This is a genomic window from Clostridium sp. AF29-8BH, from assembly GCF_003478145.1.
GTDB classification, from domain to species: domain Bacteria; phylum Bacillota; class Clostridia; order Lachnospirales; family Lachnospiraceae; genus Otoolea; species Otoolea fessa.
The window spans coordinates 57672-169134 of sequence record NZ_QUEL01000002.1 but is presented as its reverse complement, the minus strand read 5'-3'; the positions used below and the strand labels follow the sequence as shown (position 1 = coordinate 169134).

General features: G+C 48.7%; 124 protein-coding genes, 18 pseudogenes and 1 riboswitch (2 of these 143 only partly in view). Of the genes and pseudogenes, 129 read left to right on the top strand and 13 right to left on the bottom strand.

Annotated elements, in window-relative coordinates:
• A protein-coding gene (locus tag DWZ16_RS02490) for an ECF transporter S component (protein ID WP_118522224.1) crosses the window boundary here: on the top strand, positions 1-602 show its 3' portion. It extends 10 nt beyond the left edge of the window; the window shows 602 of its 612 coding nt (coding positions 11-612); the start codon falls outside the window, past its left edge; its stop codon occupies positions 600-602.
• 182 nt (positions 603-784) lie between these two features.
• The gene (locus tag DWZ16_RS02485) at positions 785-1579 is read left to right on the top strand and encodes a creatininase family protein (RefSeq protein WP_118522223.1); all 795 of its coding nucleotides are present in this window, start codon (positions 785-787) and stop codon (positions 1577-1579) included.
• Between the two features lie 46 nt (positions 1580-1625).
• Here the strand turns inward: DWZ16_RS02485 and DWZ16_RS02480 are convergent.
• Positions 1626-2491: pseudogene (locus DWZ16_RS02480) on the bottom strand (class I SAM-dependent methyltransferase).
• Between the two features lie 407 nt (positions 2492-2898).
• Here DWZ16_RS02480 and DWZ16_RS02475 point away from each other — a divergent pair.
• The 94 genes and pseudogenes from DWZ16_RS02475 to DWZ16_RS01995 form a co-directional block, all read left to right on the top strand.
• Complete coding sequence (locus DWZ16_RS02475) at positions 2899-4287, top strand: N-acetylmuramoyl-L-alanine amidase family protein (protein WP_118522222.1); 1389 nt, start codon at positions 2899-2901, stop codon at positions 4285-4287.
• A gap of 424 nt (positions 4288-4711) precedes the next feature.
• Complete coding sequence (gene rpsJ / locus DWZ16_RS02470) at positions 4712-5029, top strand: 30S ribosomal protein S10 (protein WP_022360576.1); 318 nt, start codon at positions 4712-4714, stop codon at positions 5027-5029.
• A 105-nt stretch (positions 5030-5134) separates the two neighbouring features.
• A complete protein-coding gene (rplC, locus tag DWZ16_RS02465; RefSeq protein ID WP_022360575.1) occupies positions 5135-5770 on the top strand; it encodes a 50S ribosomal protein L3 in 636 nt (211 codons plus the stop codon).
• Positions 5771-5799: 29 nt separating this feature from the next.
• The gene (rplD, locus tag DWZ16_RS02460; protein WP_022360574.1) at positions 5800-6420 is read left to right on the top strand and encodes a 50S ribosomal protein L4; all 621 of its coding nucleotides are present in this window, start codon (positions 5800-5802) and stop codon (positions 6418-6420) included.
• Positions 6420-6719 (top strand): 50S ribosomal protein L23, encoded by a 300-nt coding sequence (rplW, locus tag DWZ16_RS02455; RefSeq protein ID WP_022360573.1) that lies wholly within the window; start codon positions 6420-6422, stop codon positions 6717-6719. Before rplD ends, rplW begins: the two co-directional genes overlap by 1 nt.
• Positions 6720-6810: 91 nt before the next feature.
• Positions 6811-7650 (top strand): 50S ribosomal protein L2, encoded by an 840-nt coding sequence (gene rplB, locus DWZ16_RS02450; protein WP_022360572.1) that lies wholly within the window; start codon positions 6811-6813, stop codon positions 7648-7650.
• 14 nt (positions 7651-7664) lie between these two features.
• Complete coding sequence (gene rpsS, locus DWZ16_RS02445; protein WP_022360571.1) at positions 7665-7946, top strand: 30S ribosomal protein S19; 282 nt, start codon at positions 7665-7667, stop codon at positions 7944-7946.
• A 26-nt stretch (positions 7947-7972) separates the two neighbouring features.
• Positions 7973-8359, top strand: a complete 387-nt coding sequence (gene rplV, locus DWZ16_RS02440) for a 50S ribosomal protein L22 (protein ID WP_022360570.1) — start codon at positions 7973-7975, stop codon at positions 8357-8359.
• 12 nt (positions 8360-8371) lie between these two features.
• Positions 8372-9028 (top strand): 30S ribosomal protein S3, encoded by a 657-nt coding sequence (gene rpsC / locus DWZ16_RS02435; RefSeq protein WP_022360569.1) that lies wholly within the window; start codon positions 8372-8374, stop codon positions 9026-9028.
• Positions 9028-9465 (top strand): 50S ribosomal protein L16, encoded by a 438-nt coding sequence (gene rplP / locus DWZ16_RS02430; protein WP_022360568.1) that lies wholly within the window; start codon positions 9028-9030, stop codon positions 9463-9465. The genes rpsC and rplP overlap by 1 nt, the downstream gene beginning before the upstream one ends.
• On the top strand, positions 9455-9655 hold the full coding sequence (gene rpmC / locus DWZ16_RS02425; RefSeq protein WP_022360567.1) for a 50S ribosomal protein L29: 201 nt from the start codon (positions 9455-9457) through the stop codon (positions 9653-9655). The genes rplP and rpmC overlap by 11 nt, the downstream gene beginning before the upstream one ends.
• A 39-nt stretch (positions 9656-9694) precedes the next feature.
• Complete coding sequence (gene rpsQ, locus DWZ16_RS02420; RefSeq protein ID WP_107000794.1) at positions 9695-9949, top strand: 30S ribosomal protein S17; 255 nt, start codon at positions 9695-9697, stop codon at positions 9947-9949.
• 27 nt (positions 9950-9976) lie between these two features.
• The gene (rplN, locus tag DWZ16_RS02415) at positions 9977-10345 is read left to right on the top strand and encodes a 50S ribosomal protein L14 (protein ID WP_022360565.1); all 369 of its coding nucleotides are present in this window, start codon (positions 9977-9979) and stop codon (positions 10343-10345) included.
• A 12-nt stretch (positions 10346-10357) separates the two neighbouring features.
• Positions 10358-10663 (top strand): 50S ribosomal protein L24, encoded by a 306-nt coding sequence (gene rplX, locus DWZ16_RS02410; RefSeq protein ID WP_022360564.1) that lies wholly within the window; start codon positions 10358-10360, stop codon positions 10661-10663.
• A gap of 23 nt (positions 10664-10686) precedes the next feature.
• On the top strand, positions 10687-11226 hold the full coding sequence (rplE, locus tag DWZ16_RS02405; protein ID WP_022360563.1) for a 50S ribosomal protein L5: 540 nt from the start codon (positions 10687-10689) through the stop codon (positions 11224-11226).
• A 14-nt stretch (positions 11227-11240) separates the two neighbouring features.
• Positions 11241-11426, top strand: coding sequence for a type Z 30S ribosomal protein S14 (locus DWZ16_RS02400; protein ID WP_022345134.1), 186 nt, complete (start codon positions 11241-11243; stop codon positions 11424-11426).
• A gap of 210 nt (positions 11427-11636) precedes the next feature.
• Entirely contained in the window at positions 11637-12038 is a 402-nt protein-coding gene (gene rpsH, locus DWZ16_RS02395; protein ID WP_118522221.1) for a 30S ribosomal protein S8, read from the top strand.
• Positions 12039-12137: 99 nt separating this feature from the next.
• Entirely contained in the window at positions 12138-12680 is a 543-nt protein-coding gene (gene rplF, locus DWZ16_RS02390) for a 50S ribosomal protein L6 (protein WP_022360561.1), read from the top strand.
• A 17-nt stretch (positions 12681-12697) separates the two neighbouring features.
• Positions 12698-13066, top strand: a complete 369-nt coding sequence (gene rplR / locus DWZ16_RS02385; RefSeq protein WP_022360560.1) for a 50S ribosomal protein L18 — start codon at positions 12698-12700, stop codon at positions 13064-13066.
• Between the two features lie 19 nt (positions 13067-13085).
• A complete protein-coding gene (gene rpsE / locus DWZ16_RS02380; protein ID WP_022360559.1) occupies positions 13086-13595 on the top strand; it encodes a 30S ribosomal protein S5 in 510 nt (169 codons plus the stop codon).
• A gap of 15 nt (positions 13596-13610) precedes the next feature.
• On the top strand, positions 13611-13793 hold the full coding sequence (gene rpmD / locus DWZ16_RS02375; protein ID WP_022360558.1) for a 50S ribosomal protein L30: 183 nt from the start codon (positions 13611-13613) through the stop codon (positions 13791-13793).
• Between the two features lie 23 nt (positions 13794-13816).
• Positions 13817-14257 (top strand): 50S ribosomal protein L15, encoded by a 441-nt coding sequence (gene rplO / locus DWZ16_RS02370; RefSeq protein ID WP_022360557.1) that lies wholly within the window; start codon positions 13817-13819, stop codon positions 14255-14257.
• Between the two features lies 1 nt (position 14258).
• The gene (secY, locus tag DWZ16_RS02365) at positions 14259-15575 is read left to right on the top strand and encodes a preprotein translocase subunit SecY (protein ID WP_107000793.1); all 1317 of its coding nucleotides are present in this window, start codon (positions 14259-14261) and stop codon (positions 15573-15575) included.
• 108 nt (positions 15576-15683) lie between these two features.
• Positions 15684-16328 (top strand): adenylate kinase, encoded by a 645-nt coding sequence (locus DWZ16_RS02360; RefSeq protein WP_022360555.1) that lies wholly within the window; start codon positions 15684-15686, stop codon positions 16326-16328.
• A 3-nt stretch (positions 16329-16331) separates the two neighbouring features.
• Positions 16332-17081 carry a type I methionyl aminopeptidase gene (map, locus tag DWZ16_RS02355; protein ID WP_117796496.1) on the top strand — a complete coding sequence of 250 codons (750 nt, stop codon included), beginning with the start codon at positions 16332-16334 and terminating at the stop codon, positions 17079-17081.
• 253 nt (positions 17082-17334) lie between these two features.
• On the top strand, positions 17335-17607 hold the full coding sequence (locus tag DWZ16_RS02350) for a hypothetical protein (RefSeq protein ID WP_117796495.1): 273 nt from the start codon (positions 17335-17337) through the stop codon (positions 17605-17607).
• Position 17608: 1 nt separating this feature from the next.
• Positions 17609-17827 (top strand): translation initiation factor IF-1, encoded by a 219-nt coding sequence (gene infA, locus DWZ16_RS02345; protein WP_022360552.1) that lies wholly within the window; start codon positions 17609-17611, stop codon positions 17825-17827.
• A 249-nt stretch (positions 17828-18076) separates the two neighbouring features.
• Positions 18077-18190 carry a 50S ribosomal protein L36 gene (rpmJ, locus tag DWZ16_RS02340; protein WP_003497809.1) on the top strand — a complete coding sequence of 38 codons (114 nt, stop codon included), beginning with the start codon at positions 18077-18079 and terminating at the stop codon, positions 18188-18190.
• Between the two features lie 131 nt (positions 18191-18321).
• A complete protein-coding gene (gene rpsM, locus DWZ16_RS02335) occupies positions 18322-18690 on the top strand; it encodes a 30S ribosomal protein S13 (RefSeq protein WP_022360551.1) in 369 nt (122 codons plus the stop codon).
• 75 nt (positions 18691-18765) lie between these two features.
• Entirely contained in the window at positions 18766-19167 is a 402-nt protein-coding gene (rpsK, locus tag DWZ16_RS02330; RefSeq protein ID WP_022360550.1) for a 30S ribosomal protein S11, read from the top strand.
• A gap of 18 nt (positions 19168-19185) precedes the next feature.
• Positions 19186-19779, top strand: coding sequence for a 30S ribosomal protein S4 (gene rpsD, locus DWZ16_RS02325; RefSeq protein ID WP_107000789.1), 594 nt, complete (start codon positions 19186-19188; stop codon positions 19777-19779).
• A gap of 126 nt (positions 19780-19905) precedes the next feature.
• Positions 19906-20868 (top strand): DNA-directed RNA polymerase subunit alpha, encoded by a 963-nt coding sequence (locus DWZ16_RS02320; protein WP_107000788.1) that lies wholly within the window; start codon positions 19906-19908, stop codon positions 20866-20868.
• Positions 20869-21046: 178 nt separating this feature from the next.
• Entirely contained in the window at positions 21047-21583 is a 537-nt protein-coding gene (locus DWZ16_RS02315; RefSeq protein ID WP_022360547.1) for a bL17 family ribosomal protein, read from the top strand.
• 390 nt (positions 21584-21973) lie between these two features.
• Positions 21974-22951, top strand: a complete 978-nt coding sequence (locus DWZ16_RS02310) for a SpoIVB peptidase S55 domain-containing protein (protein WP_412694268.1) — start codon at positions 21974-21976, stop codon at positions 22949-22951.
• Entirely contained in the window at positions 22921-23280 is a 360-nt protein-coding gene (locus DWZ16_RS16470; RefSeq protein WP_412694272.1) for a SpoIVB peptidase S55 domain-containing protein, read from the top strand. The genes DWZ16_RS02310 and DWZ16_RS16470 overlap by 31 nt, the downstream gene beginning before the upstream one ends.
• Before the next feature lie 214 nt (positions 23281-23494).
• Positions 23495-23570: riboswitch (cyclic di-GMP riboswitch) on the top strand.
• A gap of 428 nt (positions 23571-23998) precedes the next feature.
• Positions 23999-24804 (top strand): annotated as a pseudogene (gene spo0A / locus DWZ16_RS02300) (sporulation transcription factor Spo0A).
• 207 nt (positions 24805-25011) lie between these two features.
• Complete coding sequence (locus DWZ16_RS02295) at positions 25012-25680, top strand: hydrolase (protein WP_117796493.1); 669 nt, start codon at positions 25012-25014, stop codon at positions 25678-25680.
• A 386-nt stretch (positions 25681-26066) separates the two neighbouring features.
• Complete coding sequence (gene glgA / locus DWZ16_RS02290) at positions 26067-27512, top strand: glycogen synthase GlgA (protein WP_022358456.1); 1446 nt, start codon at positions 26067-26069, stop codon at positions 27510-27512.
• A gap of 77 nt (positions 27513-27589) precedes the next feature.
• Positions 27590-28051 (top strand): divergent PAP2 family protein, encoded by a 462-nt coding sequence (locus DWZ16_RS02285; protein ID WP_117796491.1) that lies wholly within the window; start codon positions 27590-27592, stop codon positions 28049-28051.
• A gap of 99 nt (positions 28052-28150) precedes the next feature.
• Positions 28151-28807 (top strand): Maf family protein, encoded by a 657-nt coding sequence (locus DWZ16_RS02280; RefSeq protein ID WP_118481857.1) that lies wholly within the window; start codon positions 28151-28153, stop codon positions 28805-28807.
• 193 nt (positions 28808-29000) lie between these two features.
• Complete coding sequence (locus tag DWZ16_RS02275; RefSeq protein WP_118522220.1) at positions 29001-30017, top strand: peptidylprolyl isomerase; 1017 nt, start codon at positions 29001-29003, stop codon at positions 30015-30017.
• 149 nt (positions 30018-30166) lie between these two features.
• Positions 30167-31027 carry an energy-coupling factor transporter ATPase gene (locus DWZ16_RS02270; RefSeq protein WP_022359383.1) on the top strand — a complete coding sequence of 287 codons (861 nt, stop codon included), beginning with the start codon at positions 30167-30169 and terminating at the stop codon, positions 31025-31027.
• Between the two features lie 2 nt (positions 31028-31029).
• Positions 31030-31893, top strand: coding sequence for an energy-coupling factor transporter ATPase (locus tag DWZ16_RS02265; protein ID WP_118481855.1), 864 nt, complete (start codon positions 31030-31032; stop codon positions 31891-31893).
• A pseudogene (locus DWZ16_RS02260) lies at positions 31890-32689 on the top strand (energy-coupling factor transporter transmembrane component T). The gene DWZ16_RS02265 and the pseudogene DWZ16_RS02260 overlap by 4 nt, the downstream one beginning before the upstream one ends.
• Before the next feature lie 150 nt (positions 32690-32839).
• Entirely contained in the window at positions 32840-33718 is an 879-nt protein-coding gene (locus tag DWZ16_RS02255; protein WP_243015201.1) for a LysR family transcriptional regulator, read from the top strand.
• 193 nt (positions 33719-33911) lie between these two features.
• Positions 33912-35537, top strand: a complete 1626-nt coding sequence (gene nikA / locus DWZ16_RS02250; RefSeq protein WP_118481853.1) for a nickel ABC transporter substrate-binding protein — start codon at positions 33912-33914, stop codon at positions 35535-35537.
• An 11-nt stretch (positions 35538-35548) separates the two neighbouring features.
• Positions 35549-36490 (top strand): nickel/cobalt ABC transporter permease, encoded by a 942-nt coding sequence (opp1B, locus tag DWZ16_RS02245; protein WP_117796486.1) that lies wholly within the window; start codon positions 35549-35551, stop codon positions 36488-36490.
• Positions 36490-37314: a nickel/cobalt ABC transporter permease gene (gene opp1C, locus DWZ16_RS02240; protein WP_107000778.1), complete on the top strand. Its 825-nt coding sequence runs from the start codon at positions 36490-36492 to the stop codon at positions 37312-37314. The genes opp1B and opp1C overlap by 1 nt, the downstream gene beginning before the upstream one ends.
• Entirely contained in the window at positions 37311-38165 is an 855-nt protein-coding gene (locus DWZ16_RS02235; RefSeq protein ID WP_107000777.1) for an ABC transporter ATP-binding protein, read from the top strand. Before opp1C ends, DWZ16_RS02235 begins: the two co-directional genes overlap by 4 nt.
• Positions 38153-38935, top strand: coding sequence for an ABC transporter ATP-binding protein (locus tag DWZ16_RS02230; protein WP_118481851.1), 783 nt, complete (start codon positions 38153-38155; stop codon positions 38933-38935). Before DWZ16_RS02235 ends, DWZ16_RS02230 begins: the two co-directional genes overlap by 13 nt.
• A 50-nt stretch (positions 38936-38985) precedes the next feature.
• A complete protein-coding gene (locus DWZ16_RS02225) occupies positions 38986-39987 on the top strand; it encodes a succinylglutamate desuccinylase/aspartoacylase family protein (RefSeq protein ID WP_118481850.1) in 1002 nt (333 codons plus the stop codon).
• Between the two features lie 156 nt (positions 39988-40143).
• Positions 40144-41175: a tRNA pseudouridine(38-40) synthase TruA gene (truA, locus tag DWZ16_RS02220; RefSeq protein WP_118522219.1), complete on the top strand. Its 1032-nt coding sequence runs from the start codon at positions 40144-40146 to the stop codon at positions 41173-41175.
• Between the two features lie 2 nt (positions 41176-41177).
• Entirely contained in the window at positions 41178-42605 is a 1428-nt protein-coding gene (locus DWZ16_RS02215) for a sodium:solute symporter family protein (protein ID WP_118293461.1), read from the top strand.
• 61 nt (positions 42606-42666) lie between these two features.
• A complete protein-coding gene (locus tag DWZ16_RS02210; protein ID WP_107000772.1) occupies positions 42667-43983 on the top strand; it encodes a sensor histidine kinase in 1317 nt (438 codons plus the stop codon).
• A 75-nt stretch (positions 43984-44058) separates the two neighbouring features.
• Positions 44059-45423, top strand: a complete 1365-nt coding sequence (locus DWZ16_RS02205; protein WP_107000771.1) for a sigma-54-dependent transcriptional regulator — start codon at positions 44059-44061, stop codon at positions 45421-45423.
• A 353-nt stretch (positions 45424-45776) separates the two neighbouring features.
• Positions 45777-46538 (top strand): LamB/YcsF family protein, encoded by a 762-nt coding sequence (locus DWZ16_RS02200; protein ID WP_022358636.1) that lies wholly within the window; start codon positions 45777-45779, stop codon positions 46536-46538.
• Positions 46539-46562: 24 nt separating this feature from the next.
• The gene (locus tag DWZ16_RS02195; protein ID WP_118469093.1) at positions 46563-47786 is read left to right on the top strand and encodes an NRAMP family divalent metal transporter; all 1224 of its coding nucleotides are present in this window, start codon (positions 46563-46565) and stop codon (positions 47784-47786) included.
• A 223-nt stretch (positions 47787-48009) separates the two neighbouring features.
• Positions 48010-48738, top strand: a complete 729-nt coding sequence (gene pxpB, locus DWZ16_RS02190) for a 5-oxoprolinase subunit PxpB (RefSeq protein ID WP_022358506.1) — start codon at positions 48010-48012, stop codon at positions 48736-48738.
• 2 nt (positions 48739-48740) lie between these two features.
• Positions 48741-49838 (top strand): biotin-dependent carboxyltransferase family protein, encoded by a 1098-nt coding sequence (locus DWZ16_RS02185; protein WP_118522218.1) that lies wholly within the window; start codon positions 48741-48743, stop codon positions 49836-49838.
• 36 nt (positions 49839-49874) lie between these two features.
• Positions 49875-50684, top strand: a complete 810-nt coding sequence (locus DWZ16_RS02180; RefSeq protein ID WP_022358508.1) for a putative hydro-lyase — start codon at positions 49875-49877, stop codon at positions 50682-50684.
• Between the two features lie 403 nt (positions 50685-51087).
• A complete protein-coding gene (gene rplM / locus DWZ16_RS02175; protein ID WP_107000767.1) occupies positions 51088-51522 on the top strand; it encodes a 50S ribosomal protein L13 in 435 nt (144 codons plus the stop codon).
• Positions 51523-51550: 28 nt separating this feature from the next.
• Positions 51551-51940: a 30S ribosomal protein S9 gene (gene rpsI, locus DWZ16_RS02170; protein ID WP_022358510.1), complete on the top strand. Its 390-nt coding sequence runs from the start codon at positions 51551-51553 to the stop codon at positions 51938-51940.
• Between the two features lie 541 nt (positions 51941-52481).
• Positions 52482-52814 carry a BRO family protein gene (locus DWZ16_RS15825; protein WP_243021894.1) on the top strand — a complete coding sequence of 111 codons (333 nt, stop codon included), beginning with the start codon at positions 52482-52484 and terminating at the stop codon, positions 52812-52814.
• A 36-nt stretch (positions 52815-52850) separates the two neighbouring features.
• Positions 52851-53204, top strand: a complete 354-nt coding sequence (locus tag DWZ16_RS15820) for a phage antirepressor KilAC domain-containing protein (RefSeq protein ID WP_243021893.1) — start codon at positions 52851-52853, stop codon at positions 53202-53204.
• A complete protein-coding gene (locus DWZ16_RS15380; protein ID WP_002576412.1) occupies positions 53201-53368 on the top strand; it encodes a hypothetical protein in 168 nt (55 codons plus the stop codon). Before DWZ16_RS15820 ends, DWZ16_RS15380 begins: the two co-directional genes overlap by 4 nt.
• The gene (locus tag DWZ16_RS02160; RefSeq protein WP_338108856.1) at positions 53337-53897 is read left to right on the top strand and encodes a helix-turn-helix domain-containing protein; all 561 of its coding nucleotides are present in this window, start codon (positions 53337-53339) and stop codon (positions 53895-53897) included. Before DWZ16_RS15380 ends, DWZ16_RS02160 begins: the two co-directional genes overlap by 32 nt.
• Positions 53884-55192, top strand: a pseudogene (locus tag DWZ16_RS02155) (DUF87 domain-containing protein); the annotation flags it as partial. The gene DWZ16_RS02160 and the pseudogene DWZ16_RS02155, both read left to right, overlap by 14 nt.
• Positions 55193-55381: 189 nt before the next feature.
• Entirely contained in the window at positions 55382-55714 is a 333-nt protein-coding gene (locus tag DWZ16_RS15815; protein WP_243021892.1) for a DUF134 domain-containing protein, read from the top strand.
• A gap of 45 nt (positions 55715-55759) precedes the next feature.
• Positions 55760-56161 (top strand): NifB/NifX family molybdenum-iron cluster-binding protein, encoded by a 402-nt coding sequence (locus DWZ16_RS15810; protein WP_243021891.1) that lies wholly within the window; start codon positions 55760-55762, stop codon positions 56159-56161.
• Positions 56127-56819: a Crp/Fnr family transcriptional regulator gene (locus tag DWZ16_RS02140; RefSeq protein WP_243021890.1), complete on the top strand. Its 693-nt coding sequence runs from the start codon at positions 56127-56129 to the stop codon at positions 56817-56819. Before DWZ16_RS15810 ends, DWZ16_RS02140 begins: the two co-directional genes overlap by 35 nt.
• A 66-nt stretch (positions 56820-56885) precedes the next feature.
• A pseudogene (rbr, locus tag DWZ16_RS02135) lies at positions 56886-57427 on the top strand (rubrerythrin).
• Between the two features lie 20 nt (positions 57428-57447).
• The gene (locus tag DWZ16_RS02130; RefSeq protein WP_033120174.1) at positions 57448-57822 is read left to right on the top strand and encodes a desulfoferrodoxin family protein; all 375 of its coding nucleotides are present in this window, start codon (positions 57448-57450) and stop codon (positions 57820-57822) included.
• 76 nt (positions 57823-57898) lie between these two features.
• On the top strand, positions 57899-58111 hold the full coding sequence (locus DWZ16_RS02125; RefSeq protein ID WP_107000761.1) for a DUF6219 family protein: 213 nt from the start codon (positions 57899-57901) through the stop codon (positions 58109-58111).
• Positions 58112-58200: 89 nt separating this feature from the next.
• The gene (locus tag DWZ16_RS02120) at positions 58201-58359 is read left to right on the top strand and encodes a rubredoxin (protein ID WP_118297398.1); all 159 of its coding nucleotides are present in this window, start codon (positions 58201-58203) and stop codon (positions 58357-58359) included.
• A 124-nt stretch (positions 58360-58483) separates the two neighbouring features.
• Positions 58484-58729, top strand: coding sequence for a ferredoxin-thioredoxin reductase catalytic domain-containing protein (locus tag DWZ16_RS02115; RefSeq protein WP_118297397.1), 246 nt, complete (start codon positions 58484-58486; stop codon positions 58727-58729).
• Between the two features lie 12 nt (positions 58730-58741).
• The gene (locus DWZ16_RS02110) at positions 58742-58945 is read left to right on the top strand and encodes a 4Fe-4S binding protein (protein ID WP_118297396.1); all 204 of its coding nucleotides are present in this window, start codon (positions 58742-58744) and stop codon (positions 58943-58945) included.
• Complete coding sequence (locus DWZ16_RS02105; protein ID WP_118297395.1) at positions 58942-59517, top strand: 4Fe-4S binding protein; 576 nt, start codon at positions 58942-58944, stop codon at positions 59515-59517. The genes DWZ16_RS02110 and DWZ16_RS02105 overlap by 4 nt, the downstream gene beginning before the upstream one ends.
• Before the next feature lie 28 nt (positions 59518-59545).
• Positions 59546-59866: a thioredoxin gene (gene trxA / locus DWZ16_RS02100; protein ID WP_118522216.1), complete on the top strand. Its 321-nt coding sequence runs from the start codon at positions 59546-59548 to the stop codon at positions 59864-59866.
• On the top strand, positions 59863-61557 hold the full coding sequence (locus DWZ16_RS02095; protein ID WP_118522215.1) for an FAD-dependent oxidoreductase: 1695 nt from the start codon (positions 59863-59865) through the stop codon (positions 61555-61557). Before trxA ends, DWZ16_RS02095 begins: the two co-directional genes overlap by 4 nt.
• A complete protein-coding gene (locus tag DWZ16_RS02090) occupies positions 61554-62225 on the top strand; it encodes a GTP pyrophosphokinase family protein (protein WP_118522214.1) in 672 nt (223 codons plus the stop codon). Before DWZ16_RS02095 ends, DWZ16_RS02090 begins: the two co-directional genes overlap by 4 nt.
• A 342-nt stretch (positions 62226-62567) precedes the next feature.
• Positions 62568-62999, top strand: coding sequence for an RrF2 family transcriptional regulator (locus tag DWZ16_RS02085; protein WP_118522213.1), 432 nt, complete (start codon positions 62568-62570; stop codon positions 62997-62999).
• A 22-nt stretch (positions 63000-63021) separates the two neighbouring features.
• Positions 63022-64934, top strand: a pseudogene (locus DWZ16_RS16465) (acyl-CoA dehydrogenase family protein).
• Between the two features lie 22 nt (positions 64935-64956).
• Positions 64957-66162 carry an FprA family A-type flavoprotein gene (locus DWZ16_RS02075; protein ID WP_118522212.1) on the top strand — a complete coding sequence of 402 codons (1206 nt, stop codon included), beginning with the start codon at positions 64957-64959 and terminating at the stop codon, positions 66160-66162.
• A 170-nt stretch (positions 66163-66332) separates the two neighbouring features.
• Positions 66333-68850: pseudogene (locus DWZ16_RS02070) on the top strand (ribonucleoside-diphosphate reductase subunit alpha).
• Positions 68851-68860: 10 nt separating this feature from the next.
• Complete coding sequence (locus DWZ16_RS02065; protein WP_098924544.1) at positions 68861-69904, top strand: ribonucleotide-diphosphate reductase subunit beta; 1044 nt, start codon at positions 68861-68863, stop codon at positions 69902-69904.
• A gap of 37 nt (positions 69905-69941) precedes the next feature.
• A pseudogene (locus tag DWZ16_RS02060) lies at positions 69942-71122 on the top strand (MBL fold metallo-hydrolase).
• A 161-nt stretch (positions 71123-71283) separates the two neighbouring features.
• Positions 71284-71606, top strand: a pseudogene (locus tag DWZ16_RS16460) (thioredoxin domain-containing protein).
• 14 nt (positions 71607-71620) lie between these two features.
• Positions 71621-72549 (top strand): annotated as a pseudogene (trxB, locus tag DWZ16_RS02050) (thioredoxin-disulfide reductase).
• A 1153-nt stretch (positions 72550-73702) separates the two neighbouring features.
• On the top strand, positions 73703-74125 hold the full coding sequence (locus tag DWZ16_RS02035) for a type II toxin-antitoxin system PemK/MazF family toxin (protein WP_117484750.1): 423 nt from the start codon (positions 73703-73705) through the stop codon (positions 74123-74125).
• Positions 74118-74348, top strand: coding sequence for a hypothetical protein (locus DWZ16_RS02030; RefSeq protein WP_002576363.1), 231 nt, complete (start codon positions 74118-74120; stop codon positions 74346-74348). The genes DWZ16_RS02035 and DWZ16_RS02030 overlap by 8 nt, the downstream gene beginning before the upstream one ends.
• 71 nt (positions 74349-74419) lie before the next feature.
• Complete coding sequence (locus DWZ16_RS02025; protein WP_118522211.1) at positions 74420-75628, top strand: tyrosine-type recombinase/integrase; 1209 nt, start codon at positions 74420-74422, stop codon at positions 75626-75628.
• Between the two features lie 147 nt (positions 75629-75775).
• Positions 75776-76987: a tyrosine-type recombinase/integrase gene (locus DWZ16_RS02015; RefSeq protein ID WP_118522210.1), complete on the top strand. Its 1212-nt coding sequence runs from the start codon at positions 75776-75778 to the stop codon at positions 76985-76987.
• A 632-nt stretch (positions 76988-77619) separates the two neighbouring features.
• Positions 77620-77913 (top strand): annotated as a pseudogene (locus DWZ16_RS02000) (AAA family ATPase); the annotation flags it as partial.
• Positions 77907-78068: pseudogene (locus DWZ16_RS01995) on the top strand (CD1845 family protein); the annotation flags it as partial. The pseudogenes DWZ16_RS02000 and DWZ16_RS01995, both read left to right, overlap by 7 nt.
• Before the next feature lie 72 nt (positions 78069-78140).
• Here DWZ16_RS01995 and DWZ16_RS01990 read toward each other — a convergent pair.
• Positions 78141-79004 (bottom strand): annotated as a pseudogene (locus tag DWZ16_RS01990) (ATP-binding protein); the annotation flags it as partial.
• Between the two features lie 388 nt (positions 79005-79392).
• On the opposite strand from DWZ16_RS01990, the gene DWZ16_RS01985 reads away from it, so the two are divergent.
• From DWZ16_RS01985 to DWZ16_RS16455, 3 genes are all read left to right on the top strand, one after another.
• On the top strand, positions 79393-80709 hold the full coding sequence (locus DWZ16_RS01985) for a hemolysin family protein (RefSeq protein ID WP_118522209.1): 1317 nt from the start codon (positions 79393-79395) through the stop codon (positions 80707-80709).
• Between the two features lie 211 nt (positions 80710-80920).
• Positions 80921-81058 (top strand): hypothetical protein, encoded by a 138-nt coding sequence (locus tag DWZ16_RS01980; RefSeq protein WP_233430213.1) that lies wholly within the window; start codon positions 80921-80923, stop codon positions 81056-81058.
• 120 nt (positions 81059-81178) lie between these two features.
• Entirely contained in the window at positions 81179-81304 is a 126-nt protein-coding gene (locus DWZ16_RS16455; protein ID WP_270231192.1) for a hypothetical protein, read from the top strand.
• A gap of 70 nt (positions 81305-81374) precedes the next feature.
• Here DWZ16_RS16455 and DWZ16_RS01975 read toward each other — a convergent pair.
• The 4 genes and pseudogenes from DWZ16_RS01975 to DWZ16_RS15375 form a co-directional block, all read right to left on the bottom strand.
• Positions 81375-81617 (bottom strand): annotated as a pseudogene (locus tag DWZ16_RS01975) (peptide-methionine (R)-S-oxide reductase); the annotation flags it as partial.
• A gap of 89 nt (positions 81618-81706) precedes the next feature.
• The gene (locus DWZ16_RS01970) at positions 81707-82657 is read right to left on the bottom strand and encodes a TlpA disulfide reductase family protein (RefSeq protein WP_182427289.1); all 951 of its coding nucleotides are present in this window, start codon (positions 82655-82657) and stop codon (positions 81707-81709) included.
• A gap of 11 nt (positions 82658-82668) precedes the next feature.
• Positions 82669-83562: a 4Fe-4S binding protein gene (locus tag DWZ16_RS01965; RefSeq protein ID WP_182427288.1), complete on the bottom strand. Its 894-nt coding sequence runs from the start codon at positions 83560-83562 to the stop codon at positions 82669-82671.
• A 25-nt stretch (positions 83563-83587) separates the two neighbouring features.
• The gene (locus DWZ16_RS15375) at positions 83588-83734 is read right to left on the bottom strand and encodes a CD1871A family CXXC motif-containing protein (protein WP_181357199.1); all 147 of its coding nucleotides are present in this window, start codon (positions 83732-83734) and stop codon (positions 83588-83590) included.
• Between the two features lie 147 nt (positions 83735-83881).
• On the opposite strand from DWZ16_RS15375, the gene DWZ16_RS01960 reads away from it, so the two are divergent.
• Complete coding sequence (locus tag DWZ16_RS01960; protein ID WP_118481845.1) at positions 83882-84559, top strand: response regulator transcription factor; 678 nt, start codon at positions 83882-83884, stop codon at positions 84557-84559.
• On the top strand, positions 84556-85707 hold the full coding sequence (locus DWZ16_RS01955) for a sensor histidine kinase (protein ID WP_118522206.1): 1152 nt from the start codon (positions 84556-84558) through the stop codon (positions 85705-85707). Before DWZ16_RS01960 ends, DWZ16_RS01955 begins: the two co-directional genes overlap by 4 nt.
• Here DWZ16_RS01955 and DWZ16_RS01950 read toward each other — a convergent pair.
• On the bottom strand, positions 85693-85983 hold the full coding sequence (locus tag DWZ16_RS01950; protein WP_182427284.1) for a hypothetical protein: 291 nt from the start codon (positions 85981-85983) through the stop codon (positions 85693-85695). The genes DWZ16_RS01955 and DWZ16_RS01950 overlap by 15 nt on opposite strands.
• Positions 85984-86352: 369 nt before the next feature.
• Positions 86353-88113 (bottom strand): diguanylate cyclase domain-containing protein, encoded by a 1761-nt coding sequence (locus DWZ16_RS01940; protein WP_118522256.1) that lies wholly within the window; start codon positions 88111-88113, stop codon positions 86353-86355.
• Between the two features lie 324 nt (positions 88114-88437).
• On the opposite strand from DWZ16_RS01940, the gene DWZ16_RS01935 reads away from it, so the two are divergent.
• Positions 88438-88701, top strand: coding sequence for a hypothetical protein (locus DWZ16_RS01935; RefSeq protein WP_333489792.1), 264 nt, complete (start codon positions 88438-88440; stop codon positions 88699-88701).
• Between the two features lie 12 nt (positions 88702-88713).
• Positions 88714-89028 (top strand): hypothetical protein, encoded by a 315-nt coding sequence (locus tag DWZ16_RS01930; protein WP_333489793.1) that lies wholly within the window; start codon positions 88714-88716, stop codon positions 89026-89028.
• Between the two features lie 411 nt (positions 89029-89439).
• Here DWZ16_RS01930 and DWZ16_RS01925 read toward each other — a convergent pair whose 3' ends face one another.
• The gene (locus DWZ16_RS01925; RefSeq protein ID WP_107000743.1) at positions 89440-89778 is read right to left on the bottom strand and encodes a winged helix-turn-helix transcriptional regulator; all 339 of its coding nucleotides are present in this window, start codon (positions 89776-89778) and stop codon (positions 89440-89442) included.
• A gap of 119 nt (positions 89779-89897) precedes the next feature.
• On the opposite strand from DWZ16_RS01925, the gene DWZ16_RS01920 reads away from it, so the two are divergent.
• The 3 genes from DWZ16_RS01920 to DWZ16_RS01915 all read left to right on the top strand — a co-directional run bounded on the left by DWZ16_RS01920 (position 89898) and on the right by DWZ16_RS01915 (position 91223).
• Positions 89898-90293: a pyridoxamine 5'-phosphate oxidase family protein gene (locus DWZ16_RS01920; protein WP_118481843.1), complete on the top strand. Its 396-nt coding sequence runs from the start codon at positions 89898-89900 to the stop codon at positions 90291-90293.
• A 142-nt stretch (positions 90294-90435) separates the two neighbouring features.
• A complete protein-coding gene (locus tag DWZ16_RS15790) occupies positions 90436-90546 on the top strand; it encodes a DUF2200 domain-containing protein (RefSeq protein ID WP_147353120.1) in 111 nt (36 codons plus the stop codon).
• An 83-nt stretch (positions 90547-90629) separates the two neighbouring features.
• Positions 90630-91223 (top strand): sugar O-acetyltransferase, encoded by a 594-nt coding sequence (locus tag DWZ16_RS01915; protein WP_118522255.1) that lies wholly within the window; start codon positions 90630-90632, stop codon positions 91221-91223.
• A gap of 126 nt (positions 91224-91349) precedes the next feature.
• On the opposite strand, the gene DWZ16_RS01910 is transcribed toward DWZ16_RS01915, so the two are convergent.
• The 4 genes from DWZ16_RS01910 to DWZ16_RS01895 form a co-directional block, all read right to left on the bottom strand.
• Positions 91350-92372 carry a helix-turn-helix domain-containing protein gene (locus DWZ16_RS01910; protein ID WP_118522204.1) on the bottom strand — a complete coding sequence of 341 codons (1023 nt, stop codon included), beginning with the start codon at positions 92370-92372 and terminating at the stop codon, positions 91350-91352.
• Complete coding sequence (locus tag DWZ16_RS01905) at positions 92369-92755, bottom strand: ArsR/SmtB family transcription factor (RefSeq protein ID WP_117796830.1); 387 nt, start codon at positions 92753-92755, stop codon at positions 92369-92371. The genes DWZ16_RS01910 and DWZ16_RS01905 overlap by 4 nt, the downstream gene beginning before the upstream one ends.
• Before the next feature lie 53 nt (positions 92756-92808).
• Positions 92809-93171, bottom strand: coding sequence for a CGGC domain-containing protein (locus DWZ16_RS01900; RefSeq protein ID WP_107000739.1), 363 nt, complete (start codon positions 93169-93171; stop codon positions 92809-92811).
• A gap of 244 nt (positions 93172-93415) precedes the next feature.
• Positions 93416-93859: an Rrf2 family transcriptional regulator gene (locus tag DWZ16_RS01895; RefSeq protein ID WP_117796831.1), complete on the bottom strand. Its 444-nt coding sequence runs from the start codon at positions 93857-93859 to the stop codon at positions 93416-93418.
• Positions 93860-93984: 125 nt separating this feature from the next.
• On the opposite strand from DWZ16_RS01895, the gene DWZ16_RS01890 reads away from it, so the two are divergent.
• From DWZ16_RS01890 to DWZ16_RS01780, 23 genes and pseudogenes are all read left to right on the top strand, one after another.
• Positions 93985-94941 carry an NAD-dependent protein deacetylase gene (locus tag DWZ16_RS01890; RefSeq protein WP_182427283.1) on the top strand — a complete coding sequence of 319 codons (957 nt, stop codon included), beginning with the start codon at positions 93985-93987 and terminating at the stop codon, positions 94939-94941.
• A 60-nt stretch (positions 94942-95001) separates the two neighbouring features.
• Positions 95002-95343, top strand: a complete 342-nt coding sequence (locus DWZ16_RS15785; RefSeq protein ID WP_243021889.1) for a hypothetical protein — start codon at positions 95002-95004, stop codon at positions 95341-95343.
• Positions 95344-95398: 55 nt separating this feature from the next.
• Positions 95399-95872 (top strand): annotated as a pseudogene (locus DWZ16_RS16450) (NAD-dependent protein deacetylase, SIR2 family); the annotation flags it as partial.
• Positions 95826-95933, top strand: a pseudogene (locus DWZ16_RS01880) (DNA-3-methyladenine glycosylase I); the annotation flags it as partial. The pseudogenes DWZ16_RS16450 and DWZ16_RS01880, both read left to right, overlap by 47 nt.
• Before the next feature lie 247 nt (positions 95934-96180).
• A complete protein-coding gene (locus tag DWZ16_RS01875) occupies positions 96181-96399 on the top strand; it encodes a cation transporter (protein ID WP_107000734.1) in 219 nt (72 codons plus the stop codon).
• 188 nt (positions 96400-96587) lie between these two features.
• Positions 96588-98497 (top strand): annotated as a pseudogene (locus tag DWZ16_RS01870) (heavy metal translocating P-type ATPase).
• Positions 98498-98813: 316 nt separating this feature from the next.
• Positions 98814-98951 (top strand): annotated as a pseudogene (locus tag DWZ16_RS15780) (LysR family transcriptional regulator); the annotation flags it as partial.
• 122 nt (positions 98952-99073) lie between these two features.
• On the top strand, positions 99074-99544 hold the full coding sequence (locus DWZ16_RS01855; RefSeq protein WP_107000731.1) for a flavodoxin: 471 nt from the start codon (positions 99074-99076) through the stop codon (positions 99542-99544).
• A 192-nt stretch (positions 99545-99736) separates the two neighbouring features.
• The gene (locus DWZ16_RS01845) at positions 99737-100366 is read left to right on the top strand and encodes a TetR/AcrR family transcriptional regulator (protein WP_118522202.1); all 630 of its coding nucleotides are present in this window, start codon (positions 99737-99739) and stop codon (positions 100364-100366) included.
• On the top strand, positions 100363-100557 hold the full coding sequence (locus DWZ16_RS01840) for a cysteine-rich KTR domain-containing protein (RefSeq protein ID WP_118522201.1): 195 nt from the start codon (positions 100363-100365) through the stop codon (positions 100555-100557). Before DWZ16_RS01845 ends, DWZ16_RS01840 begins: the two co-directional genes overlap by 4 nt.
• A gap of 166 nt (positions 100558-100723) precedes the next feature.
• Entirely contained in the window at positions 100724-101071 is a 348-nt protein-coding gene (locus DWZ16_RS01835; RefSeq protein ID WP_243021888.1) for a hypothetical protein, read from the top strand.
• A gap of 178 nt (positions 101072-101249) precedes the next feature.
• Complete coding sequence (locus DWZ16_RS15770; RefSeq protein ID WP_243021887.1) at positions 101250-101378, top strand: PF20097 family protein; 129 nt, start codon at positions 101250-101252, stop codon at positions 101376-101378.
• A 208-nt stretch (positions 101379-101586) separates the two neighbouring features.
• Entirely contained in the window at positions 101587-102213 is a 627-nt protein-coding gene (locus tag DWZ16_RS01830) for a GNAT family N-acetyltransferase (protein WP_118522200.1), read from the top strand.
• 50 nt (positions 102214-102263) lie between these two features.
• On the top strand, positions 102264-102668 hold the full coding sequence (locus DWZ16_RS01825; protein WP_118522199.1) for a hypothetical protein: 405 nt from the start codon (positions 102264-102266) through the stop codon (positions 102666-102668).
• A 348-nt stretch (positions 102669-103016) separates the two neighbouring features.
• Positions 103017-103763, top strand: coding sequence for a YoaP domain-containing protein (locus DWZ16_RS01820; protein WP_118522198.1), 747 nt, complete (start codon positions 103017-103019; stop codon positions 103761-103763).
• A gap of 221 nt (positions 103764-103984) precedes the next feature.
• On the top strand, positions 103985-105169 hold the full coding sequence (locus DWZ16_RS01815) for an AI-2E family transporter (RefSeq protein ID WP_147353397.1): 1185 nt from the start codon (positions 103985-103987) through the stop codon (positions 105167-105169).
• A 3-nt stretch (positions 105170-105172) separates the two neighbouring features.
• A complete protein-coding gene (locus tag DWZ16_RS15765) occupies positions 105173-105463 on the top strand; it encodes a hypothetical protein (protein WP_243021886.1) in 291 nt (96 codons plus the stop codon).
• A 293-nt stretch (positions 105464-105756) separates the two neighbouring features.
• On the top strand, positions 105757-106296 hold the full coding sequence (locus tag DWZ16_RS01805; RefSeq protein ID WP_118522196.1) for a histidine phosphatase family protein: 540 nt from the start codon (positions 105757-105759) through the stop codon (positions 106294-106296).
• A 109-nt stretch (positions 106297-106405) separates the two neighbouring features.
• Positions 106406-107188 (top strand): IclR family transcriptional regulator, encoded by a 783-nt coding sequence (locus tag DWZ16_RS01800; protein ID WP_118522195.1) that lies wholly within the window; start codon positions 106406-106408, stop codon positions 107186-107188.
• Between the two features lie 244 nt (positions 107189-107432).
• Entirely contained in the window at positions 107433-109094 is a 1662-nt protein-coding gene (locus DWZ16_RS01795) for a nitrilase-related carbon-nitrogen hydrolase (protein WP_118522194.1), read from the top strand.
• Positions 109095-109136: 42 nt separating this feature from the next.
• Positions 109137-109853 carry a cytosine permease gene (locus DWZ16_RS16445; RefSeq protein ID WP_118522193.1) on the top strand — a complete coding sequence of 239 codons (717 nt, stop codon included), beginning with the start codon at positions 109137-109139 and terminating at the stop codon, positions 109851-109853.
• Positions 109805-110449 carry a hypothetical protein gene (locus DWZ16_RS16440; protein ID WP_412694267.1) on the top strand — a complete coding sequence of 215 codons (645 nt, stop codon included), beginning with the start codon at positions 109805-109807 and terminating at the stop codon, positions 110447-110449. Before DWZ16_RS16445 ends, DWZ16_RS16440 begins: the two co-directional genes overlap by 49 nt.
• A 42-nt stretch (positions 110450-110491) precedes the next feature.
• Positions 110492-111463: the 5' portion of a DUF917 domain-containing protein gene (locus DWZ16_RS01780; RefSeq protein WP_118469235.1), read on the top strand. Its footprint extends 114 nt past the window's final position; only the first 972 of its 1086 coding nucleotides appear in the window; its start codon is at positions 110492-110494; its stop codon lies off the right edge, out of view.

The window sequence follows — 111463 nt, the reverse complement described above, 5'->3', positions numbered from 1 at the left end:
GAAAATGGGGTATTCAAAAATTGATTTATACGGCGATGCTGGCAGCGGTTGCTGGCGTGCTGATGTCATTGGAATTTTCGGTTCCGATGATGCCGCCGTTTTATAAGGTGGATTTCAGTGATGTACCGTCTGTGATTGCCGTGTTTCTGATGGGACCGGTATCCGGTATCTGTGTAGAAGTCATCAAGCTGTTAATCAAGCTGATTACTGTCGGAACTAACACGATGTACGTCGGTGAGCTGGCCAACCTGATTGCGGCGTTCCTGTTCGTATGGCCGCTGTGGTTCCTCTATCAGAAGCTGGGCGCTAACCGTAAGGCAGCTGTAGAAGCACTTCTGCTCAGTATCGTGATCCGCACCGCGTGTGCATGCTTTATCAATGCGAATATTACGCTTCCGTTATATGCGAAAGCGATGAGCCTGCCGCTGGATGAAGTGATCCGCATGGTAGCGTCGGTCAACCCGGCGATCAAAGACCTGAATGGATTTATCATTCTGGCGACGATCCCATTCAACGTATTGAAAGTGGGACTCAACTATATCGTTGGACAGCTTTTGTTTGTACGCCTGCGTGCGGCGAAGATTGTGCCGAAAGCAGTATAAAATGAAATAAGAGGAATGGTTTGACGGATTTGGCTGTTTGCTGTGAAACGGCAGAACCATTTCAATAGAAAGGATTGTCGGGAAACCGCTGGGAAAGCTGCCAGGGGGAGAATCCCGGACAATCCTTTTTGTTTGATGGAACGTGCAAAGACATATCTGTTTTTATAAGAGGAGGAGATACTATGATACGTAACTATAGAGATTTGACAAGATGGGAAATGGAGCAGGTGGACCGTGAGAACACGATTGTCCTGATTCCGCTCGGGGCTCTGGAACAGCACGGCAATCAGGCACCACTGGGAACGGATGATATTATCGCGGAGGCGATGAGTCAGGAGATCAAAAAGGCACTGGAGGCAGAGGGGGAAGAAGACTTCCCGATGCTGCTGTTTCCGGTGATTCCGGTGGGCTTAAGTACAGAGCATAAGAATTTCTGCGGTTCGGTCACAGTCCGGCCGGACACTTACTATCATTTCTTATATGATATATGCGTCAGCTTGGCGCATCACGGTTTTAAGAAGCTGGCTTTTTTGGTATGCCATGGTGGGAATGCGCCGATTGCGCAGGTTTTAAGCCGGGAACTTCGGAGTGAGCTGGGGATTGCACCGTTTATCCTTTCATCGGGAGCATTTGGTCATCCGGATGTAAAAGCAACGATTTCAAAGGGGAATATCTGGGATTTCCACGGTGGAGAGATGGAGACATCGATGGTAATGGCGGTCGATGAGAGTCTTGTGAAGCTGGAACTTTCGGAAGCGGGAGAGCCGACGGCGTTTGAGAAGACCCGCGCCCTGAAGCCATACGGTCCGGTTTCGATCGGCTGGGTGTCGGAGGACTGGAAAACAAAAGACGGATCGCCGATTGGAATTGGAGGAGATCCGTCTGGTGCAAGCGCCGAGAAGGGGCGAATTATATTAGAGACGAGTGCGCGGGAACTGGTCCCGGGGCTGTTAGATATCCGGGATTGGAATGAATAGGAATCAAACTTAAAAATGGAGTGTCTATGTCATCCGAATACCAGTGTTATTTACCAGATTCCCAGCGTCCGGATGCACCGCATGGTAATACCAGTCCGGTGCGGGTAACCGGAAGTCCCAGCTCGTCCGATTTCACTGTGCCGCCGTGGGTGGAGGCAACTTCGGTTGAGAGCATATAGGTCAGGACGGACGGCGCCAGCCCGGTGGTGTAGGAGTTGATGAGGAAGAAGAGTGGGTTGTCCGATAACAGTTTTGTGCAGAGCTGCACGAACGGGTAAATCGAAGTTTCTATCTTCCAGATCTCGCCTTTCGGTCCGCGGCCGTAGGACGGCGGGTCCATGATGATTCCGTCGTAATGGTTGCCGCGGCGGATCTCACGCTCAACAAATTTCACACAGTCATCGACGATCCAGCGGATGGGTGCATTTTCCAGCCCGGAGGAACGGGAGTTTTCCTTCGCCCAGGCTACCATGCCCTTGGAGGCGTCCACATGGGTCACGCTGGCGCCGGCTACGGCTGCCGCCAGGGTAGCGCCGCCTGTGTAGGCAAAGAGGTTTAAAACCTTGATTGGGCGTCCGGCATTGCGGATGCGGTCACCGAACCAGTCCCAGTTTGCCGCCTGCTCCGGGAAGAGGCCTGTGTGCTTGAAGCTGAACGGTTTTAGTTAAAGGTCAGTTCTTTGTAATGGATCGACCACTGCTCCGGCAGGTCGAAAAATTCCCATTCGCCGCCGCCCTTGGAGCTTCTGTGGTAGTGTCCGTTCATCTTTTTCCAGCCGCGGTGTGTCTTGGGGGTGTTCCAGATAACCTGCGGGTCCGGGCGAACCAGAAGATAGTCGCCCCACCGCTCCAGCTTCTCTCCTTCGGAGCAGTCAATCACTTCATAATCGTTCCATCCATCTGCAATCCACATAAAATTTTATCCTTTCAAAAAAATGAGGCGCAAACCCCGGAAAAGGGTATCTGCCGCCTTTATAATCGGTGTTATCCATAAGCTATTTCTAACCAAAACGCAGTCTGTCTGACCGGAAAAACGGTTCAGTTGAAATGCATACCTAATTATATCGGTCATTGATTGGCGTGTCAAACCTTTTGAACGGCTTCCTGCCAAAAAAAGTAAATAAATTGAAAGATAAATCTCCTTGAAGATTCCTACATCTCCTGTTAAAATGTATATTAGGTAAATGATAGATTGCACGTATCTGGAACAAAACAAGGCGTTATAAGCATCTGATGCAGTCTCCACACGACGGGAAGTGTGCGAATGCGCAGCAGGTGGGAGAATAGACGTTATCAATCGTGAACTGGGAGGGCTTGTATATGAAGAAACAGAAATTGGCAGTCTGCGTCCTTTCCGCAGCGCTGATGATAGGGGCGGCGACCCTGACATCTTACGCGGCAGAAGGCTGGCAGCAGTCTGGAAGCAGCTGGATATATGTGGACAACAATGGCAATAAGGTGACGAATACCTGGAAGAAGGGCGCAGACAATCTCTGGCGCTATCTCGATTCCCAGGGCAACATCGCGTCGAACTGCTGGGTGGACGACGAATACTTTGTCGAGAGTACCGGCATCATGGCGACTGACAAGTGGCTGAAACTGCCGAAGCGCAATCCGGCATGGAACGAGACTTCCGCTACGACGGTCTGGTACTATTTCTCCACCAGCGGAAAGATGGTATCCGACGGCTGGTCCAAGATCGGCGGCAAGTACTATTACTTCGACGGTGATGGAGCGATGCAGACGGGCTGGGTGGATGATGACACCTACTACACGAATGCAGATGGTGTCATGCAGATCGGCTGGGCATATCTGGAAGATCCGGATGATACCAAAAAGGACGATGATGAAGTGAAACCCGGCGACGACGATGAGGATCATCATTGGTACTACTTTCAGAGTTCAGGAAAGAAATATGTGCCTTCTTTAGGCGGTGCTAAATATAAACAGTATAAGATTGACGGAACCTACTACTGCTTCGACGAAAACGGAGCGATGCAGACCGGCTGGGTCGATATGGGAAATTCCTCTGGATTTGCAAATTACCGTTATTATCAGAGCAACGGTCAGGTACAGACTGGCTGGCTCTCCACGACTCCGCCGGAGGATGATGATTACAATCTGGATCTCGGCAGCGATGTACAGTGGTATTATTTTTCAAGCAACGGCGAGCCGAAGGTGGGTCCGAAGATTTCTGACGCTTCGACGAGCAACCTGGTTCGCATCAACAATATTACCTACTTATTTAATGAGAAGGGCAACCCGGTCTATGGTCTGAGACGTCTGGAGGTAGGAACGAGCGGTCAGTATGCCTGCTATTTCTTCGGCGCGGACAAGGCGACCAGCTCGGTCGTAAAAGGCAAGGGAAATGTAGTAGAGGGCGACGGAACGACCGGACAGTTCTATTTCGCTGATAGCGGCAACAAGGCTGGACGCGGCTACTCAGGTGTGGAGGATGGATTCCTGTACTACATGGGTAAGCTTCAGAAGGCAGACAGCGGTACCAAGTATGAAGTCATTGAAGTCAATGACAAAAACTATCTGGTAACGACGAGCGGCAAGGTAGTGAAATCCAGCACCGTGAAGGATGCGAACGGCACAAAGTTTAAGACAAGCTCTGCGGGTGTTGTCACAGAGGTGGACGGCACAAGCGACGATGGCAGCGACGAGGCTAGAACCCCGGTGGAACCGACGTATTGGGAGGATTAATTAAAAAAGCTGGGAGTCTTCTCGACTGAGATAAAATTTCTGCATGGAAATATATTCTTGTGGATAAAAAGGAGTTTCTTCTATATAAAAGGTGTAATTACCCACCGGAAGAAGAAACTCCTGTTTTTTCTTGAAAAATATAGATTTTTTCTTAAAAAAACACTTGCATTTCCCAGAAAGCTGTGTTATTATAACGAAGCTGTGGCATGATAGCGATGAAACGAGAGGTTGCTGCTTATGATAAGCAGGTTATTCCGCGGAGCGAATGTCAAGTTAGGAAACTGGCGACAAGTCACTGTACAAGAATAGAGTATCCTGAAGACAAATGACGGATTTGGTGTGTGGACTGCGAGGACACACACGGGTATGTGTACAGTCACCGCTTGTCGTGCTTAATAGTACGAAAAGGAGGCGACTTTTTTTTATGGCAAGTCAAGTAATGAGAATCACACTGAAAGCTTATGATCATCAGCTGGTAGATACATCCGCTGCAAAAATCATTGAGACTGTAAAGAAAAACGGATCAAAGGTGAGTGGACCGGTGCCGCTGCCAACTAAGAAAGAGGTAGTAACCATTCTGCGAGCAGTTCATAAGTACAAAGATTCCAGAGAGCAGTTCGAGCAGAGAACTCATAAGAGACTCATCGATATCATTGCTCCGAGCCAGAAGACAGTTGATGCACTGCAGAGACTGGAAATGCCGGCTGGCGTGTCCATCAACGTAAAGATGAAAAACAAATAATTAAGAATCCTATACTAGTTTAGATAGAGACATCTGGACAGTTCTAGGATGAACGCGGGAGTTTGACGAACGCGTTCCGCTGTAGAAAAACAGGAGGTCAGATTAATGAAGAAAGCGATTTTAGCTACCAAAGTCGGAATGACTCAAATCTTCAACGAAGACGGAGTTTTAACTCCAGTAACCGTTCTTCAGGCTGGACCGTGTGTTGTTACACAGGTTAAGACAGAAGAGAACGATGGCTACAAAGCAGTACAGGTTGGTTTTGTAGACAAGAGAGAAAAACTTGTGACAAAGCCGGTTAAGGGTCATTTTGACAAGGCAGGCGTTGCTTACAAGAGATATGTAAGAGAGTTCCGCTTAGAGAATGCTGAAGAGTATTCTGTAAAAGACGAAATCAAGGCAGACATCTTCGCAGCAGGCGATAAAATCGATGCAACTGCTATTTCCAAAGGTAAAGGTTTCCAGGGTGCCATCAAGAGACACGGCCAGCACAGAGGACCGATGGCTCACGGTTCCAAGTTCCATCGTCATCAGGGTTCCAACGGTTCTGCAACCACACCGGGACGCGTATTTAAGGGCAAAGGAATGCCGGGTCACATGGGCAGCGTAAAAGTAACTGTTCAGAACCTGGAGGTTGTTAAGGTTGATACTGAGAACAACTTACTCCTTGTTAAAGGCTCTGTACCGGGACCGAAGAAATCCTTAGTAACAATCAAAGAGACAGTAAAGGTCGCTAGATAAGGCTTTTACGGGAAAGGAGGAACATACAGATGGCAAACGTATCTGTTTTCAATTTAGAAGGCAACGAAGTTGGCACATTAGAACTGAATGATGCTGTATTCGGTGTAGAAGTAAATGAACATCTGGTTCACATGGCAGTTGTAGCACAGCTTGCTAACAAACGTCAGGGAACTCAGAAAGCAAAAACCCGTTCCGAAGTTTCCGGCGGTGGTAAGAAACCGTGGAGACAGAAAGGTACCGGACATGCAAGACAGGGTTCAACAAGAGCTCCGCAGTGGACGGGCGGCGGCGTAGTATTCGCTCCGACACCACGTGATTATACAATCCGTTTAAATAAGAAAGAGAAGAGAGCTGCTCTTAAATCCGCTCTGACAAGCCGTGTAAACGAGAACAAGTTCATCGTAGTTGAGGCTATGAACTTCGACGAGATCAAGACAAAGAAATTTGTTGAGGTTATGAACAACCTGAAAGTAAACAAAGCTTTAGTTGTTCTGGATGAGGCTTGTGACAAGGCTGTATTATCCGCTAGAAACGTGGCAGACGTTAAGACTGCTTCCGTAAGCACCATCAACGTTTACGATATTCTGAAATACAACACAGTAGTAGCAACCAAGGCTGCTGTAGCTTCTATCGAGGAGGTATATGCATAATGGCAAACGTACAGTACTATGACGTAATCCTCAAACCGGTTGTAACTGAGAAGAGTATGAATGCTATGACAGACAAGAAATACACCTTCCTGGTACACACCGAGGCAAACAAAACTATGATCAAAGAAGCCGTTGAGAAGATGTTCCCGGGCACCAAAGTTAAGAGTGTCAACACCATGAACATGGACGGCAAGACAAAGAGAAGAGGCATGACATTCGGTAAGACAGCTGCAACAAAGAAAGCTATCGTTCAGCTGACCGAGGACAGCAAAGAGATCGAGATCTTCGCTGGTTTATAATTCATCCTCAATAGACAATTATACGACGAACACTATGTCGTGAAAAACATGAAGAAACGCCAGGAGGCGTTGAACGAAAGGAGTCAAAGTCATGGGAATTAAATCTTACAGCCCATATACACCTTCCAGAAGACATATGACCGGCTCTGATTTCTCTGAGATTACAAAATCCACACCGGAGAAATCCTTAGTAGTTTCTTTAAAGAAGAACGCAGGTCGTAACAACCAGGGTAAAATCACCGTTCGTCACAGAGGCGGCGGTTCCAGAAGAAAATATAGAATCATCGACTTCAAGAGAAATGCAAAAGACGGTATCGCAGCAACCGTACTTGGTATCGAGTACGATCCGAACCGTACAGCAAACATCGCTCTGATCTGCTACGCAGACGGCGAGAAAGCTTATATCCTTGCTCCGGCTGGTTTACAGGTTGGACAGAAGGTTATGAGCGGTGCAGAGGCTGAGGCAAAAGTTGGTAACTGCTTACCGCTTTCTGAAATCCCGGTTGGTGCACAGATTCACAACATCGAGCTTCTTCCGGGCAAGGGTGGTCAGCTGGTTCGTTCCGCTGGTAACTCTGCTCAGTTAATGGCTAAAGAAGGCAAATATGCAACCCTTAGATTACCGTCCGGAGAGATGAGAATGGTTCCGATCAGCTGCCGCGCTACTATCGGTGTAGTTGGCAACGGCGACCACAACCTGATCAATATCGGTAAGGCTGGTAGAAAACGTCACATGGGTATTCGTCCGACTGTCCGCGGTTCTGTTATGAACCCGAATGACCATCCGCATGGTGGTGGTGAGGGCAAGACCAGTATCGGTCGTCCAGGTCCTTGCACACCTTGGGGCAAACCGGCACTCGGCCTGAAGACCAGAAAGAAAAACAAACAGTCTAATAAGTTAATCGTAAGAAGAAGAAACGGTAAACAGTAATAGGAGGTATACTAATGGGTCGTTCATTAAAAAAAGGACCATTTGCAGATGCTCATCTTTTAAAGAAAGTAGATGAGATGAACGCAGCAGGACAGAAACAGGTTATCAAAACCTGGTCCCGCCGTTCCACAATCTTCCCGCAGATGGTTGGACATACAATCGCAGTTCACGATGGTAGAAAACATGTTCCGGTATACGTGACAGAGGACATGGTTGGACATAAACTCGGTGAGTTCGTAGCCACTAGAACTTACAGAGGCCACGGAAAAGACGAGAAGAAAGCAGGACGTAAGTAAGTTACGCTTGAAAGGAGGTTTCACCAATGGCTAAAGGACATAGATCCCAGATTAAAAGAGAAAGAAATGCTAATAAGGATACGAGACCGTCGGCTAAGCTGTCTTACGCCAGAGTATCCGTTCAGAAAGCATGCTTCGTATTAGATGCCATCAGAGGCAAAGATGTGAAGACAGCGCTTGGTATTGTAACATACAATCCTAGATATGCTTCTACTTTAATTAAAAAATTACTCGAGTCTGCTGTTGCTAACGCAGAGAACAACAACCAGATGAATCCGGAGAACCTGTACGTTGCAGAATGCTTCGCTAACAAGGGACCGACAATGAAGAGAGTAAAACCGAGAGCACAGGGCCGCGCTTACAGAATCGAAAAGAGAATGAGCCACATCACAATCGTGCTTGATGAGAAATAAGAGGAGGCAATTATGGGACAGAAAGTTAATCCGCACGGCTTAAGAGTCGGTGTTATTAAAGACTGGGATTCCAGATGGTATGCGGAAGCTGATTTTGCAGATAACCTGGTAGAGGATCACAAAATCAGAACCTTCCTTAAGAAGAAATTATACAGCGCCGGTGTTTCCAAAATCGAAATCGAGCGCGCTTCTGATAAAGTAAAAATCATTCTTTACACTGCTAAACCGGGCGTTGTTATCGGTAAGGGCGGCGCAGAGATCGAGAAGACAAAAGCTCAGGTTCAGAAATTAACTGACAAGAAAGTTTTTGTAGACATCAAAGAAGTTAAGAGACCAGACAGAGACGCTCAGCTCGTTGCAGAGAACATCGCTCAGCAGCTTGAGAACCGTATTTCCTTCCGTCGTGCGATGAAGTCCGCTATGGGCAGAACCATGAAGGCTGGAGCTAAGGGTATCAAGGCTTCCGTATCCGGACGTCTTGGCGGTGCTGATATGGCTCGTACAGAGTTCTACAGCGAGGGCACTATCCCGCTTCAGACATTAAGAGCAGATATTGACTACGGTTTCGCTGAGGCAAACACAACATACGGCAAGACCGGTGTTAAGGTTTGGATCTACAAAGGCGAGGTACTTCCTGCGAAAGGAAATAAGGAAGGGAGCGATAAATAATGTTAATGCCGAAAAGAGTAAAGCGTCGTAAACAGTTCCGTGGTACCATGGCCGGCAAGGCGCTTAGAGGAAATGTAATCAACTACGGTGAGTACGGTTTAGTCGCTACAGAACCGTGCTGGATCAAATCCAACCAGATCGAGGCAGCCCGTGTTGCCATGACCCGTTACATCAAACGTGGTGGTAAAGTTTGGATTAAGATTTTCCCGGATAAACCAGTAACTGCTAAACCGGCTGAGACTCGTATGGGTTCCGGTAAAGGCGCACTTGAGTACTGGGTAGCAGTAGTAAAACCAGGCCGCGTAATGTTCGAGATCGCGGGTGTACCAGAGGAGACAGCGAGAGAAGCGCTTCGTCTTGCTATGCACAAACTTCCGTGCAAGTGCAAGATTGCTTCTAAAGCAGATTTAGAAGGCGGTGATAACAGTGAAAATTAATAAGTATGTAGAAGATTTAAAAGCTAAGACATCTGCAGAATTAAACGAAGAATTAGTAGCTGCTAAGAAGGAACTCTTCAACTTAAGATTCCAGAACGCTACCAACCAGCTGGATAATACAAGCAGAATTAAAGAAGTTCGCAGAAACATCGCTCGTATTCAGACTGTTATTACAGAGAAAGCGAACTAATTATCATAGATTCCTAAAATAGGAAAGGAGATATCTACCGTGGAAAGAAATCTTAGAAAAACACGTACCGGTAAGGTAGTAAGCAACAAGATGGACAAAACAATCGTAGTTGCTATCGAAAACCACGTAAAACATCCTTTAATCGGTAAGATTGTTAAGAGAACTTATAAATTAAAAGCACACGACGAGAACAACGAGTGCGGTATCGGTGATACTGTAAAGGTAATGGAAACAAGACCGTTATCCAAGGATAAGAGATGGAGACTCGTCGAAATTATCGAGAAAGCGAGATAATTTCTAAATCAGAAAGGAGTATTGGGCATGATTCAGCAGGAGACCAGATTAAAGGTTGCCGACAATACCGGTGCGAAAGAATTACTCTGTATCCGCGTTATGGGCGGCTCTACTAGAAGATATGCAAATATTGGCGATGTAATCGTTGCCAGCGTTAAAGATGCAACGCCAGGCGGTGTTGTAAAGAAAGGCGATGTAGTGAAGGCCGTTGTTGTACGTACCGTTAAGGGCGCACGCCGTAAAGATGGTTCCTACATCAAATTTGATGAGAACGCAGCCGTTATCATCAAAGACGACAAGAACCCGAGAGGAACCCGTATTTTTGGGCCGGTTGCCAGAGAGCTTCGTGAGAAACAGTTTATGAAGATTGTTTCCCTGGCTCCGGAAGTACTGTAGGAGGTGTCAGCTGTGCATAAAATTAAAAAAGGCGACCTGGTAAAGGTTATCACAGGTAAAGACAAAGACAAAACCGGAAAAGTTCTTTCCGTTAATGTAAAGAAGAATACAGTCCTGGTTGAGGGATGCAACATGGTAACAAAGCATACCAAACCGTCTGCAGCTAATCAGCAGGGCGGCATCATCCATCAGGAAGGCGCGCTTGACATTTCCAACGTTATGCTGGTAGTGGATGGCAAGGCTACGAGAGTTGGCTTCAAAGTAGAAGACGGCAAGAAAGTCCGCGTTGCTAAGGCAACCGGTAAAGTAATTGACTAATACAGAGAGGAGGAACGTTAAAATTGGCTAGATTAAAAGAAATGTATCAGAGCGAAATCGTAGACGCTATGATCAAAAAATTCGGATATAAAAATATCATGGAAGTGCCGAAGCTGGACAAGATTGTTATCAACATGGGCGTTGGCGAGGCAAAAGAAAATGCTAAAGTTCTGGACTCTGCTGTAAGAGATATGGAAATCATCACTGGCCAGAAGGCAGTTCTTACAAAAGCGAAAAAATCAGTCGCTAACTTCAAACTTAGAGAGGGTATGGCTATCGGCTGTAAAGTTACCCTGCGTGGCGAGAAGATGTATGAGTTCGCTGATCGTCTGATCAACCTGGCTCTTCCGCGAGTAAGAGACTTCCGCGGTGTAAATCCGAACGCATTTGACGGCAGAGGCAACTACGCTCTGGGTATCAAAGAGCAGCTTATCTTCCCGGAGATCGAGTACGATAAAGTAGATAAGGTAAGAGGTATGGATATCATCTTCGTTACCACTGCTAAGACCGACGAAGAAGCACGTGAGCTGTTAACTCAGTTCAACATGCCATTTGCTAAATAATAGGAGGATTTATCATGGCTAAAACTTCAATGAAGATTAAACAGCAGCGTCCGGCAAAATTCTCCACCAGAGAATATAACCGCTGCAGAATCTGCGGTCGTCCGCATGCATATTTAAGAAAATACGGCATCTGCAGAGTTTGCTTCCGTGAATTAGCTTACAAGGGCGAAATTCCGGGCGTAAAGAAAGCAAGCTGGTAGGCATTGAGCACTTGATGAGGTAGTTTCGAATCTAGTGCGAAAGCCCGTCCCGAGACTTAGTGAGTCAGAGTCGAAGACGATAGACGAGCTTAGTCGAGTGGACGATGCCGACGATGCCTATATTATAGAGGACACATCCTAGTGTTCCCAAAACCCACCGAAACCCACTTACAGTAAGTGGTAGTCAAATTATAAGGAGGCACACTCAAAATGACAATGAGCGATCCGATTGCAGATATGCTTACAAGAATCCGTAATGCTAACACTGCAAAACATGATACAGTAGATGTTCCGTATTCCAAGATGAAATTAGCAATCGCTGACATCCTGGTAAAGGAAGGTTTCATCAAGAAATATGACGTTGTTGAGGACGGCAATTTCAAGACTATCCGTATTACCTTAAAGTACGGTAAAGACAAAAACGAGAAAATCATCTCCGGCATCAAGAGAATTTCCAAACCGGGTCTGCGTATCTACGCAAACAAGGAAGATATGCCGAAGGTACTGGGCGGTTTAGGTGTAGCTATCATCTCCACCAACCAGGGCGTTATCACTGACAAGCAGGCAAGAGAACTCGGCGTAGGCGGAGAAGTTCTTGCATTTGTTTGGTAAGCCGAAAGCATCATCATCGGTTTAGACAAGGTATAGATACAACTGAAAACAGAGAAGCCGCTCAGGCTTCTCCGAAAATCTAAGTAGGAGGTAAAAGGCATGTCACGTATCGGAAGAATGCCAGTTGCGATTCCGGCGGGCGTAACCGTAACAATCGCAGAGAACAATTTAGTGACTGTAAAAGGTCCGAAGGGAACTCTTGAGAGAGAACTCCCGGTTGAGATGAACATCAAAGAAGAGGATGGTCATATCGTAGTTACCAGACCGAACGACTTAAAGAAAATGAAATCTTTACACGGTCTGACAAGAACCTTAATTAACAACATGATTCATGGTGTAACAGAAGGCTATGAGAAAGTCCTGGAAGTTAACGGTGTTGGTTACAGAGCAGCGAAGCAGGGCAAGAAACTGGTTCTCAGCCTTGGTTACTCCCATCCGGTAGAGATGGAAGATCCGGAAGGCATTGAGACTGTTCTGGAAGGACAGAACAAGATCACTGTTAAAGGTATCAGCAAAGAAAAAGTTGGCCAGTATGCAGCTGAGATTCGGGATAAGAGAAGACCTGAGCCGTACAAGGGCAAAGGTATTAAGTATGCCGATGAGGTTATCAGACGTAAAGTTGGTAAGACTGGTAAGAAATAATTAAGGAGAGTGTGAAGATGGTTAGCAAACAGTCAAGAAGCGAAATTCGCGTTAAAAAACACGTTAGATTACGCAACCGTTTTTCTGGCACAGCCGAGAGACCGCGTTTAGCAGTGTTTAGAAGTAATAATCATATGTATGCTCAGATCATTGATGATACAGTTGGAAAAACTTTAGTAGCAGCTTCCACTGCCGAGAAGGAAGTTAAAGCTGAACTGGAGAAGACGAACGATGTTGCAGCAGCAGCTCACGTTGGAACTGTAATCGCTAAGAGAGCGCTTGAAAAAGGTATTAAAGAAGTTGTCTTCGATAGAGGCGGATTTATTTACCACGGAAAAGTTCAGGCATTAGCAGATGCAGCCCGCGAGGCTGGTCTGGAATTCTAGTAGGAAGGAGAACATACACATGAAACGTACAAAAATTGATGCCAACCAGTTCGAGTTAGAGGATACTGTAGTGGCAATCAAACGTGTATCCAAGACCGTTAAGGGCGGACGTACAATGCGTTTTTCCGCTTTAGTAGTAGTTGGAGATAAAAACGGCCACGTTGGTGCTGGTATGGGAAAAGCTGCTGAGGTTCCGGAAGCAATCCGCAAGGGCAAAGAGGCAGCTGCCAGAAACCTGATGGAGGTTCCGTTCGACGAGAACAATAGCATCCCGCACGATTTCCTCGGCAAATTCGGAAGCGCTAACGTACTTCTGAAGAAGGCTCCGGAAGGTACCGGTATTATCGCTGGTGGTCCGGCTCGTGCCGTACTGGATCTGGCTGGTTACAAGAACATCCGTACAAAATCCCTTGGTTCCAACAACAAGGCAAACGTAGTTCTTGCTACCCTGGCAGGCTTAGGTTCTTTAAAGACTCCGGAAGAGGTTGCAAAACTTCGCGGTAAGTCTGTAGAAGAAATTCTGAACTAATAGGAGGAGATAAAAATGGCAGAGAAATTAAAAATCACATTGGTTAAGTCTCCTATTGGCGCTATCCCGAAGCAGAAAGCAACGGTTGCAGCTCTTGGTTTAAACAAGACTGGCAAGACAGTTGAGCAGCCGGACAACGCCGCTATCAGAGGCATGATCCAGAATGTTAGACATTTAGTTAAAGTAGAGGAAATCTAAGATATTTGCAAGGAGGTGCAGTCATGGATTTATCCAATTTAAAGCCGGCGGTAGGCTCTAAGCACAGCGACAGCTTCAGAAGAGGTCGTGGTCACGCATCAGGCAACGGTAAGACTGCTGGTAAGGGACATAAGGGACAGAAAGCTCGTTCCGGCGCTCCGAGACCAGGATTTGAAGGCGGTCAGATGCCGTTATATAGACGTCTCCCGAAGAGAGGCTTCACAAACAGAAATTCTAAGACCATCGTTGGTATCAACGTAAGCGCTCTTGAGAGATTCGAGAACGACACAGTTGTTACGGTTGAAACATTAATCGAAGCAGGCATCGTAAAGAACCCGCGTGACGGCGTTAAGATCCTCGGCAATGGCGAGCTGACCAAAAAGCTGAACGTAAAGGTTGATGCGGTAAGTGAAGGCGCGAAAGCTAAGATCGAGGCCGTTGGCGGAACCTGCGAGGTGATCTAATATGTTAAAAACGCTCCAGAATGCATTTAAGATAAAAGAGGTCAGAGAAAAACTCCTCTATACGTTCTTTATGCTGGTTGTGACCCGTATCGGATCGCAGCTGCCGATTCCCGGAGTTAATACAACATTTTTCCAGGAACTGTTTACAAGACAGTCCAATGATGCGTTTGGTTTCTTCAATACGATTACCGGCGGTTCGTTCACGAACATGTCGGTATTCGCATTGAGTATTACCCCGTACATCACTTCTTCCATTATCATGCAGCTTCTGACAATTGCAATTCCGAAATTAGAGGAAATGCAGCAGGAGGGCGAGGACGGAAGAAAGAAGATTGCGGAATATACGCGTTACCTTACGGTTGCACTGGCGCTGATGCAGTCCGTCGCTATGGCGATCGGTTTCGGCGGCAAGGGACTTTTAGTTGAGTTTACTGCCCTGAATGTGATTGTCGCTATTGTGACAATGACAGCCGGAAGTGCCATGCTGATGTGGATCGGTGAGCGAATCACCGAGAACGGCGTCGGAAACGGTATTTCTATCGTGCTTCTGTTCAATATCATTTCAACCATGCCAAGCGATATGATTACGCTCTATGAGCGTTTCCTGCAGGGCAAGATCGTGGCGGTTGCAGTTGTAACAGCCGTGATTATCGTAGCGGTTATCGTAGCGATGGTTGTATTTGTTATCATTTTACAGGATGCAGAGCGGAGAATTCCGGTTCAGTATTCTAAAAAGATGCAGGGACGTAAGATGGTTGGCGGTCAGTCCACAAGCATCCCGTTAAAAGTAAATACAGCAGGTGTTATTCCTGTTATCTTTGCTTCATCCCTGATGTCTTTCCCGGTGGTAATTGCTGGATTTTTCCAGGTTAATTATGACACCATCGGAGGAAAGATTCTTCTGGCTCTGAATTCCAGCTCCTGGTTTAATCCAGAGCGTCCGGCTTATTCAGTTGGTTTAATTGTCTACATCGCGTTGATTATTGTGTTTGCGTATTTCTACACATCCATTACATTCAACCCGCTTGAAGTAGCAAACAACATGAAGAAATCCGGCGGCTTCATCCCGGGCATTCGTCCAGGAAAGCCAACATCCGATTACCTGGATGGAATTCTGGAGTATATTATACTGATTGGTGCCTGCGGACTGATCATTGTCTGCCTGGTTCCGATCATTGTCTCTGGACTGTTCTCAGTGAGCCGTCTCTCCTTCGGAGGTACTTCTCTTATCATTATCGTAGGTGTAGTACTTGAGACAATCAAAGCAGTCGAATCACAGATGCTGGTTCGCAACTATAAAGGATTCTTAAACGACTAAGACAACTCGCTTTCTGGGCGGGAGCTTGCTTACTTTACGGCTGGAGGTGGCCGGAGACAGCTCCTGCCTGGAGGCGATTCTGTTGTATATAGGGAGATTGTAACCATTATGAAGATTGTTATGTTAGGAGCACCGGGAGCCGGAAAAGGAACACAGGCTCAGAGAATTGCAGAAAAATACGGCATTCCGCACATTTCTACCGGAGATATTTTCCGTTCCAATATCAAGGCAGGCACAGAGCTTGGTAAAAAAGCAAAATCGTTCATCGATCAGGGGCTTTTAGTACCGGACGAGGTAACGATCGGCATGCTTCTTGACCGGATCCATGAGGCTGACTGCAAGAACGGCTATATTCTGGATGGATTCCCAAGAACGATCCCGCAGGCTGAGAGTCTGACAGAGGCGCTGGCAGCAAACGGCGAGGCGATTGATTTCGCGCTCAACGTAGATGTGCCGGATGCAAACATCGTAAACCGCATGGCAGGACGCCGTGCGTGCTTAAAGTGCGGCGCTACCTACCACATCCAGTTCGCAGCACCGAAAAAAGAAGGAATCTGCGACAAGTGCGGTTCTGAGCTGGTGCTTCGTGATGATGACAAGCCGGAGACTGTACAGAAACGTCTGGAAATATACCATGACCAGACACACCCGCTGATCGAGTACTATGAGAAGAAGGGCGTTCTTCATACGGTAGACGGTACACAGACCATGGAAGACGTATTCAAGAACATTACGGATATTTTGGGAGCTTAAAACATGGCAGTGACGATAAAATCTCCCAGGGAGATTGAACTGATGCGTGAGGCGGGAAGAATTCTCGCCAAAACGCATGAGGAACTGGCGAAGAATCTTCGGCCGGGTATGTCCACCTGGGATATTGATCATATGGGAGAGGAAATCATCCGGAGTTACGGCTGCATTCCCTCGTTCAAAAATTACAACGGCTATCCCGCATCGATCTGCGTCTCTGTCAATGATGAGGTTGTACATGGAATCCCGCACAAGGAACATTTCCTCGATGAGGGAGACATCGTCAGTCTGGATGCAGGAGTGATCTACAAAGGATACCACTCAGACGCAGCCCGGACTTACGGCATCGGAGAGATCGACGATGATGCCAAAAAACTGATTGAAGTTACCAGACAGAGCTTCTTTGAGGGAATTAAATTTGCCAAAGCTGGCAATCATCTCAATGACATCTCTGCAGCGATCCAGAAATATGCCGAGAGTTTCGGTTTCGGCGTTGTCAGGGATCTGGTTGGTCATGGAATCGGTTCCCATCTGCATGAGGATCCGGAGATTCCGAATTTTGCAAGAAAAAGAAAAGGAATTCTCTTACAGCCCGGCATGACGCTCGCGATCGAGCCAATGATTACCGAGGGCAGCTACGAAGTAGTCTGGCTCGATGATGACTGGACCGTCATGACGGAAGATGGCGGCTGGGCTGCTCATTATGAAAATACGATTCTTATTACAGAGGGCGAACCTGAGATCCTTTCCTTATAAAGAAGAAGTAAGCTGGGGAAGTTTTTACGAAGACCTAAGCAGGCTTTCCGATTACAGTATGTACGCATCTTGAGGCAGATGTCCGAGCCGATCAATAAGGCGGGCAATGGCAAAAATTCTTTGTCGAAGACAAATCTGCATGAATTTTTGCCCTGTTTGCGAGCTAAGTGAGCAAATAGGCAAGCGAACAAACTGTAATCTGAGAAGCCTGCGGCGGGAGCGGAAACACCTGTCTACAGAAACGGAGATCAGAATGACGGAATATGGAACTGGCTGTCTGGTCCGCTCACTTGCGGGCCACGACAAAGGCACTTATTATATTATAGTCAGAGAAGATGCACGCTACGTGTATCTGGCAGACGGACGCACTAAAACCGCCGCCAAGCCGAAACGCAAGAAGAGAAAGCACGTGCAGTTCTCCCACAAATGGGATGAGGCGCTGGCAGCCCAGTTTGCGGACGGCGCGGCAGTCCAGGATGAAGCGATCCGCTATTTCATTCAGAAATCATTGCAGGGAGGTATATAGAATGTCGAAAGCAGATGTAATTGAGATTGAGGGCGTAGTAGCAGAGAAGCTGCCGAACGCTATGTTTAAGGTAGAACTGGAAAACGGACACATCGTACTTGCTACGATCAGCGGAAAACTCCGTATGAACTACATCCGTATTCTGCCGGGCGATAAGGTTACAATGGAAATGTCGCCATACGATCTCTCTAAGGGAAGAATCATTTGGAGAGATAAATAAAGACCAATCCATTTTTCTCAATAAAAATATTGAGAGAAGTGTAAATTTCGCTTGCATTATAGGATTTTAAATGTTATAATGCTTTAGCGAACTTTGTTGAAGCATCAGGTAAGATCCGCCCTTTTGTCCTCTCACGGCAGGGGGATGGAACGAGTCTGTTGTACCTGTAAGTCCGACACAGGACTACAATAGGTTATAAAAAATTGTATGTCCGAGATTGGACGGACTATTACGGAAAGGAGAATTGCTGTGAAGGTTAGATCATCGGTTAAACCAATTTGCGAAAAGTGCAAGATCATCAAGAGAAAAGGCAGTATCAGAGTAATCTGTGAGAATCCGAAGCACAAACAAAGACAGGGCTAATTTGATTTAGCACCTATTTTTTCGCGTGGCTTTCTATTATGAACCACTCGGATGAGTTGTTCAGTAGTTTAAGCAAATTTATACATTATCAACGAAGAAGTAAGAAAAACTAATGGAGGTGTACTACACACATGGCTCGTATTTCAGGTGTCGATTTACCAAGAGAGAAACGCGTAGAGATCGGCTTGACTTACATCTACGGTATCGGTAGAGCAAGTGCAGCCCGTATCCTGGCCGAAGCTGAAGTTAATCCTGACACTCGTGTTAAGGACTTAACTGACGACGAAGTTAAGAAGCTTGCGGCAATCATCGCTGACAGTCAGGTGGTTGAGGGTGATCTGAGAAGAGAGATCGCTATGAACATCAAGAGACTGCAGGAGATTGGATGCTACAGAGGCATCCGTCATAGAAAGAGCCTTCCGGTTCGTGGTCAGAAGACAAAGACCAACGCTAGAACTCGTAAGGGTCCGAGAAAGACAGTAGCAAACAAGAAGAAATAATTAAGTAACAAGGAAACTGAATCAGGTTAGGTTTAGCAACAGGATTCAATATTTGAGAAAGTAGGTTAGTTTAAAATGGCTAAAAAAGTGTCCACTGGCAAGAAAGTGACAAAAAAGCGTGTAAAGAAAAACGTTGAACGCGGACAGGCGCACATCCAGTCATCTTTTAATAACACAATCGTTACTTTAACAGATGCACAGGGTAATGCCTTATCATGGGCAAGTGCAGGCGGTCTGGGATTTAGAGGTTCAAGGAAATCTACTCCATATGCAGCTCAGATGGCTGCAGAAACTGCAACGAAGGCAGCTCTTATCCATGGCTTAAAGTCTGTAGACGTTATGGTAAAAGGTCCGGGATCAGGTCGTGAAGCAGCAATCCGTGCTCTTCAGGCATGTGGTCTGGAAGTAACAAGCATTAAGGACGTAACTCCGGTTCCGCATAACGGATGCCGTCCGCCGAAACGTAGAAGAGTCTAATTAGGAGGTGCAAGTAAAGTGGCAGTAGATAGAGTTCCTGTACTTAAAAGATGTAGATCTCTTGACCTTGATCCGGTTTATTTAGGAATCGACAAGAAATCAACGAGAAAATTAACAAGAGCCAACAGAAAGATGAGCGAGTATGCACTCCAGCTGAGAGAAAAGCAGAAAGCAAAATTCATCTACGGTGTGTTAGAGAAACCGTTTAGAAATTACTATGCAAAAGCATCCAGAATGAATGGTCAGGTCGGTGCTAACCTGATGATCCTTCTGGAGTGCAGACTGGATAATGTATTATTCAGAATGGGCTTTGGCCGTACAAGAAAAGAGACACGTCAGATCGTAGATCACAAGCACGTTCTCGTAAACGGCAAGAGCGTAAACATCCCGTCCTACTTAGTTAAGGCTGGCGATGTAATCGAGATCAAAGAGAAGTACAAATCTTCACAGAGATATAAAGATATCGCTGAGGTAACCGGCGGAAGAATGGTACCGGCATGGCTGGAAGTTGACGCTGAGAACCTGAAAGGTACTGTTAAAGAGTTACCGAGCAGAGACGAAATTGACGTTCCTGTAAACGAAGTGCTTATCGTCGAGCTGTACTCCAAATAATAAGAAGTATTACTATTATGTTAGTCCAGAATCTCCCATGTATCTGCTTTGGCAGCTGCTTGGGAGATTCCGAGACTACAAGAGTATGGCAGACCCTCAAAAATGTTCCCAAAAGGAGGGGCTATCGTGTTCGATTTTGAAAAACCAAAAATTGAAATTGCTGAGATTTCCGAAGACAAAAGATATGGCAAATTTGTGGTTGAACCGCTGGAAAGAGGCTATGGTACCACATTAGGCAATTCTTTAAGAAGAATTATGCTTTCCTCTTTGCCTGGTGCAGCAGTAAGTCAAGTGAAAATCGACGGCGTTTTGCATGAGTTCAGTTCTATCCCTGGTGTAAAAGAGGATGTAACTGAAATTATCATGAACATCAAGAGTCTGGCGATCAAAAACAGCAGCGAGACGAATGAGCCGAAGACGGCTTATATCGAGTTCGAGGGCGAAGGCGTCATCACAGCAGCTGACATTCACGCTGATTCTGACATTGAGATTTTGAATCCGGACCAGGTCATCGCTACATTAAGCGGCGGCGCGGACAGCAAATTCTACATGGAGCTGACGATCACGAAGGGCCGCGGCTACATCAGCGCAGATAAGAACAAGAGTGAAGATCTTCCGATCGGAGTTCTGGCTGTTGATTCTATCTACACACCGGTGGAGCGTGTCAATATGACCGTTGAGAACACCCGTGTGGGTCAGGTGACAGATTATGATAAGCTGACATTAGATGTATACACAAATGGAACGCTGGCACCAGACGAAGCTGTCAGCCTGGCAGCAAAGGTTCTGAGCGAGCATCTGAACCTCTTCATTGACCTTTCCGAGAATGCCAAGACCGCAGAGGTTATGGTAGAGAAGGAAGACAACGAGAAAGAGAAAGTGCTTGAGATGAACATCGACGAGCTGGAGTTATCCGTTCGTTCTTACAACTGTTTAAAGAGAGCCGGAATCAATACAGTGGAGGAGCTGTGCAACCGCACACCGGAAGATATGATGAAAGTCAGAAATCTGGGCCGCAAATCCCTGGAAGAGGTTCTTGCAAAACTGAAAGAATTAGGTCTGCAGCTCAACCCGAGCGAAGAGGCTTAAGATACCGCGTGGGTGGACGTGCTTTGCAGTGCGTCCCTTTCATGCAGATACGGGGACGGATAAGTCCGAATGGCACAGGTCCCTGCATAACCATCAAACAATTATATTTTATATAGCAGACATTCAGTAAGTCCAAAGGGCATGAGTGCCGGCTTCCGCAAATGGAGGAGAAAGAATCATGGCAGGATATAGAAAACTTGGAAGAACTTCCAGTCAGAGAAAAGCAATGCTGCGCAGCCTGGTAACCGCACTGTTATTCAACGGCAAGATCGTTACCACTGAGGCAAGAGCAAAAGAAGTGAAGAAGATCGCTGAGGGTCTGATCGCTCTGGCAGTAAAAGAGAAAGATAACTTCGAGACCGTTAAAGTTACCGCTAAGGTAGCTCGCAAAGACGAGAACGGCAAGAGAGTAAAAGAAGTTGTTGACGGAAAGAAAGTTACCGTTTACGACGAAGTAGAGAAAGAGATCAAGAAAGATAAAGCTTCCAGACTTCACGCTAGAAGACAGATGCTGAAGGTTCTCTACGATGTAACAGACGTTCCGACTGCAAGAGCAGGCAAGAAGAAAAACACTAAGAAGGTAGATATGCCGGCTAAGCTGTTTGATGAGCTTGCACCGAAGTACGCTAACCGCAATGGTGGTTACAGCCGTATCGTTAAGATCGGTCAGCGTAAGGGCGACGGCGCTATGGAAGTTCTGTTAGAGCTGGTATAATTTAGATAGATTCGTTTGTTTAAGTTGTATCAAATCTTCGTTCTTTTACGCAAGTTTTGAATCGTAAGATGATTTTATACCCCCGGTTTGGGAGACAGAGAAATCTGTCTTCTGAACCGGGTTTTTTGACGTTAGAATGGAATTTTTCAGGTTTTCCATTTACCTTGAGAAAAAGTCAGGGTTTTAATAACACTTGAATGAAAAAAATAGAAAGAATGGCGCAAAAATAGCAGACTGAATTTTACGGTTTTCCGCATACTAGGATTAAACGATTTTATCGAACAAGTTCTTGGATTCAAACAGAGTGTACATCTGCATTTCGTTGAGATTCGCCGCAGTGCGGAATCTACGGAACGGGGGAGGTACATAAGAGTAGAAGGAGGAAAAACCGTGCGAAAAAACTCTGGTATGTGGAAAACAATAAGTCGGAAGGAAAAACTTCGCCGTGTTCTGCTGATAATCTTTGGTGCGGGGGTCATTGCGCTTGCCGGCGTATCTTATCAATATGTGAAGAACGCGGTTCCCGACCGCATCAATGTGGTGGTGGACCGGCAGGAGCAAGTTCGCTTTGGGCTGCCGTTTCGGGCATTGCTGGAAAGTGAGAGTGAGGAGGTGCTTCTAAACAGCAGCTCTAAAATTCCGTCCGACCAGATCCATCTGCAGCTCAACCAGCCCTTTTCCATCTATTCTGAACAGGAGGGAACGTACCGTTTAAGTCTCAAACTCTTTGGAATATGGAAATTAAAGGATATCGAGGTAGATGTGTCGGATGTCCAGTATGCGGTTCCCTGTGGGCTGCCGGTGGGTATTTACATGAAATCCGATGGACTGATGGTGATCGGAACCGGAAGGGTAACGGCACAGACGGGGGAAGTGATGGATCCGGCGGACGGAATCCTGCGTTCTGGAGACTATATCGAGGCAATCAACGGGACGCCGGCGACGGACAAGAAAGATATGATACGGGCAGTCAAGGAAGCGGGAAATATGGCTCTGACACTTTCAGTGCGCCGCGAGGGAGAGACGATGGATGTACAGATGACGCCGGTACAGACGCAGGAGGGAGACTATAAGCTGGGGCTGTGGATCCGCGACGATACGCAGGGCATCGGTACGATGACCTATGTATGTGCTAACGGCGCGTTTGGAGCGCTGGGACACGGTATCAGCGACGGCGACACGGGACTTCTGGTGCAGACCTCCGGCGGCGAACTATACGATACGGAGATTCTGGGCGTGGAGAAGGGAAGTTTCGGAAAGCCGGGCGTGATGTCGGGCGTTATTTACTATGGAAATCAGTCGCGGCTGGGAAGTGTGGAGGCTAATACGGATCAGGCATTTTCGGGACGGCAAATCCGCGCTTTTTAAGCCGGGTAAAGAACCCTGCAATTCCGATCGGTTACCGTCAGGACGTCAAAAAAGGCCGTGCCTGCATCCGCAGCAGCGTGTCCGGGGAATTGAAAGACTACGAGATTGAGATTCAGAAAATAGACCACTCCTCCAACCGCCACAACAAGGACATGGTCATTCGCGTAACCGATCCGGAACTTCTGTCCCTGACCGGCGGGATCGTCCAGGGCATGAGCGGCAGCCCCATCATCCAGAACGGAAAACTCATCGGAGCAGTCACGCACGTTTTTATTCAGGATTCGACGCGAGGGTATGGGATTCTGGTGGAGAATATGCTGGGACATTGAATCTGGATGCAAAGTAACTGTTTACAAGTGGGAATTTTCTGGACTGAAAATTCCATATGATACAGTTCTGGCAGCAGATTTTGCCGATTTTGAATACGCAGCATCGGCAAAATCCTGTTGCTGGGCACACGTGTGTGAACAGTAACATGCAAAGTACAAAGTTTTTGCTCTCTTTATTGACAGGATATAAAAAAAGCGTATATAATAGAGCAAATTACATATTTGGCAAAACAGTTGAAAAGCTGCGACGCAAAGCTATAGGGCCTGTAAAATGGCAGCCAGTTGCATTAACACGATAACAGAGTATGTTATAGTTGTATGGCTATGGCGTAACTCTGTTTTTTTATAGGAATTTATCGAAACTTGATCTGCAAAGATGGAATTTTCATGTTCAGAAACCGGTCGTGGAGGCTTTTTAATTGCGTGTATTTTGTGTGTCTTTCGACCGGAATCGGTAAAACGTGGTGATAAGGGATCGTTAGATAGGCGTATGGCGGCTGGGCGGTAGAAGGTTTATAGCGGAATCTTAACAGATACGGTTAGCTACAATACATGCTTATATATAGTTTGCATCTTGTGTAATTTATTTTGCATCAAAAGAATTGATAGACAAAATGAGCGTTGAGTGTCGAACTGCGCGATCAAAACGAGTTGAAACTTGTTAAAAAAAGAATTTATAATTATTTTAATCATCACAGGTGCCGAGGAGGAGAATATTATGGCAGAAATGAAGATTGCGATCGCAGAGGATAATCGTCAGGCATTGGATATGCTTGGAAATATACTGGAAAGTGATAAGGAGATTCAGGTGGTCGGAAAAGCGGAAAACGGAACCGATGCCTATAATATGATCGTAAAGACAAAGCCGGATATTGTATTTCTGGACGTAGTGATGCCGGGAATGGATGGAATTTCGGTTATGGAGCGCATCAAGACAAATCAAGACTGTTCAGCTGACACTTCCTTTGTTATGATTACAGCTGCGAGCAGCGAGAATCTGACAGCGGATGCTTTTCGGATGGGCGCCTGTTATTACATAGTAAAGCCATTTTCGAAGGAGGCGGTTTTAGACAAGGTACATCGCCTGAAGAATTACAGGAACCGCGCTTCGACCTGGCGGGCAACCGGAAGGTGGAGCCGTATATGGTGTCGGCGGAATATGAAAGACAGAATCTGGAGAGCGATGTGACGCAGATTCTGCATGAGATTGGGATTCCGGCTCATATTAAGGGATATCAGTACCTGCGGGATGCGATTATTTTGTCAGTCAGTGATAAAGAAATGCTCGGTTCTGTGACGAAAATCCTGTACCCGACCATCGCCAAGAAGCGCCAGACCACTTCAAGCCGTGTCGAGCGGGCAATCCGCCACGCGATTGAGGTCGCATGGAGCCGCGGCAAGATGGACACGATCAACGATCTATTTGGATATACCGTCAGCACAGGGAAAGGAAAGCCGACCAATTCGGAATTTATCGCATTGATTGTTGACAAGATTTGCCTGGATTATAAGCGGGATGTATAAAATCGTGCGGTGCTTTTTGGAGCCGAAAGTGCTGTAAGCCTTTTTAACACGATTGTAACACATTTATGAAAGTGACTGATTGCATGGGTAAATGTGTGTATGATAAGATAAAGGGGAAATAAAAGATGCAGGACTGAAAAACTGCCCCTGTATAAAACAGCTGGACAGAGAGGTCAGGAAAGCAGCTAAAAGAACGGAGAATTGCCTATGAAAAAAAAAGTACCGGCGTACAATGGAACCCTGCGGGATCACACGATTATGTGTCCGTATTGTATCAGTGAATGTTCAGGAATCCGCATCTTTGGAAAGCGTATCAAATCGATCGCCTTCTCAACGGATGTGGCAATCATCAAAAATATCAACGCGGATGCGATCATCGCAGTTTATCCGTTTACTCCGCAGGCAGCTATCTCACAGTCGATCATCAGCATCTCGGATGTGCCGGTGTTTGTCGGGGTCGGCGGCGGTCTGACCGGAGGAAAGCGTTCCGTCCGTCTGGCGCTTCAGGCAGAACATCAGGGAGCCTACGGTGTAGTGGTCAATGCGCCGATCGCGGATGAGGTCATCACGGAGATCAAGCGGGTGGTTGACATTCCGGTCATTGCGACGATTGCTTCGGTTCACACGGATGTCCGCCGCAAACTGGAGGCGGGAGCCGATATTTTAAATGTATCAGGCGCTGCCGCCACCGCATCGATGGTAGCCGAGATCCGGAAGGAGTATCCGGACGTTGCCATTATCGCGACCGGAGGACCGACTAATGAATCGATTTTGGAGACGATCGAGGCAGGAGCCAATGCGATCACGTACACGCCGCCGTCCAACGGCGAGCTGTTTGCGCGGACGATGAAGAAATACAGGGAGATCAATCCCTGATTATACAAAAGCCGGGGCCGAAGAGAAAACATAATTTTCTTTTCGGCTCCGTCTTTTATTTTTGTTTCATAGGAAATTGCGTCCTATGAAACAAAAAACGCTCCGCGAGGATGCGCACTCGCGCGAAGCAGAAACATGTCGCAAGCGACCGCGCTCGGCGCGAGAATGTGCCAAGGCACATTCTTTTTCATGCGGTAAAATTTATAATTCATCCGGTACTATGCAAAATATCCAATTCAGAAAATACAGTCTGCAAATCGGAACTATTTGTCATATATTTCCCGATTTTTTTCTCTGTCGCCTACTTTCTAATTCCCTGATTCTATTGTATAATAATTTTAATAGGGTGCCAGATCGCGAGCGGGCACGGTTGGGAGGTAGTAGCTATGAAGAATATTCTGTTTATTGCATCGGAGGCGGTTCCATTTATCAAAACAGGAGGTTTGGCAGACGTTGTCGGATCCCTTCCAAAATGTTTTGATAAGCAGTATTTTGATGTGCGTGTCATGATCCCGAAGTATCTGTGCATCAAAGAGTCATTCCGCAATGAAATGAAGTATGTGAACCATTTTTATATGGATTATCTGGGACAGAACCGGTATGTGGGCATCCTGGAATATGAATATGAGGGCGTGACCTTCTATTTTATTGATAATGAGAGTTATTTCTGGGGTGATCGCCCGTATGGGGACTGGTATTACGATCTGGAGAAGTTTTCTTTCTTCTGCAAGGCGGCTCTCTCATCCCTGCCGGTGATCGGCTTCAAGCCGGATGTCATCCACTGCCACGACTGGCAGACGGGACTTATCCCGGTGCATCTCAAGGACAAATTCCACGGCGGCGAGTTCTTCCGGGATATCAAGTCCGTCATGACGATCCACAACCTGAAATTCCAGGGTGTGTGGGATGTGAAGACAATCCAGCATTTCTCTGAGCTGCCGGACTACTATTTTACACCGGATAAGCTGGAAGCTTACAAAGACGGCAATATGTTAAAAGGCGGCATCGTATACGCGGATGCGATCACGACGGTCAGCAACACCTACGCGGAGGAGATTAAGACTCCGTTCTACGGCGAGGGACTGGACGGTCTGATGCGTGCGAGAAGCAACAGTCTGCGCGGTATCTTAAATGGTATTGATTACGATGAATTTAATCCGGAGACAGATAAACGGATCGTACAAAATTATAACGCAAAGACATTCCGCAAGGAGAAATCCAAGAATAAAAAGGCGCTGCAGGCGGAGCTGGGACTGGCGCAGGACGAGAAAAAGTTCATGATCGGTATCGTCTCCCGTCTGACCGACCAGAAGGGACTTGACCTGGTACAGTGTGTGATGGATGAGATCTGTACGGAAGATGTACAGCTGGTTGTGCTGGGAACCGGAGATGAACGGTATGAAAATATGTTCCGCCACTATGACTGGAAGTACAATGATCGTGTTTCCGCTAATATTTATTATTCGGAAGATATGTCGCATAAGGTATATGCAGCCTGTGACGCATTCCTGATGCCGTCGCTGTTTGAACCATGTGGGCTGAGCCAGCTCATGGCGCTTCGCTACGGAACCGTGCCGATCGTGCGTGAGACGGGTGGCCTCAAGGATACTGTATGGCCATACAATGAATACGATGGAACCGGAACAGGATTTTCCTTTGCTAACTACAATGCACATGAGATGCTCGACTGCATCCGCTATGCAAAATACATCTATTATAATAAGAAGCGCGAGTGGAACAAGATCGTAGACCGCGGCATGGCGGCTGATTTTTCCTGGCAGACATCGGCTGGAAAATATCAGGAATTGTATGACTGGCTGATAGGATATTAATGACGAACCGAGTGATTTAGGACAGTGGCATATGTGTGGAAGAAAACAGAGGAATTAAGATAGTACAGGAGAGAAACATGACTTTTTTTCAGGAATTGACATCAAACCAGACGCTGATGACCGGCGTGACCGGGTGGGTGGTCGCCCAGGTGCTCAAGACGATTCTGGACATCGGGCTGAACCATTCGTTCAACCCGGAGCGTCTGATTGGCTCCGGCGGTATGCCGAGTTCCCACTCATCCACTGTATGTTCGCTGGCAACGGCGGCGGCGCTGCGGTACGGAGTGGGAAGCTTTGAATTTTCCATCAGCTTTATTCTGGCGATGGTTGTTATGTATGACGCGATCGGTGTCCGGCAGGAGACAGGAAAGCAGGCAAGAGTTCTGAACCGCCTGCTTTTCGATGATTTCCTCAAGCTGGACGGCGTGGTATTACAGGAAAAATTGAAGGAATACGTGGGGCATACGCCGATACAGGTAGCAGCAGGCGCGATTTTAGGCATTTTGATTGCATTTATTCTCGATCCGATGTTCATATAACGAACATCGGATCTTTTCATTTTGGCTGATAGATGGTATAAATATAGGGATAACGTGTATCTAAGCGTTAAATGAAACTGAGGAAATGAGAACAGAACAATGGAACAGAGAAGAGACATAGAAAATATCAAACCAGCCTGCCGGTTAATTCTGGCGAGTGCGTCTCCGCGCCGCAGAGAGCTTTTGGAGCGGATTGGGCTGAAACCGGAGATTCATCCGAGCACTTTGGAGGAAAATCCGCTCTGTACGGAACCGGCGCAGGTTGTGATGGAACTGGCGGGACAGAAGGCGCGCGATGTGATGGCGCAGGTGCGTGAGGAGGCGCGGACGACGGAAATCCCATTTTCCGGGATTATCATTGGTTCCGATACCGTTGTCAGTGTGGATGACGAGATTTTAGGAAAACCGGCGGATCGGGATGAGGCGCTTGAGATGATCGGACGGATCCAGGGGCGCAGCCACCGTGTATACACGGGCGTGGCGATCCTGACTGAGGATCGGGAGAGCTGCTTTGCGGTTGAGACGCGGGTGGATGTATATCCGATGAGCGATGCGGAGATCGAGGCGTATGTAGACTGCGGCGAGTCGATGGACAAGGCGGGCGCATACGGCATTCAGGGAAGCTTTGCCGCGCATATCCGCGGAATCGACGGTTCTTACACGAATGTGATGGGGCTGCCGGTCGGAAGGCTTTATCAGGAATTGAAGCGGATCTGCCCGGAGAAGATAGAAGATCTGCTCAAGCATACGGCCTGAGGTGGATGGCTGATGGAAAGAAAGTTACTGTTCACGGGTAGGTACTTTTGGAACCGAAAGTGCCGTAAGAAAACGTGGTGGCAGACCGTGAACCAGAGTGGAAGGATTGACAGAACGCAGCGCTGCTGGTCATATGTGTGAACAGTAATAAATCAGCCGCTCAGAGAGAATATGTGACAGGAATTGCTAAAATATGCAGGAGAAAGGGAGTATCCATGCAGAAACAGAAAAGGAAGACAAACCATATCCACCGGGCGGCGTGTGCCCTGCTTGCGGGGCTGGCGCTCAGCTGGGGCTTTTGACTGGATGCGGCTCGGACGGCAGCACGATCGTGGTGGGAAAGAAGAATGAAAAAGGTTATTCCCGCGCGGAAGTGATGGTGATCGCCATGACGGAGAAAAAACGCTATGAGGAGGTCTGTACGGATCAGATCTGGGGCGTTTCAGTTGGAGAAAAGGGCGATGATTTTGAAACGTATCTAAAAAAACAGATCCGTTCGTTTATGGATGAGCTGAAAATCATGAACCTGCTGGCAGCCGACCGGGGGATTTCCCTGACTTCAGAGGAGCGGGCGGCGATGGACCGGGCAGCAGCCGAGTATTTTGGGCGTCTGCCGCAGTCGGCGATTGACTCGATGGGCGTGACAGAGGCGGATGTCCAGCATATCTATGAGGATTATGGTCTGGCGGAGAAGCTGGCGGGACAGCTCACGGACAATGTGGCGCTGGAGGTCAGCGACAGTGAGGCAAAGGTGATCCATGTTAGTCAGATAAAGACATCGGATGAGAGCGAGGCAGACGCCTTCCAGCGGGCGGCATCGCAGGAAGATGCCGATTTCCAGTCCTGTGCCGATGAAGCGGGGCTGACGGTGAGTGACCGGGTGCTGGGGCGCGGCGATGAGTCGGATGCCTATGAGAAAGAGGCATTTTCCCTTGCCGAGGGCACAGTCAGCCAGGTGATCCATGCGGACGACGCGTACTATGTGCTCAAATGTACGGACGATTACGACGAGGACGAGACGGCGGCGCGCAAGGAGCGCATCTACGAGGAGCGGAAAAAACGCGCCTTTCAGGAGATCTACGACCGGTTCAGCAATACGATCTCCGTTTCTTACAGCAGCGGGCTCTGGGACAGTCTGGATCTGACCTCGGAGTTCGAGAAAAATGACGCGGATTTCTTTGAGATTTACGCGGAATATGCGATCAAATAGGTAGTCTGTACCTGGGGCGGGTGGATAAAAAGTAAACTTATTTTTAAAAAAGGATAACAATTCGGAACAACCGCTTGACTACCGGGGAAAATTCTTCTACAATGAACGGTAATGTCCGGTCAGGCGGACATACTGTGGAGGAAAAATACATGAATATCATAAAAGCGGTCAATCTTGTATTTGATTATATAAGACGCGATGAAGAGGGGCAGGTAGAGGAAGTAAAGCGCGCCCTGGATCATGTGAATCTGGAGATTGAGAAAGGCAGCTTTGTGGCAATCCTGGGACACAATGGTTCCGGCAAGTCCACATTTGCCAAGCAGATCAATGGCATTTTGAGCCCGACCGACGGTACGCTTTTTGTATCGGAGATGGATACAAGGGACGAGGCGCATCTGTGGGATATCCGCAAAAATGCGGGCATGGTCTTTCAGAACCCGGATAACCAGATCATAGGAAATATAGTGGAAGAGGACGTCGGATTCGGTCCGGAAAATATCGGAGTTCCGACCGAGGAGATCTGGAAGCGAGTGGATGAGAGCTTAAAGGCAGTCGGGATGACGATGTACCGCAAGCAGTCCCCGAACCATCTGTCCGGCGGACAGAAGCAGCGTGTGGCGATCGCGGGCGTCATGGCGATGAAACCAGAATGTATCGTGCTCGATGAGCCGACGGCGATGCTCGATCCGAACGGACGCAAGGAGGTTATCCGCACCGTCCATGAGTTAAACCGGGCGGAAGGAATCACGATGGTGCTGATCACCCATTATATGGAAGAGGTGGTCGATGCAGACCGCGTGATCGTCATGGATGACGGTCATATCGTGATGGACGGCACGCCGAAGGAGATTTTCTCCCGCGTGGAGGAACTAAAACAATACCGGATGGATGTGCCGCAGGTGACGGAGCTTGCGTGGGAGCTGCAGAAAAAGGGAATTCCGCTTCCAGATGGAATCCTTCGTAAATCGGAGCTTCTGGACGCACTGGTACCGCTTTTGAAAGAGGAATAGAGATGGCAATACAGGTAGAAGATTTGTGCTACACCTACGGCGAGGGCACGGCGTTAGAGCGCCAGGCATTAAAGCACGTAAGTTTTGAAATTCAGGACGGCGAATTTGTCGGTCTGATTGGTCATACCGGATCGGGAAAATCAACCCTGATCCAGCATTTAAACGGTCTGATCAAGCCGACCAGCGGCGACATTAAGTATCAGGGTGTCAGCATTTACAGCCAGGGTTATAAATTAAAGGATCTGCGGAGTAAAGTGGGGCTGGTGTTCCAGTATCCGGAGTACCAGCTCTTTGAGGCAGATATTTTTACGGACGTCTGTTTCGGACCGAAAAATCTGGGACTTCCGCAGGAAGAGGTGGAAAAACGTGCCCGCCATGCCTTAAAGCTGGTCGGCATGGATGAAAAATTTTATAAGCAGTCCCCGTTTGAACTTTCCGGCGGACAGAAACGCCGCGTCGCGATCGCGGGTGTACTGGCGATGCGTCCGGAGATGATGATCCTCGACGAGCCGACGGCGGGACTCGATCCGCAGGGGCGCGATGAGATTTTAGGTCAGATTGAGCGCCTGAACCGGGAGCATGGGCTGACGATTTTGGTGGTTTCCCACAGCATGGAGGACATGGCGCGCTACGTGGACCGCATCATGGTCATGAACGACGGCGTGAAGATGTTTGACGATACGCCGAAGGAGGTATTCCGCCATTACAAGGAGTTAGAGGCGATCGGTCTTGCCGCGCCGCAGATCACTTATGTGGTGCAGGAACTTCGGGAGCGCGGGATTCCGATCGACGACGCGATCACGACGGTAGAAGAGGCGCGGGAGGCGATTCTGGCGCTGTATAACAAGCGGAGGGAGAAACAATGATACGGGATATCACAATCGGACAGTATTATCCGGTCGAATCAGTGGTTCACCGGCTGGATCCGCGTACCAAGCTGTTTGGAACGCTGATCTACATATTTCATTATTTTTCGCGGATAACCTGCTCTGCTATGCGGCAGCGACCGTATTTCTGGCGATGGCGGTCCGCGCCTCACGCGTACCATTTAAGTTTATCGTGCGGGGACTCAAGGCGATCGTGTTCCTGTTACTTATCAGTATCAGCTTTAACCTGTTTCTGACAAATGGACGGGTGATTTTTCAGATAGGATTCTTAAAAGTGACGCATGAGGGCTTGCGGCTGGCAGTTTTCATGGGTCTGCGCCTGATGTATCTGGTGATTGGTTCCTCTGTCATGACGCTGACGACGACCCCGAACCAGCTCACGGACGGCTTGGAGCGGAGTCTGGGATGCTTGAACCGTCTCCATGTGCCGGTGCATGAGATCTCGATGATGATGTCGATCGCGCTGCGTTTTATCCCGATCCTGATTGAGGAGACGGATAAGATCATGAAGGCACAGATGGCGAGAGGCGCTGATTTTGAATCTGGCAATCTCGTACAGCGGGCAAAGAGCATGATCCCGATTCTGGTGCCACTTTTCGTATCGGCGTTCCGCCGCGCGACGGATCTGGCGATGGCGATGGAGGCGCGCTGCTACCGGGGCGGAAGTGGGCGCACGAAGATGAAGCCGCTGCATTATGAGAGGAGAGACCGGATTACCTACTTGATTCTTCTGGCTTATCTGGGAATTGTGATTGTACTGCGGATCGTTTTTTAGCGAAAAAGGGGTTACTGTCCGCGGGTAGGCACTTTTGGAACCGAAAGAGAGGTGCATAGGCTGTGCAAGCTGTGTGCCTCTTGATTTTTGTATTTTGGTTAGTTACAGCTAACATAAGGTGGAATGGAGAACAACAGAAGGAGGACTTCAATGGAATTAAAACAGCTTGAATATTTTATGGTTGCCTGTGAAAAAGGTAGTTTTAATCAGGCAGCAGAATGCCTATACACATCCCAACCGAATGTCAGCAAGGTGATCGGGATGCTGGAACAGGAGCTGGGGCGTGCGTTATTTGAGCGGACAAGCAGAGGGCTCAGGGTTACCCCATATGGAGAAACGGTCCGGGAGTATGCACACAATATTTTAAATCATGTGAGTCTTATTAACTCGCTGGCAGAAGATACGCAGGAACGGAAATTTACCGTTTCTACCTACCCGAGCAACATGATTGCGAGGCTTCTGACAGATTTTTATAAGAAATATGGCTGCGAGTGCCAGATTTCCCACCGGGAAGGCAGTGTGGAGGAGATTAGTGATCAGGTATCCCAGGGAATTTCGGAGTTGGGGATTGTGTATGTAGCACAGAAACAGGTTCCGGCATTCCGGCATATTTTGTCCCACAAAAAATTGTCTTTTCAGGAACTGGATGTCAAACCTGCCTGTGTTTATGTGGGACCAAATCATCCGCGTTATGAGGATGAGAGTATCGATTTTACCGAGCTTCCGCAGTTAAAATTCGTCAGCGGAATCCGGGATTTTTTCTCAATGGAGCATCATTTAAACCATGTGAGCCTGGGAGCGATCAGTACGGATATGCTGAATACGGTTGTACATACCAATAGCGATCATATGACAATGAATCTCCTGATGCAGAGCGATATCTGCAGCCTGGGAATTGATTTTTTATATGAGGATTATAAACAATATCCAATCCGTAATCTGAAGATCCGGAATAGTGAACCATTTCTGGTAATCGGATATATTTACCAGAATGAAGAAAAGCTGAGTGCGGAGGCAGCGTGTTTTTAGAACATTTCAAAAAAATGCTTTAATTGTTTAGATATAACAAATCGTTATAGCAATCCCCCTGTAAAACGATAGTGGTTAGTTGTGCGTAACTATGTTATCCTTTTATCTGCCGGTAAAAACGAATTGTTTTAACAAAGTAGATAAAAGAGATGCAGGCTTTCAAACCTGCGTCAGGCATAACAGGAGGACATATATGAAAAAAAGTAAAAGACTCATAGCGGCAGCTGGTGTTCTTTCCGTGGCTGTCTTGGCTGGATGTGGCGGAAACGCTTCAAACAGTACAGAAGGGACAAAATCAGAGCAGAGTGCATCGGCAGAGAGCACGAAGGATGAACTGGTATTTGTTAATTACCGGGATATCCGTGATCTGAATCCACATCTGTATGCAGGTGAAATGTATGCACAGGAAATGCTCTACGAGACCTTAGTCAATATTACAGAAAATGGGTATGAGGGCTGCCTGGCAGAGAGCTGGGATATCAGTGAAGATGGAAAGACCTACACGTTCCACATCCGTGATGGAGTGAAATTTTCGGACGGAGAGGTGTGTGACGCCAACGCGATCAAGGCAAACTTTGATGCAATCATTGAAAACAAAGATCGTCACACCTGGCTGGAAATGATGAATCTTCTGGTTGGGGTTTCGGCTCCGGATGATAAAACCTTTGTGATCGAACTGTCGGAGCCGTACTATCCTCTGCTGACAGAGTTGGGAGTTACCCGTCCGTTTGCAATGATTTCTCCGAAGGCGATGAAGGACGGAAGCACAAAGGATGGCGTAAACGAATACATTGGAACAGGTCCATATGTCCTGACCGATTTTGTGACAGATGAGTATGCAGTATTTGAAGCAAACGAAAACTATTGGGGGGAGCAGCCGTCCATCAAAAAGATTACGGTAAAAGTAATACCGGATAATCAGACGCGTATCATGGCACTGGAAAAAGGGGAAATTGATCTGATTTTCGGTAAAAATATGATTGATGCGGATGCAATTAACCAGTATACGGGAAATGACAATTTTACGGTTGCGTTATCGGATCCGACCTCGACCCGGCAGATTGTACTGAATACAACCCGTGATATTCTGGATGAGAAGGAAGTGCGTAAGGCACTTCAGCATGCGACAAACAAAGCAGCGATTTCAGAAGGTATTTTTTATGGTCTGGAACAGCCGGCGGATACACTGTTTGCATCTACCGTTCCTTACTGCGATATCAATCTGACCCCATATGAGTATGATGTGGAAGAAGCAACGAAGATGCTGGAGGAAGCAGGCTGGACGTTGGCTGGAGACGGCGTACGTGAAAAAGACGGCCAGAAAATGGAACTGGAGCTGCTTTATAACAGCGATAGTGTGACGGAAAAAGCGATTGCGGAGTACCTCCAGAGCGAATACCAGAAGCTGGGTGTCTCCCTGAACATTCATGGAGAGGAAGAACAGTCTTACCGTGATAGTATGAAGGCTGGAAACTTTGACATGGTATTTAATATCTGCTGGGGAACTCCGTATGACCCGCAGTCCTCCCTGGCGGCGATGCGCGCTCCGGTTTATGGAGATTTTGCGGCACAGCAGGGACTGGAAGATAAGGCAGATATCGATGATGCGATTACAGAGATCCTGGTTTCCACGGATGAAGAGCGCCGTCAGGAGCTGTATACATTTGTGCTGACCCGTCTGCATGAGGATGCGGTCTATATTCCGCTTACTTATGAGTGCAATAAGGCAATCTACCGTTCGGATCTGCAGGGCTTCCATTTTACGCAGACTCAGTATGAGGTTCCGTTCGCTGATTTCTATTTTGGAGAGAAGAAATAAAGGAAAAATAAATGAAACAATATATCATAAAACGAATCCTGTCGGCAATTCCGCTTCTTATTATCATTTCGTTTGTGTGTTTTGTGTTTATTAACCTGATACCATCCGATCCGGCGGAGGTGGCACTGCGCATCCGCCAGGTACCGATTATTACAGAAGAGGCGGTGGCACAGGTAAGGGCGGAACTTGGATTGGACAAACCATATCTGATACGATATATTTCCTGGCTGGCTGACTGTCTGAGGGGAGATTTTGGAATCAGTTACGTCAATCCGAGCCGTACAGTTGCGGGCGAACTGATGCGCTGTCTTCCGGCGACTCTGCAGCTTGCGGGTGTATCGTTTGTGATGGTTCTGGTACTGAGCATTCCGATTGGAGTGCTCTGTGCCGTTTATAAGGATGGTGTGTTTGACCGCATCATGCGGGCGATTGTTTTTATGACAACGGCGATGCCTGCATACTGGGTAGGGCTTCTTCTGATCTGGCTGGTTTCGATCAAGCTGGATCTGCTTCCAACGAGCGGAAGCGGGAGCTTTAAACACCTGATTCTGCCATCGTTTACGGTATCATTGAGTTATATATCGACGTATATCCGCCTGATCCGCAATAATATGTTGGAAAACATGAAACAGGATTATGTTCTCTATGCCAATGTGAGAGGCATTCCAAACCGGCAGATTCTTCTTAAACACATTTTGAAAAATTCGATGCATACTTGTATTGTAGCGATCGGAATGAGCATACCGCAGCTGATTTCCGGAACGATCGTCGTTGAGAATGTATTTGCCTGGCCGGGGCTTGGGACACTCTGTATCAGCTCGATTTTTAACCGGGATTATCCGGTGATCCAGACGTATGTGCTATTGATCGGAGTACTATTTGTCGGATTTAATTTATTATTTGATATTCTTCAGACAATTTCAGATCCGCGTCTTAGAAAGGAGAGTCATTGATGGTAGGACGATTGATTCGAAACCGGGCGGCCGTTGGAACGATTGGTCTGGTGCTTATCGTGGCGCTCATAGGGATCTTTGCACCGTTTATCGCACCGAATGATCCGTATGCAACGGATATTTTAAATAAATTTGCCGGATTCAGCCAGCAGTATCCACTTGGTACCGATAATCTGGGACGGTGTATTTTGTCGAGAATGATTTATGGAATCCGTCCGACGCTGGGGCTGGCAGTCCTGACCATGCTTGGAACGATTGGCCTGGGAGCGTTGATGGGACTTTTGGCAGGTTATTTCCGCGGGATCGTGGAAGAGGTGATCATGCGCACAGTCGATGTAATGCTTTCATTTCCGAGCCAGATCATGGTGTTTGCAGTGGTAGCCCTGTTGGGAATCAGCGTGCAGAATGTAATTCTGGCCAATGTGTTTATTAAATGGGCCTGGTATGCGCGGATGATCCGGACAGGTGTTATGCAGTATCGTGACCGGAACTTTGTGCGCTTTTCACGATGTATAGGAACACCAGAATCTTTTATATTATTTCGCCATCTTGTACCGTCAATTGCGGCAGATCTGGCAGTTTTATCCTCTCTGGATGTCGGATGGGCGATTATCAATATTTCAACCCTCTCATTTCTGGGACTGGGTGTACAGGCACCGACACCGGAATGGGGAGCGATGCTGAGCGAGGCGAAGAATGTCCTCACCAGCAATCCGGTACAGATGCTGGTTCCGGGAATTGCGGTGGTAATTCTGGTAGCAGCGTTTAACCTGATGGGAGATGCCCTGCGGGATGTGCTGGATCCGAAGGAGGTGCAGAAATGAGCCTGAATCATGAGCGGGTGCAGCCGATTCTGCGGGTGGATGGACTGAATGTAGAACTGAAAATCAGAAATAAACAGAAAAAATTGGTCGAGAATGTAAGCTTTGAGGTAGAGCCGGGGCAGTGCCTGGGTATTCTGGGAGAATCCGGAAGCGGAAAAAGCATGACGGTAAAAGCAATTCTGGGACTTCTGGACCGCCAGTTCCGGATAGAAGGACAGGCATGGTTTGAGGGAAAGGATCTATGCCGGGCAGGACGGGATGAACTGCGGCGGCTGCGTGGGCAGAAGATAGGCATGGTTCTCCAGAATCCGATGACCTGCTTTGATCCACTTTACCGGATTGGAAGCCAGATGGCCGAGACCTTTGCAGCCCATACAGATTGGGATCGGGCAAAGATCCGGGAGATTTCCCTGGAAGTATTGGAAAAAATGAGAATTCATAATCCGGAGGAAGTGCTGGGGCAGTATCCACACCAGCTTTCCGGAGGAATGCTTCAGAGAATCATGATTGGGCTGGCACTGGCGATGAAGCCGGCACTTCTGGTGGCAGATGAACCGACAACGGCAATCGATGCCATCACCCAGGCTGAAATTTTGAAGGAATTTCAGCGGATCAAGGAAGAAAGTCATACGGCGATGATATTTATCTCCCATGATTTGGGGGCGGTTTCGAAGATTGCGGACGAGATCGTCGTGATGAATGGAGGAAAACTGGTCGAACAGGGCGATTTTGAACATATCTTAAGGCATGCAAAGGATCCGTATACACGGATGCTTGCAGAGACACGGCGCTCGGTCATGGAGCGCTACCGGCTTTGCCTGGATAATCAGGAGGAATTATGCTTGAATTAAAAGATATATGTGTCAGCTTCCGGAGTGAGCGTCAGGATAAATTGTTTGGAACCTCCAGGGACCAGGTGCTGTTTGACGTATCTTTGCAGGTGGAAAAGGGAAGCTGCCTGGGGATCTTAGGAGAAACTGGAAGCGGAAAATCGACGGTTGGACGTGTCCTTTGCGGACTTTTAAAACCGGATTCCGGGCAGGTGCTTCTGGATGGGGAGGAGATTTATCGAAACCGTCAGGGGAGAAAGAATCTGCAGAAGAAAATCAGTATTGTTTTTCAGGATTATACAACCTCGGCGAACCCGCGTTTCCGTATACGGGATATTCTGGCGGAGGGACAGCGGGCAGCAGCACGTAAAAAGGGAATCCGGAAGCTTTCAAGAGAGAAAATAAAAAAAGGTGCCGGAGAGCTGATGGAGATGGTGGGACTAAGTTCAGATTTTCTGGATCGATATCCCCATGAATTGTCCGGCGGTCAGCTCCAGCGAGTCTGCATTGCCCGGGCGGTAGCCTGCGAACCGGAGATAATTCTGTTCGATGAGGCGATTTCATCTTTGGATGCACATACGCAGGTGCAGGTTATGGATCTGCTTATAGATTTAAAGGAGAAACTGAATCTGACGTATGTATTTATTACGCATGATTTGACGTCGGTTACCTATCTGTGCGATGAGGTGCTGTTTTTATACCGCGGACATATCACAGAATGCCGTCCGGTCCGGGAGCTGGGAAAGACAACGGATGAATATGCGCGCAGGCTGCTGCAGGCGATCGTTTAGATGGAATTGAGTAAAAGGAGCAGAAAAGTTCTCAGAACAGGAAATAGAACATGAAAATATATGAAACGAAGGTGGAGGCAGGCACGAAGCAGTGGCTGAAAATTCCGGTGGATGAGGAATGCAGCCTGAAAGCGGCGGCTTTCTGTGGTTCAAGACCGGGAAAACGGTTGATTGTTACAGCGGGGGTACATGGCTGTGAGTACATAGGAATTCTGGCAGTTTCCCGTCTGATTCAGGAACTGGATCCGAGGCAGATGAAGGGAGAGGTTGTATTTCTTCCGATTGCTAATGAAGGTGGATTTTATAAGGAAATCAAGCAGCTGGTACCGGAGGATGGTGTCAATTTAAATCGGGCATTTCCGGGAACGGAAATGGGAAGCCGGTCAGCGAAGATAGCAGCAGCTGTGGAAACGTATCTGTATCCAGATGCGGACTTCCTCGTGGATCTCCATAGTGGAGATATTCACGAGATGGTAGTTCCGTTTGCCTTTTTTCCGGTGGCAGCAGGCGAGACGGTAGAAAAAAAGGCGGCTGCAGCGGCAAGAGCGATGTCTTTGTCGTGGAGAGTGGCATCAACGGCGAAAAATGGTCTGTACAGCTGGGCAGCGCAGAAAGGAATCCCGGCTCTTCTACTAGAACGGGGCGGACTGGGACGTTGGACAGAACGGGAGGTGGATGCATATCGGATAAACCTGTATGAACTGCTGGTTCATCTGGATATTTTGCCAGAAAGTATTCTGGAATCAGTCAAAGGAATGAATTTAAAAGATTCAGAAAGCTCCCCGGAATCAGAGGTACTTCCATCCGGGAAAATAGAGCAAAGGGAGATTCGGATCATGCGCTATCTGGAGGCACCGGGAAATGGATTCTGGTATCCGGCTATCCGGGAAGGAAGCTGCCTGAAAAAAGGAGATTTACTGGGAGAAATCCGGCGGCTTGACGGCAGCCTGATGTATCGTTATGAATCAGAGCTTGACGGCATGGTCTTTTACTATACCTTGTCACTGGGGGTAAGTGAGGGAGAACCGCTGGTAGCATATGGCGAATGCTAAGAAAAAAGCATCTTTGGATGAAAGGATCCAAAGGTGCTTTTTGCATAGGAAAAGACGGTCAATAAAAAAATATCTGTCAAAAAAAGGGGATTATATGGTATGATAAATAGCAGAAAATAGATTTTTGAGGATAAATATAGAAATAGAGGAATATATATGAGACGAATTAAGCTAGTGGTTTCTTATGACGGAACCGCCTACTGCGGGTGGCAGCTTCAACCCAACGGAGTGACCATTGAGGAGGTGCTGAACCAGGCACTTTCTTCTCTTTTAAAAGAGGATATCCAGGTCATCGGGGCGAGCCGGACGGATTCGGGTGTCCATGCGATGGGAAATGTGGCAGTTTTCGATACCGAGAGCCGGATTCCGGGGGATAAGATCTGCTTTGCACTCAACCAGCGCCTGCCGGACGATGTGCGGATCCAGGCGTCGGAGGAGGTGCCGCTTACCTTCCATCCACGCAAGGCAAACTGCGTGAAAACGTATGAATACAAGATTTTGAACCGCAAGATCGATATGCCGCTGCAGCGCTTATACAGCCATTTCTGCTATTTCAATCTGGATTTAGAGAAAATGCAGAAGGCGGCATCCTATCTCATCGGCGAGCACGATTTCAAGAGTTTCTGTACGGTGCGGACGCAGGCGGAGGAGACGGTGCGGACGATCTACAGCCTGACCGTGACGAAGGCGGACGACCTGATTACGATCCGCATCAGCGGCAGCGGTTTCCTCTACAATATGGTCCGGATCATCGCCGGGACGCTGGTTAAGATCGGCATGGGCGTTTACCCGCCGGAGAAGATGGAGGAGATTCTGGAGGAGAAAAACCGGGCGGCAGCAGGTCCTACGATCCCAGCACGCGGGCTGACGCTCGTAAGCCTGGAGTATGAAAAAGAGCTGGCACCGTACCTGGAGGGCGAAAATAAGCACTGGCACTATGTGCTCGATCAGAGAAATGTCCCGGAGAAAGGGCTTGCATACCTCACGATCGAGCGCTGTGAGCCGGAAGAGCTTGACGGCGTGCTGCGCCGCGTGATCCATCAGGCATACCGAAACGGCGCGAAACGGGTGTTTGTGCGGGATACGTTTGGAGAAGAGGGGAGCATCTGCGGATATTACCGGCTGAGACGGCAGCCGGAGACGGAAGAAGGCTGGCTGGAAGCCGTCTACGAGGGTGAACATCGGTGAGCATGAGTAGAACATTTGATTATCTGGTCTGTTTCAGCGTCTATTCGCTGATTATCCTGATTATAGGAAAATCATCGTTCGGTGAGAGCGATTCGATTGGGAAATTTTTTATCGGAGAACGGAAATGCGGGTTCTGGCGGCTGTTTTCCACCTTCGTCGGGACCTGGGTGTCCGCTGCGACCATTCTGGGATACACGGGCAATGTTTTTGAAAATGGAACCTCCGTGATCGCTGTGACGGTTATCCCGTGGTTCATCGGCGCGGGGCTGCTGTATCTCATCAGCGGCCGTATCTATGACTGCGACATGCTCACGATCCCGCAGTTTATCGGGGAGCGCTACCATTCCCGCTTTCTGCGTACCTGCTGTGCGCTGCTGCTCTCGGGCGGTTACGTTTTTTATCTGGTGATCCAGATCAAGGGATTTGGAATTGCGGCGGCGACGCTTTTAAATATCGATTATAAAGTTGCAATTTTTTTGGTTTATCTGTTTATTCTGTATTCTACCTTTGGAGGATTCAATTCGGTTACCAAGACGGATGGCGGAAACCTTATCATGCTCACGATCAGTATAGTGGTTGTCTATTTTGTCGTGGTCGGAGGAATAGAGGGAAGCGGATTTCTGACAAACGCGGAGGTGTTTAGTCGAAATGCGGCGGGCAGCGGGACGGACAGTTTTGGAAATCTGATGAAAGATTACAGCCTTACCATGTACCTCACGATGTTTTTTGGCTGGGGTATGGGGCTGGCAGCGAACCCACAGTATCTGATCCGGATTGTGGCGGCAAAGAGCCGTGAGACGGCGCGGAAAGTCCTGATCTGTTCGCTGGTGTTCTTGACATTTTTTTATTTCTGCCTGACCCAGATCGGTCTGGGGCTTCGGATCCTGTTTCCTTATCTGTCCTATTACTTCGGATCAGACGATATTTTTGTCTACGCAATTAATTATTTGCTCCGATCACGGTTCAGCGGATTTTTCTTAATCAGCGTGATCGGCGCGTGCATGTCGACGGCGAACTCGCAGCTGCTTCTGATTGGCTCGATGATGTCCTACGATGTGGCGGCGCAGTATGGAAAATGGAAGAAAACAGAGGACCGTATCCTGGGGCTGACGCAGCTCTTTATCTTTCTCGGCGGAACGCTGGCGCTTCTACTCTCCTTAAATCCACCGTCCAACAGCCTGTTTTTCGGCGCGGATATCTGGGGATTGTTTTCAGCAATTCTGACGCCACTTCTCTACGGTACGCTTTATTATAAGCGGGCAACGAGGACGGGCGCATGGGCGGCATTTGTGACAGGGGTAACCGGGACGGTGCTGCTTCAGCCACGCGAGCTGCCGGTTTACTGGGGATTTCCGGTGACGCTGTGTTCGACCCTGGTTTTTGTCCTTGCCCCGGTGCTGGAGAGTATATGGAAAAAACGTGCTTGCTAAAGGCGGGCATTTGGAAACATGAAGCTGTCAGACAACAGCGAGAAGGAGGCGAAAACGAGCGATGAATAAATGGCTGAAACGTCTTTCAAATTGGTTTTTCCAGATTGAAAATGAGGTCATGATTCCCTTTGTTCTGGTGGGAATCCTTGTCATCGGAAGTTTCAGCGTGATTTCCTATTATAATGGCTACACGATGCAGAAAAACAGTGAGATGGAGCTGGCGGATACGCTGTTTGAGGATGTAAACCGCGATCTGCACTTTCTGGAAAAGCGTCTGCCGGAGGAGGAGATCGCGGAAAAATACCGGAATTTTGAGCGCGGGCGGATCCGGATTCTGGATCGTGACGGTGAGGAGATCACGGCTGGAACCCGTTGGGAAAACACATCGGTACTGGCAGTCAGCAAGGGGGACAATCCATTTGGCTGGCGGCTGGAGTACCGGATGAATGAGAGAATATTCGGGGAACGCATCTTAGAGCAGCAGAGCTATCTGGTAGTCGGCGCCATCGCGTCGCTGATTCTCATCTGCCAGGCAAGCATTTTCATTTCCCATAGTATCACGCGCCCCATCCGCAGGATGAGCCATACCTGTAAGGAAATTGAGGAAAACAAGGGCAGTTATCAGAAATACCGGTTTGAGGCGGTCAGCCGCCACGACGAGATCGGACAGCTGGCGGTTACCTTTGAGGGGCTGCTCAAAAACATGGATAATTACACGAAAATGGAATATACCAGCCGGATGGCAGCGACGCTGGCGCATGAGATCAAGAACCCGATCGCGGGCATCCGCTCCGGCATTCAGCTTTTAAAGGGCAGGACGGTCAAGGACGGCGATAAAATGCTCTGTGACAGCATGATCCATGAGATCGACCGTGTCACGGCGCTGATCATGAACCTTCTGACTTTGTCAATCCGGCGTGAATCACCGAAAACGGAGATTTCTGTGACCGGTGTTTTAAAGGAGATCGGAATGATCTATGCGAAAGGACCGGACAGCCGCCGCGCATCGCTTTTTGTGGAGGCAGAAGAGGGACTGAGGGCGTGTCTCAATGAAAATGAGTTTCGCCAGATCATTCACAACCTGATCAGCAACAGCCTGAGGGCGCTGGTACCGGACCGCGAGGGACAGATTAAGCTTATGGCAGCCGCGCAGGAGAAAGAAGTGATTGTGACGGTGCAGGACAACGGAAAAGGCATGACGGAGGAAGAAGTCTCCAAGGCGCTGGAACCATTTTATACAAAGAGCATCAACGGAACCGGGCTTGGGCTCTCAATCGTGAGCCGCCTGGTGGAGTCAAATGGAGGAACGATGGAGATCGTGAGCAAGCCGGGGGTAGGGACAGACGTGGTTTTAAAATTTCCGGGGAAAATGGTATAGTGTGACCATTTAATGAGGTATTTCACGAATTTAGTATTTAGAGTATAATGTTATGAAACAGGGAGGAGGATGCACATGGATCGAATTTTGATTGTGGACGATGAATTTCTGATTCGCTATACACTGGAGGAAGGACTGAAAGACAGGGGATATGACGCCTATTCAGCCGCAACCGTCGAGGAAGGGCTGGAGTTTGTCAGGAAATATCATCCGGGTGTGCTCCTTCTCGACAATCTCCTCGAAAACAGTGTCGGGATGGATGAGATTGTCAATTTCAAAAATGCAGATGAGGAACTGCAGGTCATCATGATGACGGCGTACGGTTCCGTCTCCCAGGCGGTTGAGGCGACGAAGCGCGGTGCATATGATTATATTTTAAAGCCGTTTGATGTGGATGAGATCGATATGCTGATCAAGCGGTGTCTGGAGCAGAAGCGCAACCGGGATTCACTCGTCTTCCTGAAAGGCGATGTGCCGCAGTTTTTAGGTGTCAGTGAGGCAGCTGCCCGGATCCGGCACCTTATTCAGGTGCTTGGGGAAAATTTGTCGGTCAATGTACTCCTGCGCGGGGAGACGGGAACGGGCAAGGAAGTTGTGGCGCGGCAGATTCATGCGAACAGCGCCCGCAAGGATAACCTGATGGTACGCATTAACTGCGGTGCGATTCCGGAAAATCTGATGGAGAGCGAGCTCTTTGGCTACGAGCGCGGCGCGTTTGCGGGGGCGCTCAAGACGAAAAAGGGCTTGATTGAGCTGGCGGACGGCGGTACGGTCTTTTTGGACGAGATCGGCGAATTGCCGATGGCGATGCAGACGAAACTTCTGACCTTCCTGGATGACCGGAAATTTAAGCGGATCGGCGCGCTGGAGGACACGGCGGTCGATGTTCGGATCATTGCGGCGACGAACAGAAATCTCGAGGAGGCGATCAAGGCGGGGCAATTCCGGGAGGATCTGTTCTACCGGCTGAATGTCATGCAGATCGAGATTCCGCCGCTTCGTGACCGGCGCGAGGATATCCCGGTGCTCTGTGACTATTACCTTGACTATTATAATAAAGCCTTTGCCCGCAATATCGAAAAAGTGGATCCGGATTTCATGCGGGAGCTGCTCTTGTACGACTGGAAAGGCAATGTCAGGGAGCTTAAAAATATTTTTGAGCGTTGTTTTCTCTTCAGCCAGGGAAATATCCTGGAAAAACACGTGGAGTTGGCGCCGGTCGAGCGGGAGGCAAGGCCGGAGAGCGGGGACTGCATCTATCTGAAAGATTTGAAAAAAGGACCGATCGACCTCGAGCAGGAGGTCGCGGCGCTGGAGAAACGATATATGTCGGAGGCGTTGAAACTTTCCGGCAATAACCTGACGCGGGCGGCGGCACTGCTCGGCGTCACCCGGTTCTCAATGAAACGGAAGATGGAGCGGGAAGACGGGGAGAAGTAGAAAAAGCAGAAAAACTGTATCAGGAGGAAGGACGAAAATGGTTGTCTGGTAAACCGGGTGCAGGAATGAATGGTAAAAGAGTGCAAAAAATCACATCGTGCAAAAACGCACGCCTAAAACGTGCGTTTTTGCACGATTTTTGTATATAAATTAAATTATTTTAAAAAATATTAAAATTATGATTGAAAAATACATAAAAGTCAGATAAAATATCATTAGAAGCAAAAAAACAAGGGGAACATACAAAAAACATCTCATCTTAAAAATAGTTTCCGATGGTTGTTGAAAACAGACAGAAGAAACGCTAAGCCGCAAAAATGAGATGTGTGAGCTAAGAAAGGGAGGAATGAACCATGTTTTATGTCGATTTAAACAGTGATTTAGGTGAGAGCTTCGGTAACTATACGATTGGTATGGATGAAGAAATTCTTCAGTACGTGTCTTCCGCCAACGTAGCCTGTGGATGGCATGCAGGTGATCCGATGGTTATGGATAAGACCATCGCATTGGCAAAGAAATACGGAACCGCAGTAGGAGCACATCCGGGATTTCCGGATCTGATGGGCTTCGGTCGAAGAAACATGGTGGTAACTCCGGAAGAAGCGAAAGCATATCTGAAATACCAGCTCGGCGCATTGAGCGCATTTACTAAGAGCCAAGGCGTAAAAATCCAGCACGTAAAACCGCACGGTGCATTCTACAACATGGCAGCTGTTGATGAGAAGCTGGCGAGAGCGATGTGTGAAGCAGTCTATGAAGTAGATAAAGATATCATCTTCATGGGTCTGGCAGGATCCCAGATGATCAAGGCAGCCGAGGAGGTTGGTTTACAGGCAGCGAGCGAGGTGTTCGCAGACCGTGCATACAACGATGACGGAACCCTGGTTTCCAGAAAACTTCCGGGAGCAGTCATCAAAGATAAAGACCTGGCAATCAAACGTGTCGTAAGAATGGTAAAAGAAGGAAAAGTTGAGAGCATCAACGGAAACGACATTTCCATCAAGGCAGATTCCATCTGTGTACACGGAGACAACCCAAAAGCGCTGGAGTTCGTAAAGAACATTCGTGAGACCCTGGTAGCCGAGGGAGTGGAGATTAAAAATCTGTTCCGCTAATACGTATATAAGGAGAAGAAAAATATGGGAGAAAAGAAAAAAAGTAATGCGAACACGACAGCCCTGATTGGCGCCGCGTTCCTGATGGCAACGTCTGCGATCGGACCTGGTTTCCTGACACAGACTGCAACCTTTACCGGTCAGTATGGCTCTATTTTCGCACTGGCAATCATCTGCACCATTCTTCTGGATGTTACAACCCAGTTAAATATCTGGTCCATCATCGGTGTGTCCGGTATGCGTGGACAGGATATCGCAAATAAAGTTGTTCCGGGACTCGGATATTTCATTGCGTTTCTTGTGTCTCTCGGCGGTCTGGTATTCAATATCGGTAACGTCGGCGGCGCCGCAACCGGTTTTAATATCGTATTCGGTTTCCCACTGAAAGTCGGAACCGTTGTAGCCGGTGTCATCGGTATCCTGATCTTCTTATCCAAGGATGCGAAAAACTTCATGGATAAGCTGACCAAATACTTAGGAAGCATCATGATTGTTACCGTACTTTATGTAGCATTCCGTTCCAAACCTCCGGTTGTTGAGGCAATCAGCAGCGTTGGACATCTGAACGAATTCCCGAACCTGGTATTCCCGATTATTACCCTGCTTGGCGGAAGCTGCGGCGGTTACATCACATTCTCCGGTGCCCATCGTCTTCTGGATGCAGGTTTCTCCGGAACCAAGGATCTTCCGCACGTTCGCCGCTCCGTATTAATGGGCGTCAGCGTATCGGGTGTTATGAGAATTTTACTGTTCCTCGCAGTTTTAGGCGTTGTTACAGCAACTCCGGAAGTTGTTGGAAGCGAAGCATGGGTAGCAAGCCCGCCAGCAGCAGCTTTTAAGGCAGGCGCAGGCATCATCGGTTACAAGATCTTCGGTCTGGTTATCCTGTTTGCAGCTATCACCTCCATCATCGGTGCAGCGTATACATCCGTATCCTTCTTAAAGACCCTGCATCCGTTCATCATGGAGAATGAGAAATGGTTCGTTATCGGCTTCATCGCTGTATCGACCGTTATCATGACATTACTTGGACAGCCGGCAACTCTTCTGGTTCTGGCAGGTTCCGTAAACGGACTGATTCTTCCGATTACACTGCTTGTCATTCTTCTGGCAAGCCGCAGGAAAGATATCGTCGGTGAAAATTACAAACATCCGACCGTACTCATCGTACTTGGTGTATGCGTTGTTCTTCTGACCGGTTACTCCGGAATCAAGGCTCTGCCGAAGATTCTTACCATCTTTGGTTAATGAATGAAAAAATGCAAAAAATGTGGTAAAATAATAAAAAACGATTAAACGGACAGGCGCCCGGCGGACTGGCTGGATGAGCACGCAGATGGCTGGCTTATGGCAGCAGGTCTGCCGGGCGTTTCCCTGTAACTGGCTTGTTGGGTCGGAAGCAGTTTTTAGGTTTTTCGAAGAAAAGCAGAACAGGCAGGCGGGGGCTTCGTTTATCTGACAGGAGGTATATATGAGCGAGGTAAGATACCTTGTAGCGGGCGACAGCGCTGTGTGCGTTGAGTTTGGCAATGAAATCAGCCCGGAGATCAACAAGAAAATCCGCGCATTCAAGATTGCGGTTGAAAAAAGCGATATACCGGGAATTGTGGAGACGGTTCCGACATACCGCTCCTTATTAGTACATTATCATCCGGAAGTGATCGGATTCAAGGCACTCACAGAAAAATTTGATAAATTGATGGGTTCCTTATCCAGCATTCCGATCCCGCCGCCAACTGTTATCGAAATTCCGGTTCTCTACGGCGGAGAGATGGGTCCGGATATTGAAAATGTTGCGGAGCACAATCACAAGACCGTGGAAGAGGTCATCAAGATTCATACATCTGAAGAATATCTAATCTACATGATTGGATTCATCGCTGGATTCCCATATCTGGGCGGCATGAGCAAAGAGATCGCAACCCCGCGTCTGAAGAGCCCGAGAGTGAAGATTGAGGGCGGCTCCGTTGGTATTGCCGGTGAGCAGACCGGTATCTACCCGGTAGCATCTCCGGGAGGCTGGCAGTTAATTGGACGGACTCCGTTAAAACTCTATGATGCAGACCGCGAGAAACCAGTGCTTCTGGAAGCGGGACAGTATATCAAGTTTGCTGCAGTAACCGAGGAAGAGTATAAAAAGATCGAAAAAGAAGTCGAAGATGGAACCTACAAATACGTTGTGTACGATAAGGAGGTATAAAGATGGGCATTAAGTTTGCAAGCGGCGGATTCCTCACAACCGTACAGGATATGGGACGCACCGGCTATCAGGAGTCCGGTATGTCTGTATCAGGCGTTATGGATCAGCGTTCCGCAGCGATCGCGAATATTTTGGTGGGAAATGATGAAAACGAGGCGGTTCTGGAAGTAACCCTGATGGGACCGATGATGGAATTTACAGAAGACAATATTATCGCAGTAACCGGCGGCAATCTGGTTCCGAAGGTAAATGGAAAAGATCTTCCGATGTATCAGGCAGTTTTAGTACATAAGGGCGATTCCATGAACTTTGCCGGTATGACAAGTGGAAGCCGCGCGTACATTGCAGTGGCAGGCGGGCTGGATATCCCGGTACAGATGGGCAGCAAATCCACTAACTTAAAGCTGAAAGTAGGCGGTTATCAGGGAAGAAAGATCGGCGGCGGAGACGAGATTGGTTTTGCTGCTCCGAAGACGACCCTTCCAAATATGAGAAAGAGAAAAGTGACGCCGGAGGACTTCTCCCAGACTGAGAAAACCATCCGCGTTGTCATGGGACCGCAGGATGACTGCTTTACCGAGAAAGGTGTAGAGACGTTCTTAAGTAGCACATATGCATTTACGAATGAGTCCGACCGTATGGGCTGCCGTCTCGAGGGCGAGGTCATCGAGCATAAAAATGGTGGCGATATTATTACAGACGGTATCGCCTTTGGTGCGATTCAGGTGCCGTCCCACGGACAACCGATTATCATGATGGCGGATCATCAGACCACCGGCGGTTATACGAAGATTGCTGGTGTTATCTCTGTGGATCTTCCGCTGGTTGCACAGTCCAGACCGGGTTATAAAGTACATTTCCAGAAAGTAACGGTTGAGGAAGCACAGAAGCTCTACATTGAGCAGGTGGAAAAACTCAAGGCACTCAAAGAAGAATTGGCAAAAGTACCGGAATCGTGCGGAGAACTCGATGCGGTGATTCAGGTAGCGGTTGGATGTGAATCGAAGAGATACTGGAATCCGATTGGAACCTACCGGGTTGTGATCGATGGAACTGAATATATGGTTGAATTAGAGGAAGAGACTGAAAGATTCAGATAAACCTCAGATGTATTGAAAGATATGGAGGGAACGTATATGGCAGATTATAGCAAAATGACACCACCGGAAGTATGGAAACTGATTCGGACTGGCGAGATTACCCGCCCGACGGCTGGCATGTGTGCCGGATATGCACAGGCAAATTTGGTTATCCTGCCGAAGAAGTACGCGGATGATTTTAAAGAATTTGCAAGAAAGAACCCGAAACCGTGTCCAATCCTGGAAGTCGTAGAGGGCACACCGGATATCCACGATATGGGCGAGGGCGCGAGTATCGTGACGGACATCCCGAAATATTTCATTTACCGAGACGGTGTGAAAGTCGATGAGGTGACAGATGTTTCTTCTTATTGGAAAGAAGATTCGGTTGCATTCCTGATTGGCTGTAGCTTCTCCTTTGAGGAGGCGCTTATGAAAGCCGGCATTGAAGTGCGCCATATCGCGCAGGGCTGCAATGTTTCCATGTACAAGACCAACATCCAGTGTGAGAGCGCCGGCGTGTTCAAGGGACCGATGGTTGTCAGCATGCGTCCCATGACCCCAGAAAACGCACAGAAAGCCAAAGAGATCACAGACCGTTATCCAAACGTACACGGCGGTCCGGTCCAGATCGGCGATCCGGCAGCGATCGGTATTAAGGATATTTCCAAACCAGACTATGGCGATCCAGTCGAGATCCGCGAGGGTGAGATCCCGGTATTCTGGGCTTGCGGCGTTACCCCTCAGGCAGCGATTGAAAATGCAAAACTTCCGTTAGTCATTACCCATGCACCGGGACATATGTTCATTACCAATGTCCTGAATACGGAGCTGAATGATTATCTGGAAGCGAAGAAGCAGAAATAGGCAGAATCGGTTCTGCCATTGCAGGAACGGTTTTATCGAAAAATAAGGTTTGACGGAGATTTCCCAGTCTCCTTCAAATAAATTCTCTTGAGAAAAGAGAAAAAGTTCATTACCAACCTAAAAAGCGGCGAAAAGGGAAGATGGAATCTGAGAGGAGGAAGTCTTCCTTTTTCATGTGTATCCCATGCGTATATCAGATGCATGGAATGAAACGAACTTATCTTGTAAATCCGGGGAAAAAACCTTGTATTTTCAAGGAAAAACCGCTTGACACGTCCGGAAGCGTGTAATATAATAAGTCAGTATGACATGAGTCAGGAAGATGTCGGCACCAAAGCCCCGGAGCAGGCATTTCATGATATAGTTAATCTCAATTATATGAAGTAAAACAGGAGGTCAACCAATGAAGAGTTTTATGGCTAGTCCAGCAACAATCGAAAGAAAATGGTATGTAGTTGACGCTACAGGATATACATTAGGTCGTCTTGCATCTGAGGTAGCAAAGGTATTAAGAGGCAAGAACAAACCGATCTTCACACCGCACATGGATTGCGGCGATTATGTAATCGTAGTAAACGCAGAGAAGATCAAAGTAACCGGTAAGAAGATGGATCAGAAAATCTACTACAATCACTCTGATTATGTAGGTGGCATGAGAGAGACGACCCTTCGTGAAATGATGGCTAAGAAGCCGGAGAAGGTTATCGAGTTAGCAGTTAAAGGTATGCTTCCAAAGGGACCTTTAGGAAGAAGCATGATTACAAAACTTCATGTATACGCAGGTCCGGAGCACGAGCAGGCAGCTCAGAAGCCGGAAGTTTTAGAAATCAAGTTTTAATTAAAGGCACTGGAAGGAGGAAACTATAATGGCTAACAAATTTTACGGAACAGGCAGAAGAAAAAAATCTATCGCTAGAGTATACCTTGTACCGGGAACCGGCAAGATTACTATCAATAAAAGAGACATCGACGAGTACTTTGGTCTTGAGACCCTGAAAGTGGTTGTTCGTCAGCCGCTCGTAGCAACCGAGACAGTTGATAAGTTCGATGTACTTGTAAATGTACGTGGCGGCGGCTTCACAGGTCAGGCTGGCGCTGTAAGACACGGCATCTCCCGTGCACTTCTTCAGGCAGACGCTGATTACCGTCCGGTACTGAAGAAAGCAGGCTTCTTAACTCGTGACCCGAGAATGAAAGAGCGTAAGAAGTACGGTCTCAAAGCAGCTCGTCGCGCTCCGCAGTTCAGCAAGCGATAATCTACAGCTTAATAATGCTAAAAAAGCCCGGAAATACGCCATTTTCCGGGCTTTTTCTATGCCTGAAATCATCTGATTCCGATGGTGAAATTTGAGGAAATTTGACTTCAAATTAACCCATTTTGATGGGTTTACCATGGGTTTACGGCCTATTTTTGAGCCTAATGGGTGGGAAAATGGGTTTACAGAAGGCCATTTTGGAGGGGAAATTAGCCCCATATCCTTGACAGATTTTCGGCAAACATCTGGCTGAAACGGAATGAAAAACAGTGTCAGGTTCGTTTGGCGAGTTCTGACGAATTCTGCAAAAAAATAATATCAGGTATCCTGTTACATAGAGCCTTGGCTCATTCTTTGAAAACGAGAATGGGTCGAGGCTCTATTTTTTTCGCCCGAAATCCGGCGAGACAAATTTGAGCAGGAGGTAACAGGTATGACGGATTTCAATCAGAAGACCCATGACACCGATGTGGGCAGTCATGGCGGACAGTCGAGGCAGATGATGGAGGTGTTTGAGAACCAGGAGTTTGGTTAGATCTGGTTGTTACAGGAGGCAGGCAAGACCTTCTTCTGTGCAAGCGACGTGGCGAAAGCGTTGGGATATGTGAATCCCTACGCCGCAGTGAAACGCCATTGTAGAGGCTCCCTAATGAAACGCGAGGTGGTCGTTCAGAAGGTGAATCAGTATGGAGATGCTGGAGAGCAGGTCGTTGAAATCTCCTTTATCACGGAAGGTGATGTTTACCGGCTGATCGTTCACAGCAAGTTGCCATCGGCAGAACGGTTTGAACACTGGGTGTTTGATGAAGTTCTCCCGTCCATCCGAAAGCATGGTGTGTATATGAGCGATTCTATTTTGGATCAGGTGATTTAGCATCCGGAGGTCATCTACACCCTGGCGAAGGAGCTTGTGGCCGAGAGAGAGCAGCTTGAGGGTATCCGCAAACAGCTGGATGCGGCACAGCCCAAGGCAGACTACTTCGACACCTTTGTGAATTCGGAGGATTGTACCTGCATCCGGAATTTCTGTAAGGAAATCGGAATCCCGGAGAAGACGGCAGTAGCTCTCTTACTGGATCATCGCTATCTGTACCGCAGTCCAAGCGGCTGGCTGATGCCTTTTGCAGACAAATCTGCAAGGGGCTATTTTATTGTCCGGGATTGCTACGGCAGAAGCGGAAAACTGGTGCAGCAGACGAGAGTGACCTGCAAGGGAAAGAATCATCTCTTCAAGTTGTTTAAGAAATGGGGTGTGATCGAATGACGCTTTTTACAGAGGGACGCCTTCAGGCGTTTGAACGCATGATGCAGGATACCGGCAAATACCATCGACGGGAGGACAGCGAAGATCGTCCGCGCAAATGTCCGAAGAAAAAAACGGAGCCTGCGAAAAAGGATGGTGAGCACCATGCCGGTATTCAGGGTTGAGAAAAACAGCAATTACACAACGATGTGCAATTACCACCTGCGGGATCAGGGTCTCAGCCTGAAAGGAAAAGGACTTCTCTCTATGCTGCTTAGTTTACCGGACACATGGAACTATTCGGTACGGGGATTATCTTCGATTACACCGGATGGCGTAGATGGGGTGCTTACAGCTCTGAAAGAACTGGAACGTCTTGGATATCTGGAAAGGAACCAGCAGCGTGAGAGTAACGGTCGGATGGGCAGAGCGGAGTATGTGATCTATGAGATGCCAAGGAAAAAGCCGTGTACGGAAAAGCCGTATACGGTAAATCCGGATACGGACACACCGGTTACGGAAAATCCCGCGCAATTAAGTACTAATAGAACAAGTACTGAAACAATCAATAAAAGAGAGAAGAAGGAAATCCAGCACCGGTATGGCTCATACGAAAATGTCCTTCTCTCTGACACGGAATACGGCAAGCTCCGGCAGGAGTTCCCAGGAGATTATCAGATGCGGGTGGAACGGCTCTCTGAGTATCCGCTTTGAGCTTTCTTTTATGAATATGGCTACGGATGCCTCGAATTTTGAGAAGATGGTGCGCATCCCGTACCAGAAGGATCATTTCAATCCGGTGCGCACGGAGTACAGCACCATGCTGCGCCGCCAGCTTGCCAGGCAACAACGGCCTGACCAAGACGAAGTACCTGACGTTTGGCATTGAAGCAGAATCCATGAAACAGGCAAAGCCGAGGCTCAATCACATTGAGATCGACCTGATGAACAACTTCAAACGCTTGGGTGTCCGGGCAAAATTGCTGAACGGTAAGGAACGGCTTCATCTGATGCACGATATGTTCCACATGGGTGACCATGACCGATTCAATTTCGATTGGAAGTGGCTGCCGGAGAGCGGGCTGTCGGTAAAGGACTTTATTGCCCCGACCGGGTTTGCCTTTCCGAAGAACCGTGTTTTTCAGATGGGTGGGATGTATGGTTCCATGTCCTATCTCCAGATTACGGCTTCCGACCTGTCGGATCAGCTGCTGAAGGACTTTCTGGATATGGAATCCAGCCAGATTGTGACCATGCACATTCAGTCGGTAGACCAGAACAAAGCAATCAAATCCATCAAGCACACCATTACGGAGCTGGATCGTTCCAAGATTGAGGAACAGAAGAAAGCTGTCCGTTCCGGATACGATATGGACATCATTCCGTCAGATTTGGCAACTTACGGCAGGGACGCAAAGGCACTGCTGAAGGAATTGCAGAGCCAGAATGAGCGTATGTTCCTGCTGACCTTTCTGGTGATGAATACCGGCGAGACGGAGCAGGAGCTGGAAACCAATGTGTTTCAAGCTTCCAGTATCGCGCAGAAGTACAACTGCAACCTGCGCCGTCTGGACTTTCAGCAGGAGCAGGGGCTGATGAGCTGTCTGCCGCTGGCACAGAACCTGATTGAGATTCAGCGCAGCATGACTACCAGCAGCACGGCAATTTTCGTTCCGTTTACCACCCAGGAACTGTTTCAGACCGGGAAAGAGGCTCTGTACTATGGGCTGAATGCTCTGTCCAACAACCTGATTATGGTTGACCGGAAAAAGCTCAAAAACCCCAACGGGCTGATTCTGGGTACTCCCGGTTCCGGTAAATCCTTCTCTGCCAAGCGAGAAATCGCCAATGCGTTTCTGGTGACGGATGACGATGTAATTGTGTGCGATCCGGAAGCCGAGTACACGGCACTGGTGAAGAAATTTGAGGGGCAGGTCATTAAAATCAGCCCTTCCAGCGCGCAGTATATCAACCCGATGGACATCAATGCGAACTATTCGGAAGAGGATACCCTGCGAAGTTCTGTCAAATGTAGATAATCTGACAATACGAACATGGCTCACACGTAGTCTTCGACACCGAATATCAGCCAGCACACATATGAGGACGGAAAATGTAGCAGCTTTTGAAAAAATTGCTTTTTTCTGCTCAAAGTGCTATAATCGGAATATACCGAATACAAAGGGAGGAAAGCTCCCATGCCAAGACCGCCACGGTGCCGTCGAATTTGTGGCGTACCACAGGTCGATACATTCTGTCCTAACGGGTGCGAGAATACCGAGCCGATCCTGCTGACGCTGGACGAATACGAGGTCATTCGGCTGGTTGACTTGGAGCAGCAAACCCACGAGCAGTGTGCCGCTCAAATGGAGATTTCCCGCTCTACCGTGCAGGAGATTTACGAAAGCGCACGGAGCAAGATCGCAGCGTGTCTTGTCCACGGGAAACCGCTGCACATCACCGGGGGAAACTACCGCATCTGCGGAGGACAGGAGGCAGCTCACTGCGGCCGTTGCTGCCGGATGCAGTGAGCCAACATGGAAAAATCAGGCAAAACTTGCAAAGGAGATTCCATTATGAAAATTGCAGTTACCTATGAAAGCGGTCAAATCTTTCAGCATTTCGGTCACACCGAGCAGTTCAAGCTTTATGAAGCTGTGGACGGCAAAATCGTCCATGCGGAAGTCGTTGATACCAACGGCAGCGGTCACGGCGCACTGGCAGGATTCCTGATGCAGAACGGCGTGGCCGCTTTGATTTGCGGAGGCATCGGCGGCGGTGCGCAGGCGGCTCTGGCCGAAGCGGGCATCAAGCTCTACGGCGGTGTCAGCGGGGACGCTGACGCGGCGGTGAGCGCATTGCTCAGCGGAAATCTGGGATACGACCCCAATGTTCACTGTGATCACCATAACCACGAGCACGGCGAGGATGGGCACACCTGCGGTGACCACGGCTGCGGCAAGCATAGCTACCATTGATATGGAACGCACACTGACACAACTTCCGTTCTGGTCATCCTTGACCGAACACGAAATGGAAACGCTACGCCGAAGCGCCTTTGTCCGTCATTATGAAAAGGGCGCGTTCGTTCACAGCAGCGACAATGAATGTCTCGGAATGCTGTTTATTCTTTCCGGCGAGATCCGCACCTATCTTCTCTCCGAGGAGGGGCGGGAGGTAACACTGTTCCGCCTGTATCCGGGCGAACTATGCGTGCTTTCTGCCTCTTGTGTGATCAGTCAGATCACCTTTGATACGCAAATGACTGCTGGAATGGATACGGAAGTTCTGATTATCCCTGCAAATGTCATTGCTGCGCTCAAGGAGCAAAATCTTCATGTCCGCTGCTTCCTCTATGAGTTGGCAACGAAACGGTTTTCTGATGTGATGTGGGCGATGCAGCAGATCATGTTCAAGGGGCTGGATCGGCGACTGGCAGATTTTCTCCTGGCCGAAGCGGAGCGTACCGGCTCCAACACGATACGCATGACCCATGAGCAGATCGCCCAGCACATCAGCTCGGCGCGGGAGGCGGTGGCGCGGATGCTCAAGAGCTTCTCGGAGGACGGGCTGGTGGAGCTGAAGCGCGGTGCGATCACGCTGCGGGATATAGACGGATTGAATCACTTAAAATGAAAATATTGCTTATAACACGAATCCTTGTTATAATATGAGCAGAAGAAGCTGAAAGGAGCATCGGCCATGAAAGAAACGAAATACGCAGGAACTCAAACCGAAAAAAATCTGATGGCCGCCTTTGCCGGCGAGTCCGAGGCGCGCAACAAATACACCTATTTTGCATCCAAGGCCAAGAAGGAAGGCTACGAGCAGATCGCGGCGCTGTTCCTCAAAACCGCTGATAATGAGAAGGAACACGCCAAGCTGTGGTTCAAAGAGCTGAACGGCATTGGCGACACCGCCGAAAACCTTCTCTCCGCCGCTGAGGGCGAGAACTACGAGTGGACGGATATGTACGACGCTTTGCCAAAACCGCCGACGAGGAGGGCTTCCATGAGCTGGCCCAGCGTTTCCGCCTGGTAGCCGCCATTGAAAAGCATCATGAGGAGCGCTACCGTGCCTTGCTGCACAATGTGGAGATGGCGGAGGTCTTTGCCAAAAGTGAGGTCAAGGTATGGGAGTGCCGCAACTGCGGGCATATCGTGATCGGTGAGAAAGCACCGGAGGTCTGCCCGACCTGCAACCATCCCCAGAGCTACTTTGAAATTCACGCAGAAAACTATTAAAGAGAAAAGGAGAACGAATCATGGAGCAGAAGTTTTACATTTGCAAGCATTGCGGCAACATCATTGCCAAGGTCAAGGACACGGGCGTTCCCGTCATCTGTTGCGGTGAGCCGATGAGCGAGATCATCCCCGGTACCACCGACGCCGCCGTGGAGAAGCACGTCCCTGTCTGGACTGTGGAAAACGGCATCGTTCATGTCAAGGTCGGCTCCGTAGAGCATCCCATGCTGCCGGAGCACTACATCGAGTGGGTGTCCCTCCACACCAAGCAGGGCAACCAGCGCAAGGAACTGCACCCGGGCGAGAAGCCGGAGGTCTGCTTTGCGCTCTGCGAGGGCGACGAAGTCGAGGCGGTCTACGCCTACTGCAACCTCCACAGTCTGTGGAAAGCGTGATCGTTCCGCGCATGGTATCTTAGAACCAACATAGAGAACTGAATGTCATGTATTGCAGGCAGGAGGCAAACAAGTCATGAAAGCACATAAATATTGGTCAATCGGAGCGGTAATTACCATGTTTGGAACTTTTTGCACTGGATATAAAGGCTCAAAAACAACGCATAAGTACCTTGCGCTTAGTTCCTTGATCTGCATGGTTATGGCAGTATATACGGGTCATAAAATGATTTCAGGGAATAAGAAAACAAAGAGAGTAAAACAAGCGGAAGCTGTGGATATTCTTTGAGTAAGATAGGAATCGTTATTGTTTCTGATGACGATAAAGTCGGGCTAATGTTGTGTGCGAAATATAAAACATCAAAGGAGAATTTCATTATGAAATATGTATGTGATGTGTGTGGTTGGGAATACGATGAAGAAAAGGGCTATCCGGAAGGCGGCATTGCACCGGGTACAAAATGGAAAGATATTCCGGATGATTTTGAATGCCCCTTATGTTTAGTTGGCAAAGATCAGTTTTCTGCGGCTGAGTAAAGAAGTACAACAGGACCTATAAATAAAGAGCTGTGAAGCGGTATCTTACATACTGCTTCACAGCTCTTTTGGGTTTGTACAAAAATTTCCGTAATGTGACCTCGTCACAGAAAAATGCTTTACCATGCGGTATGATAAAGCCACGATAAAGAAAGAGGTGGCGAACATGAAAATCAAGCTCAATCCCGATCAGGAGATTGTCAATACCATCCGGGAAGGACTCAAGCGCACCGGAGGATACTGTCCCTGCCGCAGGGAGCGCACAGAGGCAACCAAATGTATGTGTCAGGAGTTTAAGGATCAAATTGCAGATCCGCTCTTCGAGGGATTCTGCCACTGTATGCTCTATTACAAATCCTTACAGGATTAAGGGGGGAAAGCTATGTTGTCAAAGAAACTGGCCGCCGTAGATAGGACGCGGTGTGTCGCCTGCGGTGTGTGTGAAAATACCTGTCCACTGGGGGCCGTCAAGGTGCGCCGTGGCTGCTACGCCGCCGTGGAGGCGGAACGCTGCGTAGGCTGCGGCAAGTGCGCAAAGCTCTGCCCCGTCGGCTGCATTGAGGTGAAAGTGAGGGCTGACGCATGAAAGCGAAGCATTGGTACGATTACCTGTGGGTATATGCCATCATCTATTTTGCACTGGGCTTTTTCAATATCCTGTTCGCGTGGCTGGGCATGATCGATTTTCTCTTGCCGCTGTTCTTAGCCATCTTTGGCGGGAACAAATTCTTTTGCAACCACCTCTGCGGACGGGGACAGCTGTTCAGCAAGCTGGGGACTGACCTTAAATGCTCCCGCTGTAAGCCCACGCCCCGCTGGATGGCCTCTAAGTGGTTCCGTTATGGCTTTTTGCTCTTTTTCCTGACGATGTTCGGCAACATGGTGTTCCAGACCTATCTGGTCGCTGCTGGTGCTGCGTCCCTACGGGAGGCCATTAAGCTGTTCTGGACATTCCGTGTGCCTTGGGGCTGGACTTATACTGCCGGTACAGTCGCTGATTGGGTGGCGCAGTTCAGCTTCGGCTTTTACAGCCTCATGCTGACCTCGCTGCTCATCGGCCTCATCGTCATGGTGCTCTATAAGCCCCGGACATGGTGTGCTTTCTGCCCCATGGGAACCATGACGCAGGGCATTTGCAAGCTGAAAAACAAAGAATAATTAAGGATAACAGAAAGGAGTTTTTCTCATGACTGAACTGAAAATTACTGCTGCGAATTTTGAAAACGAGGTACTGCGTTCCGACCAACCCGTTTTGCTGGATTTCTACGCCGACTGGTGCGGACCGTGCAAACTGCTCTCTCCCATACTGCATGAGCTTGCCGAAGAAAAAAGCGGTGCGCTCAAGGTGGGCAAGGTCAATGTGGACGAGCAGATGGAGCTGGCAATGCGTTTTCAGGTGTCCAGTATCCCGATGCTGGTCGTATTCAAGGATGGAAAGGCCGTTGCCAAATCGGTGGGCTATCGGCCTAAGTCGGAGATTGCCGCAATGGTGGAGGGCGCAAGATGAAAGTTGTAATCGTAGGCGGTGTGGCGGGCGGTGCTTCTTCCGCCGCACGCATCCGCCGTTTGGATGAACACGCGCAGATCATCATGATCGAGCGCAGCGGCTATGTGTCCTATGCCAACTGCGGTCTGCCGTATTATGTAGGCGGCGTGATCAAAGAACAAGAAGAACTGACGTTGCAAACTCCGGAGAGCTTCTGGGACCGCTTTCGCATTGATGTACGGGTACGGCAGGAAGTAACTGCGATCAATCCCGCAGAGAAAACCGTCACCGTCCACGCACTGGACAGCGGGAAGGTCTACACGGAAACCTATGACAAACTGCTTCTTGCCCCCGGCGCAAAGCCGACGGTTCCTGCGCTTTCCGGCGTGGACAGCGAGCGGGTCTTTACCCTGCGCACTGTGGAAGACACCCTCCGCATTCGACGCTTTGTAGAGGATCAGAAGCCGAAAACCGCTGTTTTGGCTGGCGGCGGCTTTATCGGTCTGGAAATGGCGGAAAACCTTGTGGAGATGGGCGTTTCGGTTACCATCGTCCAGCGTCTGAAGCAGCTATTAGCGCCGCTGGATGCGGATATGGCCAGCTTTGTCCATGCGGAAATGCGCAGACACGGCGTGGCTCTGCGGTTGGATGAAACCGTCACTGGATTCCGACAGGACGGAGATTCCGTGCTGACGCTGCTGGAGGAAAGTGAGCCGCTGCGCTCCGACATGGTGCTGCTGGCCATCGGCGTCACGCCGGACACCCATCTGGCAAAAGAGGCCGGACTTGAGCTGGGCATCCGGGGCAGCATCGCTGTCAACGAGCGGATGGAAACCTCCGCGCCGGATATCTACGCTGTGGGCGATGCCGTAGAGGTCACCCATTTCGTGACCGGCCAAAAAGCATTGATCTCGCTGGCGGGGCCTGCCAACAAGCAGGGACGCATTGCCGCCGACAACATCTGCGGCGGAAACAGCCACTTTCACGGCTCTCAGGGTTCGTCTGTTCTGAAATTGTTTAGCTTGACCGCTGCCTCTACGGGGATCAATGAAAAGGCGGCGCAGGCAGCAGGGATTGCTTACGACAGAGTCGTACTTTTCCCAGCATCCCACGCTACCTATTATCCCGGCGCACAGTCTATGGCAATGAAGGTGCTGTATGAAAAAGAAAGCCTGCGGCTGCTGGGTGCGCAGATCGTTGGCGGCGAGGGCGTGGACAAGCGCATTGATGTACTGGCAACGGCCATTCGCGCAAAAATGACAGCTTTGGAACTGACGGAGCTTGACCTTTCCTATGCGCCGCCCTATTCCTCTGCCAAAGACCCGGTCAACATGGCAGGATTTATGATCGAGGATTTGGAGAGCGGGAAGGTGCGGCAGTTCCATTGGAATGAGGTTGAGGACTTGCCCTGCGATGGCAGGGCGACGCTGCTGGACGTCCGCACGGCGTGGGAGTATCAGCGGGGGCATCTGGACGGCTTTCGGAACATTCCCTTGGACGATCTGCGGGAGCATTTGGACGAGTTAGACCGGGACAAGCCTGTCTATGTGAATTGCCAGACAGGGCTTCGCAGTTATCTGGCCTGCCGTCTTTTGACGCAGTACGGTTTCTATTGTTCCCATCTCTCCGGCGGATACAGTTTTTATCAGGTCGTAACAAAAGAGCAGCAGACAGCGCGGAGCGCCTATCCCTGCGGAATGGAGAAGCTATGAGTGAAAATTTATTTGGTTTGACGGTTGCGGCAGATAAAGGCTTGGATGATCTGCAATGCCAGCGCCTTTTAAGTGAAAATCGCAAGTATCAGGAAGTCATGCTGCAATACCGATGTGCGCTGAAAGCACTTGAAAGCAGGTTGGAAATTCTAAACGAAGAGTTTTCATTGCAGCATGATCGCAATCCGATAGAAAGTATAAAAAGCCGCTTGAAGTCGCCGTCCAGCATTATGAATAAGATGCAGAAACGCGGACTTCCTCTGGATTTTCCGACCATGCAGACAAATATCATGGATATTGCCGGTGTGCGGGTGATCTGCTCTTTCGAGGAGGATGTGTTCTTTTTGGCAAAGTGCTTAAAAAAACAGTCTGACATTGAAATCATCACAGAGAAAGATTATATTTCACACCCTAAGCCAAATGGCTATCGCAGTCTGCACCTGACGATCCGGCTGCCGGTATTCTTTGCGGAAAAAGTGATCCATGTGCCGGTGGAGATACAACTCCGTACAATCGCTATGGACTTCTGGGCAAGCCTTGAGCATACCATCCGCTATAAGAAAAACTTGCCGATAAATGCTGAAGTCGAAACTGAACTGAAAGAGTGCGCCGATTCCAGCAGAGAATGGGACGGTAAGATGGAACATTTACTGCATATCATAACATAATGTGTCGAATATAAAATGAAAAGCACGCACTTTGGTGCTTGCCTTGGACTTGCCAGGGACCGCCTTATCCGCCTTGGGTGGGCGACCCCTGCGAGCCCCAACCAATTTCTCCGCTTTCTGGTTTTCAGGCATAGTCTTTTCTGCTTTCGGCGGACTGCCACGGCACAGCTTTTTCGGCTTCTATATTGTAAGGAACATGGCTTTTCGCTGAATGGAAAGCGAAGCTGACCCGGGCTGGAGCGGTCTGTGTAAAACGATATATTTTTTTGGAAATTATCTTGACAAAATTTATCAAGATTGATATGATGGCATTAACAAGCAAGCGAAAAGAGGATGTGGAGCATGATCATCACCAAAGAGACGGACTACGCACTGCGCATTTTGCGGGTGCTGCTGGACGGGGAGAAGCATTCGGTGGCCGAGATGTCGGAAACGGAATTGATCCCCAATCAGTTTGCCTACCAGATTCTGCGCAAGCTCTCCGCCGGCAATTTGGTGCGGGTGAGCCGCGGCGCCCTCGGCGGCTGCGCGCTGTCCTGCGATCTGGACGCGACCTCCCTCTACGATCTCATGGGGGTCATGGGGGAGCGGGGCATCCTGTGCGCCTGCATGGAGCCGGGATATGAATGCCGCTGGCAGGACAAGCATGGGCGGTGCGCCATCCACTGTCAGCTGGCGGCCTTGCAGCTAAAGCAGGATGAGGCGTTCCGTGCCGTGAGCCTGCGCAGGCTGCTGACCGGCGGATCCGATCCCCAAGATACAAGCAAGCTGTAAAATTTTAAGAGGAGGTACCCATATGCTGTTTCAAACCACGGCGGCGCACGAAGAGCTGCGCGCGAAGATCCGGAGTTTTGCGGAGGAGGAGATCAAGCCCCTCGCATTTTTAATGGATCAGAACAATGAGTTTCCCGAGGAGGCTGTCAAGAAGCTGGGTAGCTGGGCTGGATGGGCATTCCCTACCCCAAGGAGTACGGCGGTGCCGGTCTTGATGCCCTGAGCTACGCCATCGCGGTGGAGGAGCTGGCCCGTGTGGACGGCGGCGCGGGCGTAATCCTCTCCGCCCACGTCTCCCTCGGCTCATGGCCCATTTTCGCCTATGGCACCGAGGAGCAGAAGAAGAAATATCTGGTTCCGCTGGCCAAGGGCGAGAAGATCGGCGCCTTCGGCCTCACGGAGTCCAACGCCGGATCCGACGCCGGCGGCACGGAGACCACGGCGCTGGATAAGGGGGACTACTACCTCCTCAACGGCGGCAAGATCTTCATTACCAACGCCCCTAAGGCGGACACCTATGTGGTTTTCGCTGTCACCACGCCGGACATCGGCACCCGGGGCATCTCCGCTTTCATCGTAGAGAAGGGCTGGAAGGGCTTTGAGTTCGGCGACCACTATGACAAGATGGGCATTCGCTCCTCCTCCACGGCGGAGCTGATCTTCAACGACGTGAAGGTTCCCAAGGAAAACCTATTGGGCAAGGAGGGCGAGGGCTTCAAGATTGCCATGTCCACGCTGGACGGCGGACGCATCGGCATCGCCGCGCAGGCGCTGGGCATCGCCCAAGGCGCGTTTGAGCACGCGTTGAGCTATTCCAAGGAGCGCGTCCAGTTCGGCAAGCCCATCGCGGCCCAGCAGAGCATCGCCTTCAAGCTGGCGGATATGGCCACCAAGCTGCGCTGCGCCCGGTTCCTCATCTATTCCGCGGCGGAGCTGAAGGAGCAGCACGCGCCTTACGGCATGGAGTCCGCCATGGCGAAGATGTACGCCTCGGACATCGCGCTGGAGGTCACCAACGATGCCTTGCAGATCCACGGCGGCAGCGGCTTCCTCAAGGGCATGGAGGTGGAACGGGCCTACCGCGACGCCAAGATCACCACTATCTACGAGGGCACTAACGAGATCCAGCGGGTGGTCATCGCCTCTCATTTGGTGGGCAGGCTGGGCAAGAACTCCGGCGGCGAGAGCCGTTCGGCGGCTAAGAAACCCGCGCCCATCACCGGCATTCGCAAAAAGACCATCTTCCGGGAGGGGGATGCTGCCCAGCAGGTGGCCGACCTTGTAGCGGCACTGAAGAAGGATGGTCACGACTTCTCCGTGGGCATCCCTATGGATACGCCCATCCCGCAGGCGGAGCGGGTGGTCTCCGCGGGCAAGGGCATCGGGGAGAAAAAGAACATGAAACTGGTAGAGTCGCTGGCCAAGGCTGCCGGCGCGGCCATCGGTTCTTCCCGCCCTGTGGCGGAGACTCTCAAATATCTGCCGCTGAACCGCTATGTGGGTATGTCCGGTCAGAAGTTCACCGGCAATCTGTACATCGCCTGTGGCATCTCCGGCGCATCCCAGCACCTTAAGGGCATCAAGGACGCCTCCACCATCGTGGCCATCAATAAGAACGGTAACGCGCCTATCTTCAAGAACTGCGACTACGGCATCGTGGGCGATGTGGAGGAGATCCTGCCCCTGCTCACTGCTGCGCTGGATAGCGGCGAAAAGCTGCCCGCGCCGCCTATGGTAAAGATGAAGCGGCCCACACCGCCGAAGCCCACCCCCATCGGCGACCGCTACGTCTGCAGCGGCTGCGGCTACGAGTATGTGCCGGAGTTGGGCGACGAGGACGGCGAGATCGCGCCGGGTACGCTCTTTGAGCAGCTTCCCGCCGAGTGGGTGTGCCCGGAGTGCGCGGAGACGAAGGATCAATTTGTAAAGGCTTGAGCCGTGAAGGAGGTAAGATAAGATGTATTGCGTGCGTAAAGTAACAAACGACCTCTACTGGGTGGGCGCCAACGACCATCGCCTGGCCCTGTTTGAAAACTGCTTTCCCATTCCCCGGGGCGTAAGCTACAACGCTTACTGCCTGCTGGATGAAAAGACGGTGCTCTTTGACACGGTGGACTGGTCTGCCTGCCGCCAGCTTTTGGAAAATCTGGCGTATGTGCTGGATGGCCGCGAGCTGGACTACCTGCTGGTCAACCATCTGGAGCCGGATCACGCCGCCTGCATCGAGGAGATCCTGCTGCGCCATCCCAAGGTGAAGCTGATCTCCAACGAGAAGGCATTCATGCTCATGCGGCAGTTCGGCTTCCATGTGGACGGACATGAGTGCATCGAGGTGAAGGAGGGCGACACCTTCTCCTTTGGCAAGCACACCGTCACCTTTGTGGGCGCGCCTATGGTTCACTGGCCGGAGGCCATGGTGACCCTCGACGTCACCGACGGCGTCCTCTTTTCCGCCGACGCCTTCGGCACCTTCGGCGCGCTGGACGGCAAGCTGTTCGCCGACGAGGTGGACTTCGAGCGGGACTGGCTGGACGACGCCCGCCGCTATCTCACCAACATCGTGGGCAAGTACGGCCCCCACATCCAGCTCCTGCTGAAAAAGGCCGGCGGCGTTTTGGATCAGATCAAGTACATCTGCCCGCTCCACGGCCCCGTGTGGCGCAAGGATCTGGGCTGGTTCATCGAAAAGTACGACACATGGAGCCGCTATGCCCCTGAGACCCAGGGCGTGCTCATCGTCTACGCCTCCATGTACGGCAACACGGAGAACGCGGCGCAGGCGCTGGCGGCGTCGCTCTGCGATAAGGGCATGAGCAAGGTGGCGATGTACGATGTGTCCTCCACTCATGTCTCCCAGCTGATCTCCGAGGCGTTTAAGTACAGTCACATTGTCCTGGCCTCTGTGACCTACAATCTCGGCATCTACCCCGCCATGCATGACTTCCTCATGGATATGAAGGCACTGAATCTGCAAAACCGCACCTTTGCCATCATTGAAAACGGCTCATGGGCGGTGAAGTCCGGTGACCTCATGCAGAAATTCGTCAACGATGAGCTTAAGAACATGACGGTGCTCAACGAGCGGCTCAGCCTCGCCTCGTCCATGGGCACGGACAAGCGCACTGAGCTGGAAGCACTGGCGGACGCATTCTGGAATCTATGAAGTAACTGGCAGGAAAGCCAAAACCAAGACAACAGACAACAAACAGCCCCGCCGTGTCGGCTGCAGAAAAACCGGCTTTCAAAAATAGAGCGGGCAAGCGTGATACTGCGCTTGCCCGCTCTTTGCCCAAAAGGACATGAGAAGTGACCGGAGAAGATGAGAGGATCGAAATGGAGATCAGAAAACGAAACGGGAAGTCTGTTCCTTTTCAACAGGAGAAAATTTTCAACGCCATGAAAAAAGCGTTTGATGGACAGGGAAGGGAGATTGGGGGCGGAGAACTGGAGGAGATCCTCGCCGCCGTTCTCGACAATCTCTCCGTCACAGTACCGCTCACCGTGGAACGTGTGCAGGACGAGGTGGAGCGGACGCTCATGGAGCGCGGACACTATGAGGTGGCCAAGGCGTACATCCTCTATCGCGAAAAGCGGTCTGCGCTGCGCCGCGTCCGGCATACCATCGCGCAGACGGTGGGGGATAACTCGCTTGACGAGGTGCTGCGCCGTATCCAGATGGATTTTACCGAGGAAATCTACTCCCTCGCGGCGCTTCAATTGAAGTTTGAGAGCTTCTGTCGCCCGGGCATGACGGAGGATGAGAGGGCTGAGGCACTGACCAAGGCAGCGGTAGAGCTGACTACGGCAGAGGCACCCAAGTGGGAGTTCATCGCGGCGCGGCTTCTGAACCACTCCTTTCGCTGTCGCAACGCACAGGAATGGGAGGGGCGCGGCGTCGGCGACCTCTATGGCAGGCTTCGCTATCTGACGGATAAGGGACTCTACGGTGACTATATTCTTGCCCACTATACCCACGAGGAGATCGCTATGGCGGAGGACTTTCTCTGCCCGGAACGGGACGAGTTGTTCACCTACTCCGGCCTTGACCTGCTGCTCAAACGCTATGTGATCCAGTCACGCAGCCGCGTGCCGCTGGAAACACCGCAGGAGATGTTTTTGGGTATCGCGCTGCATCTTGCTATGAACGAAAGCTCTGACCGCATGGGGTGGGTAAAACGCTTTTACGATATGCTCAGCCGTATGGAGGTCACGATGGCGACACCTACCATGTCCAACGCACGAAAGCCCTACCATCAGCTTTCAAGCTGCTTTGTGGACACTGTGCCGGACAGTCTGGACGGCATCTACCGCTCGCTGGACAACTTCGCAAAGGTCTCTAAATTTGGCGGTGGAATGGGGATGTACTTCGGTAAGGTGCGCGCTGCAGGCAGCACCATCCGCGGCTTTCAAGGGGCGGCGGGCGGTGTTATCCGCTGGATCCGGTTGGTCAACGACACCGCCGTGGCGGTGGATCAGTTGGGGATGCGGCAGGGCGCTGCGGCGGTTTACTTAGACGCATGGCACCGGGATCTGCCTGAATTCCTTCAACTGCGCACCAACAACGGCGATGACCGCATGAAGGCGCATGATGTGTTTCCCGCCGTGTGCTATCCGGATCTCTTCTGGCGACTGGCGGAGGAGAACATAGACGCGCCGTGGCATCTCATGTGTCCGCATGAGATCCTCACGGTCAAGGGCTACGCACTGGAGGATTACTGGGGTACAGAATGGGAGAAGCGGTATCTGGACTGCGTCAATGACCCGCGCATCGAAAAGCGCAGCGTCACCGTCAAGGACATCGTGCGGCTGGTGCTTCGCTCGGCAGTGGAGACCGGCACGCCCTTCGCCTTCAACCGCGACAGCGTAAATCGTATGAACCCAAACGGCCACACGGGAATGATCTATTGCTCCAATCTCTGCACGGAGATCGCACAGAACATGGCGCCCATCGAGCATATCAGCACTGAGGTGCACACGGAGAACGGCGACACAGTGGTGGTGACGGCCACACGCCCCGGTGAGTTTGTGGTCTGCAACCTGGCGAGTCTGTCTCTCGGTAATCTGGCGGTGGAGGACGAGGCCTATCATGGAACGCACGGTGGAAACGGCCATCCGCGCACTGGATAATGTGATCGACCTCAACTTCTACCCGTTGGAATACGCGCGGCTTACCAATCAGAAGTACCGCAGCATCGGCCTGGGCGTCAGCGGCTACCACCACATGCTGGCAAAGCGCGGCATCCGATGGGAGAGCGATGAGCACCTTGCCTTCACCGATGCGGTATTCGAGCATATCAACTACGCCGCCGTCAAGGCGGACACAGCACTGGCACGGGAAAAGGGCCGCTATGCGCTCTTTGAGGGCAGCGACTGGCAGACAGGCGCGTATTTTGAAAAGCGAGGTTATACCTCAGAAAAGTGGCGGGCGCTTGCGGAAACGGTGGCGGTGCAGGGAATGCGCAACGCCTATCTGCTGGCTGTCGCACCCACTTCCAGCACATCCATCCTCTCCGGCACGTCGGCGGGCATCGATCCAATTATGAAGAAATTCTTTTTAGAGGAAAAAAAGGGCAGCATGCTGCCCCGCGTTGCTCCGGAGCTTTCTATGGATACATGGTGGTACTATAAGGCGGCGCATCTGATCGACCAAAGCTGGTCGGTACGCGCCGCGGGCTTTCGCCAGAGACATATTGACCAGGCGCAGAGCATGAATCTCTATATCACCAACGACTATTCCATGCGTCAGGTGCTCAGACTGTATTTGGAGGCGTGGAGGGCCGGCGTCAAGACCATTTATTATGTCCGCAGCAAGGCCCTTGAGGTCGAGGCCTGTGAAAGCTGCTCGTCATAAGGAGGATAGCATGATGGAACTGAAGAAAAAGCCCCTCTTTAACCCGGAGGGCGACCCTGATGTGCGCCTGCGGCGCATGATCGGCGGCAATACCACCAACCTCAACGACTTCAACAATATGAAGTACGCTTGGGTCAGCGACTGGTACCGGCAGGCCATGAACAACTTTTGGATCCCTGAGGAGATCAATCTCTCGCAGGATGTGAAGGACTATCCCCGCCTGCTGTCAGCCGAGCGCAGCGCCTACGATAAAATTCTGAGTTTTCTTGTCTTTTTGGATTCCATTCAGACAGCGAACCTGCCTAATATCGGCGCCTACATTACAGCCAACGAGGTCAATCTCTGCCTGTCCATTCAGGCGTTTCAGGAGTGTGTCCACTCACAGAGCTACAGCTATATGCTCGACACCATCTGTTCCCCCGTGGAGCGCAATGACATCCTCTACCAATGGAAAACGGACGAGCATCTGCTGCGCCGCAACACCTTCATTGGGGACTGCTACAACGAGTTTCAGGAGCGGAAGGACGCTCCCACGCTGCTGCGCGTGATGATGGCGAACTATATTTTGGAGGGCATCTATTTTTACAGCGGCTTTATGTTCTTCTACAATCTCTCCCGAAACGGGAAGATGCCCGGCTCGGCGCAGGAGATCCGCTATATAAACCGCGACGAGAACACGCACTTGTGGCTGTTCCGCAATATCATCACGGAGCTGCAAAAAGAGCAGCCGGAGTTGTTCACCGCCGAGAGCGTACAAGCGCTGCGCGAGATGATGCGTGAGGGCGTGGAGCAGGAGATCGCATGGGGGCATTATGTGATCGGCGACGACATCCCGGGGTTGAACCGGCAGATGATTAGCGATTACATCCGCTATCTCGGCAATCTTCGCTGGACGAGCCTTGGCTATCCGGCATTGTATCCGGGCTTTGAGAGCGAACCGGAGAGCATGGAATGGGTCAGCCAGTACGCTGACGCCAATATGGTCAAGACCGATTTCTTTGAGGCACGCAGTACCGCCTACGCCAAGAGCACCGCACTGATAGACGATTTATAAGAAAACCAAAGGCATCAGAATAGGAGGTATTTTTTATATGGATATCCGAACGGTAACAGATGCCATCCGCTATGTAGGGGTGGATGATAACACATTGACACTCTTTGAAAACCAGTACCTCGTCCAGCCTATGGGAGTGAGCTACAACTCCTATGTCATTCTGGACGAGAAAATCGCCGTGATGGACAGCGTGGACGCACGGGCGGCGGAGGAATGGCTTTCCAATGTAGCGCAGGTGTTGGGGGGGCGCAACCCCGATTATCTTGTGGTCACACACATGGAGCCGGATCATTCCGGCAGCCTCATGCGGATAGCGCAAGAGTACCCGGAGATGAAGATCGTGGGAAACGCGAAAACATTTACCCTGATCAAGCAGTTCTTTGGCACGGGTGCATTGTCGGAAGACCGTATGCTGGAGGTTGGCGAGGGCAGCACGATCTCTCTGGGCTCACACCGGCTGCGCTTCCTGCTGGCACCGATGGTACACTGGCCGGAGGTGATGACGGCGTATGAGGAAACGGAAAAAATCCTGTTCTCGGCGGATGCTTCGGACGCTTTGGCTCACTGGAACGGACTGCCCGTGCCCCCTGGGTGCCGCAGGCCCGACGGTATTATTACAATATTATCGGGAAATATGGCGCACAGGTGCAGGCTCTGCTGAAAAAGACCTCCGCGCTGGAGATCCAAACGATCTGCCCGCTCCATGGTCCCGTGCTTACAGAAGGGCTGGAGGAGTGTCTGCGGCTCTATGATCTCTGGTCACAATGGGAACCAGAAGAATCGGAGAGCATACTGATTGCCCACGCATCCATCCATGGAAATACTGCCCATGCGGCGAAGACCCTCAAGGGTAAATTAGAGAAAAAAGGCGTGCAGGTCAGCATATGTGATCTCACTGTGACAGATCTTTCCTACGCTGTTGCCAGTGCGTTCTACTGCGGGAAACTGGTGTTGGCCTGCTCCACTTATGACGGAGGACTGTTCCCGCCCATGAAGGCCTTTTTGGATCATTTACAGACAAAGGGATTCCGAAACCGCCGGATCGGCCTCATGGAAAACGGCTCATGGGCCCCTGCTGCCGCGCGGCTGATGCGCGCCGAGTTGGAAAAGATGAAGGAACTCCGACTGTGTGAAACGGAGGTATCGCTGCGCGGCGCACTGAACCAAACCAGCGAAGCGCAGATGGACGCTCTTGTGGCGGAGCTCTGCGCGGAATAAGCTGCAACAAACCGCAGCTATTCTCGTACAGATGATGGTCTTACTCATCTGCTTTATGTCCCAAGGGCAGAGTACCGTCATCTCAGGTTGAGGTCACGATGTGGTGTGGGGCGAGAACGGAGTCTTGAGAATACCCAAACAAAAGAAAGGAGCTGACAGATATGGCAGCTATGAATATGAATCAGGAGCAGTTTGAGCAGGCGACCCGGGGCGAAAAGCCCGTTTTGGTGGATTTCTGGGCGCCTGGTGCGGCTATTGCCGGAGGATCGGCCCTGCGTATGAGAAGATTGGAGAGGAATACGCGGACAGCCTCGTTGTCAGCAAGATCAATATTGACGAGGAGCCGCGGCTGGCGGGGGCCGAGGGGATCGAGGTCATCCCAACTCTGGTGCTGTACCGGAACGGAAAGGCCGTGGATTCCATCACCGCGCCCGGCTCAAAAGCAGAGATCGACCGCTTCATTCAGGAAGCCTTGGCGAAATAACGGAGGATTCAGATATGAACAACAATCATGTTTATGATATGCTCGTGGTGGGCGGCGGCCCGGGCGGCTACACCGCCGCCCTGTACGCGGCCCGGGCGGGGCTGGACACCGTCGTGCTGGAAAAGCTGTCTGCTGGCGGGCAGATGGCCCTGACCGAGCAGATCGACAACTACCCCGGCTTTGAGAACGGGATCGACGGCTTCTCTCTGGCGGAGAAGATGGAAAAGCAGGCGGAGCGTTTTGGGGCACGCAGCGAATACGCGGAAGTTCTCCGCATGGATCTGACGGCGGTTCCCAAGCTCGTGGAGACCAGCGAGGGGATCTTCCGGGGGAAAACCGTGGTGCTGGCCACCGGCGCAGACCCCAGACGCTGGGCGTTGCCGGAGAGACGGAGCTGTTGGGCCGGGGCGTGGCCTACTGCGCCGCCTGCGATGGGATGTTTTACAAGGACAAAACGGTGGTCGTGGTGGGCGGCGGCAATTCCGCCGCGGCAGATGCCCTCCTTCTCAGCCGCGTGGCGAAAAAGGTGATCCTCGTCCACCGCAGAGACACCCTGCGGGCCACCAAGATCTATCACGAGCCACTGGAACAGGCCGAAAATGTGGAATTCCGCTGGAACAGCACCGTTTCCGCGCTGCTTTCCGGGGACAGGCTGACCGGCGTACGCCTGCGGGACACCGTCACCGGTGAGGAAAGCGTGGTGGACTGCGACGGCGTATTTGTCAGCGTGGGCCGACAGCCCGCCACGGCGCTGGCGGTGGGTCAACTGGCGCTGGACGGCGGCGGCTATATCGTGGCCGGAGAGACCACGGAAACCAGTATTCCCGGCGTTTACGCCGTGGGCGACGTGCGGACGAAGCCCCTCCGTCAGGTGGTCACCGCCGTGGCGGACGGCGCGGTGGCAGTCCACATGGCGGAGAAATATATCGCGGAAAACCGATAAGGAAGGTAGATTGAAAAAGCCATGTTTAAGGTCAGGCCGGATACGACCGCAGTGGGGATGCCGACATATCTGCAAGGAAAACTGCCAGAGTGATGGCAGATAAGATCACCCATGTAAGATCGGGAGATATGTTGTCTCTCCATATCCAGTCCACGCAACAGTGAGCAACTGAACACAAAACACAGCCACAGATGTACTCTGCGGCTGTGCTTTTATGCATAGTACTTACGGAAAGGATTCGATGAGCAGATTTCTGTGATACGGATTTTGGATTCTCGCAGAGAGGAATTTCGATTGAGTAAAGCATATGAGCAGTTTAAGCGTTCTGGAAAAAAACAAGCGAATTTTGTAAAACAAATCTTCGGATGCATGATGTGAAGTCGTATGATTTTGTGAAGCAGTATTTCAGTAATCCTCAGCTCTTGGTGAAAGCCATAAAAGAGTATCGCAGAACAGCAAATACCCCCAAAGGAGAATACAGATTGTCTGATTTGCTGAGATGAGCGTTGCTTTTTTGATACATTAGCCGTGACTCAAATGGTCACCAGGAGATAAACGGGTACCAGTTTACAGAAAACAGGATAGAATCGTCTTCGATGCCTCGTTGGGAAACCAACGAGGTATTTTTTTTTGCCCCAATCCGACTGCATAGGACACTGAAAAAATCAAAACAAACCATATGTAGTCCTGCAAGGACAACCAAAGTGCGCCTACGAGGCCAACGCGAAACCGGAGGATTCTTGTTAAACTTACTTTGTAAGGACGAAAGTCCGGATGTCCCTTGAAAACTGAATACTCATTCTTCAGGTACATTCCTGTTTGGTCGAGCCTTCGACTGCACGCCATGAAGCCCATCGGGGCGATAGCGGTTTCGCAGAAGCAAATGCCGGATTGCAACCGGCGGCGGTGCTAAAGCCAGACAGGGACAATGATACTTCCGTAATTCGCGGTCCGGCCATAAGGAAGGCGGGATGGTTAAATTCCAATGGAGCAGTGAAGCACACTGCCGCCTGTGAGAAATCCTACATCTCTGGGGTGATAAGAAAAAGTACAGAGAAACCATATTTTCAGAAAGCACTGCTGGGTGCTGTATCAGCATGATACCTGGCAGGCTTTATCCATATCAGTGTATGGAGATTGGAGACAACAGAAAATGAAAGAAAACTGGGTTTATCGGCGAGGTGATTTATATCTCGCCAATCTCGGTGTTCCGGTTGGATCAAAGCAGGGCGGTGTTCGTCCTGTTGTGGTTCTTCAGAATGATGCCGGTAATTATTATGCGCCGACAATCACGATTGCTCCGCTGACATCGAAAATTGAGAAGAAGCGAAAGCAGCCAACGCATTTCTTTCTCCGTAAAGCAAAGGGACTGGCAAAACCGTCTATGGTATTGGCAGAACAGCTCGACACCTGCGACAAGATATGCGTGATTCGCTATCTTGGGCGGGTAAGTAAGGGGCAGATGCGTGGGATTGACGAAGCTGTAAGGATTCAGCTTGGTTATTACATTCCGGAACAGGCAGAGAAAAAAAGACAGGGCAAATGCCGAAAGGAAGGCGAAGAAGGCGATGGATAAACTGATTACAAGGAAGGAAGCAGCCAGTATACTGGGAATCAGCGTAAAAACACTGGATGCTGCAAGAACAGACGGTTTGATCTCCTATGTTCAGTATGTGGAAAACGGCTGCGTTTATTTCACGGAAGTGGGGATTCAGGAGTACATTGCAAAATGTACACACCGTGCAAAACCGATGGAACGTGCTGCGACATATCGCAAACCTCGAAGCTTTCGGCGGTGAAAATCGACATCGTTGAGTATGGACGATGAATCCGCAATAATGAAAGCAACAACAGAATTGGAGGTAATGATATGGCGGCAAGAAGAATGATGATTCCCGATTATGGTACGGTGAGTATGAAGGGAACGCAGTATTATCGAACCCGTGTAACAGATCAGCAGGGGCGGCGGGTTTCCTTATATGCAAGAACGAGAGAGGAACTGTACCAGAAGGAACAGGAAGCGATCCAGCAGATTGAGAACAAGACGTATCGCCGCAGTACACCTACAGTGGAGGAGTATTGCGAGAAATGGTTGCTGATGCAGTCGGCACAGATCAGGATGACAACGCTGATTGACTATACATCGAAAGTGAAGAACTACATCATTAAGCCATTGGGCGATATGCATATGGGAGATGTAACAGCAGATGACATTCGCCTGGCACTGCTGGCGGCATCAAAAAAGTCGGCATCCGTGTACAAATCGGTGAGCGTTATATATAAGTGTATTTTTACGGCAGCAATGGAGAGCAAGATCATTGATGAGAATCCGACCATCTATCTGAAGAAGAATGTGGGAGGAATTCCCCAGAAGGAACGCCTCCCGCTTACGGATGAGCAGGTGGATAAGCTGCTGGATGCCATTTACGGCTTGCCGCCGTATGTGTTTGTAATGCTGGGGCTGTACGCAGGATTGCGGAGAGAAGAAATCCTCGGACTTCAATGGGATTCGGTGTATCTTGATTGCGAGGCTCCGTACCTTACCGTTCGGAGAGCCTGGCATACGGAGCATAATCGTCCGGTGATTCTGACAGAGCTGAAAACAAAGGCAGCGCATCGGAATGTCCCTCTGCCGGACAATCTTCTGGAATGTCTGAAAGAGGCGAAGAATACATCGACATCGGATTATGTGGTTGCAAACCGGGATGGAGACCCGTTGTCCTATACGCAATTCAAGAGATTATGGCAGTATATCGTAACCCGTACCACCAAGGAACGCTGCTATTATCGCTATGAAGATGGCAAGAGGGTAAAGCATACGGTGAAGCCGGTTCTGGGGCAAAAGGCGGCACACAATGGAAATGTGGTTTACAGTCTGGACTTTGAGGTGACTCCGCATCAGCTGCGGCACACCTATATTACGAATCTGATTCATGCTTCGGTTGATCCGAAGACAGTTCAGTATCTTGCCGGTCATGAAAGCAGCAAGATCACCATGGATATTTACGCCAAGGTGAAATACAATCGCCCAGAGCAGCTCGCAGGAGTGCTGGAAGATGCTTTTGCATCGTGGGATTAAGAGTAAATCAGAAAAAACTTAGGGCAGGGATGGTCAAAAATCCCTGCCCTTTTTACATACATTCGACATCCTTGAAGGAAGTGGTGTACGCCATGATAATAAAAGTGACAACACGCAATATATGAAGATAGACGAGGAGGAGAACACATGGCTAAAGGAAAAAAGCGTCCTGCTGAACTTCCGGAATACGGAACAGTGATGATGAAAGGGGTACAGTATTATCGTACCCGAATTACAGATGCAGACGGAAAGAGAGTGGCAATCTATGGGCTGACACGCGAAGAATTGTATGACCGGGTGGAAGATGCCCAGAAGAAAATTGCAGAAGTGGTTTTCCACAGAGAGAATCCGACCGTGGAAGAGTACTGCGAAAAATGGCTGCTGATGCGGTCTGGAACGGTAAGAACCAATACGTTGGAGGGATACGAGCGGATGGTGAATCGGTACATCGTGGGTCCAATTGGACAGATGTATATGGATGAGGTGACCACAGATGACCTGCGGCTGCTGATGGTTCCGCTATCAAAAGGTTCTTCCGGAATGTATGGTCAGCTTAATATGCTGATTAAGAACATTTTTAATTCGGCAGAAGAGAGCAAGGTGATCAAAGAGAATCCATCCAAAACGATTTGCGCAAGAGGAGGAAAGCCTGCGAAACGGCGCGAAGCTTTGACGGATGAACAGACTGCCATTTTGCTGGATAGCATTCGTGAGCTACCACCGTATGTTTTCGTAATGATCGGCTTGTACGCGGGATTGCGTAGAGAAGAGATTCTTGGATTGAAATGGGACTGCGTATTCCTGGATGAAAAAACGCCGTACATTTCTGTAAGGCGTGCATGGCATGTGGAAGGCGGTGAGCCGGTGGTCAACACACTTTTGAAGACTCCGGCAGCGAAGCGAGATGTTCCGATTCCCAAATGCCTGGTAGCCTGTCTCAAGGAAGCAAGGGAAAAATCAGAATCGGAATATGTGATCTCCAATTCAAAGGGAACTGTTTTGACGGAAGCACAGTTTGTGAGGGTCTGGAAGTACATAACAGTCCGTTCCACCGCAGAACGCTGTTATTACACCTATGTAAATGGGCAGTCCATCAAGCATAGAATAAAGCCAAGGCTTGGTGAGCATCAGCCGAACAATCCCAAGCTGGTGTATACGATGGACTTCAAGGTGACTCCGCACATGCTGCGGCACACCTACATCACCAATCTGATTTACAAAGGTGTTGATCCAAAGACGGTGCAGTATTTGGCAGGCCATGAGAACAGCAAAACGACTATGGACATCTATGCGAAAGTTAAGTATAATAAACCTGAGAAATTAAGCAGCGTTGTGAATGCAGCATTCGGGCTGCGTTAAACGGCACCAAAAATCTCGCGATTTCGTGGGTTTACCTATGGGTTTACTGAGAGAGGGAAGCCCGAAAAAACGCATGAATACTGGACTTTTGGGATCAAGGTCAGGTGAATACGGTCTCAAAGCAGCTCGTCGCGCTCCGCAGTTCAGCAAGCGATAATCGACTGCTCAGACTATATCAAAATGGTTCAAAAACCCCGGAAAATCAAGGTTTTCCGGGGTTTTCTTATACCTAAATGGGCTGATATAGTTTGACCAAATTTGGCAAAACGAGAGCCGTTTTCACCCAATTTTTAGTGGTTAAATATAGGACAACCGCCAAAAATGGGGTCAAAAAACGGCCTTAGTGGTTAAAAAATAGGACAACCAGAGAGCAATTTCGGGGGTATTTTTGAGGGCAATTTTGGCACTCTCAGACACCAAATTTTTCGCCGGAGAGTTTGGCATAATCTGACCAAATCTGAACAATTAAATACGATTCTAATGCAGGCACTCAGTAACAAATAACTGGGTGCTTTTTTCATTTCAGGGAAAAAGATTCCTGCATTAGAAAGGGCCGTCACTTTATGATTTTGAAGTGGCGGCTTTTTCTATTTCCAGAAGCAATAGCAACAATTAGAAATGAGGTGAAGTCAATGAACACGCAAATCATTGCCATTGCCAACCAGAAAGGCGGCGTTGGCAAGACAACGACCTGTGCCAACTTGGGAATCGGGCTGGCGCAGGCCGGAAAGAAAGTCCTGCTGATCGACGGGGACCCGCAAGGGAGCCTGACAATCAGCCTGGGCCATCCCCAGCCGGACAAGCTGCCCTTTACGCTGTCGGACGCTATGGGGCGTATCCTGATGGATGAGCCGCTTCGTCCCGGCGAGGGTATCCTGCACCACCCAGAGGGTGTAGACCTGATGCCTGCGGACATCCAGTTGGCGTGGCTGTGCTTATTACCTATTCCTCGCAGAATGGTGCGATTTTGCTGGTTATAGCTTTTTTGATTAGCCCGATGGGATTGCCGCTGGCGGCGATCTGGCTGTTGGGTAAGGCGCAGGATTTGAAATTTGCGATCCAGGATTGGATGTATGGGTAAATGATGTGAATATAATCTGGAATGAAAAGAAGCAGGACAATGGGAGATGAGACCCAATGCCCTGCTTCTGGGTTATTTGGAATGAACGGTAGTGTATTTCTGGTTTTTGCTTTTGGGTTTGTCTGGAAACATCATTTCAAGTTTACCAGAAGATAATAAAGGCTTGAGGTAATATTTGCTGAAGTGAGAACGGCTGGAAACATCAATATATGCTTGCATTTCATCTCGACTTTTAGGATCTGCACAAAATTCCAATAGCAAGTTTTGCTTGCTGATCACAGATGTATCATGTGCGCCATCATGTGCGGCAACATGTACGGAAGCACCGCACATGTTGTAGTTTACATTTTTCAAGATGACTCTGAAATCTGTCGCTGTTGAGAAAAATTCGGGCTTATATGCCTCTGTGTATCCAGGCAGCTTTTCGGTTTCACTGACGATTTTGCGTATGCCACTTCCACGGCGTTCCATATACTTCATGCGGTGGAACAGGTCAGCAATCACAGGGTTTCGTCGCATGGAACGGATACTGTAAATATCGTATTCCTGAATTGAGCCGTCGCCAAACATACCGCCCGGAGATGTGATTTCCACCCGATCATCAAACATATCAATATGGATTTCGCTGCCAAGCACAATATAATCACGATGGATAAGCGCATTAACAAGAGCCTCTGTCACAGCTCGTTCAGCATAATCCGGCTTGTCTACACGATACTGTGCCTTTTTGACAAAACGGACTTTGGAATTATTGCGAATAAATTCACTGCCGCTGTTCAGTAAATAAATCAAATTTCCCTCGTATTCTTTATCGTCCAGCGCATCATCAAAGATAGAGCCTTTTTCCAAGCCATTCCACCGGGTACAGAACATACGGGAGTTATAAACCGTGAGCTGATCGGTCATGAGTTTTCCGGCATTGGTCAGGAGTCCATCAATAAGGAAGATGATATGGTGGAAAGCAAGTCTGAAAATGGCTTGCTTTTTACTTTAAAATGATGTTAAGTGATGATAAAGAAAATTGAATCTCCCAAAGAAATTAAAAATAATCGGATTTTATGTTTTACATAAATTTAACACACTTTTACTTTTTTCGAATTGATTATGTTAGGTCTTTTTGTTATACTGTACTACAATACTATTTGAGAGGAGGAATATTTAACATGGACGAAAGTGATAATGATTCTGAAGCGAACCAATTCAATAGAATTTTTATTTATATATCGCAAGGCATGGACTATGTATTCGGAACATAGACCATGTCTTTTGTTGCTTTTAAGTAAGTGTGATATTTAGATAATTTTATTGTAGAAAGGTTTTATTTATGAGTACATCAATTTTGATTCTTTTAGTAGTGCAGATTATTTTAATTATATTAAACGCGATTTTTGCGAGTGCAGAGATCGCTGTTTTATCAATGAATGAAACAAAGCTAGAACGAATGGCAGAACAAGGTAATGGTCGGGCAAAGAGATTAGTACGATTAACGCAAGAGCCGGCACGATTTCTTGCGACAATTCAGGTTGCAATCACATTGTCGGGATTTTTAGGAAGTGCTTTTGCAGCAGATAATTTCTCAGAACCTTTAGTTGATTGGGTTATTGGAATGGGAGTGAATATTCCACGTTCTACTTTAGATACCATAGCTGTTATATTGATTACATTGATTTTATCATATTTCACGTTGGTTTTTGGCGAATTAGTTCCAAAGAGAATCGCAATGAAAAAATCTGAAGAACTGGCAATGGGGATTTCAGGATTGGTTACGGGAATCTCTATCTTATTTAAGCCAATCGTTTCATTTCTTTCACTATCAACAAATATTGTCTTGAAAATTTGTGGTATTGATCCAAATGAAGCGGAAGATCAAGTGGGTGAAGAAGAAATACGTATGCTTGTTGATGCGGGAAGTGAAAAAGGAACAATAGATCATCAAGAAAAAGAGTTTATTCAAAATGTTTTTGAATTTAATGATATTATGGCTGGTACGATTGCTACACATCGAACAGATGTGACAATATTATGGATGTCTGATGATGTGAAGGAGTGGGATGAAACAATCCACAATACACGACATACCCTTTATCCCGTCTGTGGAGATTCGATAGATCATGTTATTGGCATTTTAAATGCAAAAGACTATTTTAGATTAAAAGAAAAAAGTAAGGATATGGTTATAGATTCTGCAATTTCTGCACCATACTTTGTTATGGAAACTACAAAAGCAGATGTACTTTTTAAAAATATGAAACAATCGAAGCAATCTATGGCGATTGTATTAGATGAGTATGGTGGAGTGGTTGGAATAGTAACTCTTTTTGATTTATTAGAAGAAATTGTTGGCGATTTAAACGATATTGAACCAATATCGTCGGAAGAAGAAACTGTTATTATAAGAATAAGCGATAACAAGTGGGAAGTGAAAGGAAATATACGATTAAGTGATATTGAAGACGCTATAGGTGTTACATTTACAGCAGAAGATTGTGACACATTTACTGGAGTTGTATTTCAAAAATTTGGTATGGTACCAAAGGATGGGGATACAAAAATAGAATTAGAAATAGAAAATATGCATATAATCATTGACAAAATAAAAGAACATCAAGTTGAACATGCAATTATAGAAATTTTAGAATAAAATTTTGAAATGCATTTGAAAATTATTTTAGAAACAAGGGGATATATCAGAAGAATACATATACATTTTCAAATACAACAGGGATAGAATGATGTTGCGATAAAAAAGAGGGAGAGACACATTTGTTTAATCCATGAAGTCCAATTTTGCCGTTGACGGACGAACACATGCAGAGTACCGCAAGACCAAATCGGAAATGCAGGATTGGCTTGTGGCGCAGAAGATTATGCAGGAAAACCTGAAAGAGGACGAGCAGAAAAAGAGCAGCTGCATGAGCAGGAAGTGCGGCAGGAAGAAGAAAATAGACAAAGCAGTCGATGATGGAATGTCCGGTGCAGTGTGGGTGTAATGCTCATGCTGCACCGGGCTTTTTTCTTTGAAAATGATTTTTTATAATGTTGATCTTTGACTGCTCTTAACTCAAAAAGAGTTATAATACGGAAAAAGAGTTAAGAATGCAGGTGATGACATGGAATATCTCGATAAAGTTCTTGGAGTCAAGGTTACCTATGAGGACGTAGAGTTTAAGCATGGAGTGACTGTCTTGGATGCGGCATATTTGATTCCATTTAAGGCAAAGCATGGATGGATTTGACAGATCGTAAGGCCGCAGGAGAACACGTTGATAGCAAAAATATTAAGAAACATAACAGTATTTTGCGAACTCATTCCTCGAACAGATACAGAAGATATCCGTAACCCTCTGCTTTCATCTTTGCGTAAGGCACAAAGCGCAGGGCCGCACTGTTGATACAGTAGCGCACGCCATTGGGGGACTCCGGATCGCCAGTGAACACATGACCAAGGTGAGAATCTCCGGCACGGCTTCTGACCTCTGTACGGCGCCTGCCGTGGCTCAGATCCTCCAGTTCCACCACGGCAGGCTCTTCAATGGGCTTTGTGAAAGCCGCTCAGCAGCAGTACCGCGGTGAGCAGAAGCGGCAATACTCTCCAATACATGGTGTATCCCTCCTTTCGGAGAAGATAAATTCGTTTGTCAGCCCATATCGGCGGCAAGAGCCTGGTCGATGAGCTTTTGCAGCGTCTCCGCCTGCTTCTTTTCCGTGATGGCGCCTACGATGGGTTCACCCACGATATTGCCGCTGCGGTCGACCACATAGGTGGTGGGATAGGCAAAGATGTTGGTGGTAAACTTTCCCGCCTCACCGTCGGAGTCAAAATACACATTCTGATAGGTGGCGCCCTTCTTGGCAAGCACATCCTTCGCCTCGGAAATTGCCGTTTCGTCGCCGTCCAGCGTGAAGGTGTTAACGCCGATGAGGGAGCCGCCTTTCTCCGCCAGTTCCTTGTTCAGCGCATCCAGCTCGGAAAGCTCGCCTACGCAGGGATTGCAGGTGGTGAACCAGAAATTCACCACGGTGACGGCGTTGGCGGAGAACAGCTCGTCGCTCTTCACCGTGTTGCCATTCAGGTCCTTGCCCTCAAAGACAGGGAATTTCTGCATGCTGCCGTCATCAGGCGGCGTGGTCATGTCGCTGCCCGCGGGCACGCTCATAGCGCCATCCGTAGATTGCTGTGCCGCCTCGGGGTACTTTTTCTCTATCATGGTCAGCTTGTTTTCAATCTCGCGGATCTTCTCTGCCGCCTCCTTGAGCAGCTTCAGCTCATCCTCCGTAAACTGATCTTTGGAACCTTCGATGGTGTCCAACAAGAACTCACCATAGTTTTTGCCGTCCTCCTGCATGGTCATGCCCTTGTCGGCCGCTATGAAAACTTTTTCCCAAAGCGCTGTGTTCTCCGAGAGAATGGCATTTTCCTGCGCCATCAGCTCCTTGTGCATGGCAACCGCTTCCTCGGCATTCTTCGGTTCGCTACTCATTCCGTCCATTTTGTCTCCGCCCTTTGTGGCGCAGGCTGCCAGAGAGAGCACCATCAGTGCAGTAAGCAGCAGAGCCAGAATTCTGCCGGCAGTATTCGTCCTATTCATCTTCATTCGTTTTATTCCTCCCTGTTAGTGTTGTTTGTCTGTAGTGTTTCCGCTGCTTTTGCCTTATCTTTACCGTCTCCGAAGCCGTAGCGGAAGCACACGGCTTTCGTCGGACAGGCGCGGATGCACATTCCGCAGCGGATGCACTCGGTATGGTTGGGCGTTTTCGTCACATCCACATCCATCTTGCAGGCTCTGGCGCATTTCCCGCAGGAAACGCACTTATTCTTATCCACCTTCATCTGGAAGAGGGACACCCGGTTGAACAGCGCGTAGAACGCGCCCAGCGGGCAGAGCCACTTGCAGAACGGTCGGTAGAACAGTACGCTCAGCGCAATCACCGACAGCAGGATGCTGAATTTCCATGTAAATAGCTTGCCCAGCGCCGCCCGGATGCCGGAATTGGCAAGGGACAGCGGGATGGCTCCCTCCAGCACGCCTTGGGGGCAGAGGTATTTGCAGAAGAACGGATCTCCCATGCCAACATCGTTCACAAGGAACGCCGGTAGCAGGAAAACCATCACCAGCAGGACAGCGTATTTCAGGTATGTCAGCGGATTCAGCCTCTTTGTGGAAAGCTTCTTAGTGGGGATTTTGTGCAGCAGCTCCTGAAACCAGCCGAAGGGGCATAGAAAGCCGCAGATAAAGCGCCCCAGCAGCACGCCCAGCAGAATGAGGAAGCCTATGATATAGTAGGAGAAGCTGAACTTGGAAGACCCCACCACCGCCTGAAACGCCCCAATGGGGCAGGCCCCGGACGCCGACGGACAGGAGTAGCAGTTCAGCCCCGGTACGCAGACGGTCTTCCCCGCCCCCTGATACAGTCCGCCCTTGAGAAAGTTCGGCAGATGCAGGTTGGTCAGCAGCGTCGCCCCCGCCTGAATCCAGCCCCGGAAGCGGGACATGGTCTGTGAAACGCCTGAAAACTTTTTACCCAATGCCCACACACTCCAGACATAATTTGATTGCTTTGCTCAGCACTGTCGCCGCCTCGCCCCGCCAGACACCGAAGCACAGCATGGCGGCTCCGGCCATCAGCAGCACGATCTGCGCCGCTGCCTTTTTCTCGCAGCTCATTTTTCATCACCCTTTCCGATTTTCTGTCCCTATCATAGCGCGGGAGAGTTAAAGTCTCTGTTAAGAACGAAAACTTAACACAAACCTTATCTGTTTTTGCTATAATGAAAGCAACACAAAAACGAAGAAATAAAAAGGAGGGCTCTCATGCACCTTTTAGTAATTGAAGATGAACGCGCCCTGTGCGAGACCATCGTCCGCAGCCTGCGGCGGCTGGCCTACAGCGTGGACTACTGCTATGACGGGGAAAAAGCGCTGGCGCTTCTGGGCGTGGAACGATACGATTTGGTGCTTCTTGATCTGAATCTGCCGAAAAAGGACGGCATGACGGTGCTGCGCACCCTGCGGCAGACCGACCGGGAGACGCGGGTGCTGATCCTCTCCGCCCGCAGCGAAGTGGAGGACAAGGTGCAGGGGCTGGACGCCGGGGCGAACGACTATCTGGCGAAGCCCTTCCACCTCGCCGAGCTGGAGGCCCGCATCCGCAGCCTGACATTGCGGCAGTTTACCCAGCAGGATGTGCTGCTAAGCTGCGGAGGCCTGACCTTTGACACCCGCTCCCGTACCGCCACCGTCAACGGGCAGACGCTGACACTCACCCGGAAGGAAACAGGAATCCTGGAATACCTGATGGTGCATCAAGGAAGGCCAGTAAGTCAGGAGGAGCTGATGGATCACGTTTGGGACAATAGCGTGGACAGCTTCAGCAATTCCATTCGCGTCCACATCTCCGCCCTGCGCAAAAAGCTCCGCGCCGTGCTGGGCTATGACCCCATCCGCAACCGCATCGGCGAGGGCTATCTGATGGGAGGTGAGGCGGAATGAAGCGGCTTTCCCTGCAGTGGCGCATCACGCTGATGTCCGTCCTGCTCATCGGTGTCACCTGCGTGGCCATGAATCTGCTGCTGTGCTCCTCCGGTGTGTATTATATGGACACCATTGCGGACAACTTACAAGGCGGCGGCACGGTGATCCTGAATGATGGCGGAGCGGCGAGCTTTGACCCACAGCTCATAGCCCCTGGCGAGGATCTGACGATCATTGTCGATGGGGTGCAGGGGCGCTTCCGCACCACCAACTGGTACATCACGGCGGCGATAACGCTGCTCAGCGGCATCCTCGCCTATTTCGTCAGCGGACGCGCTCTCAAGCCCCTGCGCAGCTTTACCTCGCAGGTGGAGCAGGTGCAGCTGAACAATCTTGCCGATATGAGGATCGATGAAGACGCTATTTCGGAGTTCCGGCAGCTGAGCCGCTCGTTCAACCAGATGCTGGAGCGGCTGAACAACGCCTTTTCCGCCCAGCGGCAGTTCACCGGCAACGCCGCCCACGAGCTGCGCACGCCACTGGCACTAATGCAGGCGCAGTTGGAGCTGTTTTCCGCGGAGCATCCTGATGTGCGACCGGAGACGGCGGAGTTCCTCACGCTTTTGCGTGAGCAGACGGAACGGCTGATACAGATGACCAGGACACTGCTGGAGATGAGCAATCTGAAGCAGGTGGCGCGGAACGAGCGGATCCAGCTCGCTCCCATGATCGAGGAGATCTTCACAGATCTTGCGCCGCTCTCAGATAAGCTCGGCGTCACGCTGACGGCGGAGGGCGACGGCATTATGACCGGCAGCGATGCACTGATTTACCGGCTGATCTTCAACCTGACGGAGAATGCTGTCAAGTACAACCGGCCGGGCGGCTCGGTACGGGTTTCTGTCACTCAGGAGTGGGAAAAGCTCCTGCTCCGCGTCTCCGACACCGGCTGCGGCATCCCGGAGGTGTATCAGCGCAGTATCTTCCAGCCCTTCTTCCGGGTGGACAAGTCTCGCAGCCGGGAATACGGTGGCGCAGGACTGGGGCTCTCACTGGTATGGGAGATCGCCGACCTCCACGGCGGCTCCGTTTGGGTGGAGAAAAGTTCGGAGAAGGGCACGACCATTGCGGTAGGGTTGCCAACGCAACAATCAACGAAGCCCTAAACCCCTTTTATTCGTTTTTCGCCGCTTCGCTTGCCGCCCTGCGGCGTTCCTCTCCGTATTTTCACGCTCCAATTCCGCCGCACGGAGCTTGCTGTGGACAGACTTATAATCAGAAATTTCCTGTTTCAAACTGTCAATCTCAGCCTTGAGCTTTGCAATTAGTTTGTTTGCCGCATCCACCGCCTTTTGCAGTTTGGATTCCTTTTTCTCTGCTGTAACGTACTTCTTTGCCAGGGTGGAAAGTCGGTCAAAGTCCTCACGCTCCACGGCAACCATGCTCGTCCAGCGCGGGCTTGGAATCCCACTTTTTGCTCATGCTGATCTGCTGTATTTAAATAACCCTATTAACACAATTTTATTAGGAGCAGTATAACTGCTGACGGCATAGAATCTTGGTAGCTAACTTGGTGGATACCTTGATGGGTGTCATCCTCTAAGTTATCATGGGTTTTGAAGAAGCATTTTATGAGAAAAAGAATCTGGATCCAAAGATGCGGGCATTGCTTAATTCACTGGCGAAAACAGATCATACCTTGGCAAATAAAATAGAAGCTCCACATGCGATTAAAAAAAATCCTGTTCAATATATGAATATGAGCAGGATTTTTCTATTTACAACGATATTTTTTACAATATTTCCTTCGATTATCCGGAAAATTTTTCACTGTAATGACTTTTCATATCCTCCCAGTCCATGAACAATACATAAAATACTTTGCCATATTGCTGGCTCTCAACAATTCTCCCATGGTCAAGCACAGACAGATACGATCCATCCGCTCTTCGTAAATGAAAGTGGATATAGTCATTTCCATTGCCATTATCAATCTGTTTCCAAATGTTTGCTTCTATCGTATTCTTCTCATCTTCCCGTATCAGGTTGCTGAAACTTTTCTTTGTAAGTCTGAATAGTTCATCCATATCTTTATACCCGGTCATATGAAGAAACTCCTGATTTGCATAAAAGAGTTCATCATCTTCTTTGTCTGCTCTGTATATGATAAATGCTCCTGGAAGGTGCTCGGAGATATCCCTAAATGCAAATCCCAGTTGTTTACGAACCCTTAATTCAAGTCCTTCCCTATAAGCCATGCAGCCATTTTTTCCATGAAGTTTTATTTCGTAAAGGGCTGCATCTGCACAGCGCATAAGCTGTGAACGGTTAGACGCAAATGTCGGATATTCCGAATATCCAAGAGAAATATAAAATGGATATTCTTTTCCCTTATATGAAAATGTCTTTGGAGCCATAGTGAATTGCTGTAGCTTCTCTTTTACATCCTCGTAGGAATAATTTTTTAAAAGAATACAGAACTCATCTCCACCATTTCTTCCTAATAACGCATCAGACGGGAAAAAAGCTTTCATACTGTCTGCCAGACTCCTTAATGCTTTGTCTCCGTAAACATGTCCATAGATATCATTAATAAATTTAAAATCATCAATATCAAGGAGTACAGCCACAAATTTCGCTTTCGGATTTTTATTAATCATCTTTTCTGCCAGTTCATCGAATCCATAGCGATTGTAAATACCTGTAAGAGAATCTGTGTGTGCCAGTATTTGAAATTTGTTTTTATTTTCTTTTGATACCAGCCACATCCGGGTAAGAGTTACCAAAAGCATGGTAATCGCAATAAAGAAAACACTGATTACTGCTATTAATGTATTGTTTCCCCAGCCATTTTCAGGCATTACTTCAAACTTCCAGTTCTCCGTTCCTATCGTAAAGTCATAGGAAACCGGATTCGTTAATTGACGATCTGACTGATAAACAACTTTATAATTATCACTCCATGGATTATCCGTTTTTGAAAGACTATATTCATATCCAAATTTCGAAAGTGCACTTATCGCATCTGAAAAAATATCCGGAACACGAAGGATAACAATGGTAAATCCCCAAAAATATTCCTGCCCGTTTTCATCTTTCAGATAAATAGGATTGCGGACAGCAATTCCATATCCACCCTGTTTCAATTCAAAAGGTCCCTGTGTAACGATTGTATGATGATCTCTTGCATATATGGAAATTTCACCACGTTCTTTATCATGAATCAGATCAATCTTACCTGCCTCATTTCCATCGGCCGGATAAATATCCGTTACAATACCAGCCGGAGCAAGCTGTACGCTTTCAACAGAATCCGACATAATATTTTTTGCAATTGTGTCAAATTGATTGATTTCTCCAGTTCCGCTGATCAAAAGCTGTTTCAGAACATCTGTAATCTCTATTCCATTTATAATCTCATTCTCTATACGTTCTCCATAGGTTGTTGCATTTAATTGTGCTGTTGTGCGGCTCTGCTCTTTTTCATGAGTATCTGTGTTGTATACGACTAAACTAACAAGGCATATGCCCATTAAAAAAACGAGAAGAGGCACAAGTGTCTTTTTTTTCACCTGATTCACCTCGTTTTATCTCAGTCGAGAAGACTCCCACCTCTTCAGGTGGTGAGTAATAGCAAATTTGTCTCAGTGGGAGTTGGGTCTCTGACTAATGTTTTTATAATTAAGCATTATATCACGGAAGTAAAAAAATTGAATAAATTTTGCCCAAAAAGTTATAGAACGTTTTTACATTGTACTGATAACGTTTTCCTTGCGTACAATGGAAAAGAGAAGTAGTGCTCCTAAACAAATAAAAAAAGTACAGTTTGATTGTTGGATTGCTTGTTTTTATGGCATCTTTTCTTTTGGAATTCAACATGGCGGTTACGCTTCTTTATGGACAGCCGACTGAACAAGAATGGCGGAACGCTTATTTTCACTACGCATTATCCGGAACTGCTGGATGAATATGACCGAAATGACGGAATTTGTATTGTAAGAAACCGTAATGGCATTACAGCAGAAAATTTGAGCCATATATTGAAACGTAATGATATTAAAAAGAGTGATGCCTACCAGAGCGGTTTCCTTGAGGGAACAACGCCAGCATATGAAGCGTATATGCGCTTGAAGAAAAGCCTGGCTGCTTCAATCAATTAAGGAGGCAGCAGAATGGAATTAGCAAAATATAAGGCGTGTATATGTGAAGGATCTGCCGAAGAAGCTATTATCGACATACTGGTTGATAATGATCTTCTGATTTTCAAAAGAGAAGAAATGTTGGAAGAATGTGTTATCCGTTGCAGAAGTGCTAAACGATTCGAGGAGCGATACTTACGGAAAGGATTTGATGAGCAGATTTCTGTGATACGGATTTTGGATTCTCGCAGAGAGGAATTTCGATTGAGTAAAGCATATGATCAGTTTAAGCGTTCTGGAAAAAAACAAGCGAATTTTGTAAAACAAATCTTCGGATGCATGATGTGAAGTCGTATGATTTTGTGAAGCAGTATTTCAGTAACCCACAGCTCTTGGTGAAAGCCATAAAAGAGTATCGCAGAACAGCAAATATCCCCAAAGGAGAATACAGCTTGTCTGATTTGCTGAGATGAGCTTTGCTTTTTTAATACATTGGCCGTGACTCAAATGGTCACCAGGAGATAAACGGTTACCAGTTTACAGAAAACAGAATAGAATCGTCTTCGATGCCTCGTTGGGAAACCAACGGGGTATTTTTTTGCCCCAATCCGACTGCATAGGACACTAAAAAAGTCAAAACGAACCGTAGGTAGTCCTGCAAGGACAACCAAAGCGCGCCTACGAGGCCAACGCGAAAACGGATGTTCCTTGAAAACTGAATAGCTTATATGCTACCCATATTCGTAGGAGAATATTTCATCATTCTTTATCGTTTAAATATTGAATATACTCGTTTCCCCATATTTCCAACTCCTTCAGTACTTTCCTGAATTTTTCTCCAATATCACTTAATTTGTATTCTACTTTTGGTGGAATCTGCTGATATTCTATGCGTTCAATCAAGCCTTCTTCTTCCAACTTTTTCAGCTGTCTTGATAGCGTTGTATGTGTCATTTCTTCTGGCATTTTTCTTTGTAATTCATTAAACCGGATGGGGCCATCTGTTAACAAATACATAATATACATAGACCATTTACCTGTTAAAACTTTTTGCGAAGTCACATACGGGCAAAGCCCAAATAGATTTTTCTTTTCCATATATACGTTCCTTTCTGATACCAGTATCGTAAAATATCGTACTTGTTTGTTTTCTCCTATGATATATAATTATACGCATAAAAAATAAAAATACAATTTGTTTTCAGGAGGATTTTGAAATGAATGACGTAGTAAAATATTTGCAGGAATGCGGAACTTTTTATCTTGCCACGGTAGAAGGAGACCAGCCACATGTACGCCCATTTGGTGCTGTATGTGAATTTGAAGGAAAACTTTATATTGTAACGAATAATAAAAAAGATGTTTACAACCAGATGAAAGTAAATGGAAAAGTTGAAATGTGTGGAATGAACAAAGGTACTTGGATTCGTGTGAAAGGTGCAGTAAAAGAAGATACTCGCCGTGAAGCTCGTGTAGCCATGATGGAAGCAAATAAAAATGCTCTCCAGTCTATGTATACGGTTGATGACAATTTGATGACGGTATTCGTTTTTGAAAGTGTCATCGCAACTATTTATTCATTCACAGAAGAACCGAAGGTTATCAATCTGTAAAATTTTGAGTAATGTACATTACGGTTTGTCAGACTGGAAATTCCCCGGCTGATGTTTGGCGCTGTGGGCGGCGGCACACATTCTTTATTATCCGGAAGAGTGGTATACGCTGCACATAGACGCACCTGAGGGAGGGACGAAAATGGAAACTGAAAAAGTATATGCCATGCCATTTGCAAAAATATATCCCATGCTGGTGGATGAGCTGGCTAAGGGCAAAGTGATGGAGAAGATCAAGCGGACAAACAAATGAGGGAGGGGAAAGCAGCCTATTACACACCGACAGAGAATGTGGTATAATCCTTGAGGAAACATTGTATGGAAAGGACAAACACGATGAACGCTCTGGATATTATGAAACGCCTTGCCGCCTACGTAAGCGGCTATGAAAACACCCCCACGGAGGAACAGAACCGTGCAAAGCAACTGTGCTGGGAGTACAACCGCACCGCTCCCAACGAACAGGAAAAGCGGCGCAGCATCCTGCAGACCTTGCTGGGCACCTGTTCTCCCATGACCGGCATTCAACCGGATTTCCACTGTGACTATGGCTTCAACATCCATACCCACGGCTTGGCGGTCATCAACTATAACTGTGTCATTCTGGATACCTCTCCGGTAAACATCGGAGCAGGTGTCTTTATTGCCCCCGGCGTATGCCTTGCCTGCTCCGGTCATGCCATCGACCCGGAGCAGCGCAGCCACGGCATTGGAACTTCAGCACCTATTACGCTGGAGGAAAACGTCTGGATCGGTGCAAATTCCACCGTCTGCGGCGGCGTTACCATCGGGGCAGGCTCGGTTATCGGGGCGGGAAGCGTCGTCACCCATGACATTCCCGCCGGTGTCATCGCAGTAGGGGTGCCCTGCAAGGTGATCCGCCCCATTACCGAAAAAGATAAGTTCAAGCCGGAGGATATTCTGTTCTGAGAAATTCAGATCGGAAACGCTGAAAAAACATACGCACAAGCTCTCCGGGGACATTTTTGTTTTTCGCCATGCTTTTCTGCGGGGAGAAGGCATGTTATACTGGGAATGACAATTCGGGATTTTTCATTACAGTGTTTTGCTAAAGGAATCCAATGGAGCTATACCCTGGATTTTTCTGTATTCTCTGGGTGACATTTTGACGATAGACTGAAAAGCGCTTGAAAACTTTCCCTGGGTTTGGTAGCCTACTTGGGAAGCAATATCCGCGATAGTGTCATTTGTTTCCCGTAATAATTTCATAGCCTGACGCACTCGAAATTCCTTCATATAGGTGGCGATAGGCTGACCGTAGACTGCCTTGAATATCTCCTTTAGAGTGGAGGTATTTATCAAATACTGTTTGGAAAGTTCTGCAATCGTAAATCGTTGCTCCAAGTGCTCTGTCAACTGTTGATGAATTTCTTTTATCAATTCGGTTTGCTGGGAAAAGTATTGAGTCAATTCTTTATGCTCCGATTTCATGTTGCTCAAATAAATCAAAATTTCCAGCACCTTCAATTTCAAGAGGGAAATTCGAACGGACACAGGAGCAGAAAAGAGTGGGGCAAAAATATGCTCTAAATCGGAACAAGACGGGATTGCGGATGGCTTTCCGGAGCAAAATCGATTCTGTAACTGGTCTGCTTCCACACCGGCATTCTTTAAAACTTCCGGGCAAATGGAAGAGAGCTGTTTCAGATCCACGGAAATGGAAATTCCCTCTGAATATCCTAGGGGAAACATCATGGCGGAATCCGCGCAGCAGGCCATACTGTGTGCTGTCACATCACCTGTACCTAAATAGACGGCAGTACCGCCGTGCATATTCCAACCCACGCGACCACTGCGACAATAGTAAATTTCTAAAACAGAATCCGAAGCATCATGCCGAAACTTGACCTCTGAAGCAAGAAAAACATTGAAGGATACCTCTATTCCAGGAAAAGTTTCATATGCCTCCATACACCCTTTTCCAGCGGTAACCGCTCGAAACTGTTCTCCAAAGAGTGTAGTACCCGTTCCACCAGCCCGGCAATGCTTCAAGGCGAGGGTGCCGTTTGGGATCTTTTGAAGTTTTTGAGCGATAACTTTGGATTCTTCTTTTTTCATGGCGTTCCTTTTTGTTTTTCTACTTGCGACGGACAGGCGATTTTTACAAGCCACTCAATCATGTGGTGGAAATTTCGGGCCTGCTCGGTATCAGCTGCTTTATAATAGACCTCTTTTCCGTCCCGGCGGTTAACGATCAGACCCGCTGATTTCAACTGCTTGAGATGGTGAGAAACTGCAGGACTGCTCATATTTATCATGGCTGAAAGATTGATAACACATTCCTCACAGTGGCAAAGCAACCAAAAAATGCGAATACGGCTGCCATCTCCCAGCTGCTTGAAAATATCAGCTACGGTTTGAAAGTTTTCTACGCTGGGCATATATTCCAGTTCATGCTCGATAGTTTGTCCGTGGTCGTGGGGTAAGTGGTTCTGAATCATTTAGCACTCCTCCTTGAAGTCTATCTTATCATAGACCGGAGAGAAAAGAAACTTTACTTTTGAGATGTTTCTGGTTCAGGGCCAGCGTCATGGGTGTAATCCAAGATACGGACACCATCGCCTACCTCTTTCTGCACCAGCTCTCGCATACGCTTAGCAAAAGGACAGGGGTAACCAATGGGAGTCCCTTTGCTGATGCAAGAAGCAAAAGCAATGGTGTCAGCGCCCTGTTCTACCAGAGAACGGGCCCGCAGCACCGCTTTTTTTCCGGGGCAGCCGCCGCAGTTGATGAAGCCCACTAACTGAATATCATCCTCTCCCATAAAAGCGCCTTTTCTCTCTCGGATTGTCCGAAAATCCCGGCTTCCGGGGCAGTAATCCTCTGTCTGCATACAACGAATAATGCCAAGTTTCATATTAGTTTCCTCCTTAATTTAGGGCCTGCCATTCAGATTTGGCCGGTCCATTGTCTATTATTATGTAACCAGATTTTCCAACAGCTGGATGGAAACGTCCTCGTAGTAGCGATCCTCTTTAATCATTCACAAAATACGGGGTATAGGTCTCTCCGGTTCTCAGTATAGCTCCGCAAGGAGGTTCTGTATTTCCCGTTCAGAAGAATTTTTCTCTCAAATGGAAGAGTTTCTGAAAATCAATCCGTCATAAACGCTGCAAGAGCGTCCCTTCTAACTTCATGTGATATTGTTCCAGTACATCTTTCAGTGTAATTTCTTGCATTCTTTGTTCCGCTTTTTTTTGAATGTCCAAGTAAAAATCCCGCAGCACCAGTTGAATGTTCACGCCCACGCCACAAGCGGGGTTGGTGTGGATGTCCTGATGGAGCAGGGGCTTGTTGCCCTCTACTGCTCGATAGACATCCAGTAGAGTGATTTTCTCCGGCTCACGAGCCAGAGCAGGTCGGGGATGTCCCTTCACGCTGATCAGCAGTCCACCTTTCCGCAGGGCGGACATGAGCTGGCGCACATAGGCAGGATTTGTCTGAATGCTCTCTGCCAGCTTGTTACTGGTCAGATCGCAGTCTGGGTACAGAGCGATAAAAGCCAGAATATGAACAGCATCGCTAAGGCGGGTTGGATATTTCATGGACGGATCTCCTTTTTACTTGATGTTATTTTTATTATAACAGCATATTGACAGCGATGCAAGAGGATGCTAAGATGATTTGAAGTAAGAATAAAAATAACACCCACTCGAAAGGAATGGTGAAAATGAACTTCTATGATGATTTGGTCATGCAGACCCAGATGAATTACTCCAGGCACTATCCTATCTATGCTTCCGGCAGTACGCCTTATCAGCTGACTGACAAAAAGCCGCTGCCGTATAGCGAACAGATCCATCGTTTGGTACAGGAGGTAAAGGAAGCTGATTGTGTGGTAGTGGGCGGGGCCTCCGGCCTGTCCGCTGCCGGTGGCGGAGATTTTTACTACGAGGACAACGACTCCTATCGCAAATACTTCCGACCTTTTGCCGAGAAATACCACTTCAAAGGTGCTTTTGCAGGGATGATGCACCCCTGGAAGACAAGGGAAGAGTATTGGGGATATCTCGCCACCTTCCTTCACACCACCCAGACCGCCCCTGTGCGTCATTCCTATTTGGATTTAGACGCTTTGCTGAAAGGCAAGGACTTCTTCATCCTCACCACTAATCAGGATACCCAGTTTGTCAAACTCTACCCGGAGGAGAAGGTGGCGGAGGTCCAGGGGGATCACCGCTTCCTCCAGTGTGCCGCCTGTTGTACCGATGACACTTGGGATGCGGTAAAGCCGGTGGCTGATATGGTAGCCGCTATGGGGGATGGTACGAAGATTCCTACGGATCTCATTCCCCGGTGCCCCCACTGCGGCGGTGAGGCATTCCCTTGGGTGCGAGGATATGGGAATTTCCTGCAAGGAAAGAAATATGAAGAACAGTACGAAAAAATTTCGCGCTACGTATTGGAACACAAAGACAGCAAAATTCTGTTCCTGGAGCTGGGCGTTGGCCGAATGACTCCCATGTTTATCCAAGAGCCTTTCTGGAACCTGACCCTCAGCTTTCCCCATGCTCGATATATTGCTATCAACAACAAGTATGACTTCCTGCCCAAGCAGTTGGAGGACAAGGGCATGACCATTGTGGCCGACATTGCTCAAGTGCTACGGGATGCACGAAAACTCTAGCTGCCCTCCGGCAGGTGCGATCCATCGCAGCAACCATAAAATAGAAAGGAGCGAACGAATATGATTGATTGGAACCCTATTGCGGAAAAATTCAGAGAAGCGGACGCTATCCTGATCGGGGCCAGTAACGGCCTGTCCATCACCGAAGGACTGCATTTGTTTGCAGATAATGCAGCCTTTGATGAATTGTTTGGAGATTTCAAACAAAAATACGGCTTACATTGTATTTTGCAGGGAATGATGGCCGGATGGCCCAGCGAGGAGAAAAAATGGGCCTTCTGGGCCCGGCTCATCCATCATTACTGCGGGCAATACCAGCCTACGCCGGTGATGAACGATTTGAGGCCATTGTGGAGAGAAGGATTACTTTGTCGTCACATCAAACGGAGAAGGTCACTTTGAACGGTGTGGTTTCGATCCGACGAAAATCTATGAGATTGAGGGCAACTGGTTTACGATGCAGTGTGCCCGCCCCTGCCACGACACCCTCTATTCAAGTTTAGATGTGGCCGAAAAATTATCGGTTGCGGAACAGGGCGGCCATGTGCCTACAGAGTTGGTGCCGCGTTGTCCCAAGTGCGGAGGTCCCATGGACATCCACATGGGCGCGGGTCAGAGAATGATTCCGGATACCGCTGCCCAGGCACGGTTCCAAAACTTTCTGAAAACCTACCACGGAAAGAAACTGGTGGTTCTAGAGCTGGGCATTGGCTGGCGCAATCAGCTGATCAAGGCCCCGATGATGCGCCTGGTGGCCGGCGAGCCAAACGCCACTTATGTGACCATCAATCTGGGGGAGATCTACATTGCGGACAATATCAAAGAGAAGTCCTCGGACTGGACGGGCGGCTGGATGAGCTGCTGCCTGCTCTCCGGGAGGCGTGCGAGGCATGAAGTTTGTGGGGACCATAATCATCTATGCCTATTTGCAGGCGGTGGGAGCTATCAACTCTCATGAATCAATTTGCTTTCTGAATCCTTTGCAGCAGTAGAAAATGCAGAAAATAAAACGCCGGGAAGTTGACTCAAATTGTCAATGCCTCCCGGCTTTTTACCGGGTACTGGAATGTGCCGATAAAAGCTGCATTTTGCCCAAACAGAAGAACCCTTTTCCCGAATAGCAGGATATGGGTTCAAAGCGTTGACGAGGACGGTTTTCCTGCGTATGATGAAGATACAATTAAACGATGATTTAATTGTTCTGACAACAGGAACAAATTAAGAGAGGAGATTTTCAAAATGAAAAAGACTTACAAAATCGATGTGGATTGCGCTAACTGCGCCAACCTGATGGAAGATGCCGCCCGCAAGACCAGCGGCGTACAGAGTGCTACGGTGAACTTTATGACCCTCAAGATGAACGTGGAGTTCGAGGAAGATCAGGATCCCAAGGCTGTTATGCAGGAGGTTCGCAAAGCCTGCAAGAAGGTGGAACCCGACTGCGAGATATTTCTGTAAGCCAGCGAAACGAAATGCCCTGTCGAGCGGCAGCTTGCAGGGCATTTTTTCTCTTAGATAAATAAACGAATAAGCAATTGTGAAAGGGGTAAAACGAAATGCAGGAGTATATCATCAACGGTCTGCTGATCGTGGTGGCTCTGCTGGCCGTGATCCTTCAGATCATCGGCATGCGGCCCTCCGCCGGTATGACCAAAAAACAAAAAGTGATGTTGTGGCGGATTCTGACTGCTACGGTTCTACTGTTAATTTTGCAGGTCCTGGGCGCAGGCGCATTTGAAGTGTTTGGCTCGGCAGGCCGCTGGGTACGTCTGGCTGTGTTCCTGGTGGATTATCTGGTTATTGGCTACGACATTCTGAAAAAAGCCGGAAAAGGTATCCGTAACGGTCAGGTGTTCGATGAGCACTTTCTGATGGCGGTGGCTACGCTGGGGGCTCTGGCACTGGCTGTATATGAAAACGGCGACTATCTGGAGGCCATTGCGGTGATGCTGTTCTACCAGGTGGGCGAATGGTTCCAGTCCTACGCTGTGGGCAAGAGCCGCCGGAACATCAGTGATCTGATGGACATCCGTCCTGATTATGCCAATATCGAACGGGAGGGAAAACTGGAACAGGTAGACCCGGACGAAGTGGGTATCGGCACCATTATTGTGGTACAGCCCGGTGAGAAAGTTCCTATTGACGGTACCGTAGTGCAGGGAGAATCCACTTTGAACACTGCCGCTCTCACTGGTGAAAGTTTGCCCCGTGAGGTCAAGACTGGCGATGAGATCATCTCCGGTTGTATCAACATGACAGGTTTGCTCCATATTCAGACAACCAAGGAATTTGGCGAGTCTACTGTCTCCAAGATTCTGGATCTGGTGGAGAACGCCTCCTCCCGGAAGTCCAAGTCGGAGGACTTCATTTCCCGCTTTGCCAAGATCTACACTCCTGCGGTGTGCTATGCCGCGCTGGCGCTGGCTGTATTGCCGCCGCTGGTACGGATGTTTGCCATGGGGCTGGATGCAGGCTGGGAGACCTGGATCTATCGTGCGCTGACCTTCCTCGTTGCCAGTTGCCCCTGCGCTTTGGTCATTTCCATTCCTTTGTCCTTCTTTGCAGGAATTGGCGGAGCCAGTAAGGCGGGCGTTCTGGTGAAGGGGTCCAACTATCTGGAGACCCTGTCACAGGCTAAGATCGTGGTCTTTGACAAGACCGGTACTCTGACCCAGGGCGTGTTCGAGGTCAACGCCATCCACCACAACGAGATGGACGAACGCAAGCTGGTGGAGTACGCGGCCCTGGCAGAGAGCGCTTCCAGTCATCCCATCAGCAAGAGCTTACAGAAAGCCTATGGCATGGAAATTGACCGCAGCCGTGTAACCAATATTCAGGAGCTCAGCGGCAACGGTGTCATCGCCACAGTGATGATCATCAGGTCGCGGCTGGAAACGACAAGCTCATGAATCGTCTGGGGGTCCAGGCTATTCCGTGCCACAGCGTAGGCACCATTATTCACATGGCGATTGACGGGAAATATGCCGGGCACATTGTTATTTCCGATATCGTGAAGCCTCACTCCAAGGAAGCCATTCAGACATTAAAGTCGGCTGGGGTTCGCAAGACTGTGATGCTTACTGGTGACGCCAAGAAGGTGGCTGATAGTGTAGCCTCCGCACTGGGGCTGGATGAGGTTTACAGTGAACTGCTTCCTGCCGACAAGGTGGAGAAAGTGGAGCAGTTGATTCAGAACAAGCCGGAGAAAGAAAAACTGGCTTTTGTGGGAGATGGCATCAACGATGCCCCGGTGCTTCGCCGGGCAGACATCGGCATTGCTATGGGCGCTATGGGTTCTGACGCTGCCATTGAAGCTGCGGATGTAGTACTGATGGATGACGATCCAATGCAAATTTCCAAAGCAATCAAAATCTCACGCAAGTGCCTTGGCATCGTCTATCAGAACATCGTGGTGGCCATCGGCGTAAAACTGGTCTGCCTCGTGCTGGTCGCTCTGGGCTTCGCCAATATGTGGCTGGCCGTGTTTGCGGATGTGGGCGTGATGATTATAGCCGTCCTCAACGCTATCCGGGCACTGTTTGTGAAAAATCTTTAAAGTTCAGAAATAAACAAAAACAAAAGGGGGGACCCTTCCCGCATGAAGGCTTTATTTTAAATTGGTCCCTCAGAAGCATGTGTCAGTGAAGTTGCAGACAAACTGAATAGGTCAGAGTCCGCTGTTTCTCACCATATCCGTATTTTACGCATGAAAGGTTTGGTTCGCTGGCGCAGGAGTGGAAAGGCTATTTACTATGTTCTAAAACGCTTATTTTCACTACGCATTATCCGGAACTGCTGGATGAATATGACCGAAATGACGGAATTTGTATTGTAAGAAATCGTAATGGCATTACAGCATAAAATTTGAGCTATGCGGTGAATTTGCGGCAGTAGAGACCTTGGCAAGGATATGTAAAACGTATAAAGAAAAATACCCACTGATTCAGATTGAACTTCATACCGCAACAGCAGATACGGTTTATGAGATGATGAAAAAAGGACTTGTAGATAGAATTCAATATAAGCATTAGACATAATAAAATAATGGGTATAAAATAGATGTATAAGAGAAATTCAAATCTTATACATCTATTTTTATACAAGAAATTTGCAAAGAAAGGGGCTTTTTATTATGAGTAAAAAATTAGTGGCATTTTTCAGTGCAAGCGGAACAACAAAAAAAGTAGCAGAGATGATTGCAGAGGAAGCAAAAGCTGATTTATTTGAGATTGAGCCAAAAGTTCCATATACAAAGGCTGATCTTGACTGGATGGATAAAAAATCTCGGAGCAGTGTGGAAATGAGTGATAAGAAATACAGACCGGAGATTATGAAGAAAGAGATAGATATGAGCTCTTATGATGAAATCCTTCTGGGATTCCCTATCTGGTGGTATGTAGCTCCAACAATTATCAATACATTTTTGGAAGCCTATGATTTCAGCGGTAAAAAGATCGTTCTTTTTGCAACATCCGGTGGAAGTGGATTCGGTAATACTGTAAAAGAATTGCAGCCATCCGCACCAGAGGCTGTTATCACAGAAGGCAGTCTGTTAAACCGCGGAACAAAACAGAAAGTCAGTGAGTGGGTAAATTCTTTATAAACAGCAGTGTTATGGAAGTATACAGAATATGGAAAAAATGGTACAGACAGCAGGAAGAAATGCGCTTGGCGAATTTGCGCCGGAGTTTGCACATTTTAACGAAAGGGCATAATTTTTTCATTCGTTCTTGACAAGTAACCATTCGGTAACTATAATGTAGTTACGATGGTTACTTTGATAAAGGAGATAATTATGGCAGAGGGTACAAAGGAACGGATTTTGAGAACAGCACTGGAACTGTTTGCGCAGAACGGCTATCTGGGGACATCTATGAATGATATTGCAGGGCAGTTGGGAATTACGAAAGCTGCTTTATATAAGCACTATGCCAGCAAACAGGAAATCTTAGATAAGATCGTGGAGCGAATGAACAAGATGGACTATGAGCGCGCTGAGGCGTATGAAATGCCGGAAACGGAACCAGACGGCTTTGCGGAAGCATATCTGCATACACCAATTCAAAAAATTCGCACATACAGCCTTGCCCAGTTTGACCATTGGACAAAGGAGCCGTTTTCCTCCAATTTCCGTAAAATGCTGACGCTGGAGCAATACCGTGATTCCAAGCTTGCACAGCTTCACCACGACTATCTGGCGGGCGGTCCTCTGGAGTATATGGCGGCCATCTTCCGCAAATTGGCAGATTCTGATGATGAGGCTATGCAGCTGGCGTTGGAATTCTATGGGCCAATGTATCTTCTATACAGTGTCTACGACGGTGCGGAGGAAAAAGAATCGGTTTCGTCCTTGCTGGCGACACATATTGATCGCTTTATTGCCAAGGTTGAGTCTGATTACAGAAAGAAGGGGAGAACAACATGAAAGATGGCGAAGAAGAAAAACGCTGGGTTTTATGCCCGTGGTGCGGTTCCAAGACGCGTTTGCAGATATTGCGGGAAACGGAATTAGTAACTTTTCCTCTATTTTGTCCTAAATGCAGGCATGAGAGTATTATCAATGCAAAAAATTTTATCATTGAAACCAAACAGCCAGACGCTAAGACGCAGTGCTGATCGCAAAGCCGATCATGCGCTGCGTCCTTTTTGTCATAAAAACTTCGTTCTATGACAAAAAACGCTCCGCGGGATGCGCACTTGCGCGAAGAAGAAACATGTCGCAAGCGACTGAGCGAGGCGCCCGAATGTGCCAAGGCACATTCTTTTCAAAAGGAGGACTACTATGGATGCGATTATTTACACCACCAACACTGGAAGTACCGAGCAGTATGCCAAGCTGCTGGCACAGAAAACTGGACTTCCGACATATTCCCTTGCAGAAGCGAAGAAACGGGACTTTGTCGGAGCTGAAGCTATCTATCTTGGCTGGATCATGGCCGGTTCGGTTAAGGCTATGCCGAGGCTGCGAAGAACTATCGGGTGTGCGCCGTCTGCGGCGTCGGTATGGGACAAACCGGAACACAGACAGAAAGCGTGCGGAAAAAGTCAGCGATTCCAGCCAACATTCCGCTGTTCACACTCCAAGGAAATTTTGATATCAAAAAGCTCCACGGCATTTACCGCCCAATGATGAAAATTATGGTCAAAACGGCGGGCAAGAGTCTTGCAAAAAGAAAGACCGCACGCCGGAGGAGAACGATATGCTGGATATGATGCTTCACAGTGGCGAGCGGGTCAAGGCGGAAAATCTAAGTGCTGTTCTCGACTGGTACAGCACGCAGCAATAAGAATACGAGGAGGGAATGATAATGATGTGTCCGAAATGCGGAAAAGAAATGAGAAAAGGCTATCTGTTCAGCAGCAAGGACGGTGCGTTAAGTTTTGCAAGCGAAGTGCCGAAAATCGTGACGATGGAAATTGCGAGGATCATTCTCTAAAGGGAAAAGGCGGCGTATTTTGACGGCAAAAATACAGTATCGGCGTTTGCAATGCAGCACCATGCTGAACTGGCGTCATGCCCGGTGGCGAGCATTGGTTCCATACTGGGGAACAGATGCAGTTTCTGAATCATTGGATCAGAGAATGTAGCTTGAAAAATATCTGCTGATCATACAAAATTTTTGATAAGAGAGAAGGAGAAAAGTTATGTCAGAAAAGAATATTATCATTCGTTTGGAAACGAAAGACGATTATAGAGCTGTCGAAAACCTGACCCGCGAGTCATTCTGGAATGTTTATCGACCCGGCTGTATGGAGCACTATGTGCTGCACTGTTATCGGGTTGACCCGGCATTTGTGCCGGAGCTGGACTTCGTGATGGAGCTGAACGGCGAGCTGATCGGGCAGGTCATCTATGTGCGGTCGGAGATCGACTGTGACGATGGGCGAACCCTACCGATCATGACCTTCGGTCCCATCAGCATAGCACCCGCATACAAGCGGCAAGGCTATGGAAAGCAGCTGCTCGACTATTCCATGGAAAAAGCGAAGAAAATGGGTGCGGGTGCGCTTGCCATTACCGGCAATATTGACTTTTACGGCAAGTCGGGCTTTGTTCCGGCCAAAACCAAGGGTGTGCGCTATGCCGACGATCCGGAGGCAGATTACTTCCTCATCAAGGAGCTGACGCCCAGCTTTTTAGACGGCATCTCCGGCACATACAAAGATCCCGATGGATATTTTATCTGTGAGAAAGACCCGGAAGGGTTTGAACAGTTTGAAGCCACTTTCCCGGCAAAAGAAAAGCAGAAGCTGCCGGGACAGCTGTTTTGAGCAGGAAAAATAGGTGGTGTAAAAATCATGGCATCCAGTAAAGAGTACTGATGGATTGCTATGGTGATGCTCCCTTGGAAAACGTCGGCTATGCTGTCATCGACCTGGACGGTGATGGGATTGAGGAACTGGTGATCGGTACAACGGAACGCTTTACAGACGAATTTTATGGAAAGTTGATTCTCGCGCTGTACACACGGGATGGAGAAGACACGAAGCACACAGTGTTTCAAAGCATTGCCCGTGACCGTTATTACTACGCCGGAGAGAATAAATTTGCCAATCTCGGTTCCAGTGGCGCAGACGACAGTGTGGACATCACAGTGCAGTATGCAGGTGGTACTCTGACCGATATAGGAATTGTCACAGATCCCGCCGATTATGTCCAGATGGAGCTAACACCCATGAGGGAGTGGATACAGACGATTGGTTTGCCGGGTTGCCCGGATGTCTGATAAGGGAAAAGATGAACAGGCTCCATTTGCAGAAAAACTTTCGTTGGTGGATGAGGCTTATTAAAAACTGTTGACCGGCGAAGCGGAGACACTGCTTTCTTCAGCCGTTATCAATGATACAGAGCGGTTTTGGGCAAATTCTCTGGTAGAGCCAATAGAGGCTATAACTTCCGGTTAGTAGACCAAAAACAGAAAGAATCTCTCAAAGCAAGGATTTTTCTTAATGAAAGCAGTCACGAAATTTTTGCGCGTGTCTCTTGACAAGTAACCATTCGGTAACTATAATAGAGTTACCGAATGGTTACTTTGATAAACGAGATAATTATGGCAGGGGGTACAAAGAAACGGATGAACTATATTCGGATCACCAAAGACAATATTGACAAGGAACATATCTGCTGCGCCATGTCCGGTAAGCAGAGTGTTGCAAAAAAGGAATGGCTGCGGCAGCGCTTTGAGGATGGACTTGTTTTCTATCGCAGCGAAGAACGCGGCAAATGCTTTATCGAATACATTCCAGCTGAAAACGCCTGGGTGCCGATTGCGGCAGATGGTTATCTTTACATTAACTGCTTATGGGTATCCGGCTCCATGAAGGGACACGGATACTCGAATGATCTGCTGGAGGCATGTATCTGTGATGCCAGGGCGCAGGGAAAGAAAGGTATTTGCATTCTGTGCGCGGAGGGCCGAAAGCGGGAATTCCTCGCTGACCCGAAATTCCTTACTTATAAGGGTTTCCGTGTGGCAGACATATCCGACTGCGGGATCAATCTTATGTATCTTTCCATTGAATCGGGGGCACAACCGCCGTATTTCAAGGAATGTGCGAAACATCCGGTGATTGAAGAAGCAGGTTTTGTTCTTTATTACACCGATCAATGCCCATATACCTATTATTGGGTACCAAAGGTGCAGGAGGCGGCAAAGGAACATGGTATCCCGTTCAATGCCATCCACATCACTGACAAAGAATCAGCACAGAATGTACCTGCACCGGTCACAACTTATGCACTGTTTCGGGACGGTCAGTTTCTGACACAGAGTATCCAGTCAGATAAAAAATTCCTGGCGCTGGCAGGTTTACAAAATTGATTTTACTCCGCTATTTTTGAGTCGCAACATAATGTTATCAAATGAAATGGAGAAAAAACGAATGAAAAATATATTGATTATTTCAAGCTTGCCAATGTGACGTGTCTTTGACCTGCGCACAATAAAGCTATCGCGCGATTCACAAGGAGTGAGTATAAAGCCCTGCAAAAGTGCTTTCGGATTTAAAAAAAGGGATTCTGATACTGACAGAAAGGAAAAACATGGAGAAAAAATTGCAAAATCCAACCTCTAACAAAAATGAAACACCCGCACCGCAGGGAGGCAAATGGCCGGACGAGACGATCATTCGCTATATCATCCGTGCTTTTTTGCTGCTTATTGTATTCGCATGGGCGCTGGTAAACCTTGACGCTGTTTTGTGTTTTCTCGGCAAGGTGCTTGCACTGTTCACTCCGTTTCTGATCGGCGGCGCGATTGCTTTTTTGATCAACGTAGTTCTTCGACCAATGGAATGCTGCTGGAACAAGGCGTGCCGCAAAGCTCCTGCAAAGCTGACTCGCCCCGTGTGCCTGACAGCAAGCACCGTGCTTATCCTTGGAATTCTATTTGCTGTGGTATTTATGATGCTCCCCAGCTTGCGGGAATCCGGCGATGAGTTTATCCAAAACATTCCGATCTATGTGGAGAAAATCGGGCAGTGGTGGGCTGACGTTGTCCAGTTTGCTGCAAAATATAACATTGTCCTGCCCGAATATGTCATAGACTCTGACCTGTTGATTGAGAAGGTCACCGCCTTGATCAGTGACGAGAAAAGCGGGATTCTCACCGTGACATGGGGCGCGGCAACCTCTGTCCTGTCGGTTTTTGTAGATGTTCTCTTGGGGCTTGTTTTTGCACTTTATTTGCTTGCGAAGAAGGAGGTCGTCGCGGCACATTTGAAAAAACTCATTGAGACAGTCCTTCCGAAAAAGACGGCGCAGCGGCTTCTTAGTATTGCCGCGCTGACCAATCAGACCTTCACAAATTTTGTCAGCGGCCAGCTTACCGAAGCGGTTATCATCGGTGTTCTGTGCTTCTTTGGAATGCTGATTCTTGGGATTCCGTATTCTGGTGCTGTCTCCACGTTTGTGGCCGTCACTGCGCTGATGCCGATTTTTGGCGCATGGATTGGCGGCGGCTTTGGTGCGTTTTTGATTCTGCTGGCAGAACCTGGCAAGGCTCTGTGGTTCATTCTCTTTCTGATCGTTTTGCAGCAGGTGGAGGGCAATCTGATTTATCCCAAGGTGGTCGGCAAGTCCGTCGGACTTCCTGGACTGCTTGTGCTGATGGCTGTTACGATTGGCGGCGAAGCATTCGGCATCTTAGGGATGCTGTTCAGCGTTCCCGTATGCGCCGTGCTGTTCAGCCTTTATCTGGAGTTCATGAAGAAAGCAAGTACCCTTTAAGTTGTGGTCTATTCAACAAAGACCACGGCAATTATCGAGCATATTATTTACGATGAGATGGATGACCATTACAGCGCAGAGCCGGAATATCCCTGGAATGACTGGAAAGCTGTGCTGAGGCGCAACGACAATAATAAATGGTATGGTGTGGTTCTGAAAGTATCTGCTGATAAGTTGGGGGCGTCGGAAGCAGCCGGCATTGATCTAGGGCTGCCGTTCGAGGAAAAACGAAGGGTTTTCGAGGGAGGCAAGTCAAATGGAAGACGTCGACTTGAATTATTCATTAGTTCTTGATAAGTAACCATTCGGTAATCATAGCGTAGTTATCGAATGGTTACTTTAATGAAGAAAATAATTATGGCAGAAGGCACAAAGAAACGGATTTTGAGAACAGCACTGGAACTGTTTGCGCATACGTGCCCAGTAAAGGATAGAGTTGTATCTTAACCTGAGTATAGTTATAATACAATTATGACAGCTGCTTTCCCAGGATTATCAATGACGGAAATGATGTATGACGATGATAGGCAGCAGGGAATTTCCTGGGTATAAAAAAGCTTGCGAAGCTAATGAGAAGGGATGACATCATGGGACATTTTTATTTTGTAAGACACGGACAGACTGTGTGGAATGTGGAGAATAAAATCTGCGGAGCAACAGACAGTCCGTTGACGGAGCATGGACGGCAGCAGGCGGCTGAAACCGGGAAAAATATTGTAGAAAGCGGAATCAAGGCAGATGAAATTCTCTATTCACCCCTTAGCCGTGCAGCAGATACAGCAAAAATTATTTCTGAAATGAGCGGGATTCCCTGCAGGGAAGAACCAAGACTCATAGAGCAGAACTTTGGAAAATGGGAGTCTACGCCGAGAGACGGCAAAGGGTTTAAGACGGCGAAAGAGTCATTTGCCTGCCGATATGAAGGGGGAGAATCCATGCTGCAGCTTGCACAGCGTATCTATAATCTGCTGGATGAGATAAAACAGGAGTCTGACCATAAGACATACATTCTGGTGGCACACAATGGAATTTCAAGGATGATTCAGTCGTATTTTACGGATATGACCAATGAAGAATTTGCATCCTTTGGTGTAAAAAACTGCCAGGTGGTGCGGTATGACTTCTAATCTGGAGCGAGGTGGGCAGTAAAGCTTACCGGGAAGCAGCGGGAGAGTAAAAATCACGTAACTGTGAAGGTACTGAACAGTTACAAAATCACAAACTTAAGGAGGAGAGATGAATTCAAATAAAAAGGATGATGCGAGCTACCTGCAGACGGTTGGCCGTGCCCTAACTATTTTAGAAATGTTCAGACAGCAGAATACACTGTCTCTGCCGTCGATTGCCAAGGAGCTGGGGGTGGGAAAAACCATCGCCTATCGATTGGTACATACTTTGACCGAAGAGGGATTCTTAACACAGGATCCTTTTACGAAACAGTACTCTTTGGGAGAGCAGGCGCTGGTATTGGGATTTTGTGCGGTGCATAGGCTGGATGTTAAACGAATTGCTCACGATTTTCTTTGGAAGTTCCATGAGCGCACCAAGATCAGCACATATCTTACGATTCCGTGTGGGAATCAGAGTTTGTGTGTGGATCGTGTGGTTTCAGATAGTACTGGGCGTTTGAGTTCAGTGTTTGTGGGGGGAGTATATCCGTTGTTTCGTGGGGCAAGCAATCGAGTATTACTGGCATTTGCTTCGTCCCAATTTCAAAGCAACTATCTCAATAGCTTAGAGTTGGCAGAAGAGGAGAAAGCTCAGCTGAAGGAGGATTTGAAAGACGCTCGAGCTCGTGGATATGATATTACTCATAACAGGCTGACAGAGGGACTGTTTGCCGTCGGATTTCCTATCTATAACTCAGCTAACCAGCTAGTGGCTGGTCTGAGTGTAGGGGGAGTAGATGATTCGGAACGACCAGACGTTGTGGAGAAATATATCCAGCAGGGGCGTCAACTGGCTGTTGAGATCAATAATCAAATGGGCTCAAACTATTACAGTAGAATATCTGATTGATTTGTTGCAGATGCAAATATAGGCAATAATATAAGGAATCAGGACAAAAGAAATGGTCTTTTGTCCTGATTCTCTTTTTGTCGCAAAAAAGTATGGATATAAAACTAATTTATGAGAATTTGATGTAGTATATTGACAAAACTCTGATAAAATGCTAATATAACAACATAATTCCTATGTGAGTAACTGTATTCCTATAATAGGAATCTCGGACAAATGAACGATAGAAAGGAGCGTGAAAATCATGAAATACAAAGGTGCTGCAATTCAATATGACTGCCATTTTATGGACAAAGAGAAAAATTTGGCTGATCTGACAAACTTGGTGCGTCAGGCGGCCGAGCAGGGGGCGAAGCTCATTGTCCTGCCAGAAATGTGTGCGACTGGATACTATTTTGATAGCATGGAACAGGCGGCCGAGATGGCAGAGCCCATAGCAAATGGGCAAACGGTACGATTATTGGAGAATTTAGCAAAGGAGTTAGATTGCTATTTAGTTGCAGGACTTCCTGAGTCGGATGGAGAGAAATTGTACAATTCAGCTGTTCTTATAGGACCAGAGGGGCTGATTGGCCGACATCGAAAAATGCACCATTATGTTCCTGATAGTACATGGGCTAAAACGGGAGATGAACCGGTAAAGGTGTTTAATACTCCTATTGGAAATATAGGCATACAGATTTGTATGGATCTAAGCTATCCGGAAGGACCTAGGTTAAGCAGGCTTATGGGAGCACAGGTTTTGTGTTCGCCTATGAACTGGAACGAGTCCTCTATCCCATCAGATATCTGGCTGACACGTGCTAAGGAAAACGGTATGTATGTGATTGCTTCTAATCGGCACGGAAATGAAAAAGGATTCGATTTCTGCGGCGGAAGCGGGATTATTGATCCAGAGGGCAGAGTAGTGGCATGTCAGCCTCATGGGGATGGAATTGCTATAGCTGAGATTGATTTAGAGATGAAACCGGATCGAAGCGATATTCCTTTACGCCGCCCGAAACTCTACCGTGAACTTCAGTTACAGCGTTATCCATGGTATCAGAGTCAGTATTACCAAGCATATGCTACGGAGCCATTGCTTGAGGGAAAGCAATTTTCTACGGCGGTATGCAGCATAAAGCCAGAGAATCGGGAAGAAGGGTTTATGGCTGTAAAGCAGGCTATCAGTCAAGCTGGGAAGCAAGGAGAGCGCTTGCTGGTTCTGCCTGAACTGGTGCTTGGAGGTGTGCCTGATGACTTGCAGCAAGCACAGTGCATGGCCATTCGAGAGGATGATCCTGTGTGGAAAGAGCTATCTTCTCTAGTCATGGAGAATCATGTGGATGTGATTCTGGGCTTTGTATTAGAAGAAAACGGGAAGCTATGGAATGCAGCAGCATGCTTGTGCGAAGATGGTTCTCGACATTACTATCGGAAGAGTCATCTGACTGAGAGGGAAGCACAGTGGGCGGAAGCAGGAGACCGTGCCGGACTGGTCCTTGATCGCCCTTATGGCAGAATCGGTGTACTGTTAGGCAACGAAATTTTTATTACGGAAGTGCCTCGATTGCTGGCCAATGGCGGATGCGATATTTTAGCTGTTCCAGCGGTGGAAAATCCGTCGTGCCCTCCTGGTATTCCAGAGGTTCAACAGGAGGTGGAACATTATCATCTTGCTAGGGTAAGGGCTAATGAAAATAGTACATACGCAGCCTTTGCGGCTCAAAAAGGAGTGAGCGGCATATTTGGTCCAGATATGTTCCTAGTACCGCGGAATGAGGTGGTGCTCAACGAGAGCGGATTTGCAGATATGACAATGGATACTCGATTTATATTCTCAGATGAAAGTGGATGTCCAGTGATAAACCTGTTCGAGAAAAGCCAATGCTTGGGACCAGACATACTACATGGTATGACAAGTTGATAGAAGAAACGGATTGTGTGCTTTAAAAGAAGGGAGAGCCATATGAGTGATAAAAAACAAGATGTGAATGCTGTGACAACTGAGTCTAACGTGGAAGATCAGGATTATATTTATACTCCGGTTCCTCAGAATAAGCGGTACGGATGGATTAAGATGTTTTTCGTCTGGTTATGTTGGAATGTAGTAGTAGGAGACTTGGCTACAGGTACGGCGTTGGGATCCAGCATGAAGTTTCGGGATGCTCTCATTGCCCTGTCAATCGGTGATATTATATTAGTGGTGGTCATGATTATGACTGTGTATATCGGTTCAAAAACCGGATTGGCAGCAATGTCATTGATTCGGTTTACCGTAGGTCGGGTAGGAACTTATATTTTCTCGGCGATTATCTGTGTGACCTCCGTGGGTTGGTTTGCCACCCAGTTGGGCTTCTTTGGGCAGATTTGGTCTCAGTATCTTCCGATAAGTGTACCGATTCTGGCAGTGCTGGGCGGAATTATGATGGCGTCTACAGCAATTAAGGGATTTAAGGGAATGGAGAAGTTAAGCACATTTGCAGCGATTCCGTTGCTTCTGTTTATTGTTTTGGCACTGGTTAACTGTGTAAGATTGATTGGCGTAGATTCTTTGTTCTCTTATAGCCTACGGGAAGTCAGATTGGCACCATGGCTACTGGCGTTACCACAGTTATTGGCAGCTGGGCAGCCGGAATGGCTACTGTTCCCGACTGCGGCCGATTTGCAAAGACGGATATCATAAAGATCTCTATCGTTTGGATCGCTGGTCTTTTCTTTGGTCATTTTCTGCTTCCAATTGCTGGTATTGCAGCTGCTCTGCATCTGGAAACATGGGATTTCGGAGTAGTATCTGATTACATCGGCGTATTGGCCACTGGTTCAGGAATCATTGGTGCTGTGCTTATTACTTTAGCTGCATGGACAACTAACCAGCAGAACCTGTACTCCGCATCCAATGCGACATGCAACATTATCGAAGTGAAGAAAAAGAGCACTGTTACCATTGTTCTGGGCGCGATCGGAATTGCTTTAGGTTTCTGTGGTGTGGTGGACTACTTTGTGCCGTATATGACATGGCTTGGTATTGTAATCCCGCCAATGGCTGCAGTTATGGTGGCTGATTATTTGGTACTGCCTTTGTTTGGAGTAAAACATAATTATAATTATAATGACATTTCGTACGAAAACCTTCCACTTATCAATGGCCTTCCGTTCTGGCTTGGGGATGGTGGTGTAGCAGTTGCTATTTTCTCTCCGGGCATTCAGGCTATTAATGGTATGGCAGCTACGGTTGTGCTGCATGTGGTGTTTAATCTGGTGGCAAATAAGAAGAATTAAGGTGGAAGCATCTTGAGGTAGAATATAGAAAGGAAGAAAGTTATGGAACATATTGGAATGAAATTGACAGAAGAACATGTCCGTTGGGCGGCTCTTGGTGGCTCTATTCTTGGCGGCGGTGGAGGCGGTTCGGCAAAGACCGGAGCTGAGTTCGGAGATCTGGCTGTGCGGTTCAGCCAGCTGGAATTAACCCCGTTGGATCAGATTGATCCGGAAACCGTGGTTGTCACAGCCTCTATGGTAGGAGCTCCTGCCGCACAGGAGAAGTTTGTCTCCCCGGCAGATATGATGCGCTGCGTGGAGCTCTTTACTCAAAGCACGGGTATTCGTCCAGGAGGTATCGTTACTAATGAGAATGGAGGCGGTTCTACGTTCAATGGCTGGCTAGAGGCATCCATGCTGGGAATCCCTCTGATAGACGCTCCTTGCAACGGCCGTGCTCATCCTACGGGAGTGATGGGAAGCCTGAATCTTCATCGTGATCCCAATTATATTACTACCATGACCTGTGTGGGCGGACGAAAGGAATTGGGCCGACACGTGGAATGTACAGTTACAGGTTCTATTGATCATTGTTCTAAACTGGTGCGGGCAGCTGCTGTGGAGGCTGGAGGTCTTGTGGCTGTAATCCGGAACCCGGTGAAGGCTTCGTTCCTGCAAAAAAACAGCGCTGTGGGGGGCTTGTCACTGGCGATTGAGACGGGACGCCGTTATTCACAGGGATTAGAAAAGTCGGTAGAAAATGGTGTGCAGGAGGTTTGTGAATTTTTAGGCGGTGAGATATTGGCTCACGGTCCGGTAGAGGAGTATCAGCTGCGCAGTGAAGGCGGCTTTGATGTAGGAATCGTTAAGATTGGTGGATATGAGATGTCTTTCTGGAATGAGTACATGACGGTGGATGGACCAGATGGACAGCGCAAAGGCACATTCCCTGATCTGATTATGACATTTGACAGCCAGACTGGACGGCCAACGCCTACATCTGACTTGAAGCAGGGCCAAGAAGTTTATCTC

What these genes read in the sequence shown, in the direction of transcription:
- DWZ16_RS02485 (WP_118522223.1), top strand. Translation starts at nt 785, where the DNA reads ATGATACGTAACTATAGAGATTTGACAAGATGGGAAATGGAGCAGGTG.
- DWZ16_RS02475 (WP_118522222.1), top strand. Translation starts at nt 2,899, where the DNA reads ATGAAGAAACAGAAATTGGCAGTCTGCGTCCTTTCCGCAGCGCTGATG.
- rpsJ (WP_022360576.1), top strand. Translation starts at nt 4,712, where the DNA reads ATGGCAAGTCAAGTAATGAGAATCACACTGAAAGCTTATGATCATCAG.
- rplC (WP_022360575.1), top strand. Translation starts at nt 5,135, where the DNA reads ATGAAGAAAGCGATTTTAGCTACCAAAGTCGGAATGACTCAAATCTTC.
- rplD (WP_022360574.1), top strand. Translation starts at nt 5,800, where the DNA reads ATGGCAAACGTATCTGTTTTCAATTTAGAAGGCAACGAAGTTGGCACA.
- rplW (WP_022360573.1), top strand. Translation starts at nt 6,420, where the DNA reads ATGGCAAACGTACAGTACTATGACGTAATCCTCAAACCGGTTGTAACT.
- rplB (WP_022360572.1), top strand. Translation starts at nt 6,811, where the DNA reads ATGGGAATTAAATCTTACAGCCCATATACACCTTCCAGAAGACATATG.
- rpsS (WP_022360571.1), top strand. Translation starts at nt 7,665, where the DNA reads ATGGGTCGTTCATTAAAAAAAGGACCATTTGCAGATGCTCATCTTTTA.
- rplV (WP_022360570.1), top strand. Translation starts at nt 7,973, where the DNA reads ATGGCTAAAGGACATAGATCCCAGATTAAAAGAGAAAGAAATGCTAAT.
- rpsC (WP_022360569.1), top strand. Translation starts at nt 8,372, where the DNA reads ATGGGACAGAAAGTTAATCCGCACGGCTTAAGAGTCGGTGTTATTAAA.
- rplP (WP_022360568.1), top strand. Translation starts at nt 9,028, where the DNA reads ATGTTAATGCCGAAAAGAGTAAAGCGTCGTAAACAGTTCCGTGGTACC.
- rplN (WP_022360565.1), top strand. Translation starts at nt 9,977, where the DNA reads ATGATTCAGCAGGAGACCAGATTAAAGGTTGCCGACAATACCGGTGCG.
- DWZ16_RS02400 (WP_022345134.1), top strand. Translation starts at nt 11,241, where the DNA reads ATGGCTAAAACTTCAATGAAGATTAAACAGCAGCGTCCGGCAAAATTC.
- rpsH (WP_118522221.1), top strand. Translation starts at nt 11,637, where the DNA reads ATGACAATGAGCGATCCGATTGCAGATATGCTTACAAGAATCCGTAAT.
- rplF (WP_022360561.1), top strand. Translation starts at nt 12,138, where the DNA reads ATGTCACGTATCGGAAGAATGCCAGTTGCGATTCCGGCGGGCGTAACC.
- rplR (WP_022360560.1), top strand. Translation starts at nt 12,698, where the DNA reads ATGGTTAGCAAACAGTCAAGAAGCGAAATTCGCGTTAAAAAACACGTT.
- rpsE (WP_022360559.1), top strand. Translation starts at nt 13,086, where the DNA reads ATGAAACGTACAAAAATTGATGCCAACCAGTTCGAGTTAGAGGATACT.
- rpmD (WP_022360558.1), top strand. Translation starts at nt 13,611, where the DNA reads ATGGCAGAGAAATTAAAAATCACATTGGTTAAGTCTCCTATTGGCGCT.
- rplO (WP_022360557.1), top strand. Translation starts at nt 13,817, where the DNA reads ATGGATTTATCCAATTTAAAGCCGGCGGTAGGCTCTAAGCACAGCGAC.
- secY (WP_107000793.1), top strand. Translation starts at nt 14,259, where the DNA reads ATGTTAAAAACGCTCCAGAATGCATTTAAGATAAAAGAGGTCAGAGAA.
- DWZ16_RS02360 (WP_022360555.1), top strand. Translation starts at nt 15,684, where the DNA reads ATGAAGATTGTTATGTTAGGAGCACCGGGAGCCGGAAAAGGAACACAG.
- map (WP_117796496.1), top strand. Translation starts at nt 16,332, where the DNA reads ATGGCAGTGACGATAAAATCTCCCAGGGAGATTGAACTGATGCGTGAG.
- DWZ16_RS02350 (WP_117796495.1), top strand. Translation starts at nt 17,335, where the DNA reads ATGACGGAATATGGAACTGGCTGTCTGGTCCGCTCACTTGCGGGCCAC.
- infA (WP_022360552.1), top strand. Translation starts at nt 17,609, where the DNA reads ATGTCGAAAGCAGATGTAATTGAGATTGAGGGCGTAGTAGCAGAGAAG.
- rpsM (WP_022360551.1), top strand. Translation starts at nt 18,322, where the DNA reads ATGGCTCGTATTTCAGGTGTCGATTTACCAAGAGAGAAACGCGTAGAG.
- rpsK (WP_022360550.1), top strand. Translation starts at nt 18,766, where the DNA reads ATGGCTAAAAAAGTGTCCACTGGCAAGAAAGTGACAAAAAAGCGTGTA.
- DWZ16_RS02315 (WP_022360547.1), top strand. Translation starts at nt 21,047, where the DNA reads ATGGCAGGATATAGAAAACTTGGAAGAACTTCCAGTCAGAGAAAAGCA.
- DWZ16_RS02295 (WP_117796493.1), top strand. Translation starts at nt 25,012, where the DNA reads ATGAAAAAAAAAGTACCGGCGTACAATGGAACCCTGCGGGATCACACG.
- glgA (WP_022358456.1), top strand. Translation starts at nt 26,067, where the DNA reads ATGAAGAATATTCTGTTTATTGCATCGGAGGCGGTTCCATTTATCAAA.
- DWZ16_RS02285 (WP_117796491.1), top strand. Translation starts at nt 27,590, where the DNA reads ATGACTTTTTTTCAGGAATTGACATCAAACCAGACGCTGATGACCGGC.
- DWZ16_RS02280 (WP_118481857.1), top strand. Translation starts at nt 28,151, where the DNA reads ATGGAACAGAGAAGAGACATAGAAAATATCAAACCAGCCTGCCGGTTA.
- DWZ16_RS02275 (WP_118522220.1), top strand. Translation starts at nt 29,001, where the DNA reads ATGCAGGAGAAAGGGAGTATCCATGCAGAAACAGAAAAGGAAGACAAA.
- DWZ16_RS02270 (WP_022359383.1), top strand. Translation starts at nt 30,167, where the DNA reads ATGAATATCATAAAAGCGGTCAATCTTGTATTTGATTATATAAGACGC.
- DWZ16_RS02265 (WP_118481855.1), top strand. Translation starts at nt 31,030, where the DNA reads ATGGCAATACAGGTAGAAGATTTGTGCTACACCTACGGCGAGGGCACG.
- DWZ16_RS02255 (WP_243015201.1), top strand. Translation starts at nt 32,840, where the DNA reads ATGGAATTAAAACAGCTTGAATATTTTATGGTTGCCTGTGAAAAAGGT.
- nikA (WP_118481853.1), top strand. Translation starts at nt 33,912, where the DNA reads ATGAAAAAAAGTAAAAGACTCATAGCGGCAGCTGGTGTTCTTTCCGTG.
- opp1B (WP_117796486.1), top strand. Translation starts at nt 35,549, where the DNA reads ATGAAACAATATATCATAAAACGAATCCTGTCGGCAATTCCGCTTCTT.
- opp1C (WP_107000778.1), top strand. Translation starts at nt 36,490, where the DNA reads ATGGTAGGACGATTGATTCGAAACCGGGCGGCCGTTGGAACGATTGGT.
- DWZ16_RS02235 (WP_107000777.1), top strand. Translation starts at nt 37,311, where the DNA reads ATGAGCCTGAATCATGAGCGGGTGCAGCCGATTCTGCGGGTGGATGGA.
- DWZ16_RS02230 (WP_118481851.1), top strand. Translation starts at nt 38,153, where the DNA reads ATGCTTGAATTAAAAGATATATGTGTCAGCTTCCGGAGTGAGCGTCAG.
- DWZ16_RS02225 (WP_118481850.1), top strand. Translation starts at nt 38,986, where the DNA reads ATGAAAATATATGAAACGAAGGTGGAGGCAGGCACGAAGCAGTGGCTG.
- truA (WP_118522219.1), top strand. Translation starts at nt 40,144, where the DNA reads ATGAGACGAATTAAGCTAGTGGTTTCTTATGACGGAACCGCCTACTGC.
- DWZ16_RS02215 (WP_118293461.1), top strand. Translation starts at nt 41,178, where the DNA reads ATGAGTAGAACATTTGATTATCTGGTCTGTTTCAGCGTCTATTCGCTG.
- DWZ16_RS02210 (WP_107000772.1), top strand. Translation starts at nt 42,667, where the DNA reads ATGAATAAATGGCTGAAACGTCTTTCAAATTGGTTTTTCCAGATTGAA.
- DWZ16_RS02205 (WP_107000771.1), top strand. Translation starts at nt 44,059, where the DNA reads ATGGATCGAATTTTGATTGTGGACGATGAATTTCTGATTCGCTATACA.
- DWZ16_RS02200 (WP_022358636.1), top strand. Translation starts at nt 45,777, where the DNA reads ATGTTTTATGTCGATTTAAACAGTGATTTAGGTGAGAGCTTCGGTAAC.
- DWZ16_RS02195 (WP_118469093.1), top strand. Translation starts at nt 46,563, where the DNA reads ATGGGAGAAAAGAAAAAAAGTAATGCGAACACGACAGCCCTGATTGGC.
- pxpB (WP_022358506.1), top strand. Translation starts at nt 48,010, where the DNA reads ATGAGCGAGGTAAGATACCTTGTAGCGGGCGACAGCGCTGTGTGCGTT.
- DWZ16_RS02185 (WP_118522218.1), top strand. Translation starts at nt 48,741, where the DNA reads ATGGGCATTAAGTTTGCAAGCGGCGGATTCCTCACAACCGTACAGGAT.
- DWZ16_RS02180 (WP_022358508.1), top strand. Translation starts at nt 49,875, where the DNA reads ATGGCAGATTATAGCAAAATGACACCACCGGAAGTATGGAAACTGATT.
- rplM (WP_107000767.1), top strand. Translation starts at nt 51,088, where the DNA reads ATGAAGAGTTTTATGGCTAGTCCAGCAACAATCGAAAGAAAATGGTAT.
- rpsI (WP_022358510.1), top strand. Translation starts at nt 51,551, where the DNA reads ATGGCTAACAAATTTTACGGAACAGGCAGAAGAAAAAAATCTATCGCT.
- DWZ16_RS15380 (WP_002576412.1), top strand. Translation starts at nt 53,201, where the DNA reads ATGACGCTTTTTACAGAGGGACGCCTTCAGGCGTTTGAACGCATGATG.
- DWZ16_RS02160 (WP_338108856.1), top strand. Translation starts at nt 53,337, where the DNA reads ATGGTGAGCACCATGCCGGTATTCAGGGTTGAGAAAAACAGCAATTAC.
- DWZ16_RS15815 (WP_243021892.1), top strand. Translation starts at nt 55,382, where the DNA reads ATGCCAAGACCGCCACGGTGCCGTCGAATTTGTGGCGTACCACAGGTC.
- DWZ16_RS15810 (WP_243021891.1), top strand. Translation starts at nt 55,760, where the DNA reads ATGAAAATTGCAGTTACCTATGAAAGCGGTCAAATCTTTCAGCATTTC.
- DWZ16_RS02130 (WP_033120174.1), top strand. Translation starts at nt 57,448, where the DNA reads ATGGAGCAGAAGTTTTACATTTGCAAGCATTGCGGCAACATCATTGCC.
- DWZ16_RS02125 (WP_107000761.1), top strand. Translation starts at nt 57,899, where the DNA reads ATGAAAGCACATAAATATTGGTCAATCGGAGCGGTAATTACCATGTTT.
- DWZ16_RS02120 (WP_118297398.1), top strand. Translation starts at nt 58,201, where the DNA reads ATGAAATATGTATGTGATGTGTGTGGTTGGGAATACGATGAAGAAAAG.
- DWZ16_RS02115 (WP_118297397.1), top strand. Translation starts at nt 58,484, where the DNA reads ATGCGGTATGATAAAGCCACGATAAAGAAAGAGGTGGCGAACATGAAA.
- DWZ16_RS02110 (WP_118297396.1), top strand. Translation starts at nt 58,742, where the DNA reads ATGTTGTCAAAGAAACTGGCCGCCGTAGATAGGACGCGGTGTGTCGCC.
- DWZ16_RS02105 (WP_118297395.1), top strand. Translation starts at nt 58,942, where the DNA reads ATGAAAGCGAAGCATTGGTACGATTACCTGTGGGTATATGCCATCATC.
- trxA (WP_118522216.1), top strand. Translation starts at nt 59,546, where the DNA reads ATGACTGAACTGAAAATTACTGCTGCGAATTTTGAAAACGAGGTACTG.
- DWZ16_RS02095 (WP_118522215.1), top strand. Translation starts at nt 59,863, where the DNA reads ATGAAAGTTGTAATCGTAGGCGGTGTGGCGGGCGGTGCTTCTTCCGCC.
- DWZ16_RS02090 (WP_118522214.1), top strand. Translation starts at nt 61,554, where the DNA reads ATGAGTGAAAATTTATTTGGTTTGACGGTTGCGGCAGATAAAGGCTTG.
- DWZ16_RS02085 (WP_118522213.1), top strand. Translation starts at nt 62,568, where the DNA reads ATGATCATCACCAAAGAGACGGACTACGCACTGCGCATTTTGCGGGTG.
- DWZ16_RS02075 (WP_118522212.1), top strand. Translation starts at nt 64,957, where the DNA reads ATGTATTGCGTGCGTAAAGTAACAAACGACCTCTACTGGGTGGGCGCC.
- DWZ16_RS02065 (WP_098924544.1), top strand. Translation starts at nt 68,861, where the DNA reads ATGATGGAACTGAAGAAAAAGCCCCTCTTTAACCCGGAGGGCGACCCT.
- DWZ16_RS02035 (WP_117484750.1), top strand. Translation starts at nt 73,703, where the DNA reads ATGAAAGAAAACTGGGTTTATCGGCGAGGTGATTTATATCTCGCCAAT.
- DWZ16_RS02030 (WP_002576363.1), top strand. Translation starts at nt 74,118, where the DNA reads ATGGATAAACTGATTACAAGGAAGGAAGCAGCCAGTATACTGGGAATC.
- DWZ16_RS02025 (WP_118522211.1), top strand. Translation starts at nt 74,420, where the DNA reads ATGGCGGCAAGAAGAATGATGATTCCCGATTATGGTACGGTGAGTATG.
- DWZ16_RS02015 (WP_118522210.1), top strand. Translation starts at nt 75,776, where the DNA reads ATGGCTAAAGGAAAAAAGCGTCCTGCTGAACTTCCGGAATACGGAACA.
- DWZ16_RS01985 (WP_118522209.1), top strand. Translation starts at nt 79,393, where the DNA reads ATGAGTACATCAATTTTGATTCTTTTAGTAGTGCAGATTATTTTAATT.
- DWZ16_RS16455 (WP_270231192.1), top strand. Translation starts at nt 81,179, where the DNA reads ATGGAATATCTCGATAAAGTTCTTGGAGTCAAGGTTACCTATGAGGAC.
- DWZ16_RS01970 (WP_182427289.1), bottom strand. Translation starts at nt 82,657, where the DNA reads ATGAATAGGACGAATACTGCCGGCAGAATTCTGGCTCTGCTGCTTACT.
- DWZ16_RS01965 (WP_182427288.1), bottom strand. Translation starts at nt 83,562, where the DNA reads ATGTCCCGCTTCCGGGGCTGGATTCAGGCGGGGGCGACGCTGCTGACC.
- DWZ16_RS15375 (WP_181357199.1), bottom strand. Translation starts at nt 83,734, where the DNA reads ATGAGCTGCGAGAAAAAGGCAGCGGCGCAGATCGTGCTGCTGATGGCC.
- DWZ16_RS01960 (WP_118481845.1), top strand. Translation starts at nt 83,882, where the DNA reads ATGCACCTTTTAGTAATTGAAGATGAACGCGCCCTGTGCGAGACCATC.
- DWZ16_RS01955 (WP_118522206.1), top strand. Translation starts at nt 84,556, where the DNA reads ATGAAGCGGCTTTCCCTGCAGTGGCGCATCACGCTGATGTCCGTCCTG.
- DWZ16_RS01950 (WP_182427284.1), bottom strand. Translation starts at nt 85,983, where the DNA reads ATGGTTGCCGTGGAGCGTGAGGACTTTGACCGACTTTCCACCCTGGCA.
- DWZ16_RS01935 (WP_333489792.1), top strand. Translation starts at nt 88,438, where the DNA reads ATGGACAGCCGACTGAACAAGAATGGCGGAACGCTTATTTTCACTACG.
- DWZ16_RS01930 (WP_333489793.1), top strand. Translation starts at nt 88,714, where the DNA reads ATGGAATTAGCAAAATATAAGGCGTGTATATGTGAAGGATCTGCCGAA.
- DWZ16_RS01925 (WP_107000743.1), bottom strand. Translation starts at nt 89,778, where the DNA reads ATGGAAAAGAAAAATCTATTTGGGCTTTGCCCGTATGTGACTTCGCAA.
- DWZ16_RS01920 (WP_118481843.1), top strand. Translation starts at nt 89,898, where the DNA reads ATGAATGACGTAGTAAAATATTTGCAGGAATGCGGAACTTTTTATCTT.
- DWZ16_RS15790 (WP_147353120.1), top strand. Translation starts at nt 90,436, where the DNA reads ATGGAAACTGAAAAAGTATATGCCATGCCATTTGCAAAAATATATCCC.
- DWZ16_RS01915 (WP_118522255.1), top strand. Translation starts at nt 90,630, where the DNA reads ATGAACGCTCTGGATATTATGAAACGCCTTGCCGCCTACGTAAGCGGC.
- DWZ16_RS01910 (WP_118522204.1), bottom strand. Translation starts at nt 92,372, where the DNA reads ATGAAAAAAGAAGAATCCAAAGTTATCGCTCAAAAACTTCAAAAGATC.
- DWZ16_RS01905 (WP_117796830.1), bottom strand. Translation starts at nt 92,755, where the DNA reads ATGATTCAGAACCACTTACCCCACGACCACGGACAAACTATCGAGCAT.
- DWZ16_RS01900 (WP_107000739.1), bottom strand. Translation starts at nt 93,171, where the DNA reads ATGAAACTTGGCATTATTCGTTGTATGCAGACAGAGGATTACTGCCCC.
- DWZ16_RS01895 (WP_117796831.1), bottom strand. Translation starts at nt 93,859, where the DNA reads ATGAAATATCCAACCCGCCTTAGCGATGCTGTTCATATTCTGGCTTTT.
- DWZ16_RS01890 (WP_182427283.1), top strand. Translation starts at nt 93,985, where the DNA reads ATGAACTTCTATGATGATTTGGTCATGCAGACCCAGATGAATTACTCC.
- DWZ16_RS15785 (WP_243021889.1), top strand. Translation starts at nt 95,002, where the DNA reads ATGATTGATTGGAACCCTATTGCGGAAAAATTCAGAGAAGCGGACGCT.
- DWZ16_RS01875 (WP_107000734.1), top strand. Translation starts at nt 96,181, where the DNA reads ATGAAAAAGACTTACAAAATCGATGTGGATTGCGCTAACTGCGCCAAC.
- DWZ16_RS01855 (WP_107000731.1), top strand. Translation starts at nt 99,074, where the DNA reads ATGAGTAAAAAATTAGTGGCATTTTTCAGTGCAAGCGGAACAACAAAA.
- DWZ16_RS01845 (WP_118522202.1), top strand. Translation starts at nt 99,737, where the DNA reads ATGGCAGAGGGTACAAAGGAACGGATTTTGAGAACAGCACTGGAACTG.
- DWZ16_RS01840 (WP_118522201.1), top strand. Translation starts at nt 100,363, where the DNA reads ATGAAAGATGGCGAAGAAGAAAAACGCTGGGTTTTATGCCCGTGGTGC.
- DWZ16_RS01835 (WP_243021888.1), top strand. Translation starts at nt 100,724, where the DNA reads ATGGATGCGATTATTTACACCACCAACACTGGAAGTACCGAGCAGTAT.
- DWZ16_RS15770 (WP_243021887.1), top strand. Translation starts at nt 101,250, where the DNA reads ATGATGTGTCCGAAATGCGGAAAAGAAATGAGAAAAGGCTATCTGTTC.
- DWZ16_RS01830 (WP_118522200.1), top strand. Translation starts at nt 101,587, where the DNA reads ATGTCAGAAAAGAATATTATCATTCGTTTGGAAACGAAAGACGATTAT.
- DWZ16_RS01825 (WP_118522199.1), top strand. Translation starts at nt 102,264, where the DNA reads ATGGATTGCTATGGTGATGCTCCCTTGGAAAACGTCGGCTATGCTGTC.
- DWZ16_RS01820 (WP_118522198.1), top strand. Translation starts at nt 103,017, where the DNA reads ATGAACTATATTCGGATCACCAAAGACAATATTGACAAGGAACATATC.
- DWZ16_RS01815 (WP_147353397.1), top strand. Translation starts at nt 103,985, where the DNA reads ATGGAGAAAAAATTGCAAAATCCAACCTCTAACAAAAATGAAACACCC.
- DWZ16_RS01805 (WP_118522196.1), top strand. Translation starts at nt 105,757, where the DNA reads ATGGGACATTTTTATTTTGTAAGACACGGACAGACTGTGTGGAATGTG.
- DWZ16_RS01800 (WP_118522195.1), top strand. Translation starts at nt 106,406, where the DNA reads ATGAATTCAAATAAAAAGGATGATGCGAGCTACCTGCAGACGGTTGGC.
- DWZ16_RS01795 (WP_118522194.1), top strand. Translation starts at nt 107,433, where the DNA reads ATGAAATACAAAGGTGCTGCAATTCAATATGACTGCCATTTTATGGAC.
- DWZ16_RS16445 (WP_118522193.1), top strand. Translation starts at nt 109,137, where the DNA reads ATGAGTGATAAAAAACAAGATGTGAATGCTGTGACAACTGAGTCTAAC.
- DWZ16_RS16440 (WP_412694267.1), top strand. Translation starts at nt 109,805, where the DNA reads ATGGCTACTGTTCCCGACTGCGGCCGATTTGCAAAGACGGATATCATA.